107 protein-coding genes and 1 tRNA gene (1 of these 108 cut by a window edge) are annotated in these 112549 nt (G+C 70.3%); 66 read left to right on the plus strand and 42 right to left on the minus strand.

Annotated features, from left to right (window positions below; translation table 11 throughout):
• Window positions 1–155: 155 nt before the first annotated feature.
• Entirely contained in the window at window positions 156–593 is a 438-nt protein-coding gene (locus ACGFY9_RS02160) for a pyridoxamine 5'-phosphate oxidase family protein (protein ID WP_393751034.1), read from the minus strand.
• A 120-nt stretch (window positions 594–713) separates the two neighbouring features.
• Here ACGFY9_RS02160 and clpB point away from each other — a divergent pair, with 120 nt between their 5' ends.
• Window positions 714–3311 carry an ATP-dependent chaperone ClpB gene (gene clpB / locus ACGFY9_RS02165; RefSeq protein ID WP_393751036.1) on the plus strand — a complete coding sequence of 866 codons (2598 nt, stop codon included), beginning with the start codon at window positions 714–716 and terminating at the stop codon, window positions 3309–3311.
• Window positions 3312–3342: 31 nt separating this feature from the next.
• On the opposite strand, the gene ACGFY9_RS02170 is transcribed toward clpB, so the two are convergent.
• Entirely contained in the window at window positions 3343–3801 is a 459-nt protein-coding gene (locus ACGFY9_RS02170) for a hypothetical protein (RefSeq protein WP_393751037.1), read from the minus strand.
• Between the two features lie 108 nt (window positions 3802–3909).
• Between ACGFY9_RS02170 and ACGFY9_RS02175 the strand changes: the two genes are divergently transcribed.
• Window positions 3910–4443 (plus strand): YbjN domain-containing protein, encoded by a 534-nt coding sequence (locus ACGFY9_RS02175; protein WP_393751039.1) that lies wholly within the window; start codon window positions 3910–3912, stop codon window positions 4441–4443.
• 111 nt (window positions 4444–4554) lie between these two features.
• Here the strand turns inward: ACGFY9_RS02175 and ACGFY9_RS02180 are convergent, their stop codons facing one another.
• Both ACGFY9_RS02180 and ACGFY9_RS02185 read right to left on the minus strand, forming a co-directional pair.
• Window positions 4555–6561, minus strand: coding sequence for a hypothetical protein (locus ACGFY9_RS02180; protein WP_393751041.1), 2007 nt, complete (start codon window positions 6559–6561; stop codon window positions 4555–4557).
• A gap of 331 nt (window positions 6562–6892) precedes the next feature.
• Window positions 6893–8086: a pyridoxal phosphate-dependent aminotransferase gene (locus ACGFY9_RS02185; protein ID WP_393751042.1), complete on the minus strand. Its 1194-nt coding sequence runs from the start codon at window positions 8084–8086 to the stop codon at window positions 6893–6895.
• 129 nt (window positions 8087–8215) lie between these two features.
• Here ACGFY9_RS02185 and ACGFY9_RS02190 point away from each other — a divergent pair, with 129 nt between their 5' ends.
• The 11 genes from ACGFY9_RS02190 to kynU all read left to right on the plus strand — a co-directional run bounded on the left by ACGFY9_RS02190 (window position 8216) and on the right by kynU (window position 18944).
• Complete coding sequence (locus tag ACGFY9_RS02190) at window positions 8216–8524, plus strand: hypothetical protein (RefSeq protein WP_393751044.1); 309 nt, start codon at window positions 8216–8218, stop codon at window positions 8522–8524.
• Window positions 8525–8913: 389 nt separating this feature from the next.
• Window positions 8914–9450: a DUF2617 family protein gene (locus tag ACGFY9_RS02195; RefSeq protein WP_393751046.1), complete on the plus strand. Its 537-nt coding sequence runs from the start codon at window positions 8914–8916 to the stop codon at window positions 9448–9450.
• A 114-nt stretch (window positions 9451–9564) separates the two neighbouring features.
• Window positions 9565–11166 (plus strand): polyamine aminopropyltransferase, encoded by a 1602-nt coding sequence (locus ACGFY9_RS02200; protein ID WP_393751048.1) that lies wholly within the window; start codon window positions 9565–9567, stop codon window positions 11164–11166.
• A 168-nt stretch (window positions 11167–11334) separates the two neighbouring features.
• Window positions 11335–12201, plus strand: coding sequence for an SRPBCC domain-containing protein (locus ACGFY9_RS02205; protein ID WP_393751049.1), 867 nt, complete (start codon window positions 11335–11337; stop codon window positions 12199–12201).
• 44 nt (window positions 12202–12245) lie between these two features.
• On the plus strand, window positions 12246–13034 hold the full coding sequence (locus ACGFY9_RS02210) for an aldose 1-epimerase (protein WP_393751051.1): 789 nt from the start codon (window positions 12246–12248) through the stop codon (window positions 13032–13034).
• A gap of 10 nt (window positions 13035–13044) precedes the next feature.
• Complete coding sequence (gene pyrE, locus ACGFY9_RS02215; protein ID WP_393751053.1) at window positions 13045–13593, plus strand: orotate phosphoribosyltransferase; 549 nt, start codon at window positions 13045–13047, stop codon at window positions 13591–13593.
• A 131-nt stretch (window positions 13594–13724) separates the two neighbouring features.
• Window positions 13725–14756, plus strand: coding sequence for a class II fructose-bisphosphate aldolase (fbaA, locus tag ACGFY9_RS02220; protein WP_393751055.1), 1032 nt, complete (start codon window positions 13725–13727; stop codon window positions 14754–14756).
• Window positions 14757–14820: 64 nt separating this feature from the next.
• Complete coding sequence (locus ACGFY9_RS02225; RefSeq protein WP_393751057.1) at window positions 14821–16287, plus strand: MFS transporter; 1467 nt, start codon at window positions 14821–14823, stop codon at window positions 16285–16287.
• A 64-nt stretch (window positions 16288–16351) separates the two neighbouring features.
• Window positions 16352–16765, plus strand: a complete 414-nt coding sequence (locus ACGFY9_RS02230) for a DUF3151 domain-containing protein (RefSeq protein ID WP_033284811.1) — start codon at window positions 16352–16354, stop codon at window positions 16763–16765.
• A 153-nt stretch (window positions 16766–16918) separates the two neighbouring features.
• On the plus strand, window positions 16919–17758 hold the full coding sequence (locus ACGFY9_RS02235) for a tryptophan 2,3-dioxygenase family protein (protein ID WP_393751058.1): 840 nt from the start codon (window positions 16919–16921) through the stop codon (window positions 17756–17758).
• Complete coding sequence (gene kynU / locus ACGFY9_RS02240) at window positions 17751–18944, plus strand: kynureninase (RefSeq protein WP_393751060.1); 1194 nt, start codon at window positions 17751–17753, stop codon at window positions 18942–18944. Before ACGFY9_RS02235 ends, kynU begins: the two co-directional genes overlap by 8 nt.
• 15 nt (window positions 18945–18959) lie before the next feature.
• Here kynU and ACGFY9_RS02245 read toward each other — a convergent pair whose 3' ends face one another.
• Window positions 18960–19616 (minus strand): TetR/AcrR family transcriptional regulator, encoded by a 657-nt coding sequence (locus tag ACGFY9_RS02245; protein ID WP_393751062.1) that lies wholly within the window; start codon window positions 19614–19616, stop codon window positions 18960–18962.
• 209 nt (window positions 19617–19825) lie between these two features.
• Here ACGFY9_RS02245 and ACGFY9_RS02250 point away from each other — a divergent pair, with 209 nt between their 5' ends.
• The 4 genes from ACGFY9_RS02250 to ACGFY9_RS02265 all read left to right on the plus strand — a co-directional run bounded on the left by ACGFY9_RS02250 (window position 19826) and on the right by ACGFY9_RS02265 (window position 24396).
• Entirely contained in the window at window positions 19826–20707 is an 882-nt protein-coding gene (locus ACGFY9_RS02250) for an alpha/beta hydrolase family protein (protein ID WP_393751064.1), read from the plus strand.
• 119 nt (window positions 20708–20826) lie between these two features.
• On the plus strand, window positions 20827–22191 hold the full coding sequence (locus ACGFY9_RS02255) for a sensor histidine kinase (protein ID WP_393751066.1): 1365 nt from the start codon (window positions 20827–20829) through the stop codon (window positions 22189–22191).
• Window positions 22188–22856, plus strand: coding sequence for a response regulator (locus tag ACGFY9_RS02260; protein ID WP_393751068.1), 669 nt, complete (start codon window positions 22188–22190; stop codon window positions 22854–22856). The genes ACGFY9_RS02255 and ACGFY9_RS02260 overlap by 4 nt, the downstream gene beginning before the upstream one ends.
• A gap of 1009 nt (window positions 22857–23865) precedes the next feature.
• The gene (locus ACGFY9_RS02265) at window positions 23866–24396 is read left to right on the plus strand and encodes a glycine betaine ABC transporter substrate-binding protein (RefSeq protein WP_393751070.1); all 531 of its coding nucleotides are present in this window, start codon (window positions 23866–23868) and stop codon (window positions 24394–24396) included.
• On the opposite strand, the gene ACGFY9_RS02270 is transcribed toward ACGFY9_RS02265, so the two are convergent.
• Window positions 24393–25403 (minus strand): helix-turn-helix domain-containing protein, encoded by a 1011-nt coding sequence (locus tag ACGFY9_RS02270; RefSeq protein WP_393751072.1) that lies wholly within the window; start codon window positions 25401–25403, stop codon window positions 24393–24395. The genes ACGFY9_RS02265 and ACGFY9_RS02270 overlap by 4 nt on opposite strands.
• Window positions 25404–25553: 150 nt before the next feature.
• Between ACGFY9_RS02270 and ACGFY9_RS02275 the strand changes: the two genes are divergently transcribed.
• The 4 genes from ACGFY9_RS02275 (at window position 25554) to ACGFY9_RS02290 (ending at window position 28430) form a co-directional block, all read left to right on the plus strand.
• Window positions 25554–25694, plus strand: a complete 141-nt coding sequence (locus ACGFY9_RS02275) for a hypothetical protein (RefSeq protein WP_393751073.1) — start codon at window positions 25554–25556, stop codon at window positions 25692–25694.
• A gap of 188 nt (window positions 25695–25882) precedes the next feature.
• Window positions 25883–26701, plus strand: a complete 819-nt coding sequence (locus ACGFY9_RS02280; RefSeq protein ID WP_393751075.1) for a helix-turn-helix domain-containing protein — start codon at window positions 25883–25885, stop codon at window positions 26699–26701.
• Complete coding sequence (locus tag ACGFY9_RS02285) at window positions 26701–26919, plus strand: DUF397 domain-containing protein (RefSeq protein ID WP_393751077.1); 219 nt, start codon at window positions 26701–26703, stop codon at window positions 26917–26919. The genes ACGFY9_RS02280 and ACGFY9_RS02285 overlap by 1 nt, the downstream gene beginning before the upstream one ends.
• Window positions 26920–27224: 305 nt before the next feature.
• Window positions 27225–28430: a cytochrome P450 gene (locus ACGFY9_RS02290; protein ID WP_393751079.1), complete on the plus strand. Its 1206-nt coding sequence runs from the start codon at window positions 27225–27227 to the stop codon at window positions 28428–28430.
• On the opposite strand, the gene ACGFY9_RS02295 is transcribed toward ACGFY9_RS02290, so the two are convergent.
• The 3 genes from ACGFY9_RS02295 to ACGFY9_RS02305 all read right to left on the minus strand — a co-directional run bounded on the left by ACGFY9_RS02295 (window position 28420) and on the right by ACGFY9_RS02305 (window position 31196).
• Window positions 28420–28638: a hypothetical protein gene (locus tag ACGFY9_RS02295; RefSeq protein WP_393751081.1), complete on the minus strand. Its 219-nt coding sequence runs from the start codon at window positions 28636–28638 to the stop codon at window positions 28420–28422. The genes ACGFY9_RS02290 and ACGFY9_RS02295 overlap by 11 nt on opposite strands.
• Before the next feature lie 63 nt (window positions 28639–28701).
• Window positions 28702–30312 carry an ABC transporter permease gene (locus ACGFY9_RS02300; protein WP_393751083.1) on the minus strand — a complete coding sequence of 537 codons (1611 nt, stop codon included), beginning with the start codon at window positions 30310–30312 and terminating at the stop codon, window positions 28702–28704.
• A complete protein-coding gene (locus ACGFY9_RS02305; RefSeq protein WP_393751085.1) occupies window positions 30309–31196 on the minus strand; it encodes an ATP-binding cassette domain-containing protein in 888 nt (295 codons plus the stop codon). The genes ACGFY9_RS02300 and ACGFY9_RS02305 overlap by 4 nt, the downstream gene beginning before the upstream one ends.
• Before the next feature lie 73 nt (window positions 31197–31269).
• Between ACGFY9_RS02305 and ACGFY9_RS02310 the strand changes: the two genes are divergently transcribed.
• Window positions 31270–31785, plus strand: a complete 516-nt coding sequence (locus ACGFY9_RS02310) for a GbsR/MarR family transcriptional regulator (RefSeq protein ID WP_393751087.1) — start codon at window positions 31270–31272, stop codon at window positions 31783–31785.
• A gap of 106 nt (window positions 31786–31891) precedes the next feature.
• Here ACGFY9_RS02310 and ACGFY9_RS02315 read toward each other — a convergent pair whose 3' ends face one another.
• Window positions 31892–33403 carry an APC family permease gene (locus tag ACGFY9_RS02315; protein WP_393751089.1) on the minus strand — a complete coding sequence of 504 codons (1512 nt, stop codon included), beginning with the start codon at window positions 33401–33403 and terminating at the stop codon, window positions 31892–31894.
• 171 nt (window positions 33404–33574) lie between these two features.
• On the opposite strand from ACGFY9_RS02315, the gene ACGFY9_RS02320 reads away from it, so the two are divergent.
• Both ACGFY9_RS02320 and eutC read left to right on the plus strand, forming a co-directional pair.
• Window positions 33575–34963: an ethanolamine ammonia-lyase subunit EutB gene (locus ACGFY9_RS02320; protein WP_393751091.1), complete on the plus strand. Its 1389-nt coding sequence runs from the start codon at window positions 33575–33577 to the stop codon at window positions 34961–34963.
• Window positions 34960–35718 (plus strand): ethanolamine ammonia-lyase subunit EutC, encoded by a 759-nt coding sequence (eutC, locus tag ACGFY9_RS02325; protein WP_393751093.1) that lies wholly within the window; start codon window positions 34960–34962, stop codon window positions 35716–35718. The genes ACGFY9_RS02320 and eutC overlap by 4 nt, the downstream gene beginning before the upstream one ends.
• 156 nt (window positions 35719–35874) lie before the next feature.
• Here the strand turns inward: eutC and ACGFY9_RS02330 are convergent, their stop codons facing one another.
• Entirely contained in the window at window positions 35875–36765 is an 891-nt protein-coding gene (locus ACGFY9_RS02330; protein WP_393751095.1) for a diacylglycerol kinase, read from the minus strand.
• 186 nt (window positions 36766–36951) lie between these two features.
• Here ACGFY9_RS02330 and ACGFY9_RS02335 point away from each other — a divergent pair, with 186 nt between their 5' ends.
• The 4 genes from ACGFY9_RS02335 (at window position 36952) to ACGFY9_RS02350 (ending at window position 44219) form a co-directional block, all read left to right on the plus strand.
• On the plus strand, window positions 36952–38235 hold the full coding sequence (locus tag ACGFY9_RS02335; RefSeq protein ID WP_393751097.1) for an adenylosuccinate synthase: 1284 nt from the start codon (window positions 36952–36954) through the stop codon (window positions 38233–38235).
• Between the two features lie 175 nt (window positions 38236–38410).
• Window positions 38411–40222: a bifunctional metallophosphatase/5'-nucleotidase gene (locus ACGFY9_RS02340; RefSeq protein WP_393751099.1), complete on the plus strand. Its 1812-nt coding sequence runs from the start codon at window positions 38411–38413 to the stop codon at window positions 40220–40222.
• 116 nt (window positions 40223–40338) lie between these two features.
• Window positions 40339–43914: a DNRLRE domain-containing protein gene (locus ACGFY9_RS02345; RefSeq protein WP_393751101.1), complete on the plus strand. Its 3576-nt coding sequence runs from the start codon at window positions 40339–40341 to the stop codon at window positions 43912–43914.
• 14 nt (window positions 43915–43928) lie between these two features.
• A complete protein-coding gene (locus ACGFY9_RS02350; protein ID WP_393751103.1) occupies window positions 43929–44219 on the plus strand; it encodes a hypothetical protein in 291 nt (96 codons plus the stop codon).
• A 1-nt stretch (window position 44220) separates the two neighbouring features.
• On the opposite strand, the gene ACGFY9_RS02355 is transcribed toward ACGFY9_RS02350, so the two are convergent.
• The 3 genes from ACGFY9_RS02355 to ACGFY9_RS02365 all read right to left on the minus strand — a co-directional run bounded on the left by ACGFY9_RS02355 (window position 44221) and on the right by ACGFY9_RS02365 (window position 45072).
• Window positions 44221–44322, minus strand: coding sequence for a DUF397 domain-containing protein (locus ACGFY9_RS02355; protein WP_393751765.1), 102 nt, complete (start codon window positions 44320–44322; stop codon window positions 44221–44223).
• Between the two features lie 51 nt (window positions 44323–44373).
• Entirely contained in the window at window positions 44374–44649 is a 276-nt protein-coding gene (locus ACGFY9_RS02360) for a hypothetical protein (RefSeq protein ID WP_393751105.1), read from the minus strand.
• Window positions 44650–44712: 63 nt separating this feature from the next.
• Complete coding sequence (locus tag ACGFY9_RS02365; RefSeq protein ID WP_393751107.1) at window positions 44713–45072, minus strand: DUF6247 family protein; 360 nt, start codon at window positions 45070–45072, stop codon at window positions 44713–44715.
• Between the two features lie 189 nt (window positions 45073–45261).
• On the opposite strand from ACGFY9_RS02365, the gene ACGFY9_RS02370 reads away from it, so the two are divergent.
• On the plus strand, window positions 45262–45552 hold the full coding sequence (locus tag ACGFY9_RS02370) for a hypothetical protein (RefSeq protein WP_393751108.1): 291 nt from the start codon (window positions 45262–45264) through the stop codon (window positions 45550–45552).
• A 4-nt stretch (window positions 45553–45556) separates the two neighbouring features.
• Here ACGFY9_RS02370 and ACGFY9_RS02375 read toward each other — a convergent pair whose 3' ends face one another.
• On the minus strand, window positions 45557–45772 hold the full coding sequence (locus ACGFY9_RS02375) for a 4-oxalocrotonate tautomerase family protein (RefSeq protein ID WP_019070350.1): 216 nt from the start codon (window positions 45770–45772) through the stop codon (window positions 45557–45559).
• Between the two features lie 146 nt (window positions 45773–45918).
• Here ACGFY9_RS02375 and ACGFY9_RS02380 point away from each other — a divergent pair, with 146 nt between their 5' ends.
• The gene (locus ACGFY9_RS02380; protein ID WP_393751110.1) at window positions 45919–46791 is read left to right on the plus strand and encodes a helix-turn-helix domain-containing protein; all 873 of its coding nucleotides are present in this window, start codon (window positions 45919–45921) and stop codon (window positions 46789–46791) included.
• 44 nt (window positions 46792–46835) lie between these two features.
• Here the strand turns inward: ACGFY9_RS02380 and ACGFY9_RS02385 are convergent, their stop codons facing one another.
• Window positions 46836–47462: a TetR/AcrR family transcriptional regulator gene (locus ACGFY9_RS02385; protein WP_393751112.1), complete on the minus strand. Its 627-nt coding sequence runs from the start codon at window positions 47460–47462 to the stop codon at window positions 46836–46838.
• An 88-nt stretch (window positions 47463–47550) separates the two neighbouring features.
• On the opposite strand from ACGFY9_RS02385, the gene ACGFY9_RS02390 reads away from it, so the two are divergent.
• Entirely contained in the window at window positions 47551–48285 is a 735-nt protein-coding gene (locus tag ACGFY9_RS02390) for an SDR family NAD(P)-dependent oxidoreductase (RefSeq protein ID WP_393751114.1), read from the plus strand.
• 36 nt (window positions 48286–48321) lie between these two features.
• Here ACGFY9_RS02390 and ACGFY9_RS02395 read toward each other — a convergent pair whose 3' ends face one another.
• The 4 genes from ACGFY9_RS02395 to ACGFY9_RS02410 form a co-directional block, all read right to left on the minus strand.
• A complete protein-coding gene (locus ACGFY9_RS02395) occupies window positions 48322–48972 on the minus strand; it encodes a hypothetical protein (protein WP_366494480.1) in 651 nt (216 codons plus the stop codon).
• A gap of 90 nt (window positions 48973–49062) precedes the next feature.
• The gene (locus ACGFY9_RS02400; protein ID WP_393751116.1) at window positions 49063–51489 is read right to left on the minus strand and encodes a dolichyl-phosphate beta-glucosyltransferase; all 2427 of its coding nucleotides are present in this window, start codon (window positions 51487–51489) and stop codon (window positions 49063–49065) included.
• Between the two features lie 26 nt (window positions 51490–51515).
• Window positions 51516–52220: a GntR family transcriptional regulator gene (locus ACGFY9_RS02405; protein ID WP_393751767.1), complete on the minus strand. Its 705-nt coding sequence runs from the start codon at window positions 52218–52220 to the stop codon at window positions 51516–51518.
• Window positions 52221–52387: 167 nt separating this feature from the next.
• A complete protein-coding gene (locus tag ACGFY9_RS02410; RefSeq protein ID WP_393751118.1) occupies window positions 52388–53743 on the minus strand; it encodes an aspartate aminotransferase family protein in 1356 nt (451 codons plus the stop codon).
• A 346-nt stretch (window positions 53744–54089) separates the two neighbouring features.
• On the opposite strand from ACGFY9_RS02410, the gene ACGFY9_RS02415 reads away from it, so the two are divergent.
• Both ACGFY9_RS02415 and ACGFY9_RS02420 read left to right on the plus strand, forming a co-directional pair.
• The gene (locus ACGFY9_RS02415) at window positions 54090–56246 is read left to right on the plus strand and encodes a serine/threonine-protein kinase (RefSeq protein WP_393751120.1); all 2157 of its coding nucleotides are present in this window, start codon (window positions 54090–54092) and stop codon (window positions 56244–56246) included.
• Window positions 56247–56389: 143 nt separating this feature from the next.
• Window positions 56390–57934, plus strand: a complete 1545-nt coding sequence (locus tag ACGFY9_RS02420; RefSeq protein ID WP_393751122.1) for a PstS family phosphate ABC transporter substrate-binding protein — start codon at window positions 56390–56392, stop codon at window positions 57932–57934.
• Window positions 57935–57954: 20 nt separating this feature from the next.
• Here the strand turns inward: ACGFY9_RS02420 and ACGFY9_RS02425 are convergent, their stop codons facing one another.
• A complete protein-coding gene (locus ACGFY9_RS02425; protein ID WP_393751124.1) occupies window positions 57955–58665 on the minus strand; it encodes an SLATT domain-containing protein in 711 nt (236 codons plus the stop codon).
• Between the two features lie 266 nt (window positions 58666–58931).
• On the opposite strand from ACGFY9_RS02425, the gene ACGFY9_RS02430 reads away from it, so the two are divergent.
• The 5 genes from ACGFY9_RS02430 to ACGFY9_RS02450 all read left to right on the plus strand — a co-directional run bounded on the left by ACGFY9_RS02430 (window position 58932) and on the right by ACGFY9_RS02450 (window position 63242).
• Entirely contained in the window at window positions 58932–59276 is a 345-nt protein-coding gene (locus tag ACGFY9_RS02430) for a YbaB/EbfC family nucleoid-associated protein (RefSeq protein WP_356053061.1), read from the plus strand.
• Between the two features lie 69 nt (window positions 59277–59345).
• Window positions 59346–59945: a recombination mediator RecR gene (gene recR / locus ACGFY9_RS02435; protein WP_019070339.1), complete on the plus strand. Its 600-nt coding sequence runs from the start codon at window positions 59346–59348 to the stop codon at window positions 59943–59945.
• The gene (locus tag ACGFY9_RS02440) at window positions 59938–60600 is read left to right on the plus strand and encodes a DUF5063 domain-containing protein (RefSeq protein ID WP_393751126.1); all 663 of its coding nucleotides are present in this window, start codon (window positions 59938–59940) and stop codon (window positions 60598–60600) included. The genes recR and ACGFY9_RS02440 overlap by 8 nt, the downstream gene beginning before the upstream one ends.
• 116 nt (window positions 60601–60716) lie before the next feature.
• On the plus strand, window positions 60717–60929 hold the full coding sequence (locus ACGFY9_RS02445) for a trypco2 family protein (RefSeq protein ID WP_393751128.1): 213 nt from the start codon (window positions 60717–60719) through the stop codon (window positions 60927–60929).
• Between the two features lie 123 nt (window positions 60930–61052).
• On the plus strand, window positions 61053–63242 hold the full coding sequence (locus tag ACGFY9_RS02450) for a tetratricopeptide repeat protein (RefSeq protein ID WP_393751130.1): 2190 nt from the start codon (window positions 61053–61055) through the stop codon (window positions 63240–63242).
• A 1-nt stretch (window position 63243) separates the two neighbouring features.
• Here ACGFY9_RS02450 and ACGFY9_RS02455 read toward each other — a convergent pair whose 3' ends face one another.
• Window positions 63244–63654 (minus strand): hypothetical protein, encoded by a 411-nt coding sequence (locus ACGFY9_RS02455; RefSeq protein WP_393751132.1) that lies wholly within the window; start codon window positions 63652–63654, stop codon window positions 63244–63246.
• A 78-nt stretch (window positions 63655–63732) separates the two neighbouring features.
• On the opposite strand from ACGFY9_RS02455, the gene ACGFY9_RS02460 reads away from it, so the two are divergent.
• The 4 genes from ACGFY9_RS02460 (at window position 63733) to ACGFY9_RS02475 (ending at window position 66755) form a co-directional block, all read left to right on the plus strand.
• Window positions 63733–64551: a helix-turn-helix domain-containing protein gene (locus ACGFY9_RS02460; RefSeq protein ID WP_393751133.1), complete on the plus strand. Its 819-nt coding sequence runs from the start codon at window positions 63733–63735 to the stop codon at window positions 64549–64551.
• Complete coding sequence (locus tag ACGFY9_RS02465) at window positions 64548–64748, plus strand: DUF397 domain-containing protein (RefSeq protein ID WP_393751135.1); 201 nt, start codon at window positions 64548–64550, stop codon at window positions 64746–64748. Before ACGFY9_RS02460 ends, ACGFY9_RS02465 begins: the two co-directional genes overlap by 4 nt.
• Before the next feature lie 284 nt (window positions 64749–65032).
• Window positions 65033–66085, plus strand: coding sequence for a hypothetical protein (locus ACGFY9_RS02470; RefSeq protein WP_393751137.1), 1053 nt, complete (start codon window positions 65033–65035; stop codon window positions 66083–66085).
• A gap of 91 nt (window positions 66086–66176) precedes the next feature.
• Window positions 66177–66755, plus strand: a complete 579-nt coding sequence (locus ACGFY9_RS02475; RefSeq protein ID WP_393751139.1) for a Uma2 family endonuclease — start codon at window positions 66177–66179, stop codon at window positions 66753–66755.
• Here ACGFY9_RS02475 and ACGFY9_RS02480 read toward each other — a convergent pair whose 3' ends face one another.
• Window positions 66756–67475, minus strand: a complete 720-nt coding sequence (locus tag ACGFY9_RS02480; protein WP_393751141.1) for a TSUP family transporter — start codon at window positions 67473–67475, stop codon at window positions 66756–66758.
• 148 nt (window positions 67476–67623) lie between these two features.
• Between ACGFY9_RS02480 and ACGFY9_RS02485 the strand changes: the two genes are divergently transcribed.
• Together ACGFY9_RS02485 and ACGFY9_RS02490 are read left to right on the plus strand one after the other, a co-directional pair.
• The gene (locus ACGFY9_RS02485) at window positions 67624–67815 is read left to right on the plus strand and encodes a hypothetical protein (RefSeq protein ID WP_365301806.1); all 192 of its coding nucleotides are present in this window, start codon (window positions 67624–67626) and stop codon (window positions 67813–67815) included.
• A gap of 105 nt (window positions 67816–67920) precedes the next feature.
• On the plus strand, window positions 67921–68421 hold the full coding sequence (locus ACGFY9_RS02490; protein ID WP_393751143.1) for an SgcJ/EcaC family oxidoreductase: 501 nt from the start codon (window positions 67921–67923) through the stop codon (window positions 68419–68421).
• Here ACGFY9_RS02490 and ACGFY9_RS02495 read toward each other — a convergent pair.
• Both ACGFY9_RS02495 and ACGFY9_RS02500 read right to left on the minus strand, forming a co-directional pair.
• Window positions 68387–69676, minus strand: coding sequence for an ATP-binding protein (locus ACGFY9_RS02495; RefSeq protein WP_393751145.1), 1290 nt, complete (start codon window positions 69674–69676; stop codon window positions 68387–68389). The genes ACGFY9_RS02490 and ACGFY9_RS02495 overlap by 35 nt on opposite strands.
• Window positions 69673–70368 carry a response regulator transcription factor gene (locus ACGFY9_RS02500; protein ID WP_393751147.1) on the minus strand — a complete coding sequence of 232 codons (696 nt, stop codon included), beginning with the start codon at window positions 70366–70368 and terminating at the stop codon, window positions 69673–69675. Before ACGFY9_RS02500 ends, ACGFY9_RS02495 begins: the two co-directional genes overlap by 4 nt.
• Window positions 70369–70555: 187 nt before the next feature.
• On the opposite strand from ACGFY9_RS02500, the gene ACGFY9_RS02505 reads away from it, so the two are divergent.
• From ACGFY9_RS02505 to ACGFY9_RS02520, 4 genes are all read left to right on the plus strand, one after another.
• A complete protein-coding gene (locus tag ACGFY9_RS02505) occupies window positions 70556–71827 on the plus strand; it encodes an aspartate kinase (RefSeq protein ID WP_393751149.1) in 1272 nt (423 codons plus the stop codon).
• On the plus strand, window positions 71827–72894 hold the full coding sequence (locus ACGFY9_RS02510; RefSeq protein WP_393751151.1) for an aspartate-semialdehyde dehydrogenase: 1068 nt from the start codon (window positions 71827–71829) through the stop codon (window positions 72892–72894). The genes ACGFY9_RS02505 and ACGFY9_RS02510 overlap by 1 nt, the downstream gene beginning before the upstream one ends.
• Window positions 72895–73397: 503 nt before the next feature.
• Complete coding sequence (locus ACGFY9_RS02515; protein WP_019063113.1) at window positions 73398–73973, plus strand: SigE family RNA polymerase sigma factor; 576 nt, start codon at window positions 73398–73400, stop codon at window positions 73971–73973.
• Window positions 73970–75247, plus strand: coding sequence for a hypothetical protein (locus tag ACGFY9_RS02520; protein WP_393751153.1), 1278 nt, complete (start codon window positions 73970–73972; stop codon window positions 75245–75247). The genes ACGFY9_RS02515 and ACGFY9_RS02520 overlap by 4 nt, the downstream gene beginning before the upstream one ends.
• A 67-nt stretch (window positions 75248–75314) precedes the next feature.
• Here the strand turns inward: ACGFY9_RS02520 and ACGFY9_RS02525 are convergent, their stop codons facing one another.
• On the minus strand, window positions 75315–76109 hold the full coding sequence (locus ACGFY9_RS02525; RefSeq protein WP_393751155.1) for an SURF1 family protein: 795 nt from the start codon (window positions 76107–76109) through the stop codon (window positions 75315–75317).
• A gap of 159 nt (window positions 76110–76268) precedes the next feature.
• Between ACGFY9_RS02525 and ACGFY9_RS02530 the strand changes: the two genes are divergently transcribed.
• Window positions 76269–78086, plus strand: coding sequence for a S9 family peptidase (locus ACGFY9_RS02530; RefSeq protein WP_393751157.1), 1818 nt, complete (start codon window positions 76269–76271; stop codon window positions 78084–78086).
• A 105-nt stretch (window positions 78087–78191) separates the two neighbouring features.
• Here ACGFY9_RS02530 and ACGFY9_RS02535 read toward each other — a convergent pair whose 3' ends face one another.
• Entirely contained in the window at window positions 78192–80102 is a 1911-nt protein-coding gene (locus ACGFY9_RS02535; RefSeq protein ID WP_393751159.1) for an NAD-binding protein, read from the minus strand.
• Window positions 80103–80282: 180 nt separating this feature from the next.
• Between ACGFY9_RS02535 and ACGFY9_RS02540 the strand changes: the two genes are divergently transcribed.
• Window positions 80283–81371: a permease gene (locus ACGFY9_RS02540; protein WP_393751161.1), complete on the plus strand. Its 1089-nt coding sequence runs from the start codon at window positions 80283–80285 to the stop codon at window positions 81369–81371.
• A complete protein-coding gene (locus tag ACGFY9_RS02545; RefSeq protein ID WP_393751163.1) occupies window positions 81368–82138 on the plus strand; it encodes a TIGR03943 family putative permease subunit in 771 nt (256 codons plus the stop codon). Before ACGFY9_RS02540 ends, ACGFY9_RS02545 begins: the two co-directional genes overlap by 4 nt.
• A gap of 27 nt (window positions 82139–82165) precedes the next feature.
• Here ACGFY9_RS02545 and ACGFY9_RS02550 read toward each other — a convergent pair whose 3' ends face one another.
• A complete protein-coding gene (locus ACGFY9_RS02550; protein WP_393751165.1) occupies window positions 82166–82609 on the minus strand; it encodes a DUF5994 family protein in 444 nt (147 codons plus the stop codon).
• Between the two features lie 205 nt (window positions 82610–82814).
• On the opposite strand from ACGFY9_RS02550, the gene ACGFY9_RS02555 reads away from it, so the two are divergent.
• The 4 genes from ACGFY9_RS02555 (at window position 82815) to ACGFY9_RS02570 (ending at window position 85043) form a co-directional block, all read left to right on the plus strand.
• Window positions 82815–83657 (plus strand): hypothetical protein, encoded by an 843-nt coding sequence (locus ACGFY9_RS02555; RefSeq protein WP_393751167.1) that lies wholly within the window; start codon window positions 82815–82817, stop codon window positions 83655–83657.
• Window positions 83658–83792: 135 nt separating this feature from the next.
• A complete protein-coding gene (locus ACGFY9_RS02560; protein WP_393751168.1) occupies window positions 83793–84119 on the plus strand; it encodes a MerR family transcriptional regulator in 327 nt (108 codons plus the stop codon).
• A gap of 212 nt (window positions 84120–84331) precedes the next feature.
• Complete coding sequence (locus tag ACGFY9_RS02565; protein WP_019063123.1) at window positions 84332–84535, plus strand: cold-shock protein; 204 nt, start codon at window positions 84332–84334, stop codon at window positions 84533–84535.
• Window positions 84536–84704: 169 nt separating this feature from the next.
• Window positions 84705–85043, plus strand: a complete 339-nt coding sequence (locus ACGFY9_RS02570) for an SCO5918 family protein (protein ID WP_393751170.1) — start codon at window positions 84705–84707, stop codon at window positions 85041–85043.
• A 90-nt stretch (window positions 85044–85133) separates the two neighbouring features.
• Here ACGFY9_RS02570 and ACGFY9_RS02575 read toward each other — a convergent pair whose 3' ends face one another.
• On the minus strand, window positions 85134–86192 hold the full coding sequence (locus ACGFY9_RS02575; protein WP_393751172.1) for a PucR family transcriptional regulator: 1059 nt from the start codon (window positions 86190–86192) through the stop codon (window positions 85134–85136).
• 275 nt (window positions 86193–86467) lie between these two features.
• Here ACGFY9_RS02575 and ACGFY9_RS02580 point away from each other — a divergent pair, with 275 nt between their 5' ends.
• The 3 genes from ACGFY9_RS02580 to ACGFY9_RS02590 all read left to right on the plus strand — a co-directional run bounded on the left by ACGFY9_RS02580 (window position 86468) and on the right by ACGFY9_RS02590 (window position 94258).
• Window positions 86468–87097 carry a hypothetical protein gene (locus ACGFY9_RS02580; RefSeq protein WP_393751174.1) on the plus strand — a complete coding sequence of 210 codons (630 nt, stop codon included), beginning with the start codon at window positions 86468–86470 and terminating at the stop codon, window positions 87095–87097.
• Between the two features lie 109 nt (window positions 87098–87206).
• The gene (locus tag ACGFY9_RS02585) at window positions 87207–89354 is read left to right on the plus strand and encodes a flotillin family protein (RefSeq protein WP_393751176.1); all 2148 of its coding nucleotides are present in this window, start codon (window positions 87207–87209) and stop codon (window positions 89352–89354) included.
• 89 nt (window positions 89355–89443) lie between these two features.
• The gene (locus ACGFY9_RS02590; RefSeq protein ID WP_393751178.1) at window positions 89444–94258 is read left to right on the plus strand and encodes a DNA repair ATPase; all 4815 of its coding nucleotides are present in this window, start codon (window positions 89444–89446) and stop codon (window positions 94256–94258) included.
• A 30-nt stretch (window positions 94259–94288) separates the two neighbouring features.
• On the opposite strand, the gene ACGFY9_RS02595 is transcribed toward ACGFY9_RS02590, so the two are convergent.
• Window positions 94289–94648 carry a hypothetical protein gene (locus ACGFY9_RS02595; RefSeq protein ID WP_393751180.1) on the minus strand — a complete coding sequence of 120 codons (360 nt, stop codon included), beginning with the start codon at window positions 94646–94648 and terminating at the stop codon, window positions 94289–94291.
• 281 nt (window positions 94649–94929) lie between these two features.
• Here ACGFY9_RS02595 and ACGFY9_RS02600 point away from each other — a divergent pair, with 281 nt between their 5' ends.
• Complete coding sequence (locus ACGFY9_RS02600; RefSeq protein ID WP_393751182.1) at window positions 94930–95934, plus strand: acyl-CoA desaturase; 1005 nt, start codon at window positions 94930–94932, stop codon at window positions 95932–95934.
• Window positions 95935–95940: 6 nt separating this feature from the next.
• Here ACGFY9_RS02600 and ACGFY9_RS02605 read toward each other — a convergent pair whose 3' ends face one another.
• The 4 genes from ACGFY9_RS02605 to ACGFY9_RS02620 all read right to left on the minus strand — a co-directional run bounded on the left by ACGFY9_RS02605 (window position 95941) and on the right by ACGFY9_RS02620 (window position 99574).
• Window positions 95941–96690 carry a GAF domain-containing protein gene (locus ACGFY9_RS02605; RefSeq protein WP_393751184.1) on the minus strand — a complete coding sequence of 250 codons (750 nt, stop codon included), beginning with the start codon at window positions 96688–96690 and terminating at the stop codon, window positions 95941–95943.
• The gene (locus ACGFY9_RS02610) at window positions 96687–97433 is read right to left on the minus strand and encodes an ANTAR domain-containing protein (protein WP_393751186.1); all 747 of its coding nucleotides are present in this window, start codon (window positions 97431–97433) and stop codon (window positions 96687–96689) included. The genes ACGFY9_RS02605 and ACGFY9_RS02610 overlap by 4 nt, the downstream gene beginning before the upstream one ends.
• Before the next feature lie 64 nt (window positions 97434–97497).
• Window positions 97498–97899, minus strand: a complete 402-nt coding sequence (locus ACGFY9_RS02615; RefSeq protein ID WP_393751188.1) for an STAS domain-containing protein — start codon at window positions 97897–97899, stop codon at window positions 97498–97500.
• Between the two features lie 181 nt (window positions 97900–98080).
• Window positions 98081–99574 carry a helix-turn-helix domain-containing protein gene (locus ACGFY9_RS02620; protein ID WP_393751190.1) on the minus strand — a complete coding sequence of 498 codons (1494 nt, stop codon included), beginning with the start codon at window positions 99572–99574 and terminating at the stop codon, window positions 98081–98083.
• A gap of 201 nt (window positions 99575–99775) precedes the next feature.
• Between ACGFY9_RS02620 and ACGFY9_RS02625 the strand changes: the two genes are divergently transcribed.
• Window positions 99776–100540, plus strand: coding sequence for a DUF4232 domain-containing protein (locus ACGFY9_RS02625; RefSeq protein ID WP_393751192.1), 765 nt, complete (start codon window positions 99776–99778; stop codon window positions 100538–100540).
• 81 nt (window positions 100541–100621) lie between these two features.
• Here ACGFY9_RS02625 and ACGFY9_RS02630 read toward each other — a convergent pair.
• From ACGFY9_RS02630 to ACGFY9_RS02640, 3 genes are all read right to left on the minus strand, one after another.
• A tRNA-Pro gene (locus ACGFY9_RS02630) sits at window positions 100622–100695 on the minus strand.
• Window positions 100696–100749: 54 nt separating this feature from the next.
• Entirely contained in the window at window positions 100750–101529 is a 780-nt protein-coding gene (locus tag ACGFY9_RS02635; RefSeq protein ID WP_393751194.1) for a Pr6Pr family membrane protein, read from the minus strand.
• Window positions 101530–101747: 218 nt separating this feature from the next.
• Window positions 101748–102674, minus strand: coding sequence for a metallophosphoesterase (locus ACGFY9_RS02640; protein ID WP_393751196.1), 927 nt, complete (start codon window positions 102672–102674; stop codon window positions 101748–101750).
• Window positions 102675–102792: 118 nt separating this feature from the next.
• On the opposite strand from ACGFY9_RS02640, the gene ACGFY9_RS02645 reads away from it, so the two are divergent.
• Window positions 102793–103260, plus strand: coding sequence for a GatB/YqeY domain-containing protein (locus ACGFY9_RS02645; protein WP_393751198.1), 468 nt, complete (start codon window positions 102793–102795; stop codon window positions 103258–103260).
• Between the two features lie 141 nt (window positions 103261–103401).
• Here ACGFY9_RS02645 and ACGFY9_RS02650 read toward each other — a convergent pair whose 3' ends face one another.
• Window positions 103402–105678 (minus strand): transglycosylase domain-containing protein, encoded by a 2277-nt coding sequence (locus tag ACGFY9_RS02650; RefSeq protein WP_393751200.1) that lies wholly within the window; start codon window positions 105676–105678, stop codon window positions 103402–103404.
• A gap of 407 nt (window positions 105679–106085) precedes the next feature.
• On the opposite strand from ACGFY9_RS02650, the gene wblA reads away from it, so the two are divergent.
• Window positions 106086–106424 (plus strand): transcriptional regulator WblA, encoded by a 339-nt coding sequence (gene wblA / locus ACGFY9_RS02655; protein ID WP_019063745.1) that lies wholly within the window; start codon window positions 106086–106088, stop codon window positions 106422–106424.
• Window positions 106425–106488: 64 nt separating this feature from the next.
• Here wblA and ACGFY9_RS02660 read toward each other — a convergent pair whose 3' ends face one another.
• Both ACGFY9_RS02660 and ACGFY9_RS02665 read right to left on the minus strand, forming a co-directional pair.
• Window positions 106489–107931: an ArsA family ATPase gene (locus ACGFY9_RS02660; RefSeq protein WP_393751202.1), complete on the minus strand. Its 1443-nt coding sequence runs from the start codon at window positions 107929–107931 to the stop codon at window positions 106489–106491.
• Complete coding sequence (locus tag ACGFY9_RS02665) at window positions 107931–108905, minus strand: ArsA family ATPase (protein ID WP_393751203.1); 975 nt, start codon at window positions 108903–108905, stop codon at window positions 107931–107933. The genes ACGFY9_RS02660 and ACGFY9_RS02665 overlap by 1 nt, the downstream gene beginning before the upstream one ends.
• Window positions 108906–109000: 95 nt before the next feature.
• Here ACGFY9_RS02665 and ACGFY9_RS02670 point away from each other — a divergent pair, with 95 nt between their 5' ends.
• From ACGFY9_RS02670 to ACGFY9_RS02685, 4 genes are all read left to right on the plus strand, one after another.
• Entirely contained in the window at window positions 109001–109159 is a 159-nt protein-coding gene (locus ACGFY9_RS02670) for a DUF4177 domain-containing protein (RefSeq protein ID WP_019063748.1), read from the plus strand.
• On the plus strand, window positions 109156–109623 hold the full coding sequence (locus ACGFY9_RS02675; protein WP_393751205.1) for a RidA family protein: 468 nt from the start codon (window positions 109156–109158) through the stop codon (window positions 109621–109623). The genes ACGFY9_RS02670 and ACGFY9_RS02675 overlap by 4 nt, the downstream gene beginning before the upstream one ends.
• Window positions 109624–109759: 136 nt before the next feature.
• A complete protein-coding gene (locus ACGFY9_RS02680; protein ID WP_393751207.1) occupies window positions 109760–110629 on the plus strand; it encodes an NUDIX hydrolase in 870 nt (289 codons plus the stop codon).
• Between the two features lie 55 nt (window positions 110630–110684).
• A complete protein-coding gene (locus tag ACGFY9_RS02685; protein ID WP_393751209.1) occupies window positions 110685–111515 on the plus strand; it encodes an MBL fold metallo-hydrolase in 831 nt (276 codons plus the stop codon).
• Here ACGFY9_RS02685 and ACGFY9_RS02690 read toward each other — a convergent pair.
• Together ACGFY9_RS02690 and ACGFY9_RS02695 are read right to left on the minus strand one after the other, a co-directional pair.
• On the minus strand, window positions 111512–112348 hold the full coding sequence (locus ACGFY9_RS02690) for a nucleotidyltransferase domain-containing protein (protein ID WP_393751210.1): 837 nt from the start codon (window positions 112346–112348) through the stop codon (window positions 111512–111514). The two genes, ACGFY9_RS02685 and ACGFY9_RS02690, sit on opposite strands and share 4 nt — an antisense overlap.
• 59 nt (window positions 112349–112407) lie before the next feature.
• On the minus strand, window positions 112408–112549 hold the end of the coding sequence (locus ACGFY9_RS02695; protein WP_393751212.1) for a PQQ-binding-like beta-propeller repeat protein. The gene runs 905 nt beyond the window's last position; the window shows 142 of its 1047 coding nt (coding positions 906–1047); the start codon falls outside the window, past its right edge; it ends in the stop codon at window positions 112408–112410.

Consider the following 112549-nt stretch of genomic DNA (forward strand, 5'->3'; position numbering starts at 1 on the left):
CCCCGCTGTGCCTCACGCTATACCCCCGACTAAAAACAGCGCTCGGGTGATCCCCCCCCCCGCGGCGTCACCGTCACCTGAACAGGGTGCCGCCGCTGCAGTTTGTGCGAAATCTCCGGGTATCGGCCGATCCCGGGTGGCCGAAAATCGGCGCTTCAGCTTTTCCCCGGCGTCTTCCCCACCGCCTTTCCCATCGCCCGCGTGAGCTCGATCTCGATCACCACCCGGGACGGGTTCGGCGACGGTGTCCGCTCGTAACGCTCCGCGTACCGGCGCTCCGCCTCGGCGACCCGGTCGCGTTCGACGCGTACGAACGCCCGGCCCTCCAGCGTCGCCCAGCGCCGCCCGTCCACCTGGCACACGGCGACCCGCGCGCCCTGGGGTCCGGCGGCCAGGACGTTCGCCACCTTCGTGCTCGACTTGTTCGCGATGACCCGAGCGAGCCGTGCCTCCGGGTCGTATGTCACTCCGACAGGGACGACGTGCGGGCTGCCGTCGGGGCGGAGGGTGGTGAGGGTGCACAGGTGCCGTTCCCGCCAGAAGCTGAGATACGACGTGTCGGGATCGCCCGGGTCGACCGGGTGGGTGGCCATGGCCCGGAACTTAGCCCCTCGATCCGCCCCGCCACTGCCTTGAGTGGAATAGACTCAACTTTGTGCACGTTGACCGTGTCATTCCGTGCACGAAGGTCGTAGGAGGAGGAGTACCGGAACGTGGACGCCGAGCTGACCAACAGGAGCCGGGACGCGATCAACGCGGCCAGCAACCGTGCCGTGACCGGGGGGCACGCCGATCTGACCCCGGCGCACCTGCTGCTCTCGCTGCTTGAGGGGCAGGACAACGAGAACATCACCGACCTGCTGGCGGCCGTCGACGCGGACCAGGCCGCCGTACGGTCCGGGGCCGAGCGGGTGCTCGGCTCGCTGCCGAGCGTGACCGGGTCGACCGTCGCGCCGCCGCAGCCCAGCCGCGAGCTGCTCGCGGTGATCGCGGACGCGGGTGAGCGCGCGAAGGAGCTCGGCGACGACTACCTCTCGACCGAGCACCTGCTGATCGGCATCGCCGCGAAGGGCGGCGCGGCCGGGGACGTACTCTCCCAGCAGGGCGCCAGTGCGAAGAAGCTGCTGGACGCGTTCCAGAAGAGCAGGGGAGGGCGCCGGGTGACCACACCCGACCCCGAGGGGCAGTACAAGGCGCTGGAGAAGTTCGGTACGGACTTCACGGCCGCCGCGCGCGAGGGCAAGCTCGACCCCGTCATCGGGCGGGACCAGGAGATCCGGCGGGTCGTCCAGGTGCTGTCCCGCCGCACGAAGAACAACCCCGTGCTGATCGGCGAGCCCGGCGTCGGCAAGACCGCCGTCGTCGAGGGGCTGGCGCAGCGGATCGTCAAGGGGGACGTGCCGGAGTCCCTCAAGAACAAGCGGCTGGTCGCGCTGGACCTCGGTGCGATGGTCGCGGGGGCGAAGTACCGCGGCGAGTTCGAGGAGCGGCTGAAGACCGTCCTCGCGGAGATCAAGGACTCCGACGGCCAGATCATCACCTTCATCGACGAGCTGCACACCGTCGTGGGCGCGGGCGCCGGCGGCGACTCCGCGATGGACGCCGGCAACATGCTGAAGCCGATGCTCGCCCGCGGCGAACTGCGCATGGTCGGCGCGACGACCCTCGACGAGTACCGCGAACGCATCGAGAAGGACCCGGCGCTGGAGCGCCGCTTCCAGCAGGTGCTGGTCGCCGAGCCGAGCGTCGAGGACACGATCGCGATCCTGCGCGGACTCAAGGGCCGCTACGAGGCCCACCACAAGGTCGTCATCGCGGACAGCGCACTGGTCGCCGCCGCCACCCTCTCCGACCGCTACATCACCTCCCGCTTCCTCCCCGACAAGGCGATCGACCTCGTCGACGAGGCGGCGTCCCGTCTCCGCATGGAGATCGACTCGTCCCCCGTCGAGATCGACGAACTCCAGCGCTCCGTCGACCGGTTGAAGATGGAGGAGCTGGCCCTCGACAAGGAGACGGACGCGGCGTCGATCGAGCGGCTGGAGAAGCTGCGCCGCGACCTCGCCGACCGCGAGGAGGAGCTGCGCGGCCTCAACGCCCGCTGGGAGAAGGAGAAGCAGTCCCTCAACCGCGTCGGCGAGCTGAAGGAGAAGCTCGACGAACTGCGCGGCCAGGCCGAACGTGCCCAGCGCGACGGCGACTTCGACACCGCGTCCAAACTGCTCTACGGGGAAATCCCTTCCCTGGAAAGGGACTTGGAGGAGGCCTCGCAGGCTGAGGAGGAAGCTTCCAAGGACACGATGGTCAAGGAGGAGGTCGGCCCCGACGACATCGCGGACGTCGTCGGCTCCTGGACGGGTATCCCCGCAGGCCGCCTCCTGGAGGGCGAGACGCAGAAACTCCTGCGCATGGAGGAGGAGTTGGGCCGCCGCCTCATCGGCCAGCGAGAGGCCGTACAGGCGGTCTCGGACGCAGTACGGCGCACCCGCGCGGGCATCGCGGACCCGGACCGCCCCACCGGCTCGTTCCTCTTCCTGGGCCCAACAGGCGTAGGGAAGACCGAACTCGCCAAGGCGCTCGCGGACTTCCTCTTCGACGACGAGCGGGCCATGGTCCGCATCGACATGTCGGAGTACGGCGAGAAGCACAGCGTGGCCCGGCTGGTCGGCGCCCCGCCCGGATACGTCGGCTACGAGGAGGGCGGCCAGCTCACGGAGGCGGTGCGCAGGCGCCCGTACTCGGTGATCCTGCTCGACGAGGTCGAGAAGGCGCATCCCGAGGTCTTCGACGTCCTGCTCCAGGTGCTGGACGACGGTCGGCTGACGGACGGTCAGGGCCGCACGGTCGACTTCCGCAACACGATCCTGATCCTCACCTCGAACCTGGGCAGCAACTTCCTGATCGACCAGACCACGGGCGAGGACGAGAAGAAGGAGCAGGTCCTTCAGGTGGTCCGGGCGTCCTTCAAGCCGGAGTTCCTGAACCGGCTGGACGACCTGGTGGTCTTCTCGGCGCTCAACAGGGAGGAGCTCGGCCGTATCGCGGCGCTCCAGATCGGCCGCCTCGCCAAGCGCCTCGCCGAACGCCGCCTCACCCTGGAGATCAGCGACGAGGCCCTGACCTGGCTCGCCGACAACGGCAACGACCCGGCGTACGGGGCGCGCCCGCTGCGGCGCCTCGTCCAGACGTCGATCGGCGACCGGCTCGCCAAGGAGATCCTGGCGGGCGAGGTCAAGGACGGGGACACGGTGCGGGTGGACGCGTTCGGGGACGGGCTGATCGTGGGGCCGGCCACCGGGAAGACGCTGTGACGCCCGGTGTTCGGGTCGTGACGTCCGGCGCTCAGTAGGAATTCGCGTCGAAGGTGACGAGGGCGGTGTCCCCGGCGGACCCGCCCTCGTAGCGCACGCTCACCGTCACGTCGTAGGCGCCGGACGTGCGCGGGTCGTGGACGACGCGGACGCACAGGTCGCCGTCCGCCTCGCAGGGGATGCTCGCGCCGTCCGGGAACGACTCGGTCAGCCAGCCCCGTACCGCCGCGCGCGGCATGCGGAAGGTGCCGTCGTACGCCTGGCCCTGCCAGGTGTACGAGGTGCAGGCCTCGTCCCGGGTGTCCTCGGGCAGGGTGGCGCCGGAGAAGTCCATGGCTTCGGCGCAGCCCACTGTGCGGACGGTGTCGGGAGGGTCGTCACTGGAGGCGGCGTAGAGCATCGCCCGCACGAACCACCAGCCCGCCCACACCACGATGACCAGGCAGATCGACCACAACCCCCACAGCAGCCACCGCATCCCCTTCCGCATGTGCATGACCGTATCCGGTCAGCCCGTGGCGGACAGGTCCGTCAGGGGTTGCCACCCCCCTCCCCGCATGGGGGAGGATGGCGGAATCCGTACGAAGGGAAATACACGGTGAGCATCGACCCGTCCTCGATTCCGAACTTCGGGGGCCAGCCCGAGCCGAACCCCCAAGGACCGGCGGGCCCCGTCGTCCCGGATCAGGACCTCGTGAAGCAGCTCCTCGACCAGATGGAGCTGAAGTATGTCGTCGACGACGAGGGTGACCTCGCGGCGCCGTGGGAGCAGTTCCGTACGTACTTCATGTTCCGCGGTGAGGACGACCAGCTGGTCTTCTCGGTGCGGACGTTCTACGACCGTCCGCACGACATCGACGTCAAGCCGCAGCTGCTGGAGTCGATCGACGACTGGAACCGACGCACCCTGTGGCCCAAGGTCTACACGCACACCCATGACGACGGCACCGTCCGTCTCATCGGTGAGGCGCAGATGCTGATCGGCACCGGCGTCGACCTGAACCACTTCGTGTCCTCGACGGTCAGCTGGGTGCGCGCGGCGATCGAGTTCGACCGCTGGCTCGTCGAGCAGCTCGGCCTCACCGAGGACGTCGACGAGGCCGTCGAGAAGCCTGAGGACGACGAGGAGTAGTCCTCGTCGTCCTCGTCAGTACCGCACTACCTGCCCGAACATAACGACGACGCCCGTCCACAGCCTGTGGACGGGCGCCGTCGTTACGTCAGGACCCGCTTCGCCGCCGGATCAGCTGACCTTGACCGTCCACGACGAGGAGTACGTGTCCGTCAGATCGGTGGTACCCGGGCGGTAGACCCGTAGCGTCCACGTCCCCGCGCGGGAGAAAGTGATCTTCGCCGTGGCGCTGCCGCCGGTGGAGAGGGTGGCGCTGGTGAGGGTCACCCAGGTGCCGTTCTTCTGGCGGGCCTGGAAGCGCAGTGCGGTCCCCTTGACGTAGGGGGAACTGAGCGCGGTGAAGGACACGGGCTTGCCGTGGACCGCCTTGGCGGCCGGCCTGCTGACCGTGAGTACGGCCTTGACGTGCGAGGTCAGGGTCTTGCTGGTCGAGGACGCCCACGTCAGGTTCTTCGCCGCGGTGACGGCACGCCAGGCGCCGTTGTACTTGGCGGTCGCGCTGTAGGAGGCCTTGCCCGTGCTGTCCGCGGTGACGGTCGCCTGGGTCTTCCAGACGGTGGTTCCCGCCCGCTTGTACTGGAAACCGACCTTGGCGCCCGCCGCGGGCTTCGCGCCGGTCTGGGCCACGGTGGCGGTGAAGGTCGCCTTGCTGCCGTAGCCGCTGGTGGCCGGGCCGGTCAGCTGGGTCGTCGTGGCGGCCAGGACGCGCAGCGGCATGCTGCTGACGGTGGTGTCGCCGTACTGGGAGACGGTGGTCAGCGTGACGTCGTGCACCCCGGTGGTGGTGGTCTTCCAGGTGCCGGAGGGCTGGGTGGGATAGCTGCCGGTGGCGAACGTCGTGCCGTCGGCGTCGAGGGTCCAGTGCTCGGCCCGGCTGACGCCGTCGGCCGCGGATGTCGTGGCGGCGAACTTCCAGCCGCTGCCCGCCACGGGAAAGTCCTGGAAGCCGTCCGTCCAGTCCGGCGCGACCTCGGACACCACCCTGACCGGCAGGTCCGCCCGGCCGTGGGCGCCGCGGTTGTCGACCGTGTCGAACGTCAGCGTGTGGGCGCCGTAGGGGAGTTGGCCGAGGTCGGCGTAGAAGTCACTGGTGTCGCCCTCGTAGACGTAGGCGCCCACCGGCGTGGTCGCCTGCGCCTTGCCGTCGACCGACACGGTGGTGCTGACCGGGTAGGCGTAGTTGAGGTTGGACGGGAACGCCTTGTCGAGCGGCGACGTGTACGCGTACTGCACCTTCACCGGTGTCTCGCCCGGGTGGATGACGGTGCCGAGCTTCGGCGTGACGGTGAAGCCGTGGTCGACCAGGGTGTCGGCCCGGACCGGGGAACCCGCGCGGCCGTCCTTGTCGTAGGCCACGACGTAGACGCCTCCGGCGTACAGGCCGGCCGGGACCGCGCTCGTGTCCAGTGCGGTGGTCCACGTCGTGCCGCTTGCCGGGGCGGTCAGGTCGACGGGGTCGGGCCAGGCTCTGCTGGAGCTGAAGTACCGCACGCGCGAGACGCCGTTGCCGCCGGTCGCGGTGGCTCGCAGGGACAACTCGCCGTCCGCGGACAGGCCCACGGGCTGGTGGCCGCTCCAGGCGTCCGCGCCGGGCAGATCGGGCAGGGTGACGGTCGGCCGCCCGTTGTCGACGGTGACGGCGGCGTCGGCCGTGACGGTCCGCGGGCGGGGGCTGTCCACCTCGATGTGGAGGGAGTTCGCGCCGTCGTTCACCAGCGGAGCGGCCACTCCGTTCGTGGCGCCTCCGAACTGCTGGGTGGCGGCGGTGTCCAGGGTCGCGTGCAGGGTGCAGGAGGGCAGGCAGTCGCCCGGGCTCAGAGTGAAGGTCTGCCTGACCGCGCCGGTGCCCTGGTATTCACCGCTGCCGGCGATGTCGACCACGGCCTGGGTCGGCTGGTCGTCCGGGTCCGCGTGCACCGTGAAGGTGACATCCGTCGTGCCGGTGACCGTCTGCCCGGCGCTGACCGTGCCGTCGCCTCCGGCGTCCGAGGAGATGCCGTCGACCGTGATCACGGCACCGGTGTCGTCCGCGACGGCCACCGACGTGGGCACGACGGCGCACAGCACCGTGGCACTCGCGGCAACGGCGAGCGATCTGACAGATCGGGATATACCCACGTCTCTCCTCCTGGGCCTGCCCCCTGGCCCGGCGGAGGCGCCGGATGCCGTCCGCCCGCGGCCTCCGCTCGGGGCCCGGTCGCATGGCGGACCCGGGAACGAGAGGCGGAGCGCGGACCGTCCCCGAGCCACCCTGCGGGGGCCGGGAGTCGGTGGTCTGCGCGGCGGCAGTGTGAAGATCTTGAATGGACCCCGATGGGGTGTCAAGAACCTCGCGATTTGTCCCAAGGAGTGGGAGGGCCACGGACACGGCTCCACCCGCACCCGCACCCGCACCCGGAGCCGCGCCCCACCGAACCCGTCCCACGCCCCGGCTTCCCGCGGGACGGCGTCAGCGCGCGAACGCTTTGTGAAGCCGGCCCACCGCTTCCTCCAGCACACCCACCCGCTTGCAGAACGCGAACCGTACGAAGGGCGCGCCCGCCTCCCGGTGGTCGTAGAAGACCGCGTTCGGGATGGCGACGACACCGGCGAGTTCCGGCAGCGCGCGGCAGAAGGCGAAGCCGTCGGTCTCCCCGAGGGGGCGGATGTCCGTCGTGACGAAGTACGTGCCCGCCGGGCGGAAGACCTCGAAGCCGGCCTCCGCCAGGCCCGTCGCCAGGACGTCCCGCTTGGCCAGCATGTCCGCGCGGAAGGCGTCGAAGTACGAGTCCGGCAGCGCCAGCGCCTCCGCGACGGCGTACTGGAAGGGCCCCGACGCCACGTAGGTCAGGAACTGCTTCGCCGACCGTACGGCCGTCACCAGCGCCGGCGTCCCCGTCACCCACCCGACCTTCCAGCCCGTGAACGAGAACGTCTTGCCCGCCGAACCGATCGACACCGTCCGCTCCCGCATCCCCGGGAACGTCACCAGCGGAATGTGCTCGGCCTCGTCGAACACCAGATGCTCGTACACCTCGTCCGTGATCACCAACAGATCGCGTTCTACGGCGAGTTCGGCGATGGCGGCGAGTTCCTCGCGGGTGAGGACGGTGCCGGTCGGGTTGTGCGGGGTGTTGATGAGGAGGAGGCGGGTGCGGTCGGTCACGGCGGCGCGCAGCTCGTCCAGGTCCAGGCGGAAGCGTCCCTCGGAGGGGCGCAGGGTGACCGGTACGCGGGTGCCGCCCGCCATCGCGATGCAGGCCGCGTAGGAGTCGTAGTACGGCTCGAACGCGACGACCTCGTCGCCGGGTTCCACCAGGGCCAGCAGCGCCGCGGCGATCGCCTCCGTCGCGCCGGCCGTGACCAGGACCTCGGCGTCGGGGTCGTAGGAGAGGCCGTAGCGGCGCTGCTGGTGGGCGGCGATCGCGGTGCGGAGTTCGGGGACGCCGGGGCCCGGCGGGTACTGGTTGCCGCGTCCGTCGCGCAGTGCGCGGACCGCCGCCTCGCGGATCTCCTCGGGGCCGTCCGTGTCGGGGAAACCCTGGCCGAGGTTGATCGAACCGGTCTTCAGGGCCAGGGCGGACATCTCGGCGAAGATCGTCGTCCCGAACTCGGCGAGCCGGCGGTTGAGGAGGGGGCGTGCGGTGGAGGTCATGCCCGTCATCCTGCGCCCAAGCTCTGGACTTCCTCAACTCTGCTTTGGCAGGTGAGACGGCCGGGCATCCCTGCTTCACGCACCAACCGGGGCGCCCACGGGGGGCCGCTTCGGGGGAACTGGAAGGAGGGTGACGTCATGTTCTTCTTCGTCATCCTGGCGGTGATCGCAGTCGCCTTCATCGGAATGATCGTCCGCGCGGGGCGCAGGGACAAGCTCAGCAAGGGACCGGGCCGCCGGAGCGGGCTCTACGGCGGGAGCGCCGCCGGTACGAGCAGCAGCTGGTGGGCCGGAGACGGGGGTTCGTCGTCCTCGGGCGGCCACTCCGGAGGGCACCACGGGGGCCACCACTCCTGTGGCGGCGGGCACTCGTCCTGCGGGGGCGGCTCGTCGTGCGGCGGGGGGTCGTCCTGCGGGGGTGGGGGCGGCTGCGGCGGGGGCAGCTGAGCCGGACGCGGTGACAGCTGACACGGGGCAGCCGAGCGCCGCCGACGGGGATGGTAAGGGGGTCGTGGCGTCCGTCGGGAGACGGTTCCCGGCGGGCGCTCCGGCGTGCGCCTGACACGCCTGGGCGTACGCCCTGGTTGAACAGTTGAGCTGTGCAGCCCCCTGAGGGATGGAAACCCCACGAAGTTGGGTAAAAACGCTGTGGTGGCGCCACCGCTCATGATTCCCTCTAAATCGCCAACGCAGCCCCAACGCAAGCCCTCGGGCGCCTGCAGACACCTTCTCCTCACTGGGCCGACCGGGCCGATGTCCCGGTGTCGGCCGAGGTGTGCCGGACCCCCACACCTCTCCTCACCTCCCCTTTCTTTGCGTGCTAGCGGAGCCGATCCATGCTCACGACCCTGAAGACCTCCTACACCGATACGCGCGCGGCCGACCTCGCCTGGACCCTGGGGCGCGAGCCGCTTCCCGCTCTGGCCACGCTCGATCTCGAACTGGCCGGTGCGAAGCTCCAGTTGAGACTGCTCGGCGCATCCCACCAGGTACTCCTGGACGAGGAGCGGGGCAGCTGTTCGGAGACGGTCGCGTGCATCCCGGGTTCCAGCACACCGCTGCCGCTCGGGGTGGCCAAGCGGGTCGGCGACTGGGAGTACGAGTTCGCGGCCCGGGTCGAGGTGCTGTCCCCGGGGCAGTTCGCGGGCCGTGCCCAGGAACTGCTGGCCCTGGTCGCCGACCATCCCAACGGCCTGGCCGGGGTCTTCCCCGGCAGCCCGCACGCCTTCACCGCGATGCTCGCCCAGCGGCACGAGGGCCAGGTGCACTGGCGCACCTGGCACGCGTATCCGCAGGACGGGCAACTGGTGGCGACACGGACGCGGGTGGGGGTGCGAGTGCCGGTGGGCCATGCCCTGCCGTCGCCGGTGTGAGCCGTAGGGGTCGCGTGTCCGGGCTGTACGGCCGACACCGACCCCGGTCGCTGTAAACACATTCCACACGTGTGGGTGACGAAGCGTGCCCGTCTTGTGACGTAACGTCGCAGCGTGATCGAACCGCACGCGCCGGCCCGGCCGGGTACCCAGCCACCGTGGGCAGGCCCCGCGCGGCTGCCCGTACGGCCGGGCACGGGCCGGTTCCTGGTGCTCGCGGGCGTGTTCGTCTGCGCGGCCTGCGGACTCGTGTACGAACTCGAACTCGTCGCCCTCGCCTCGTACTTGATCGGCGACTCGGTCACCCAGGCGTCCGTCGTCCTCTCCGTCATGGTCTTCGCGATGGGCATCGGCTCGCTCGCCGCGAAACGGCTGCGCTGGCACGCGGCGGCCGGTTTCGGCGCGGTCGAGGCGGCTCTCGCGCTGATCGGCGGATGCAGCGCGATGGCGTTGTACGCGGTCTTCGCCTGGACCGGGAACTGGGGCGGGCTGTGGGCCCAGGGCCCGCGCTGTCTCCTGGTCGCCTTCTCGCTCGCCATCGGGCTGCTGATCGGCGCGGAGGTTCCGTTGCTGATGGAGCTGATCCAGCGGATCCGCCGCCAGGACGCGGGGGGTGCGGTCGCCGATCTGTTCGCGGCGGACTACGTCGGCGCGCTGGTCGGCGGCCTGGCGTTCCCCTTCCTCCTGCTGCCCTTCCTGGGCCAGCTGACCGGCACCCTGCTCACCGGCACGGTCAACGTGGTCGCCGGCGGCTCCCTGGTCCTGGGCCTGTTCCGCCGCGACCTCTCCCGCCGGGGCCGCTGGCTCCTGGTCATCGCCAACCTCACCGTCCTCGGTCTGCTCGCCTCCGCCGCCGTCCTGGTCGACGACTTCGAACGGGCCGCGCGGCACGCGGTCTACGGCAAGGACGTCCGCGTCGCGCTCCAGACCGACGTCCAGGAGATCGTCCTCACCGGCGGCGACAACGGCCGCCCCCTCGACCTCTTCCTCGACGGCCGCCTCCGCGTCAGCGGACGTGACGAGAACCGCTACCACGAGGCACTCGTCGCCCCCGCGATGAACGGCCCCCACGCGCGCGTGCTCGTCCTCGGCGGCGGCGACGGCCTCGCCGCCCGCGAGGTGCTGCGCCACCGGGGTGTGCGCCGCGTCGACATCGTCGAACTCGACGCGGGCGTCGTCCGGTTGGCCCGCCACGACTCCGCCCTGTCCGCCCTCAACGGCCACGTCTACGACGACCCGCGCGTCCACGTGAGTACGGGCGACCCCTTCGACCGGCTGCGCGCGGTCCGCCCGGGGACGTACGACGTCGTCGTCGCCGACCTCCCCGACCCCGGCATCACCGCCAGCACGAAGCTGTACTCCCAGGAGTTCTACGGCCTCGCCCGGCGGGCCCTCACCGGCCGGGGGCGCCTAGTCGTGCACGCGGGTCCCGTCTCCTCCCGGCGCCATGTCTTCTGGACGGTGGTCTCGACGGTTCGCGCGGCCGGGCTCCACCCCGTTCCGTACCGGGTGGGCGGCCGCGCCTCGGGGTTCGCGGCGGGGCCCGACCGGACGACCGGGACGTCTCGGGCTCCGGGGGACTGGGGGTTCGTGCTGGCGACCCGGGGGGTGGCCCCGGTGGAGCCGGGACCGGGGCTGGCGAGCGAGGAACGGGCGGCGGAGCGGACGAGGGTGCCGGGGCTGGCGGCTTCCACGTTGGTGCATCCGCGGTACTGATCTCACACGGGGGCTGTGTCCGATAGCCCGTCCGGCGTTTGAGGACGAGGCCGTTCAGGCCGAAGGGGGGCCTGGGGGCGCAGCCCCCAGGGACGCTCGCATCAACACGCAGGCACTTCTGGGCAACGGCAGGTGTACCCCCGGTCAACCTAGGTAGGCTCGGCAAGCATGGAGCATGAGGTGCACGTTCCGGTTACCCCCGAACGACTGCGGGACGCCCTCGCGGCCCCCGCCCGGGTCGCCCGCGCCGTCCCCGGCTTCCAGCAGGACGCCGGTACCGAACCCGTCGCCGGACGCCTGAAGGTCCGCGTCGGCAGCCACTCCGTCACCTACCGGGGTGCCGTGCGCGTCTCCGCCCAGGACGACGGTACGTACGCTGTGGAGGGCGACGCGACCGAGGCCCGCGGCACCGGTTCCGTGAAACTCGCGCTCACGCTGCGCGTCCGCGCATCCGACGGCGGCTCCACCCTCGTCTTCGACGGTACGGCGACGGCGGACGGCCGGATCACCGAACTGGCGCCGGACGCGGTGAGGTCGGCGGTGACCAGGCTGCTGGACCGGTTCGCGGAGAACCTGGGGGCGGAAGCGGAAGCGGATGGGGAAGGGGAAGAGGGAGCGGAGGAACCGGGTCCGGCCGAACTCGCCGACCCCACCGCCATGTTGGAGACGCTGGACACCGAGGTTCCGGCTCAGCCCCTGGACCCGCTGGCCGACGAGCCCGACGACATCGACGACATCGACGACATCGACGACCCCGCGGGCGACATCGGCGGCCTGGACGAACCCGGACCCCACGTCTCCGAGACCTTCGCCGACACCTCCGAACCTCCCGCCGAAGCCGCCCACGCGCGCCGCACGATGATCGGCCGCAGCGCGGAGGAGGTCGACCACGCGCCCCCGCGCGGCCGTTACGCCCCCGTCCCCGCCCCGCAGACCGTGTCGACGAACGCCACCCTCCGCTGGGCGGCCCCCGCGGCGGCGGTGATCGTGGCCTCGGCGATCGTGGTCAACAGGGTGTTGCGCAAACGCCGTTGACGGGTTGCCGTTCGCCCTCTTGATCCGCCCAGTAGGGTCGTGCCGTGAGTGACGAAGAGATCACGCTGACCGCGGGCGACGCGGAAGTGACGGTGCAGCCGGGCAACGGCGGCCGTATCGGAGGGCTCCGCGTCGGCGGCACCGAACTCCTGCGCCAGGGCGAGCGGTTCGGGTGCTTCCCGATGGTCCCCTGGTGCGGGCGGATCCGCGACGGCCGCTTCCGCGACGGTACGACCGTCCGCCAGATGCCCCTCAACTCCCCGCCGCACGCCATCCACGGCACGGTCCGCGACGGCGCCTGGCGCACCGCCCGCAGGTCGTCCGACGAGGCGGTCATCACGTACGACCTGGTCGAGCCCTGGCCCCACCCGGGCCGCGTCACCCAGGCCGTCGCGCTGACCGCGGACTCCCTGACGCTCACGATGGCGGTCGAGGCCTACGACGACTCCTTCCCGGCGCAGATCGGCTGGCACCCGTGGTTCCACCGCAACCTCGGCGGCGAGGATGTGACCGTCGACTTCAGCCCCGCCTGGCAGGAGGAGCGCGGCGACGACCACCTCCCCACCGGCAAGCGCATCGACCGCAGGCCGGGCCCCTGGGACGACTGCTTCGGCATGCCCGGCGGCGTCGACGTCACGCTGACCTGGCCGGGGCAGCTGGAGCTGAAGGTGACCAGCCCGGAGGAGTGGGTCGTCGTCTACGACGAGCAGGAGGCCGCCGTGTGCGTGGAACCGCAGACCGGCCCGCCGGACGGCCTGAACACCCTGCCCCGCCTGGTCACCCCGATCGAGCCGCTGGAAGCCACGATGACCTGGGCGTGGACCCGCCTCTAAGCTGGGCGGCATGACGGACGTACGCGGCGTGGTGCTGCAGCAGATCAAGGACAAGGCCGTGGTGCACGGCAAGGTGACCCTGTCGTCGGGGCTGGAGGCCGATTACTACATCGACCTCCGCCGCGTCACCCTCGACGGCGAGGCCGCCCCGCTCGTCGGGCAGGTGCTGCTGGACCTGACCGCCGACCTGGACTTCGACGCGGTCGGCGGGCTGACCATGGGCGCCGACCCGGTCGCCACGTCGATGCTGCACGCCGCCGCCGCGCGGGGCCGGAAGCTGGACGCGTTCGTCGTCCGCAAGGCCGCGAAGGCGCACGGGATGCAGCGCCAGGTCGAGGGCCCCGAGATCAAGGGCCGCCGGGTCCTGGTCGTCGAGGACACCTCCACCACCGGCGACTCCCCGCTCACCGCGGTCGAGGCCGTGCGTGCTGCCGGTGCCGAGGTCGTCGGCGTCGCGACCATCGTGGACCGGGCGACCGGTGCCGCCGAGAAGATCGAGCAGGGCGCGGGAGTTCCGTATCTCTTCGCCTACTCCAAGGACGAGCTGGGCCTGGACTGACCGCCCACTCTCAGCATGCGGCCGCGTCTGGAAGGATGGGGCCGACGATGACGTCGCACCCAAGGTCTAGGTCAGGGCCGTAGCACGCAGATCGCGAAGATCGCCAACCCGCAGATACCAAGGAGCGGACCATGCCCATCGCAACCCCCGAGGTCTACAACGAGATGCTCGACCGGGCGAAGGCAGGCAAGTTCGCCTACCCGGCCATCAACGTGACCTCGACCCAGACCCTGCACGCTGCGCTGCGCGGCTTCGCGGAGGCCGAGAGCGACGGCATCGTCCAGATCTCCACGGGTGGCGCCGAGTTCCTGGGCGGCCAGTACGCCAAGGAGATGGTCACGGGTTCCGTGGCCCTGGCCGAGTTCGCGCACATCGTCGCCGAGAAGTACCCGGTCACGGTCGCGCTGCACACCGACCACTGCCCCAAGGACAAGCTCGACGGCTACGTCCGTCCGCTGCTCGCCGTCTCCGAGGAGCGCGTGAAGGCCGGCGGCAACCCGCTGTTCCAGTCGCACATGTGGGACGGCTCGGCGGAGACCCTCGCCGACAACCTCGCCATCGCGCAGGAGCTGCTGGCCCGCGCGGCCGCCGCGAAGATCATCCTTGAGGTGGAGATCACCCCGACCGGCGGCGAGGAGGACGGCGTCTCGCACGAGATCAACGACTCCCTCTACACCACGGTCGAGGACGCGATCCGTACGGTCGAGGCGCTCGGCCTCGGCGAGAAGGGCCGCTACCTGCTGGCCGCGTCGTTCGGCAACGTGCACGGCGTGTACAAGCCGGGCAACGTCGTGCTCCGCCCCGAGCTGCTCAAGGAGCTGAACGAGGGCGTGGCCGCGAAGTACGGCCAGCCGGCCGGCAGCAAGCCGTTCAACTTCGTCTTCCACGGCGGCTCCGGCTCCACGCCGGAGGAGATCGCCACCGCGCTGGAGAACGGCGTCGTGAAGATGAACCTCGACACCGACACCCAGTACGCGTTCACGCGCCCCGTCGCGGACCACATGCTGAAGAACTACGACGGTGTCCTGAAGGTCGACGGCGAGGTCGGCTCCAAGAAGACCTACGACCCGCGCACCTGGGGCAAGCTCGCCGAGGCGTCGATGGCGGCGCGCGTCACCGAGGCGTGCTCGAACCTGCGCTCCACGGGCACGAAGATCAAGTAACCCGCCGCATCACGAGCCCGGCGCCGTCTGTCTACGGCGCCGGGCTCGCTGTATACCTAGGGGCATGTCCGACGTCCGGCTCGCCTCGCCCCAGGGCAAGTGGATCCTGCTGACCACGGTGCTCGGCTCCAGCATGGCCTTGGTGGACTCCACCGTCGTCAATGTCGCCCTGCCCCGCATCGGCCGCGATCTCGACGCCGACCTGGCCGCCCTCCAGTGGACGGTCAACGCGTACATGCTGACGCTGGCCGGCCTGATCCTCCTCGGCGGTTCCCTCGGCGACCGCTACGGGCGCCGCAAGATCTTCGTCCTGGGTGTGGTGTGGTTCGCGGCAGCCTCCCTGCTGTGCGGACTCGCCCCCAATGTGGGCGTCCTGGTCGCCGCCCGCGCGCTGCAGGGCATCGGCGGCGCGCTCCTCACCCCGGGCTCCCTCGCCCTGATCCAGGCCTCCTTCCACCCCGACGACCGGGCCAGGGCGGTCGGCCTGTGGTCCGGCTTCGGCGGCATCGGCGCGGCGATCGGCCCGTTCCTGGGCGGCTGGCTGGTGGACGGCCCCGGCTGGCGCTGGGTGTTCCTGATCAACGTCCCCATGGCCCTCATCTGCGCCCCCATCGCCGTACGCCACGTCCCCGAGTCCGCGGACGGCCGCAAGCACGGCCGCTTCGACGTCCTCGGCGCGACACTGGGGGCTGTGTCGCTCGCGCTCGTGACGTACGCGCTGATCGAGGCGCGCAACGGCTCGCTGGTGGTCGCGCTGACCGCCGTCGCGGGCGTGGCCGCGGGCGTCGCCTTCGTCTACGTCGAGAAGCGCGGCGCCGACCCGATGATGCCGCCGGACATCTTCGCGTCGCGCCAGTTCACGGCGGTCAACCTCGTCACCCTCTGCGTCTACGCGGCCTTCGGCGGCTTCTTCTTCCTGACCGCGCTCCAACTCCAGGTGGTGGCGGGCTACTCGGCGCTCCAGGCGGGCACGGCCCTCCTCCCGACAACCGCCCTGATGCTGCTCTTCTCGGCCCGCTCGGGTGAACTGGCCCAGCGCATCGGCCCCCGCATCCCCCTCACGGTCGGGCCGCTCCTGTGCGCCGCGGCGATGCTGCTGATGCTGCGCGTCGGCCCGGACGCCTCCTACCTCGCCGACGTCGTGCCCGCCCTCCTCGTTATGGGCTCCGGCATGGTCATCCTGGTCGCCCCGCTCACGGCCACGGTCCTCGCCTCCGTCGACACGGCCCGCGCGGGCCTGGCCAGCGGTATCAACAACGCGGCGGCCCGCGCGGCCGGCCTCATCGCGGTCGCCGCGCTGCCGCTGCTCGCGGGGATGGGCCCGGAGGCGTACCGCTCGGCGGGTGCCTTCGACCACGCCTTCGACCGGGCGATGTGGTGGTGCGCGGGCGTCCTGGTGGTGGGCTCGGTCCTGGCGTACGCGACCGTACGACGCCCGGCACCGGACTGCCGCCGCCCGGAGTGCCTCACGCACGGGTGGGTGACGGCTCCGCCGCTGGAGCCGCGGGTGGGGAAGGGACGTCTTGAGTAGCGGCTTGATGCCGTGCGGCAACGGGATGCCAGGCAATCGCCGCCCCTGGGGGAGACTGGAACCCATGACGATTCACGAGAACCTCCTCGGGGGACCGCCCCCGACCCACCTCCCCGAAGACCCCGGGCCGCGCGACCTCCTCGCGAGTGGCGCGACGCCCGCCGATGTCGCCGCCAAGTACCCGACCTCCTCGCTGGCCTGGGCGCTGCTGGCCGACGACGCGTTCGAGCGGGGGAGCGTCGTGGAGTCGTACGCCTATGCGCGTACGGGTTACCACCGCGGGCTCGACTCCCTGCGGCGGAACGGATGGAAGGGGCACGGCCCCGTCCCCTGGGAGCACGAGCCGAACCGTGGGTTCCTGCGGGCCCTGCACGCCCTCGCCCGGGCGGCGCAGGCGATCGGGGAGCAGGAGGAGTACGCGCGGTGCTCGCAGTTCCTGAAGGACTCCTCGCCCACGGCGGCCCAGACGCTCGGCTAGTCCGGGGACGTTGATGCAGGTCCGCCTGGTGTGACCAGGCGGACCTTGCGGTCTCGGGGGACGATTGGGGAGGATGCCCGGTGGGGACCGGGGCCACCGTGTCGAAAACGGCAGGGGCGGACCGCTACCCGGAGTACGCATCAGGAGACAGCGATGTCCCAACCGGCTCAGGAACCTCAGGAGCCCGAGGCCCCGCATCTCGACTTCCAGGGGACGACCCCCTACGAGGACTACGTCCAGGCCGACGTCCTCACCCACCTCCAGCACACCCGCTCCGACGACCCCGGCGAGATGGTCTTCCTGGTCACCACCCAGGTCATGGAGCTGTGGTTCACCGTCATCGTCCACGAGTGGGAGACCGCCGCGCGCGCCCTGCGCGAGGACCGGGTGCCGGTCGCGATCGACGCGCTGAAGCGTTCCGTACGGGAACTCGACGCGCTCAACGCCTCCTGGCGGCCCCTCGGCCAGCTCACCCCGGCCCAGTTCAACTCCTACCGCGCGGCCCTCGGCGAGGGCTCCGGCTTCCAGTCCGCGATGTACCGCCGCATGGAGTTCCTCCTCGGCGAGAAGTCCGCGTCCATGCTCGTCCCGCACCGCGGAGCACCGCGTGTGCACGCCGAGCTGGAGAAGGCCCTGCAGGAACCGAGCCTCTACGACGAGGTGTTGAGGCTTCTCGACCGGCGCGGGCACGCGGTCCCCGAGGCCGTACTGACGCGTGACGTGACGCTGCGGTACGAGCCGTCGGAGGAGGTCGAGGCGGTGTGGACCGCTCTCTACTCCGGGGATGCGGACGACGAACTCGCCCGGCTCGGCGAGGCGTTGACCGACGTCGCCGAACTGGTCTGGCGATGGCGCAACGACCACCTCGTCGCCACCCGGCGCGCGATGGGCGCGAAGACCGGCACGGGCGGCTCCGCGGGCGTGGCCTGGCTGGAGAAGCGCGCGCAGAAGAACGTGTTCCCCGAGCTGTGGACGGCGCGCTCCCATGTCTGAACTCGTGGTGAAGGCAGAGAAGTTGGACGCCGCCGACGAACTCGCGGGCGCGCGTTCGCGGTTCGTCCTGGATGACGTGGTGTACCTGGATGGGAATTCGCTCGGTGCGCTGCCGGTGGCGGTCCCCGGCCGGGTCGAGGACGTCGTACGCCGGCAGTGGGGCGAGTTGCGTATCCGCTCCTGGGACGAGAGCGGCTGGTGGACCGCGCCCGAGCGGATCGGTGACCGGATCGCCCCGCTGGTCGGGGCGGCGGCCGGGCAGATCGTCGTCGGCGACTCCACAAGTGTCAATGTCTTCAAGGCACTTGTGGCGGCAGTGCGGATGACGGCCGGTTCGGGGCGGGACGAGATCGTCGTCGACGCCACGACCTTTCCCACGGACGGGTACATCGCCGAGTCGGCGGCCCGGATGACCGGATGCACACTGCGGCCGGTGGCCCCGGCCGAGGTGCCGGGCGCGCTCGGCGACCGTACGGCGGCGGTGCTCCTCAACCATGTCGACTACCGCACCGGCCGGCTGCACGACCTGCCCGCGCTGACGGCCGCGGTGCACGCTGCGGGCGCCGTGGTCGTCTGGGACCTGTGCCACAGCGCGGGCGCGCTGCCGGTCGGGCTCGACGAGCACGGGGTCGACCTCGCGGTCGGCTGCACCTACAAGTACCTGAACGGCGGCCCGGGTTCGCCCGCGTATCTGTATGTGCGCCGGGAGTTGCAGGACCGCTTCGACTCGCCGCTGCCCGGCTGGAACTCGCACGCCGAACCCTTCGGCATGCGGTCCGCGTACGAGCCCGCCGCCGGTGCGCTGCGCGGTCGTGTGGGTACGCCGGACATCCTGTCCATGCTCGCTCTGGAAGCGGCCCTTGAGGTGTGGGACGGCGGCGGTGTCTCGATCGGCGCGGTGCGTGCCAAGTCCCTTGCCCTGACGGACTTCTTCCTGGAGTGCGTGGCGTCGTACGTCCCCGCCGGTCGGGTGGAGTCGGTGACTCCGGTGGCTCACGCGGAGCGCGGCAGCCAGGTCGCGCTGCGGTGTGCGGACGCCGGGGACGTGATGAAACGGCTGATCGAGCGGGGTGTGGTCGGCGACTTCCGGCATCCGGACGTGCTGCGGTTCGGATTCACGCCGTTGTACGTCGGGTTCGGGGACGTGGAGCGGGCGGCTCGGACGCTGGGAGACCTGGTCCGCTAGAAGCTGTACCTCGATCTAACCGTCGTAGGAGACAGGAGTGGTTAGATCTTCGGAGAGGCCGATGACGTACACCCCTGCCACGGCAGCGGCCCGCGCGGCTTGCGCGGCGCGCTCCGCGGCAGGGGTGTCCGGGGCGGTCCCGGTGGTCAGCAACTCGTAGTAGAGGGGTGCCGATACGGCCCGTACGACCTGGGAGGGATCGGTGCCTGCGGGCAACTCCCCGCGCGCGACGGCCTGTTCGACGCAGGGCGCCCACTCGGCGACCCGCACCTCGTAGAAGTGGCGCAGGGCCTCGGCCGTACGGGCGTCGCAGGTCGCGGCGGCGATGACGGCGCGGAACAGGGCGCCCTGCCGGGGATCGGCGAGGGTGCGCTGCACGAGCAGGGCGTTGGCGCGCAGGTCGCCGAGCAGCGAGCCCGTCTCCTCGCGCGGCAGCGACTGTTCGGCCATGTCGACGAGGAGGTCCGCGACCAGCGCGGTCACCGAACCCCAGCGCCGGTACACCGTGGTCTTGCCGACCTCCGCCCGCCGGGCGACGTCCGAGAGGTCGAGCCGGTCGACGCCCTGCTCGGCCAGCACGTCACCCGCGGCCCGCAGCACCGCCGTACGCACGCGTGCCGTGCGGCCACCGGGGCGCAGGGTGCCGGGCTCGGGGTCGGGTTCGGCAGACATGATGGGCTCCTGGGGGTGCTGATGAGGTGCCGTGACGGGCACGGCGTCAGCGTAACGAAACAGCAGAACCGTTTAACCCTCACCCAGCGTGACATCCGCGTGTCCGCGCACGTCACTGGCCTGGTACCGTCCCGCCCACGGCCGCAATCTTCTCCAGGTCCGCCACATCCGAACCGTCCAAATCCGTTTCTTCGCTGAGAGGTTGGAGCATGCCGGACGACGCAGCCGCACGTGCCACCGCAGAAGAGGAGTCGGCCTTCTCGCACCCCGCCGTCGACCCCGACAGCACCGCCGCGTACGGCGACCATCCCGATCAGGTGATCGACTTCTACGCCCCGCGCGGCGAACGCGTGCCGGGCGAGGCTCCACCCCTGGTCGTAGTACTGCACGGGGGCGCGTGGCGCGCCCCGTACGACCGCCGGCACATCACCCCGTTCGCGGACTTCCTCGCGCGACGGGGGTTCGCGGTGGCCAACGTCGAGTACCGGCGGGGCGCGGCCCTGCCCACGCAGGGCGGTACGGGTCCGGTCGCGGGGCGCTGGCCGGACACCTTCGACGACATCGCGGCGGCGCTGGACGCCCTCCCCGCACTCGTACGGGAGGCGCTGCCGCAGGCCGATCCGCGCCGCACGGTGATCACCGGGCACTCGGCGGGCGGCCACCTCGCCCTCTGGGCCGCGGCCCGGCACGTCCTCCCGAAGGACGCCCCCTGGCGCACCGACGCCCCCGCCGCACTGCGCGGCGTGGTCGCCCTCGCCCCGATCGCCGACTTCACGGTCGCCGAGAAGCTGGCGGTATGCGACGGAGCGGCCGCTCAACTCCTGGGCGGAGAAGCCAGGTTCGTCGAGCGCCTGCCGTACGCGGACCCGTCGCTCCTCCTCCCCACCGGCATCGCGACCACCCTGGTCCAGGGCCGCGCCGATATCGTCGTCCCCCAGGCGGTCGCCGAGTCCTACGCGGACGCGGCGGCGAAGTCGGGTGAGGTCGTGGGCCTCACGCTGCTGGAGGACGTCGGGCACTTCCCGCTGATCGACCCGGCGGCGGACGCGTGCGCCGTGGTGGCGGAGGAGATCGCACAGCTGGCGTGGTGAGCGGCCCCTGCCCGGGTGCCTTTCCGTCCCGGTCATACCCGTAGTACTTGAGACGGACGGACCAGGACCCTTCTCACAGGTGACGACGGCGACGGACCGCTCCGCCTACCGTTTTGAATGTGACCGAGACGACCCAGCAGTTGCCGCCGACAGGCGGGGCCAAGCCGCGCAGCCCGGAGTTCAGGCTTGCCGCGGACGCCCTGCGCGGACTGCGGCAGGACCTGTTCCACGACGCTTTCGCCTACCGCCCGCTGCCCCCCTCCACCGCCGAAGGCCCGCTGACCCGGCGTCTGAAGGGCCGGGCGCGGGAGTACGCGGCCTGGAGCCCGCACGCCCTGATCACCGCGGTCGGCCTGCTCGCGATGTTCGTCGCGACGAACGACGAGGCCCGCGGCGCGGGCGGCAACTTGATCCTCGGCCTGCTCGCCCTGATGCCGGTGCTGCTGACCATGGTGCGGCCGGTCGGCGCGTTCTGGCTGTCCATGGCCGCGACGCCGGTCGCCACCGCCCTGGCGACCGAGTTCGACGACGAGTGGCCGTGGCGGACCGGCAGCTTCGTCTGCCACCTGGCCGTGCTCGCGATCGTGGCGATACGCACCCGACCGCGCACGGCCGCCTGGATGTGGGCGCTGACGGCGGTCTACGGCATTGGCGCCTCCAGCTTGGCCGGCGGCCACGCCTTCGGTTCGGACAGTGCGCAGATGCTGTTCCTCTCCGCCCTGATGCTGCTCGGCGTCGCCGTCTGGCAGATACGCCGGGAGGCCCGGCAGGAGGTGACCGCGCAGCTGACGGTGACGGCGCACGAGCGGTCCCGGCGCACGCTGCTGGAGGAGCGCACGACGATCGCCCGCGAGCTGCACGACGTGGTCGCCCACCACATGTCGGTGGTCGCCATCCAGGCGGAGGCCGCACCCTACCGCGTGGAGAACCCGCCGCCGGAGCTGGAGCGCGCGTTCGTCACCATCAGGGAGAACGCGGTGGCCGCCCTGACCGAGCTGCGCCGGGTCCTGGGCGTGGTCCGCGCGGAGGACTACGAGGCCCCCGACGCCCCGCAGCCCACCCTCGCCGACATGGACGCGCTGCTCGCCAATGTGCGTGACGCGGGCCTGAGCGTCGACAAGGCGGTGACGGGAGCGGTGCGTGAACTCCCGCAGGGCGTCGAGCTGTCGGCGTACCGGATAGTGCAGGAGGCGTTGAGCAACACCCTGCGGCACGCGCCCGGTGCGAGTGCCCGGGTGGAGATCGGTTATGTGCTGGGCGGGCTGGGCCTGCGCATAGTCAACGGCCCGATGCCCGAGCCGAGCCTGGTCAAGCCCTCGCCCGGCGCCGGGCACGGCATCACGGGGATGCGGGAGCGGGTCTCCATGCTGAACGGCGAGATGACGGCGGCCCCGGCCGACGACGGCGGCTACGAGGTGACGGTGTTCCTGCCGGTCCCGAGTGCGGGTGAACCCGTGCCGAGCGCCAGGGAAGGTGACGCATGACGATCCGCGTACTGATCGCGGACGACCAGATGATGGTGCGCGAGGGCTTCTCGGTCCTGTTGGGCGCGATGCCGGACATCGAGGTCGTCGGCGAGGCGGTGAACGGGCGCGACGCGGTCGAGCGGGTGCGTGAACTGGTCCCGGACGTCGTGCTGATGGACATCCGGATGCCGGAGATGAACGGCATCGAGGCGACCCGGGAGATCGTCGCGGCGGACAGTGCGGCGAAGGTGCTGGTGCTCACCACCTTCGACCTCGACGAGTACGTGTACCAGGCGCTGCGCGCGGGAGCCTCCGGCTTCCTCCTCAAGGACGCCTCGGCACGTCAACTCGCCGACGGGGTACGGGTGGTGGCGGCCGGCGAGGCGCTGCTCGCGCCCTCCGTCACCAGACGGCTGATCACGGAGTTCTCGAAGCTGTCCGAGACACCCCGTCTGATGCCGGCCGCGCAGCAGGGGACGTACGGGGATCTGACCGAGCGGGAGACGGAGGTGCTGGTCCTCATCGCCCAGGGTCTGTCGAACGGGGAGATCGCCGAGCGGCTGGTGGTCGCCGAGTCGACGATCAAGACCCATGTCAGCCGGATCCTGGTGAAGCTGGGACTGCGGGACCGCACGCAGGCGGCGGTGTTCGCGTACGAGGCGAGGCTGGTGAGGCCGGGGTGACGCGGGATTCCGAGGTGACTCCGATGAAACGCTGAGCCGATTCCGTCCCCGGCTGTGAGGGGACGTTGATCAGCGGCGGGCGGTTCCGTCCGAGAGTGGTGCGCAGCAACTGGTGCTTCCACCGAACTCCCCCTCTCGATGGAGTGATCCATGGCCTTCGCCCCGCGCAAGAAGAAATCCGCCAAGCGTTTCTCCCCTCGCACGATCGGTGTGCTCGGTGCCCTCACCGTGGGGGCCTCGCTGCTCACGGCTCCCCAGGCGCTCGCCGCCGACACCCCGACCAACGCCGAACTCCTGAAGGCCTGCAACTGGGCCAGTTTCTGCAAGTTCCGCCCGCAGAGCTACTGGAGCTACACCGGCCCCGCGCACTGGTCGGACACGACCACCGCCGGCAACACGGTCGGCGTCTCGGTCACGGCGGGCTACAAGTTCGCCGAGGTCTTCGAGGTGCAGGCGAGACGAGCTACAGCCACACCTGGCAGAACTCCCACAACGACACCGAGTCCAACACGGTCAACATCCCCTCGGGAAGCTACGGCTGGATCGAGCGCGGCACCTCCAAGCAGCAGGCGAAGGGGTGGTGGGAGATCCAGTTCAAGGACAAGTACTAGGACAAGCCGATGAGCCTGGCTGATCGCGGCCGGCACTGCTGACGGGCAGGGCGCGATGTTCCGTACCGGCGCTCTCGCGGCCAGCTCGCTCCTCCTTCTCCCCGGCCTTCTCTCCGGCTGCGCGAGCGCGAACGCCGCGGGTGCGCACGTCGGTTACGCGGACCGTGCGGGGCCGGCGGTGATCGGTACCGACGGCTCGGCCCAAAGCCGGGTCGTGGCGGCGCTCTACGGCGAACTCCTCACCCGGGCAGGGGAGAAGGTGCGGACGGCGGACACCTCGTACGCGTGCCCCGTCGACACCGCACAGGCCGTGGTGGACGGCAGGATCAGGCATCGCGCCCGCCTACGAGTCCACGCTGCTGCGGGCGATGCCGGGCGGGCAGACCATACCCGGGAACATGGAGGCGACGCTGAGCATGGCGTTGCCGCCGGGGATCGTCGCGTTGCCTCCGGCGGCGGCGCAGGGCGGGGTCGTCCTCGCGGTGACCAGGTCCACCGCGGGGCGGCACAAGCTGCGCGGCCTTGCCGACGTCCGCGGGGCCCGCACCGGTCTGACGCTCGGCGGTTCCGCGTCCGGCGATCCCGACGCCCCGTCCGTCGCCGCCCTCAAGAAGGCGTACGGCATCACGCTCACCCCGGCCGGGACAGCTCAGGCGGCGGACATCCGCGTGCTGCGCAGCACAGACCCGGTGATCGCCCGGGACGGGCTGGTGGTGCACGCCGACCCGAAGTCCGTCGTACCGTCCGAGCATGTCTTCCCGCTGATCAGCGCCCCCGCCGTGGACCTGGCAGGCCGGACGGCGCTGGCCAGGGTCAACACCCTGCTGACGACCACCCAGTTGGCGAAGCTCACCGCGTCGGTCGACGCGGGCGAGACACCCGGTAAGGCGGCCAGGGCCTGGCTGCGGACCAAGGGCCTGCTGCACTAGGACCAGGAACCGTCGGCGCCGAAGGCCAGCGCGCCGATCCGCCCGCTCTGGCCGAGGGCCCGCGCGGTGACCGGACCGGCGGGCAGAGCGGCGCTGTGGCTGCCGCCGACGAGCAGCCGGCCGTCGGGCCGCAGGGCCAGGAGGTGACTGTCGAAGCCCTTGAGCACGGCCGTCCTGCGGTGCCGGGTGACGTCCCAGACCTCGTCGGTGAGGTGCGGGGTGCCGGGAGTACGGGCGGCCAGCAGGGTGCGTCCGCCCGGACCGAGGGCCAGCGCGACCGCCGTACCGGCGGAGGACGAGGTGATGTCCAGCGTGGTCCGTGCGCGGTCACCGGTGACGTTCCACACGGTCAGCCGCTGCGGGGCCGCGTCCCGACCCGGTGTGGACACCCCGTACGCGAACGCCCCGCTGTCGGGGCTGAACGCCTCCCCGTCCCCGGGAGTCAGCAGATGCCCGTGGGTCGCCGCCGGCGTGGCCCCCGGGGTGAGCACCCGCAGCACCGCCGCGCAGCCGTCTCCCTCGATGCGCCGCCGCAGCCGAGGTATCAGCCCGGCCCGCAGCAACGACGACTTCCCGCTCCCTGACGCCCCGAACACCATCGCCAGCCGGTGTTCGCACACCAGCTCCAGCAACTCCCCGACCAGCCGGTCCCGCCCGGAGAACAGCGATTCGTCCCCGGGCTCGAACCGCACGAGCCCGCGATACGGCGGCTCGTCCCCGCCACCGCTGCCCTCCTGCCGTACGGCGCGCTCCGCCTCGGCCGCGGCCTTCCACCGCGTCTCCCACTCCCCGGGATCGGCCCCGCAGGCCTGCACGTACGCAAGCACTACAGCCAGCGACGGCAGCCGCTCGGCCGCCTGCGCCAGCGTGGGTGCCGAGTAGTGCGCCCGCCGTGCCATCACCCGATACGACGGCCCGCCGCACGCGGCCCGCAGTTCCCGCAGCTGATGCGCGAGCCGCTGAACGGCTCCGGCCTCGGGGTCCACCGGCCGCTCAGGACGTCCCATCGCACCGCCAATCACAGGTCCACCAGTCGCCCATTCCCGGCATGATCGCCATGATTGAAACGTCAAGAAGCGGGGAGCGGTCCGGGACCGGGGTACAGGCCCCGCGACATTCACCACAAGTCCACAGGCGGTACGGCGACGAGCTGGGGTATGGCTGGTGGACAGCGCCCTTCCGCACCCGCAAAGGCGTTCACCCTGGGCTCGGTCGAGCAACGGAAGCCGTACGTACGGCAGTTGGCCGGTGAACTGGTGGATCGCCGGCGGTTGCGGGCGACGGCGGTCATGAAGTGACGGTGTTCCTGCCGGTCGCCGGTGTGCCGCCGGTGCGCCGTCCGATGACGATCCAGGAATGGATCAGCGGCCAGTTACGAGAAACGAGGCGTAGCGGATCGCTGCCAGGCTGGAGATTTCCCCGCGGACTTCGGTTTGCCGCTAGTCCGTAGCTTTTGGGTGCCCGAGGCCGGCGTACAGCGCGACAGGTGCGTTTGGGGACTGAACTGCGCAGGCTGCGCGAGGCCGCTGGTTTGAAGGCCCGGGAGGCGGCGGCCCTCCTGAACTCGACCTCCGGCCAGATGAGCCACATGGAGTTGGGTATCGCGGCGGTCAGTGCAGAGCGCGTTCGCCGACTGGCTGTCCACTACGCCTGCACGGACACGGAGTTGATCGACGCGCTCGTGGCGATGGCGACCGACCGTACCCGTGGCTGGTGGGAGGAGTACCGGGGAGTGCTACCGCCGGCGTTCCTCGACACCGCCGAGGCCGAGCACCACGCGACGTTCCTTCGCGAGGTCGTGATCATGCTCGTGCCCGGGCTGCTTCAGACCCCCGACTACGCTCGCGCGGTCTACTCGTACATGCGCCCCGAGCTTCCCGAGGACGAGGTGGCCCTACGTGTTGAACATCGGCTGAACCGGCACGTCGTCATCGAAGGCGACGACCCCACCCCGTACGAGACGGTCATCCACGAGTTCGCCCTGCGTGTCCAAGTGTCGGACCGCCGGGCGTCACTCGCTCAACTTGCCTTCATTCTGGAGGAGATCGAGAAGGGGCACGCCGTTGTACGGGTCATCCCCGTCGATTACGTGGGTTTCGCGGGTGCCGGAGCCTCGATGATGTATCTGGGTGGTCCCGTGCCCCGGTTGGACACCGGGTTGCGTGACTCGCCGACCGGTGTCGGCTTCTCCGATGCGGAGGCCCAGTTGGAAAAGCTCCGCACGCTGTTCCATAAGGTGAGGAGCGCGTCACTGGACCCGGTGGCGTCGCGGGACTTCATTCACCGGCTGGCTAAGGAACTGTAATGAACTGGCGTAAGTCGACGTACTCCAGCGGCGGCGACGGCGACACCTGCGTCGAGATAGCCACCCTCCCCACCCGCACAGCCGTCCGCGACTCCAAGTTGCCCAACCGCGCCACCCTCTCCTTCCCCACCCCCGCCTTCACCGCCCTCGTCGAGCACATCAAGGGTGGCCGGCAAAGTGATCGTCTCGGCGGTGAATCGACCCCGCCGGTCGTGTGAACGACCGTCCCCGTACCTGAACGGCAAATGCCTGGCGTTCAATGGTGACAGCGTGGGTCTTCGAACTTGAGCGGTGCGGCTCTCCCCGATCTCCCACTCTCCCGCAAGGATCCGTGCGCGCAGCGCTTCCGGCGATCCCGGACGGCGCTGGCAAGCTACCGCGCCGGGCGGAAACCAGTGGAGCAGAAATACGCGGGGGCAACCGGCGGTCCTGCAGCCTCCTGGATCACCGAGATCACCGAGATCACCGGGATCACTGAGGTCGCCCCTGGTCAGACCGGGTGCTGTCGGGCTAGCGTCCGTGCATGGCAGCCTTTGACCCCTGGGACCCCGCGTTCGTCGACGACCCGTACCCCGCCTACGCCGAACTGCGCGACCGGGGCCGGGTCACCTATTACGAGCCCACCGACCAGTGGCTGGTCCCGCGCCACGCGGACGTCTCGGCGCTGCTCCGCGACCGTCGCCTCGGCCGCACCTACCAACACCGCTTCACCCACGAGGACTTCGGCCGTACGGCACCCCCGCCCGAGCACGAGCCCTTCCACACCCTCAACGACCACGGCATGCTCGACCTGGAGCCCCCGGACCACACCCGCATCCGGCGCCTGGTCTCGAAGGCGTTCACCCCGCGCACGGTCGAGCAACTGAAGCCGTACGTGAGCCAGTTGGCGGCCGACCTGGTGGACGGTCTGGTGGCGAGGGGCGGCGGCGACCTGCTCACGGACGTGGCGGAACCCCTCCCCGTGGCGGTGATCGCCGAGATGCTGGGCATCCCGGAGTCGGACCGCGCTCCGCTCCGCCCCTGGTCGGCGGACATCTGCGGGATGTACGAACTCAGCCCGTCCGAGGACACGGCGGCGAAGGCGGTCCGCGCGTCGGACGAATTCTCCTCGTATCTACGCGAGTTGATCGCGGCCCGCCGCGAGAACCCGGGCGACGACCTCATCTCCGGCATGATCGCGGCCCACGACGAGGACGACGACCGCCTCACCGAGCAGGAGCTGATCTCCACCGCCGTCCTCCTGCTCAACGCGGGCCACGAGGCGACGGTGAACGCCACGGTGAACGGCTGGTGGGCCCTGTTCCGCAACCCCGACCAACTCGCCGCCCTGCGCGCGGATCACTCGCTGATCCCGTCCGCCGTCGAGGAGTTGATGCGCTACGACACCCCGCTCCAGCTCTTCGAGCGGTGGGTGCTGGACGAGATCGAGATCGACGGCACCACCATCCCCCGGGGCGCGGAGATCGCGATGCTCTTCGGCTCCGCCAACCACGACCCGGCGGTCTTCGCGTCCCCCGAGCGCCTGGACCTCAGCCGCGCCGACAACCCGCACATCAGCTTCAGCGCGGGCATCCACTACTGCATCGGCGCACCCCTGGCCCGTATCGAACTGGCCGCTTCCATGGGGGCGTTGCTGGAGAAGGCCCCGACGCTGCGGCTCGCGGCGGAGCCGGAGCGCAAGCCGAACTTCGTGATCCGGGGGCTGGAGGGGCTGAGCGTCACGCTCTGACGCGCTGGACCAGTGCCCACACGCCGAGCGCGGCGGCGACCCCGCCGAGAACCGCCAGCGGCAGCTCGGCGTAGAGAACGCTCCAGTCGGGGCTCGCCTCGAAGCGGTAGAAGCGGTCCTGGACGCCGTACGACCACACCCCCAGTCCCAGGCCCGCGCCGAGCAAGGCGGTCAGACATCCCCCGGCGGCCTGCGCACGTTGTCCCATGCCCGGGACGGACGCGCACGGCCCGCCGGAGGTTCCCGGTCGTGATCGAGGTCGGGTGCTCGGTCAGGTCGTGAGGTCGCGGCGGCGCAGAGCCGTCAGGCCTACGGCGACCAGGGCCGCGGCGATCGCCGTGAGGACGGTCACCGGGCCCCACGCCATGTCTCCGCCCGGGAGCTTCGGCAGGTGGCCGAAGGGGGAGATGTCCAGGACCGCCTGGGGGAGGTTCAGCGCGGGGCCGATCCAGCCGAGCGCGAGGGCCAGTCCGGCCGCTGCCCAGGATGCCGGGGACAGGCGCGGGGAGATGCCGTGGAGGAGCACTGCCAGGGCGCCCAGGGTCCAGATCGCCGGGAGTTGGACCAGGCAGGCCGCCAGGATGGGGCCCAGATCCGTGCCGTAGCCCAGTGTCAGGCCGAGGCCGCTCAGCAGCATGATCAGGACCGCTCCTCCGAAGGCGACGACCAAGTGGCCCGCCGCCCAGCGCAGGCGGCCGACCGCGTTCGCGAGGACCGGTTCGGCCCGCTGGCCGGTCTCCTCGCTGTGCAGCCGTAGGACCGAGGAGACCGCGTACAGCGCGGCGAGCATGCCGAACATGCCGGCCATCGTGGCCAGGAACGCGTCCTCGATGCCGGACTGGCCGCCCATCCGCTCGATGATCTCGCGGGTCTTGGCGTTGTCCCCGACCAGGTCCGCCGCGCCCTTCGTGATGCCGCCGAAGGCGACCCCGGCCGCGGAGAACCCGAGGCTCCAGCCCAGTACGGCGCCCCGTTGGAGACGCCAGGCCAGTGCGCCCGCCGTGCCGAGGCGGCCGTGGGCCGGGCCCGGGCGGGCTGGGAAGAAGCTCATTCCCACGTCTCGGCGGCCCGCCAACTCGTAGGCCAGCAAGCCCTGGAGGAGGGCTGCGGTGACGAACAGGGCCAGTACCCACCACCGTTCGGACGCGAACGGGCGCAGGTTCTCCAGCCAGCCGATCGGGGAGACCCAAGTCGCGGGGGAGGAACCGTCGTTGGTGGTCGAGTCTCCTACGGCACGGAGGACGAAGGCCGCGCCCAGCAGTCCGCCGGTCAGGCCCTTCGCCAACCGCCCGCTGTCCGTGAACTGGGCGACGATCGCCGCGAGCGTCGCGAACACCATGCCCACTCCGCCGATGCCGAGCCCGAGAGCCAGGGCTCCCGCCGAACCCTGACCGGCCATACCTCCCGTGATCAGCAGCGCCAGCGCGGAGTTGGCGACCAGCGCCGTCAACAGGGCTGCCGTCAGGGGGGCTCGGCGGCCGACCATCGCCGAGGAGATGAGTTCCTGGCGGCCGCTCTCCTCCTCGTCGCGGGTGTGCCGTACGACGACGATCAGGCTCATGACCCCGGCGAGGATCGCGGCGTAGCCGCCGATGCGCCAGGCGGTGAGACCGCCGAGCGAGTCGCTGAACACCGGGCCGTAGGTGGCGCGCAGCGAACTGTTGGTGAGCATCTGGCGGGCGACGTCGGCGCGTTCGGCGGGGGTGGAGTACACGGTCTTCAGGGAGCTGGGGAGTGACAGCACCAGCAGGCCCGTCACCGCCACCCAGGCCGGGATCACCACGCGGTCGCGGCGCAGGTTGAAGCGCAACAGGGCGCCGGTGCCTGCCAGTTGACGCGAGCCGCTGACGGCGGGGCGTGCTGGGAACGCTGCGGCCGTCATGCCGTCTCCTGGTAGTGGCGGAGGAACAGCTCCTCCAGCGTCGGCGGCTTCGAGGTCAGCGAGCGGACGCCGGACTCGCTCAACGAGCGCAGTACTGCGTTGAGTTGGTCCGTTTCGACTTGGAGGCGGACTCGGTGGCCCTGTACGTCCAGGTCGTGGACCCCCGGCAGGGCCGCCAACCCGTTGGGGGCGCCGGTGAGTTCGGCCGTCACGCTGGTGCGGGTGAGGTGGCGCAGGTCGGACAGCGAACCGCTCTCCACCGTGCGGCCCTTGCGGATGATGCTCACCCGGTCGCACAACTCCTCCACCTCGCTGAGGATGTGGGAGGAGAGCAGGATCGTACGGCCCCGGTCGCGTTCCTCCTCCACACAGCGCTGGAAGACCTCCTCCATGAGGGGGTCGAGGCCCGACGTCGGTTCGTCGAGGATCAGCAGGTCGACGTCCGAGGCGAACGCTGCGACGAGGGCCACCTTCTGGCGGTTGCCCTTGGAGTACGTGCGGCCCTTCTTGGTGGGGTCGAGTTCGAAGCGGTCGATCAGGTCGGTGCGCCGGGACGTGTCGAGGCCGCCGCGCAACTTGCCGTAGAGATCGATGACTTCGCCTCCGGAGAGGTTGCGCCACAGCGTCACGTCGCCGGGGACGTAGGCGACCCGGCGGTGCAGTTCGACGGCGTCGGTCCAGGGGTCGCGGCCCAGGAGTTGGGCCGCGCCCGAGTCCGCGTGGAGGAGGCCGAGCAGGACGCGGATCGTCGTGGACTTGCCGGAGCCGTTGGGGCCCAGGAAGCCGTGCACCTCGCCGGCCTCGACGTCCAGGTCGAGACCCGCGAGGGCTTGCGTCCTGCCGAACGACTTGTGCAGTCCGGAGACGGTGATTGCCTTCGTCATGGAGCCGAACGTACGCTTCTTTCAGAAATTTGTGAAGTTAAGGAAGCGTGTGAAGCGCGGGTAGGGTGGGTCCATGACGGATACATCTGGTGCGACGGACCCATCTGGTGCGCGGGACCCGGAGTCCGTGTCGAAGTTCGTCGAGTCCTTCGCGGCGCAGCTCGTCGAGGCGGGGATGCAGCGGATGCCCGCGCGGATCTTCGCCGCGCTGCTGTCCTCCGACGCGGGCGCGATGACCTCCGTCGAGCTGGGGGAGCAGCTGCGGATCAGCCCGGCCGCGGTGTCCGGTGGGGTGCGGTATCTGGCGCAGCAGCACATGGTGTCTCGCGAGCGCAAGCCCGGTTCGCGGCGTGAGCGGTATCGGGTGCAGGGGAATCAGTGGTACGAGGCGCTCACCAACCGCGAGGCTGTCCTCAAGCGGTGGGAGGCTGCGTTGAGCGAGGGGGTCGCCAGCCTCGGTGCGGAGACCCCGGCGGGGCGGCGTATGGCTGAGACCCTGGCCTTTTTCGAGTTCGTCGACGGGGAGATCGCGGCGATGATGGAGCGGTGGAGGGCGTACCGGGAAACACGGTTCGGTGGAGCTACTTAAGGGGCGCGGGGAACTGCGCGACCGGCCCACCACGGCCTGCAGACGAGTGCGAATCTGCGGGAGCGTCGTGGCTGGTCGCGCAGTTCCCCGCGCCCCTAAAAGAACCTCAGCGCTCCTTGGTTTCTTCGAGGACCGTGCGGCCCAGCAAGGCATAGCGCTCAGGAGCCCTGCGCTTCAGGTACTGGGCGTAGCCGATGCCCGTCGCCGCGACCAGCAGTACCAGCCACGGGGTTGCCTTCAGGACCGGCGAGTTGGACTCCGAGCCTGCCGCGACGCTCATGTTGGACACCAGGAGCAGCACCACCGCCAGCATCGCGATCCCCCCGACCAGCGGAGCCGTGAACGTCTTGAACCAGTGCCGGCTCTCGGGGTGGTTCTTGCGGAAGTAGGCGAGTACCGCGAAGGAGCAGACCGCCTGCACGACGAGGATCGCCATCGTGCCGAGGATGGCCAGCAGGACGTACAGCGCGTTGGCCGGGTCCTTGCTCGTGGCCCAGAAGCCGAGGATCAGTACCGCGCTCACCACCGTCTGTACGAGGCCCGCGATGTGCGGGGAGCCGTGCTTGGCGTGGGTGCGGCCGATGGTGTTCTTGAGGGAGGGGAGCACACCCTCGCGGCCCAGGGCGTACATGTAGCGGGACGCGCAGTTGTGGAAGGCCATGCCGCAGGCGAGCGAGCCGGTGATCATCAGCCACTGCATGAGGTCGACCGCCCAGTGGCCGACGTAGTGCTCGGTGGGGTTGAAGAAGAGGGCGAGCGGGTTCGAGGAGGACGCGGCCTTCACGGCCTCCGTCTCGCCGTTGCCGATGATGGCCATCCAGGAGACGAAGACGTAGAAGACGCCGACGCCCAGGACGGAGATCATCGTCGCCTTGGGGATGATCTTCTTCGGGTCGCGGGACTCCTCGCCGTACATCGCGGTCGACTCGAAGCCGACCCACGACCAGAAGGCGAAGAAGAGACCGAGGCCCGCGCTGGTGCCCTTGAACGCGTTGACCGGGTTGACCGGGCCGAAGGTGAAGCCGTGCGGGCCGCCGCCGTGCAGGGCGACCGAGATCGCCATCGCCGCGAGGACGGTCACCTCGGTGCCGAGCAGGACCACGAGGAGCTTCTCGGCGACCGAGACGCCGAACCACGTGCCTGTCGCGTTGACCGCGAGCATCACCAGCGCGAAGGCCCACCACGGGATGTCAAGTCCCGTCTGGTCCTTGAAGGTTCCGGTGGCGAAGGTCGAGAAGATGCCGATCAGCGCGGGCTCGAACACGGCGTACGCGAACGTGGCAAGGAGCCCGGAGGCCAGTCCGACGGTGCGGCCGAGGCCGTAGGAGATGAAGCCGTAGAAGGCGCCTGTGGACGTGATGTGCTTCGCCATTGAGGTGAAGCCGACGGAAAAGATTGCCAGGACGACCATTGCGACGAGGTAGCTCGCCGGGGCGCCTATGCCGTTGCCGGACGAGACCATGAAGGGCACGTTGCCGGTCATCGCGGTGATCGGGGCGGCCGTCGCGACGGCCATGAAGACCACGCCCAGCAGGCCGATGGCGTTGGGCTTGAGCCGGTGAACGGCGTCGTCCTCGCTTGTGTTCGCCGCGGGGGCGACTCCTTCGTCCACTGCCATCGGATGGCCCCTCTCCTGCTGCTCTCGCTGTCGTTCGGCTGGTGCGTCGAACCGGAACTCTGTAGGCCGAATGAGTCGGGAAAGGGGTGCGGTGCGTTAAATGTTTGTCAACCAGACCTTTAGAAATCTGAGGAAATCTGGGGGCAACACGCGCCTCGTACGGTCGCCGGCATGAGTACGTACACCTCCACGCTCGGCGGCCACAGCTACCGTTTCGGCTCCCTCGCGCGCCTGCTCGCCGCCGCGAGCCCGGAGCGTTCCGGCGACCGGCTGGCGGGGCTGGCCGCGTCGTCCGCCCAGGAGCGGGTCGCGGCGCGCTGGGCGCTGGCGGACGTACCGCTGACCGCGTTCCTGGCCGAGCCGGTGATCCCGTACGACACCGACGACGTGACCCGGCTGATTCTCGACACGCACGACACGGCGGCGTTCGCGGCGGTGGCCGGGCTGTCGGTCGGCGGGTTCCGGGAGTGGCTGCTGACGGCCGATACGGCTGAACTGGCCGCCGTAGCGCCGGGGTTGACGCCGGAGATGGTCGCTGCGGTGTCGAAGCTCATGGGCAACGCGGACCTCGTCGCGGTCGCGCGCAAGGTGCGGGTGGTGACCGCCTTCCGCTCGACGATCGGTCTGCCGGGGCGGCTGGCGACCCGCCTCCAGCCGAACCACCCGACCGACGACCCGGCGGGTGTCGCCGCGGCCCTGCTCGACGGACTGCTCCTCGGCTCGGGCGACGCGGTGATCGGCATCAACCCGGCGACGGACAGCCCGAAGGCGGTGAGGGATCTGCTGGAGCTGCTGGACGGCGTGATCCAGCGGTACGCGATCCCCACCCAGTCCTGCGTGTTGTCCCACGTCACGACGAGCATGGACCTGATGGAACGCGGGGCGCCGGTGGACCTGGTCTTCCAGTCCATCGCGGGTACGCAGGCGGCGAACGCGTCCTTCGGTGTGACGCTGGGGCTGCTCGACGAGGCGTACGAGACGGCGAAGGCGCTGGGCCGGGGCACGGTCGGCTCGAACGTCATGTACTTCGAGACGGGCCAGGGCAGCGCACTGTCGGCGGACGCGCACCACGGCGTCGACCAGCAGACGGTGGAGGCGAGGGCGTACGCGGTCGCCCGCCGTTACGACCCGCTCCTCGTGAACACGGTGGTGGGCTTCATAGGCCCGGAGTACCTGTACGACGGCCGCCAGATTCTCCGCGCGGCCCTGGAGGACCACTTCTGCGGCAAGGTGCTGGGCCTGCCGATGGGCCTGGACATCTGTTACACCAACCACGCCGACGCGGACGACGACGACATCGCCACGATGCTCACCATGCTCGGCGTGGCCGGCGCGTCCTTCGTGATCTGCACCCCGGGCGGCGACGACATCATGCTCAACTACCAATCCGCCTCGTACCACGACGCGTTGTACCTCCGCGAGGTCCTCGGGCTGCGCCCGGCACCGGAGTTTGAGACCTGGCTCGCTTCGATCGGCCTGCTGGGCGAGGGCGGCGAGATCAGGGACGTGTCCGGCACGACCCACCCGTTGACGGCGATCGGAAGGGAACTGGTGGCATGACGCTCAGTCAAGTAACGCCTGTGGAGCCGGAGTTGTGGCCCTCGCTGCGCCGCCACACCCAGGCGAGGATCGGCCTGGGCCGGGCGGGCTCGGGCCTGCCGACCCACCACCGGCTGGAGTTGCAGGCCGCGCACGCGGCGGCGAAGGACGCGGTCCACTCCCCGTTCGAGCCGGATGTCGTGGCGGCGGCGCTGCGAGGCGAACCGACCGTACGGGTCCGCAGCGCGGCCCCCGACCGCCTCACCTACCTCCAACGCCCCGACCTGGGCCGCCGGTTGGACCCCGCCGACCGCGCACACCTCCCGGTGGGGGAGTGGGACGTGGTCTTCGTGGTCGCCGACGGCCTGTCCAGCCGGGCGGTGCACGAGCACGGGGCGGCGATGGTGCGGGCGACGACGGCGCTGTTGCCTATGGCGTGGCAGGTGGCTCCGGTGGTGTTGGCGGAGCAGGCGCGGGTTGCCCTGGGGGATGACGTGGCCTCGGCGATGGGCGCGGCGATGGTGGTGGTCTTCGTCGGGGAGCGGCCCGGGATGTCGGCGGCGGACTCGCTGGGGGCGTATCTGACGTACCGGCCGAAGCCGGGGGTGACCACGGATGCGGACCGGAACTGTCTCAGCAACATCCGGCCGCCGTTGGGGCTGTCGTATGAGGTGGCGGCTGGGAAGTTGGCGGGGTTGATGGGGAGGGCAAGGGAGTTGGGGGCGACGGGGGTGGCGTTGAAGGACGAGTCGGACACACAGATGCTGCCGAACTAGACCAATTAGAGCTCGACTTCAGTCCCTTGCGGGTGCCCCCTCTGGGGGAGTCTGAGGAGCGGGGGTCCGGGGGCCGGCCCCCGTGTCGGGGTCGAAGGGGCGGAGCCCCTGGAGGATGGGACGGGTAGGGGCGGCGGGGGCGAAAGAAACCCCACCTCACCCCACCGCCGGCAAAGTAAGCCCCCAAGCCCCCTCCCGGACAACCCACGTCCGCGTCCGCACCGGCCCCGCCACCACCGCGTCCGCCCGGTACCGGAAATCCGCCCCGGACACGGTGACCGTCCGCCCCCGCGCGCGCAACGTCGTAGCCGACGCCCCCACGGACACCGGCCGTACCTCCACCTCGGCGAAGCCGGACGCCCCCGGCGTCACGGACACCCCCTCCACCGGCTGGTCCAGGTCGACGAGTGTCACGCCGTCCACCTCGACCCGCAGCCGAGCGGGCCCGAGCCGGGTCACACCGGCGAGCGGCTCCCGGGACGGCCGTACCGGTACCAGTGTCCGTACCAGCGACTGGCACGTCCGCAGCCATGACGCGTGCGCGGAACCGGAACCGGACGGCACCGGCGTCGCCTCCACCGGCGGAGCCTCGCGCATCGGCGGAAGCGAAGGAATCCGCAAGGCGCCGAGCACCACCCCGTCGCTGTCGTCGACCAGCAGATCCATCCGCCGTACGACCCCGTCGAGCACGGCGCGCGCGGCCGCCACCGCCCCCGTGGGGACGCCCAGCGCCCCCGCCAGGGACAGCCCACCCCCCACCGGCACCATCGACAGCGCACATCCGGCCAGCTCCCGCTGCCGGTGCAACAGGGACACGGCCCGCATCAGGGCCCGGTCGTCGCCCACCAGCACCGGCCGGCGCGAACCCCGCCGGGCCAGGACCCGGGCGAATTCCTCGGGCCCCTCCGGCAGGCACACCTTCGTCGCCGCACCCGCGCTGAGCACGTCTTTCGCGATGCGGACGGACTCCGCGTCGGTGCGCCGGGCGGCCGGATCGATGACGATCAGCAGCTGATCGGAAGTCGCGAAAGTCGCCACCTCGGCCATGCCTCGCTTCCTCGGGTAGCATCTTTGTGCAAGAGCCCCTTGCGCTATTGCGCCAGGGGCTTCGTCTATTCCGGGGCATCCGGTCCGACGGGTCGCGGCCGACGAGGGTCGCCGGCGTACGAGGCACACACGTGCCGCGTACGCCTCTGACCTTGGACATGCCCCGCCCGGAAGGGGTGTACGCGCGTGCCCGCACTTGTGCTGCTCGGTGCTCAGTGGGGTGACGAAGGCAAGGGAAAGGCGACGGACCTGCTAGGTGGGTCCGTCGACTATGTGGTGCGCTACCAGGGCGGCAACAACGCCGGCCACACGGTAGTCGTGGGCGATCAGAAGTACGCCCTTCACCTGCTCCCTTCCGGGATCCTCACACCGGAGTGCACTCCGGTCATCGGCAACGGTGTCGTCGTCGACCCGTCGGTCCTGTTCTCCGAGCTGAACGGGCTGAACGAGCGCGGCGTCGACACGTCCAAGCTCCTGATCAGCGGCAACGCTCACATCATCACGCCCTACAACGTGACGGTGGACAAGGTGACCGAGCGCTTCCTCGGGAAGCGGAAGATCGGGACGACGGGTCGCGGTATCGGGCCCACCTACGCGGACAAGATCAACCGCGTCGGCATCCGGGTCCAGGACCTCTACGACGAGTCGATCCTGACCCAGAAGGTCGAGGCGTCCCTCGACATCAAGAACCAGATGCTCACCAAGCTCTACAACCGGCGCGCGATCGCCATCGAGCAGGTCGTCGAGGAGCTGCTGTCCTACGCGGACCGCCTCAAGCCGTACGTCGCCGACACGGTGCTGGTCCTCAACAAGGCGCTGGAGGACGACAAGGTTGTCCTCTTCGAGGGCGGCCAGGGCACCCTCCTGGACATCGACCACGGCACGTATCCCTTCGTGACGTCGTCGAACCCGACCGCGGGCGGCGCCTGCACCGGCGCCGGTGTCGGCCCGACGAAGATCAGCCGGGTCATCGGCATCCTGAAGGCGTACACGACCCGTGTCGGTTCGGGCCCGTTCCCGACCGAGCTGTTCGACGCGGACGGCGACGCGCTGCGCCGTATCGGCGGCGAGCGGGGCGTCACCACCGGCCGCGACCGGCGCTGCGGCTGGTTCGACGCGGTCATCGCCCGCTACGCGACCCGCGTGAACGGCCTGACCGACTTCTTCCTCACCAAGCTCGACGTCCTGACCGGCTGGGAGGAGATCCCGGTCTGCGTGGCGTACGAGATCGACGGCAAGCGCGTCGAGGAACTCCCGTACTCGCAGAGCGACTTCCACCACGCGAAGCCGATCTACGAGACCCTGCCCGGCTGGAGCGAGGACATCACGAAGGCCAAGACCTTCGCGGACCTCCCGAAGAACGCGCAGGCGTACGTGAAGGCGCTGGAGGAGATGTCGGGCGCCCCGATCTCCGCGATCGGGGTCGGTCCCGGCCGCACGGAGACGATCGAGATCAACTCGTTCATCTAGGGCGGCGGTTGAGCTGCGGTTGATGGCATGACTTGGGCCGGTCTTGGGAAACCTTGACCGGCCCTTGGGCTGTGCGTGGTTACGCCGGTAACAGGCGAAGGCCAACATCTACGCGGGTAGCCCGCCGCGCCCCGCATGCCACACCCGCCTTCCGCGCCCTCCCCAGGAGTCCTGAATGCCCGTCAATCCCATGAATCGCCGTGAGTTCGTGCAGAAGTCCGCCGTCACCGGCGCTGTCGCGGCCGTCGCGGGCACGGCGGCGGTGACCCCGGCCGAGGCCGCCGACCGGCACCCCAAGCCCCACCCGAAGCCGAACAAGACCTGGTCGTTCTCCATCCTGGGCACGACCGACCTGCACAGCCACGTCTTCGACTGGGACTACTACCTCGACAAGGCCTACTCCGACTCCAAGGGCAACTCCGTCGGCGTCGCCCGCGTCGCCACCCTCATCAAGCAGCAGCGCAAGGCCAAGGGCGAGGGACACGTCCTCCTCGTCGACGCCGGCGACATCATCCAGGGCACCTCGCTGGGCTACTACTTCGCGCGCGTGGACCCCATCACGAGCGGCTCCAAGCACCCGATGGCCACCGCCATGAACCACATGCGCTACGACGCCGCCGCCCTCGGCAACCACGAGTTCAACTACGGCATCGACACCCTGCGCAAGTTCGAGCAGCAGTGTCACTTCCCGCTGCTCGGCGCCAACGCGCTGGACGCGAAGACCCTGCGCCCCGCGTTCGCCCCGTACACCGTGAAGAGGATCCGCGTCCCCGGCGCCCCCGACATCAAGGTCGGCATCCTCGGCCTCACCAACCCGGGCATCGCGCTGTGGGACAAGGACAACGTCAGCGGCAAGATGGTCTTCCCGGGCCTCGTCGAGCAGGCCAAGAAGTACGTCCCGCGGCTGCGCGCGCTCGGCTGTGACGTCGTCTTCCTCACCGACCACTCGGGCCTGGACGGCAGTTCGTCCTACGGCGACGAGCTCCCGTACGTCGAGAACGCCTCCAACCTCGTCGCCGAGCAGGTCCCCGGCATCGACGCGATCCTCGTGGGCCACACCCACGTGGAGATCCCGTCGTACACGGTGAAGAACGAGGAGACCGGCGACGACGTCCTCCTCTCCGAGCCGTACTGCTGGGGCTACCGCCTGAGCGTCTTCGACTTCGAGCTCGAACTCGTCCGCGGCCAGTGGAAGATCACCAGCAAGACGGCGCAGACCCTCAACCCCAACACGGTGGACGAGGACCCGGAGATCAAGAAACTCCTGGAAGCGGACCACGAGTTGGTCGTGAAGTACGTCAACACGGCGGTCGGCACCTGCACCGAGGACCTCTCGGCGGCGGAGTCCTGCTGGAAGGACGTCCCGATCATGGACTTCATCCAGCAGGTGCAGATGGACTCGGTGAAGGCGGGCCTGTCGACGGCGGACGCGGCCCTCCCGCTGATCTCGGTCGCGGCTCCCTTCAGCCGCACGGCGGACATCCCCAAGGGCTCGGTCACCATCAAGGACATCGCCGGCCTCTACATCTACGACAACACCCTCTACGGCAAGAAGCTCACGGGCGCCCAGCTCAAGGACTACCTGGAGTACGCGGCGAAGTACTACCACCAGGTGCCGGCGGGCACGAAGGTCGACACCGCGACCCTGACGAACGCCAACAGCTTCTGGGACTACATGTACGACGTCGCGGCCGGTGTCTCCTACGACATCGACATCGCCCAGGCCGAGGGTTCGCGCATCAAGAACCTCACGTACAACGGCACTTCGGTCGCGGACGACCAGGTCTTCGTCGTCGCCGTCAACAACTACCGCGCGAACGGCGGCTCCGGCTACCCGCACATCGCGTCGGCGGAGACCGTCTACAGCGCCACCGACCAGATCCGCGACCTGATGATCGCCTACGTCACGGCGAAGGGCAGCCTGGACCCGGCGGACTTCGCCTCGGTCAACTGGAAGCTGACACAGGCGGGGACGGCGGTCTTCTAGGAGATCCGGGAGCTCCAGGGGTCCACTTTCTGGCAACAGGCTGTGGATTCCTGTGAGTTGCTGTGAACGATCAACTTCACGGCGTCTTCACACCAGACATTAACTATGTTCCGTTCATGTCATATCGAAGACGGTTTTCCCCGGCGGCCGTACGACGTACGGCCGCCGGGCTGTCCCTGCTCCTGCTCTCGGCGGCGGCGACGGACGTGCCCCTCAGATCCGGCACGTTCGCCGAGGCCGCCTCGACTCCGGTCGCTCCGAAGGCCTTTCAGGTCACCCCTGCGGTGGACACCGGCAGCGAGGGCGCCGCGAAGGCGCTGTCCTTCCTGACGCCGGATCAACTGGCCCGCAGGCAGGCGAAGTTGTCGGGCGTGCGGGTCGAACTGACCTCGCAGCGCACCGAGGAAACCACGACGTACGTCAACCCCGACGGCACCCTGACCACCGAGAGCTACGCCGGTCCCATCCGGGTCCAGGACAGCGACGGGACCTGGGAGCCCATCGACACCGAACTCTCGGACGCCGGTGCCGCGTTGGAGCCGCAGGCCGCGGCCGCCGACATCACCGTCTCCGACGGCGGGGACACCCACCTCGCCTCCGTGTCGGCGGACGGCAAATCCTTCGGGATGAGCTGGCCCGATGCCCTGCCCACCCCGTCCGTCGACGGCGACACCGCCTCGTACGACGTGGGCGACGACCAGAAGCTGACGGTCACCGCGCTGCCGCAGGGCTTCTCGGAGAACGTCGTCCTGGACTCCCCGCCCGCCGACGGAACCGTCTCCTTCCGCATCCCGCTGGCCCTGCACGGACTGACCGTCTCCAAGGCGGACTCGGGCCACCTCTTCCTCAAGGACGACGACGGCGACCTGGTCGCCGAGGCCCCGGCGCCGATGATGTGGGACTCCTCCAAGGACCGGGCCTCCGGCGAGTCGAAGCACGTCGCGGCGGTGGACTACGACATCGAGAGGGCAGCCGACGGCACCCAGACCCTGGTCCTCACCCCGGACGCGTCCTACTTCGACGAGGACCTGACCTACCCGGTCACCGTCGACCCGACGAGCACCCTGGCGGTGACCACCGACACCTGGGTGCAGACCCCCGAGTACACGGACTCGCAGATCTCCTCGACCGAGCTGAAGTCGGGCACGTACAACGGCGGTGACTCCGTAGCCCGTTCCTATCTCAAGTTCGACGTTTCGGACTTCGTGGGCACCGACATCCTCGACACCAACCTGGCCCTGTACTCGTACTACTCGTCCTCGTGCGACCCGGGTGCGGGCACCCGGGTACGGCGGATCACCTCGGACTGGTCCTCGTCCAGCATCACCTGGGGCGCTCAGCCCACGACGACCACGGTGGGCGCGGTGGTCAACACCGGGGCCTGGGGCTACAGTTCGGCCTGCCCCGCCAACTGGAACAACTGGGACATCGACGCCATCGTGCAGGCGTGGGCCGACGGTCTGCCCAACTACGGCCTGCGGCTCAACAGCGCGGACGAGTCCGACTCGCTGACCTGGCGGCGCTGGCGCTCGGCCAACTACGCCACCGCCGGGTACGCGCCCAAGCTGACGGTCACCTACAACTCGTACCCGAAGACGCCGACTTCGCTGACCCTGTCGCCGAAGACCACCAGCGGCAGCGAGAAGATCGTCACGTCGGTCAACCCGGTGTTCTCGGCCAAGGTCTCCGACGCCGACTCCGGTGCCAAGGTCCGCGTCCAGTACGCGATCGAGCCGGACCCCGACTACGCCGACACCACGTACACGCTGACCAAGTCCACCGCGTACGTCGCCTCCGGCAAGGCGGCCGCCCTCAGCGTCCCGGCCTCGACACCGCTGCCCGACGGCAAGCACCTGCGCATCCGCGCCCGCGCCTACGACGGCACCGACTACTCGACGGCCTGGACCTCATGGACGCCGTACACCGTCGACACCGGCGCGCTGGACATCCCGGACGTGCCGACCGGACTGCAGACGGGTGCGACCGAGACGACCACACCGCTGCTCACGGGTGTCGTGAACGCGCCCGGCCAGGCGAGCGTCGTGGCGCAGTACCAGCTGTACGACGCCTCCGGCGCGGTCGTCGGCAGCACGCCGCTGGGCACCACGACCGCCGACAGCGGCAGCCGGGCCGCCCTACAGGTGCCGGACGGTCTGCTGACCGACGGGAGCACGTACTCCTGGAAGGTGCGCGCCTGCGCCGGTAACGTCTGCTCCTCCTACACGGCCAAGCGGAGTTTCACTCTCGACGTCGTGGCCGACACGGACACCGACGACGGCACGGACACATCCAGCGGCACCGCGCCGTCGGCTGTCACCGATCTGACCGGACGCGCAGGGGAGACCGGCGCCCTGGTCACCTGGAGCCCACCGGCCTCCACCGGTGTCACCACGGCCGACGACATCACCTACACCGTCACAGCGAAGGTCAAGGGCAGCAGCACGACCACGGCCACCGCGACGACCACCGGCACCTCGGCGGTGCTCACCGGCCTGGCCAACGGCACCGCGTACACGTTCACGGTGACGGCCGCCAACACCTACGGCACCAGCGCCTCCGTGACGTCCTCGGCGGTCACCCCGGCCGCGGTCACCGGCGGCACAGCTGCCTACCAGGCCGTACTGCAGGACTACTTGGAGGCGCAGAACGCCCTGCTCACCGGCGATGCCGCCAACGCGGCGACGGCCGCCGACGCGAGCGACACCGGCGCCGGCTTCAGCGACCTCCTGGACACCGAGCAGACCCTGCCGCTGACCGACAGGGCCGCGCTCACCAGCGGTGACATGGACACCGAGGCACCTGCGGTCACCCTGACCGGCGTCCTGGCGATGGCGAACTCCGACGGCACGGTCACGCTTCGGGCGACCTCCAGCAACGCCTCCACCACGACCGCGGGCATCGACACCGACGACCCCGACGCCACCGACACCGCGGAGGCCACCACCGGGCTGTACACCTTCACCCCCGGAAGCCCGCCGGTCCTGACCGGCCACGCCGACGCCGACGCCGTCGAGGCCGTCGTCAGCGCGGGCGACGACGCGCTCACCGAGTTCGCCGACGAGGCGTCCGCCAACAGCGGACTCAGCGACGACGGCGCCCCGTCGGCCGTGGCCACCGACGCGGACGGCAACCTGATCGACGACACGAGCACGACGACCACCAGCACGGCCACCGCCGCGTCCTTCAAGGCCCAGCAGATCTCGACCAGCATCTCGTGGAGCGGCGTCGCCTCCTACGCGAAGGCACACTGGAACGACTCCGCCGAGTACTCCGAGGACTGCACCAACTTCGCCTCCAAGTCCCTCAACCGCGGCGGCGGCATGGCGATGAAGTACGGGCCGGCCTCCAAGCGGGCGAACATCGGCTACTGGTGGCGCAGGAGCAAGATCACCCACCCGCTGCATCCGCAGTCGTACACGTGGGCGGGCGCGCCGTTCCTGGCGCAGTTCATCTCCGCCATGGCGACGTGGAAGTGGCATTCGGGCCCGAGCGGTGTGCAGATCGGTGACATCGTCTTCTACAACCAGGACGGCACGAGCTTCAAGGGCATCGACCACACGGCCGTCGTCACCAAAATCGATTCCAAGGGCAACATCTACATCAGCCAGCACGGCAAGAACCGCAAGAACTACCCCATGAAGAAGCAGAAGACGAAGGCCCTGTGGGTCGTCACCGTCTACCCCAACTACTAGTAGGAGAACGGCAGATGACGACACCGATCCTGGCCCCCTCTGAGGGCAGGACCCTTCTGGTGGGCGAGTCCCTGCTCAGCACGGCGTCCGCCGTGTGGTGGACCTACCTGCTGTGGGCCCACCGCAACGTGCTCTACGCCGTCCCCGCCGCCGTGACGCTGATCCTCGCGGTCGTGCTGTCCCTGCTGGTGACGTGGGCCCTGTGGCACCGCGCCGGAAAACTCAAGGGCGTGAACCTGGCGTTGGTCGTGATACGCGGGGTCGCGGTGCTCGCCCTGACCCTGTGGTTTCTCCAGGACCTGTAGCTCAGGCGGTACTTGAGACGAAGACGGCCCAGGCTTCGCCGGAGACGGTGAGGTGTGGGCCGTCGGGGTTCTTGGAGTCGCGGATGTGGGTGGCGTGGCCCAGTCGTGGAGGAGGCGACGGGTAACAGGGCCGTCTACGGCCCCTGAGTTGGTGCTACCGCCCGACGGAACCGGACCACTTCGTCCACACGCTGTTGCTGCGCTCTGCGCTGGAACGGTGGGGAGAGGTCAGGCGTCCGGGCCCGGATCGGGAGTGATCTGCCAGATGGTGACCAGTTCCGCGCAGCGGTGTGACCATGTACACGAAGAAGCCGCCGTCCACGAACGCGTGCTTCGCTCCCTCGTCGGCATCCTGGTAGGCGGGGCCGTGGAGATGCAGTGCCTCGGCGGCTCTGACCAACTCGTCGGCCATCTTCTCGACCGCGGCCACGAACGCGGGTGGCGCGCCCGGATGCCACTGTCTCCTCGTCGGGGACGTATTCCCAGGCCCAGCTCACGCGTCGCGCACCGCCTCGGCCGCCTCGCGGTAGATGGCGCTCGCGGTGGTCAGGTGTACGCGCGCCTCGTCCGGCGTGGTCGCGATCCGCGCAAGGTACTCGGCGCGGTGGTAGGCCCTCGCTGTCGCGGGGTGTCGCTCGATCTCGATCAGCGCGGCCCAGTGCGCGAGATAGGCGTGGACAGGTCTGACCGAGTTGTGCTGCAACGCCTCGGTGAGGGCCTGGTCCTTGGCCTGGTCGTAAGAGGGGAGCAAGTGCGGGGCCACGATGGCGCAGGCCGCGCGCAGCCCACGCGGGGTGCGGTCCGGGCGAGGGATCGCGGGGACGTCGTCATGTTCGGCGTGTTGCACGCTCATGCTGCTGTTCCCTTCGTGGCGTCGCTGGTCTGGACTCTAGCGCGCATCGCGACCGCGTCTCGTGCGGACGATCCGGTTGCCGCACCAGCGGTGAACGGAAAGGGGGCGTCCCCACCGGGCCGCCCCCTTTGTCCGGGCATATCCTGAATTCGTCCACCCGCGCACGCCAACCAGAAGAAGGTGACTGCGATGCGCATGATGCTGAAAGCGTCCATGGACACGGAGAAGGGGAACGACGCCATCCGGAACGGGACTCTCGGGAAGCTGATGCAGGAGACCCTGGAGCAGATCAAGCCCGAGGCGGCCTACTTCACCGCCGAGAACGGCAAGCGGACCGCGTTCCTGTTCTTCGACCTGGCGGATCCCTCCGACATCCCGTCGATCAGTGAGCCGCTCTTCCTCAACCTGGGTGCCGAGTTGACCTACACCCCGGTGATGAACGCGGAGGACGTCACGAGCGGTCTCACCAAGGTTCGCTAGGTCCCTACTCCTGCGGCGTTCCCTGGATCTTGGCGAGGGTCAGGACGCCGCCGCCGATGCCCCAGCCCGCGTCGGCGACCTCTTCGACCAGGACGAGCGTGGTGGCGCGGGCGCCGTCGCCGAAGATCTCGGCGTACAGGTCCGTGGTGCGCGTGATGATCTGCTCCTTCTGCTCCGCGGTGAGGGCGCCGGCGGGGACCTTGAAGTTCGCGAAAGGCATGGTGCTCTCTTTTCTCGTGGTGCTCTGTGTGGTGCTTTGCGGGATGGGACAACCATCCGTCCGCGTCGCCCGCCTCGCCAGGGCTGAGCCCACCCAGGGGTTGGCGGCCCCTGGCTCGGAACTCGTGGAGAGGAGACGATGGGCGGGTGAACCTTCCCGAACTCGCGGCGTTCCTCAAGTCCCGGCGTGACCGGGTCCGGCCGGCCGATGTGGGGCTGCCCGTCGGGCCCCGGCGCCGGGTGCCCGGACTGCGGCGCGAGGAGGTCGCGCAGCTGGCGGGGCTGTCCGCCGACTACTACACGGAGCTGGAGCGGGGGCGCGGCGCCCAGCCCTCGGCGCAGACCCTGGCCGCCCTCGCCCGGGCACTGCGCCTCGGCGGTGACCAGCGCGACCACCTGTTCCACCTCGCCGACCGTCCGCTGCCCGAGTCGGCGCACGGCGTGGGCGCGCGGCACGTCCAGCCCGCCCTGCTCGGGCTGCTGGACCGGCTGGCCACCACCCCGGCCCAGGTCATCACCGACCTGCACGAGACCCTCGTACAGAACGAGCTGGCCGCCGCCCTGCTCGGGCGGGCGCCGGAGCCGCGCGGGCCCGCCACCGGGTTCGCGTACCGCTGGTTCACCGATCCGGCTTCCCGCGCGGTCTACCCGCCCGAGGACCACGCGCACCACTCACGGGTCTTCGTCGCCGACCTGCAGGCCGTCGCCGCCCGGCGGAGCCGCGACAGCGAGGTCGCCGGGATGACGGCCGCGCTGCGGCGGCGCAGCCCGGAGTTCGCCGCCCTGTGGGACACCCACGACGTGGGTCTGCGCCGTACCGATCACAAGCGCATCGTGCACCCCGCGCTGGGCGTCATCGAGCTGGACTGCCACAGCCTGTTCAGTGAGGACGGCCGCCAGCGCCTCCTGTGGTTCACGGCCCCGCCCGGCACCGAGGGCGCCGCCCAGCTCGAACTGCTCGGCGTCATCGGCACACAGGACATGGCGGCCACCGAGGACCCCTCCCGCACCACCGGCTGAGACCACCGGCCGACGCGACGGAACGGGCACCCCTCACGCTCGCCTCATGTGAGCTTCAGGTGCGCCTCGATGTGGTCGAGCATCGCGTCCAGCGCCACTTCCAACGGCCTGACCTGGCGCTGCAGTTGGGTGAGGAGAAGGCCGCCCTGGAGCGCGGCGAGTGTCGCGAGGGCGAGGTCGTCGGGGTCGGTGTCGAGTTCACCGCGGTCGCGCATCGCCTGGAGGCCGCCGCGGATCGCCGACTCCCAGCGCAGGAAGCCGCTGGCCGCGGCGAGCCGTGCCTCGGGGTTGGTCTCGGCGATCTCGCTGCCGAGGGAGCCGATCGGGCAGCCGCCGCGGCACTGCATCCGGAGCTGGTACTCCACCAGCGCGTCCCGCCACTGCCGCAGGCCCCGCATGGTGTCGAGTCCGGCGAAGAGCGGTTTCTGCATGTCCAGGACCGCCTCGGTCTGGAACTCGATGACGGCCAGCAGCAGTTCCTGCTTGTCGGCGAAGTAGTGGTAGATCTGCGAGCCGCTCACCCCGGCGGCCGCCCGCACGTCCTCCAGGGTCGCCTCGGTCACGCCCCGCTCGTACATGAGCTGCGCGGCGGCGGCCACGATCCGGCGCCGGGTCTCCTGCCCCTTGCGGGTCAGCTTCTTCTCGGGGGGCCGACGTACCTCGGTGCTCATGCCCACAACGCTAGCAGATTCTGGATTGGACAACCCATTTTTTTCGGACCAGTGTGGGTCGCGCAACCCATTCTTGGAAGGAATCGCCATGGAACTCTCCGACAAGGTCGCCCTCGTCACCGGCTCGACGGGTGGCATCGGCGCCGAGACGGCACGGCTGATGGCCGCGGCCGGCGCCGAGGTCGTCGTCTCCGGCCGCAATGCCGAGCGCGGGGCCGCGACCGTACGGTCGATCACGGACGCCGGTGGCAGGGCGCGCTTCGTCGCCGCCGACCTCACCGACCCGGCCGCGCTGCGCCGCCTCGCCGAAGCGGCCGGGCCCGTCGACATCCTGGTCAACAACGCGGCGATCTTCCCCGGAGCACCGACCGTGGACCAGGACCCGGGCACGCTCGACGAGACCCTCGCGGCCAACGTCCGCGCCCCGTACCTCCTCACCGCCGCCCTGGTGCCCGCGATGATCGCCAAGGGCTCCGGCTCCATCGTCAACGTCAGCACCATGGCCGCCCGGATCGGCCTGCCCGGGCTGTCCGTCTACAGCGCCACCAAGGCCGCGCTGGAGTCGCTGACGCGCACCTGGGCGGCCGAGTTCAGTCCGGCGGGCGTGCGCGTGAACGCCGTAGCGCCCGGTCCCACGCGGACCGACATGGTCCTGGCGAACATGGGTGAGGAGAACGCCGTGCAGTTCGCGAAGACCACCCTGCTCGGCAGGCTCGCGGCCCCGCGCGAGATCGCCGAGGTGATCCTCTTCCTCGCCTCGGACCGCGCGAGCTACCTCACCGGCGCCACCCTCGCGGCCGACGCCGGACGCACCGCCGTCTAGCCGGGAGGGGTGGAAGCCGCGGCGGATCGTGGAGCACTAGCTGAACACGATCATCGAGCCCTGGGCCAGGCTCCGCGTCGCCGCCGCGTGCAGGCCCAGCCACACGTGCCGCTCGCGGGCGAACGGGCTGGGGTCGTACGGTGCGGCCACCGCCGGTTCCTCCAACTCCGTGGGAGCGGAGGGGGGTTCGGGCGTCGCCGGTGGGTTCGCCGGGTCGATACCGATCGTCGGGGCCACGAACTCCAGCTCGCGGAGCAGGGCTTGGGACGAGCCCAACGGGCCGCCGCCCGCGAGGAGTTCGTCGTTCGCGAGCGGGTGCGGGAAGTCGACCGGGACGTAGGCGCCCGCGTGGTCGTAGTGCCAGACCAGGTGCGACTGCTGGGCCGTGGTCTCGAACATCTCCAGGAGCTGTTCGTAGTCGCCGCCCAGTTCGTCCACCGGCGTCACCGGGAGACCGCAGACCTGGAGGAGGTAGGCCCGGCGCAGGAAGTGCAGCGCGTCGTAGTCGAAGCCCGCGACCGGCGCGACCTCGCCGGACAGGCCCGGCATGTACTGGTACACCGGCACCGGGGGGAGCCCGGCCTCGGCCAACAGGGAGTTGTAGAGCGCGAGTTCCTCGGCGAACGGATTGTCGGGGGTGTGGCACAACACGTCGACGAGCGGGACCAGCCACAGGTCACAGGCCAAAAGGGGGCTCCTCGGTTACTCGCTGCGCATCGTGGATCTCGCATGGTGGTCAGGCAAGAGTAGGGGGAAGAGTAGTCGGTGCGGCCCGGGTCAGCTCCCCTCGTGCAGGTCCCATACCCACACGCCGTCCACCCACTTACCGGGTCTGCCGACCAGCTTTTCCACAGCGGTGCGGAGCTTGTCGTCGTTGGGCTGCGGCGCGACCACCAGCGCCCCCGCGTGCCAGAACGCGAAGTCGGCCTTGGCCTGCGCCTGCCAGTTCTTGCCGATGGTGGGGATGACGCCGGTGTAGCGGACGTCACGCAGCATGTTGGAGGTGTAGCGGGGCGAGGCGCCGTAGATGCCGATGCGGTCGGCGCCGTAGGGGCCGTTGAAGTAGCCGCCCGGCATCTTGAAGCCGAGGCCGGACGCCGTCTGCCAGTGCAGGGGCTCCGCCGCGCCGGGGTCGGCCAGCGGGACCGGGACGATGGATTCGCCGGCGCGGACGTACGACTTGTAGGTGCCGTCCGTGAAGAAGGCCGGTACCGCGGCCCGGTCGACCGCCTTCAGGGGCGCCGGGATGATCGGGATCACGGCCATGCACACGGCGAGCAGGCCCACGTACTGCGTGCCGATCTGGCGTGTGGCCGCCAGCTTGTCCACCGCGATCGCCAGCAGCATGCCGAGTGCCGGTGCGCAGATCATCGCGACCCGGCCCTCGATCACCGACTCGAAGAGCGGCTTGTGGGCGAGCAGGGCCCACGGGCCCGGGTAGACCGTGTCCGTGAGCGGGATGCGGATCTTGGGGCCCATCGACAGGATCGCCGCCGCGACCGCCGTGAACGCCAGCGCCTTGACGAGGGCGTGCTCCCACAGTCGTACGACGATGGCGAAGGCGAGGGCGACGAGCGGCCAGCCGTAGAAGGCGTTCTGCTCGGTGGGGTTGAGGGAGAGGGAGTTCGCGCGGACCTCGTTGCCCGCGATCAGGGAGCGTTCGGCGAAGGAGAGCAGGGCGAGCGGGCTGTTGCCGGCGTTGTCGCCGTGCAGGACGCTCTTGTAGCTCTGCGGGCCCATGAACTGGTAGTAGAGCGGGATCAGGATGATCGGCGCGCAGACCCCGGCCGCGATGCCCAGGCCCTTGAGGAGGGGGCGCCAGGACGTCCGGACGACATCCCTGTTGAGGACTCCGTAGGACGCGGCGAACAGGACCATGCCGATCGACGCGAGGAGGAGCGGCTCCTCGCCGAGGAAGATCTGGTAGGCCGCCATCACGCCGAGCACGATGCCGTCGCGGACCACCCGCGTGCCCGCGCACAGGCGCAGGGCGCGGTCGATGATCAGCGGGATCATGAAGAGGATGACGAAGTTCGGGTGCGCGTTGGCGTGGCTGACCATCGGCGGGGCGAAGGCCGCCAGCGAGGCGCCGACGAAGGCCGCGGCCCGTTGCCGTACGACGCGCTTCACGATCAGCCAGTACCAGGCGGCGGCCGTGGCCGCGAGGCCGAGCGCCATGCAGACGCTGAGCGAGACCGCGGGTCCGGCCAGCAGGGTGAGGGGCGCGAAGGGCACCGACAGGCCCAGCATGACCGTGTTGGCCATGAGGTTCACGCCGTCGGGGAAACCCTGGAGGTTCGAGAAGAACGGGTTGTGGAAGTGGGCCACGTTGTCGGCCGTGACCGCGAAGAACCACTCCCACTGGTTCTGGTCCTGAAGCGAGTCCTCCAGGTAGCGGTGGTTCGGGTCGAAGAAGCGGCCCGAGTAGAGGGCGACCGACATCAGGAGGAAGAGGACGGTGACCAGGATGTCGACCGGGCGCAGGGAGCGGGCGCGGAGGCGGCCGAGTTCGGTGAGGACCTTGGCGTAGTCGAGGGGGCGTACCTTCGAGCCGGACTGGTGGGCCCAGCGCACCGGGACCTCGGCGACCTCCCAGTCGGCGCGGCGGAAGTGCTGGAGGACCTCTACGTCGATGCCCCAGCCGTTGATGCGGGACGCGGCGAAGGCCTCGCGGGCGCGGTCGCCCTCGAACAGCTTGAAGCCGCACTGGGTGTCGCGTATGCCGGGCACCGCGGCCTGGCGTATGAGGAAGTTGCCCGCGCGGCCCAGGAGTTCGCGTATCGGATGCTGGTGGCTCTCGATCGTCGCGCCCGGCGCGGCCCGGGAGCCGATCGCGGCCGCGTGGCCCTCGCTCAGCTCCTTGTCGAGTTTCTCCAACTCCTCGATGGGCGCGGCCAGATCGGCGTCGGTGACCAGGACCCGGTGCCCGCGCGTGGCGGCGACGCCGAGGCGCAGGGCGTGGCCCTTGCCGCGGTTGCGGGGGCTGGTGACCAGCTGCACACGGGGGTCGGCGCGGGAGATGACGACCTCGCGGGTCCCGTCGTCGGAGCCGTCGTCGGCGACGATGATCTCCCAGTCGCCGAAGCGGCCCTCGTTGTCGCCCAGATACATGGTGATCGCGTCGAGCGTCGGCCCGAGCCGCCGCTCCTCGTTGTAGGCGGGCACGACGACACTGAGGTCCACGACGGCGACACTGGGCTCCACGGCCGGAGTGGCCCTTTCCGGTCCGGTCACCGGGCGGCCAGCCGCTCGATGAGGTCGAGGGAGTGCGTGTTGTACGCCAGGACGATCGAGCGCGCGGCCGGGGTGTCGCGCCGCGCCAGGGCGTCGACCAGTTCGGTGTGCTCGGACCACAGGCGGCCGCGCAGATCGCTCAGCCGGCGCAGATGCTGCACCGTGCACACCCAGGACTGGACGCGCAGCCGGTGCAGGAAGTCGCCGAGGTAGGGGTTGCCGAACATGGCGCTCAACTCGCGCCAGAAGCGCAGGTCGTAGCCGATCAGGACGGAGAGGTCACCGGCGTCGGCGGCGCGCTGCGCCTCCTCGCCGCGGCGGCGGACACCGGCGAGCGCGGCGACCGTACGGGGGTCGTCGGTGCGGTCGAAGACGGGGTGCCCCTCGGTCAGGGCCAGGAACATGCCCTCGGTGACCAGGGCGCGGGCCTCGATCATCCCGCGGTGGTCGGCCACCGAGTACTCGTGGACGCGGAAGCCGCGGTGCTGGTCGGCTTCCAGGAGTCCCTGCGCGGAGAGATCGACGAGCGCTTCCCGGACCGGAGTCGCGGAGACGCCGTACTGCTCGGCGATCTCCTTCACCGTGAACTCCTGACCGGGCTGGAGCCGGCCCGCCAGGACCTCGTCGCGCAACGCGTCGGCGATCTGCTGCCGCAGGGTGCTGCGGGTCACGGCGCCGCTGCCGCTGCTTCCTCCGGGCATCGTCGGGGCGTCTCCCTCGTCGCGTTCGATGGCGTACTCGTATATGTCTACGAGCACGCCACCTTACGCGTTCGGGTTCCCGTCCTGCCCGGATGCGGGCACCAGTTGAACGGACCCGCCCATTCCGGGTGCTAAGAGGTGTATTCGGCGCCGAATTGCACGCGGTTCTACGCGGTGAATTCGTCCGCGACGGAGAGCGCCGCGTCCAGAGCCGCGAGGCCCTCCTTCAATTCGGCCTCGGTCACGTTGAGCGGCGGCACGACGTGCGTCCGGTTCATGTTGATGAACGGCCACAGTCCCTGCTGCTTGGCGGCGGCTCCGAAGGCGGCCATCGCCGCGTTCGCCTCACCGGCCGCGTTGTACGGCACCAGCGGCTCGCGCGTCTCCCTGTCCTTCACCAGCTCCAGTGCCCAGAACATGCCGACCCCGCGCACCTCGCCGACGCTCGGGTGCCGCTCGGCCAGCGCCCGCAGCGCGGGCTCGACGACGGTCGTGCCAAGGGTCTTCGCATTCTCTACGACCCCCTCCTCGGCCATCACATTGATCGTCGCGACGGCCGCGGCACAGGCCAGCGGGTGCCCGGAGTACGTCAGCCCGCCCGGGTAGGGCCGCTTGCCGAAGGTGTCCGCGATCGCGCCGGAGATGGCGACACCGCCGAGCGGCACGTAGCCGGAGTTCACGCCCTTCGCGAAGGTCATCAGGTCCGGTACGACGTCGAACAGATCCGCCGCGAACCACTCACCGGTCCGCCCGAACCCGGCCATCACCTCGTCCAGGATGAAGACGATCCCGTACTTGTCGCAGATCTCACGGACCCCGGCGAGATAGCCGGGCGGCGGGACCATGATCCCGGCGGTACCCGGAACGGTCTCCAGGACGATCGCGGCGATCGTGCCCGGCCCCTCGAAGGCGATCGTCGTCTCCAGGTGTTCCAGGGCGCGCTCGCACTCCTGCGCCTCGGTCTCGGCGTAGAAACGGGACCGGTACAGGAAGGGCGCCCAGAAGTGCACGACCCCGGCGGCGGCGCTGTCGCTGGCCCAACGGCGGGGATCGCCGGTGAGGTTGATCGCCTGCTGCGTACCGCCGTGGTAGGAGCGGTAGGCGGACATCACCTTGGGGCGGCCGGTGTGCAGCCGGGCCATGCGCGTCGCGTGCTCGATCGCGTCCGCGCCGCCGTTGGTGAAGAAGATCTTGTCCAGGTCCCCGGGCGTCCGCTCGGCGATGAGCCGGGCCGCCTCCGAGCGGGCCTCGATCGCGAACGCGGGCGCGAAGGTCGTCATCGTCGCGGCCTGCTCCTGGATCGCGGCGACGACCTTCGGGTGCTGGTAGCCGATGTTCGTGTAGACGAGCCCGCTGGTGAAGTCCAGGTAGCGCTTGCCGTCGTAGTCCCAGAAGTACGACCCCTCCGCGCCGGCCACGGCGAGCGGGTCGATGAGCTCCTGCGCGGACCAGGAGTGGAACACGTGCGCACGGTCCGCGGCCTTCACGGCGGCGCCGGCCTGGGGGTTGGGCTGAGGGGTCATGCGGGTGAGCGTAAATGTCCGCGATACGGAAACGGAATCGGCGTCCTGTCTGTGGTCGGGGGGTTTCCGCGACAGGTTGTCCAGGGTGGGGCGGGCGGTCCGGTGTGTGTGGGCGCTGGAAGCTGGGGGTGAAACTAACCGCTGTCCACCCATGTGACCGGTTAGAAATGACCCCAGCCTGCAGAGGGGGACGGCGTCTCCCGTTACGGAACCGTAGACACCGGGCCGGCCGTCTCGTCGATTCCCCGCACTATTCTCGGTCTGTCGCGGAGCACGGGGCACGGGGCACGGTGCACAGGGGCGCGACCGGGGCGTGACCGGGGAATTCAGGGGAGGCGGCGCGGTCGTGGAGAAACTGGGGGCGGCCGATCCGCAGCGGATCGGGGCGTACCGGCTGCTGGCCCGGCTGGGGGCCGGTGGCATGGGGCACGTGTATCTGGCCCGGTCGGACCGGGGACGCACGGTCGCCGTGAAGCTGGTGCGGGAGGACCTCGCCGCGCAGGAGGAGTTCCGGGCGCGGTTCCGGCAGGAGGTGCGGGCCGCGCGACGGGTCGGCGGCCACTGGACGGCACCCGTGCTGGACGCGGACACCGAGGCCGAGGTGCCGTGGGTGGCCACCGGGTACGTAGCCGGGCCGAGCCTGCAACAGGTCGTCGGGCGCGATCACGGGGCACTGCCCGAGCGGTCGGTACGGATCCTCGCGGCCGGGCTCGCGCACGCGCTCCAGGACATCCACGCCGCCGGCATCGTCCACCGCGACCTCAAGCCGTCCAACGTGCTGGTGACCATCGACGGCCCCCGTGTCATCGACTTCGGCATAGCGCGGGCCCTGGAGACACAGGCCGGCGACGGACTCACCCGCACCGGCTCGCTGGTCGGCTCGCCCGGTTTCATGGCGCCGGAACAGGTGCGGGGCGACCGCATCACCCCGGCGTGCGACGTCTTCTGCCTCGGTTCCGTCCTCGCCTACGCCGCGACCGGCACCCTTCCCTTCGGCGCCGCGAACAGCGGTGTCCACGCCCTGATGTTCCGCATCGCCCAGGAGGAACCCGACCTGTCGGGCGTCCCCGAGGGCATCGCCGACCTTGTCCGCGACTGCCTCCGCAAGGACCCGGCCACCCGCCCCACCCTCAACCGCATCCTCGACCGCACGGGCGCCGAGGACACCGTCTCCGGCGGCCGGTCCCGCGACCCGTGGCTGCCGGGTGCCCTGGTCGCCCAACTCGGGCGGCACGCCGTGCAGTTGCTGGACGCGGAGGACCCGGAGACGACGGAGCTGGAACGGGTGGACCCGGAGAAGGGGCAGCCGGGGGAGGGCGGTTCGGAGGCCGGGAGCGCGGAGGGTTCCGAGGCGGGGGGTATGGAGGGCGCAGGGGGTACGGAGGGCGCGGAGGCGGAAGGTGCGGCTGTGGTTCAGCGAGCCACGCCTACGCCCGCCTCCACACCTACGCCCGCCTCCACGCCTGCACCCGCTCCCGCTTCTGCGCCCGCTCCCGTCCCCGCGGAGAAGCCGGACCCGTTCAGCAAGACCCCCGTCACCCGCACCCCCATCACCCGCACACCCGCCGCCGTCGCCGAGGCCTCCCCCGAGCACGCCCCCGCCTCCGACGAGTCCTCCCCGGCACCACCCGCACCGGCGCCCGTCGCGGCGCCGGACAGCCACCTCCCGACGGTGGTCGCGGGCCCGGCCGGAGCCACCCGGACACCGCCTCCCCCACAGCCCCCGCACCCGGCCTACGGCTACCCGCAACAGCACCCCCAGCCCTCCGCCGCCCCCGACTACCCCCAGCCCCCCGCCCGCCAACTCCTCGGCTGGGGCGGCCAGGTGCCGTACAACCCCTACCCCCACAACGGCGGCCTGGGCGCCACCCCGCCCTACGGCCCGGGGCCGGTCGGAGTGGCCCCGGTGTACGGGGAACCCCAGCCGCCGCGCAGGAACGGCAGGTCGACCGCACTCCTCGTCGTGGTCGCGCTGGTCGTCGCGCTGGGCGCCGGTGGTTCGGTGTACGCGTTGATGAAGGGCGGGAGCAACAGCGGCCGTACGAAGGCCGGTTCGGGCGGTCAGGCCACCAGCGCCGCGCCCACGACCCCGGGGCCGAGCACGGGGGAGCCGACGCCGAGCCGATCGCCCTCACCCTCTCCGACGACGTCCGGCGACGGTGCCGTACCCAGCGGATACCTCGGCACCTGGAACGCGTCCATCGACAACGCCACGGGCCACAACACCCGCCAACTCACCATCCGGCAGGGGAAGGTGGGGTCCCCGGTGCTCACCCTCGTCGCGGACGGCCCCGGCTACCACTGCGAGTTCAGCGCGGACCTCGCCCACGAGCCGGGCGGGGAGAGCCCGTTGGCGATCGGGGCGTCCACCGTCACCTCCGGGAAGCCGCTCTCGTCGTGCAACCCGGGTTCCGCCACCGAGATCACCCTGCTGTCGGACACCACGCTGGAGCGGGTGAACACCAGCAACGGGGAGAAGCTGACGTACACGAAGGCGGGCTGAGCACCCTCCACCACTCGCGTCACAACTCCCTTCACTGAAGGGCCAGTTGAACGTCACGCGAACTTCGGCCAAGACCCCCTGCGTGTTTTCCGGTACCGCTCGTACCGTGACCCCACGATCCGGCTGGGGAGCGGGGGCCCGCAGTGGAGTGGCTGAGCGCTGAGAACGTCGTCGCCGTGGGCACGGCGGTGCTCGGCATCGTCGCGTCCGGCGTGATGGTCTGGTACGAACGCCGGGTGCCGCGCCGCAAGCGGATCGGCTACCGCGTCCAGATGGACAACCCCATAGGCGACGACGTCCGTTCGGGCCGGGCGAACAGACGCCTGGGCCTCTTCGACGAGGTCCCCGGCATGTCCGACGCCACCCTCGTCCTGCTGCGCATCGAGAACGACGGTTCGCAGAGCATCGCCGACAACGACTACACCGGGCGTGAACTCCACGGCCTCACCGCGGTGTTCACCGACCGTACGATCCGCGGTGTCTCGGTCACCCAGCCGGTCGGCACCGACCATCTGATGGACCACTTCACCCCGGCGGCCGGTCTCGGCTACGACGGCAACACCCTGCGCATCCCGCGCGTCCCGCTCAACCGCGGCGACCACTTCAAGCTGCTGGTGCTGCTGTCCGGCGGCGACGTCGGCTGCCCGATCCGGCTCATCGGCGGCATCCGCGACGGCGAGGTGCACCCCAACCGCAGCGCGACCCCGGACGAGACGCTGCCCCTCTTCAGCCGCGCCTCCCGGCTGATCACCATCATGCTCACGGTGTGCGTGGTGACGCTGGCCACGATCGTCATCGCCCGTGACGACACCCCGCCGCCCCTCGGCTGCGAGAAGGGCACGCTGCGGATCACCGGCTCGACGGCCTTCGCGCCCGTGACCCAGGAGCTGGCGAAGCAGTACGAGAAGGACTGCGAGGACTCCCGCATCACGGTGGACGCGCGGGGCAGCGCGGCCGGAGTCGCCGAACTCGCGTCCCTGGGCGACCAGTCGGCGAGCAGCGCCCGCTCGGTGATCGCCTTCTCCGACGGCGCCGCCACCGAGGGAACCGGTGAACTCTTCGGTACCCGGGTCGCGTTGTCGGTGTTCACCCTCGTCGTCAACAACGGTGTCCACCTCCCGCACGGCCTCTCCCTGGCCGACGTACGCCGGATCTACCGCGGCCAGGTCACCCGGTGGAGGCAGCTCGGCGCCGGCCTTCCGGACCTGCCCATCGTGCTGGTCAGCCGCAACGCCGACTCCGGTACCCGGCAGATCTTCCAGCAGCGGGTGCTGGACAGTTGGGAACGGGTCCCCAGCACGTCACTGGACTGCGTCCACAAGGACGACGGCTCCGCCCCCGTCACACGCTGCGAACTCGACTCCACGGAGAAGGTGCTGGACAAGGTCGCCGAAGTCCCGGGCGCCCTCGGCTACAGCGAGGTCACCCTTGCGACCGGACACAAGGGCCTGCGCCCGGTGCCTCTCGACGGCGCGCCGGCCTCGGTCTCGGACATCGAGTACGGCAAGAGCGAGTACCCGTACCGAGGCGTCGAGTACGCCTACACCTACGACCGCCCGGCCGCCGGCTCCCTCGCCGCGAGCTTCCTCGCCTACGTCGGCCAGGGCACCGGTGAGAACGTCATCCGCGCCCACGGTCACCTGCCGTGCTCGGCGACCCAGTCGACGGGGTTGTGCGCGGACGGCTGAGCGGTCCACCCCACCCCACCTCACCTCGGCTCCGGCGGCCGCTGCCGCGGCATGTTCGGCCGGCTGCCGCCGCCCGGCCCCGGCGGCTGCGGGAACCTGCCCTGGACGACGGTCCCCTCCTGCCGGCTCCCGGGGACCACCGCCGACTGGATGCCCAGCGGCCCCGCCCCGGTCCGGAACTCCACCATCCAGTCGGCGGTCTCCACCCGGACCAGTTCCGTCACGTCCTCCGAGAAGCGCCGCAGCACCCCGAGGCACCGGTCCACGGCCTCGCTCGCCGTGCCTTCTGCGGGCCCCAGGAACTCCCGCACACCCTCCGACGCCCAGTCGAACTGGAGCACCTGAAGACGCCGCTGCACGGCCTGCGCCGTAGCGACGTCCCTCATCCAGCCGGACGTCATCCCGAAGAACCGGTCCCCGGCCACGCACGCGGCCCCCAGCAGCAGCGCCAGATAGCCCCAGGCGGCCAGCCCGCCCACCACCCCGGTGAGGTCCAGCAGGGGCAGCGCGGCCCCCGCCAGCGTGCCCAGCGCCGCGCCCGCGCGCAGCATCCGCGCCCCGCGCCGCTTCCACACCCGGTCCGTGAGATAGCGGGCCGCCGTCTCCAGCGCCCCGCGCTCGACCCACCGGTACAGCTCGTCCAGCCGGGCCGTCGGCTCGCCCCAGTCCCCGAGCGGAAACGTCCGCCCGGCCAGATCGCCGCCTTCGGGCTGAATCTCCGGCTGACCCACCCGGCACTCCCTTACGTCGTGTGACACCTGATGCTGATGTGCCGGACCCTTCCTACCGCCCAATGGGTGGCGAAGGATCTGGTTTCACCTCTTTTCCGCCCGGAAGTGGGTCTTGATCAGGTATAGGACACGGTGAAGACTCACTCGAAAGAGTGCTGAAGCGATGACTGCCCGGACCACGTAGGCTCGTGCCGAGCGGGGAAATCCTCGCCCATACAGCCGTACAGACAGCCATGCGGACAGTCGTAGGAAACCAGGAGCTGATCGTGATTCCCGGTGGTGGCCAGCCCAATATGCAGCAGCTGCTCCAGCAGGCCCAGAAGATGCAGCAGGACCTGGCGAACGCGCAGGAGGAGCTGGCGCGGACCGAGGTCGACGGACAGGCGGGCGGCGGGCTGGTCAAGGCCACCGTCACCGGCTCCGGCGAGCTGCGCGCACTGAAGATCGACCCGAAGGCGGTCGACCCCGAGGACACCGAAACGCTCGCGGACCTGATCGTCGCGGCCGTCCAGGCGGCCAACGAGAACGCGCAGACCCTCCAGCAGCAGAAGCTCGGCCCGCTCGCGCAGGGCCTGGGCGGCGGCAGCGGTATCCCCGGTCTGCCTTTCTAAGACGGCCCGCGGCCAACTACGGTACGTACGGCACGTACCGCACGACTTCCAGGAAGGGCAGGCAGTCCGTTGTACGAAGGCGTGGTCCAGGACCTCATCGACGAATTGGGGCGACTCCCCGGCGTCGGTCCCAAGAGCGCGCAGCGGATCGCCTTCCACATCCTCCAGGCCGAGCCGACGGACGTACGCCGGCTCGCGCAGTGCCTGATGGAGGTCAAGGCGAAGGTCCGCTTCTGCGCGACCTGCGGAAACGTCGCGCAGGAAGAGCTGTGCGGGATCTGCCGCGACCCGCGCCGCGATCTCTCGGTCATCTGCGTGGTCGAGGAGCCCAAGGACGTCGTGGCGGTCGAACGCACTCGCGAATTCCGGGGCAAGTACCACGTCCTGGGCGGCGCGATCAGCCCGATCGAAGGTGTCGGACCCGACGACCTGCGTATACGAGAACTTCTCGCGCGGTTGGCCGACGGTACGGTCACGGAACTGATCCTTGCCACGGACCCCAATCTGGAAGGCGAGGCCACGGCCACGTACCTCGCCCGCATGATCAAGCCCATGGGCCTCAAGGTCACCCGCCTGGCCAGCGGCCTCCCGGTGGGCGGCGACCTGGAATACGCGGACGAGGTGACCCTCGGCCGCGCCTTCGAGGGGAGACGACTCCTAGATGTCTGACGCCACGCTGCATGCCACCGCACAGGACCCGGACGACTTCGCGGTCCAGATCGCGGACCAGGTCGAGAGCTTCCTGGTGGCCGTGTTCGAGGTCGCGAAGGGCGAGGACCCCGACTCTGCGGTCCCCTTCCTCCTCCTTGAGGTGTCCCAACTCCTCCTGGCGGGCGGCCGTTTGGGCGCGCACGAGGACATCCTCCCGGACGAGCGCTACGAGCCCGACCTGGGCCCGGAGCCGGACGTGGACGAGATCCGCGAGCGCTTCGCGGTGATGCTGGAGCCGATCGACGTGTACTCGGAGGTCTTCGACCCCTACGAGCCGCGCAAGGCCCCGGTACCGGCCCGTATCTCCGACGACCTCGCGGACGTCATCACCGACCTCCGCCACGGCATGGCCCACTACCGCGCCGGCCGCACCACCGAGGCCCTGTGGTGGTGGCAGTTCTCCTACTTCTCCAACTGGGGCTCCACCGCCTCGGCCACCCTCCGCGCCCTCCAGTCCCTGGTCGCCCACGTCCGCCTCAACCAGCCCCTCCCGGAACTGGACGGCCTGGACACGGACCAGAGCGTCATGGGTGACGAGACGCTGGAGTTCGAGGCGGGCGCGGTGATGGCGGAGGAGATCGCGGGGCCGTTGGGGATCCGGCCGGTGAAGTAGTCAATCAGCTGGTCAATCAGCGGTCTTTTCAAGCAGGTTGTGGGGCGCGGCGAGTACGCTGCGCCCCACAGTGCGTGTACGGGGATGTGCGGGTACGGGGACGAGGGGGACGCCCGATGGCGGACGAGGCATGGGCGGGACTGGCCGAGGCGATCGGCGCGATCCGCGCGGAGCTTCAGCAGGCGGCGCGGGACGGGGCCGGGCAGGAGATCCAGTTCCGGACCGGCCCGGTGGAGATCGAGTTCGCCGTGGACGTGAAGAAGGACGGGGAGGCACGGGCGAAGGTCTTGGTGCTCCCGTTCGGCGCGGAGGCGAAGGCCTCGCGGTAGAAGGGCACGACGAGCCGCGTGAAGCTCACGCTCCAGCCGGTCGATGCCGAGGGCACGGATCTGCGTATCACGGACGACTCGGGGGAACGCCCCAAGTAACGGGGAGCACGGGGGTGTTGGCCTGTGGCTGTGGACGTGCGGCGGGTCGTGGAGATCTGGAATCCGGTCGGGAAGTGTTCGGGGACCGGGTATTTGATCGCGGATGACCTTGTCCTGACGGCTCTTCATAACGTGCTGGGCTGTGGGGGCTTGGAGGTCAGGGGTCTCGACGGCGACTCCAAATGGCTTGCGGCGGAAGTGTTGTGGCCACTGACGGAGCCACTGCCTGATCTGGAGCGGGAGCCTCAGGCGGACGGGGCGTTGGTCAGGATCACGGATGCGGGATGGCTCCCGCCGGTGGGTACTGAACCCGTCCGTTGGGGCCGGATCGACGGCGGCCCGGTTGTAGCGGATGAGGGACGGTTGGCGTGTGTCGCGGTCGGCTTCCCCAGGTCCGAGGTACGGGACGGCATCCGGGACACGAAGGAGATCCGCGGCCACATCGAGAGGCTTACGGGGCTCAAATCGGGTGGGCTGATCACGGCGTACGTCGATGGAGTCGCCGTTCCTGGCAAGCGGGACGAGAAGTCGGCGTGGGCGGGGGCGTCCGGGGCGGCGTTGTTCGTGCGGGGGCGGCTCATCGGGGTCGTGACGACCGACCGGCGGCGGGATTACGACGGTGACCAGCTCACGGCGGTGTCGGTGGTGGGGTTGGCGGCGCGGCCCGGGTTTGTGGCGGCGGTGGGGGAGTTGGTTCCGGAGGACGTCACGGTTGCGGACCGGGAGGGACCGCCGCGTAGGGCAACGGTGTACGACGTCGAAGTCCCGCCGGGTGTGAACAACCTGCCGGAGATGCCGTCGCCGATTTTCGTGGGCAGGGTGGAGGTGATGGCGGAGCTGGAGCGGGCTCTTTCGGCGGAGTCGCAGACGATCACGCAGACGGTGCACGGGCTTGGGGGTGTCGGGAAGACGACTCTTGCCTTGCACTACGCGCATGACCATGCGGGGGCGTATCGGTTGGTGTGGTGGATTCGCTCGGACACGCCTGAGCTGATCGAGGCGGGTTTCGCGGCCCTGACTGTTCGGCTGCGGGGCGAGGAGTCGTCGGACCTCACGACTACGCAGGCCGCCGAGTGGGCGGTGGGGTGGTTGCAGACACACCCTGGGTGGCTGCTGGTTTTCGACAACGCGGAGAAGCCGGGGGATGTGCATGCCTGGACGGGCCAACTACGGGCTTCTGGGCGTCACTTGATCACGAGCCGGTACAAGCGGGGTTGGGTGTGCGACCCGATCTCGTTGTCTGTGCTGGATCAGGAGGCTTCGCTGACCCTTCTGTCAGGTCTCGTCGGGAACGGTGAGGAAGACGAGGCCCGCGCGCTGGCGGACGAACTCGGTCATCTGCCGCTCGCTCTGGAACAGGCCGGCGCCTTCATCGCGCAGAGGGAGGTCTCGATCGCGGCGTACCGGGCCATGCTGGAGCAGTATCCGGCGCGTGCGGCGGCTGCGGCACCGGGCGGCTTTGACCCTGAGCGGACGGTCGCGCGGATCTGGCGCATCACGCTGGACGTGCTTGAGGAGCAGGATCCCAGGGCGGTGGAGATCTTGCGGATCGCGGCGTGGTACGCCCCGACAGGCATTCCGCGATCTCTGTTCGAGCCGCTCGCCGAGGACCCGGTGGACCTTGCCCAGCTCCTGGGGCTGTTGGCCGACTACAACATGATCACGCTCGACCGGACGGGGGTCGGCATCCACCTCATGGTCCAGATGGTGGCTCGCACACCGTCGGCGGACGATCCGCATCGTGATCAGGCACGCATCCTGGCCGCGCGTGAACGGGCCACGGAGCTGATGCTTGACGAGCTTCCGCGCGATCCCAGGGGAAACGTTGCGGGCTGGCCGACTTGGAGAGCCCTGCTTCCCCACGTCGAAGCCATCCTCGATGCGTTCGAACCGGGCGAGGACACGGTTGAGATTGTGTCGATCGTGACTCTGACGGGACAGTTTCTCCAGGAGCAAGGGCAGTTGAGTCAGGCAACCGACTGCTTGAGTCGCTCTCTGGTAGCCGCTACTCGGCTCTTCGGTGACGATGACCCGAGCACGCTGGTTTCGCGGAACAACCTGGCTGCCGCGTATGAGGTGTCGGGGGATATGGCGCGAGCGATCCCGCTCTACGAACAGGCACTTGCCGGTTGTCTTCGTGTACTGGGCGAGGACCACCCGACGACAAAGACCGTCCTCGAAAATCTGGCCGTCGCGCGCGCCCAACACCCCTGACCTACGCCCCCACCAGCGCCAGCACCGCCCCCAACCTCCCCGCCTCCACAAACGGCGCCGTAACCGTAGGCTCGCTGTACCACCGCAACGGCCACGTGTTCCCGTCCAGCGCCGGAACCCCGATGTACGTGACGGTACGAGCGCCCCGTCCCCCGAACTGCTGCACACCCAAGGGCCAGTTGTGCCGGCGCACTTCCCCAGGCGCGAGCAGGAAGTACATCCACCGGAACCCGGCGGCCTCGCAGACGACAGGCCCCGCATCCCCGTCGGCGGCCTCGATGAGACGCGTGGCGACCCGTTCTCCCCGTACGCCTTCGATGCGTACGGCGTCGAAATGGACGCCGGTGAGGCGGAGTTGGTGACCGGACGCGGGGATCCAGTCCGGTAGGTGAATTGATTCGGTCATGGTCACACGGTGGCGTTTGCGAAGCTACGCTCGGTAGTGACTGAGGTGATACACGCCGGGGTGTATCGGTCGGAGGTGGGTGCTGTGTCGGGCCAGTCCAACGCCAACTCCCTGCCGCCGCCTGCGGCCTGGCGGTACAGCGGGAACCAGCTGAAGCGGGGGCGCACGAAGGCCAATGTGAGCCGGGAACAGCTGGCCGCCGCCTCCAACTACGCGCCGGACACCATCAAGTCCATGGAGCAGGGCGTACGGATGCCGACGCCGCGCGTACTCGACGTGGCCGATGGGATGTGCCGGGCTGACGGGATGCTGAGCGCGGCCAAGGACTACTTGCTGAGGGAGAAGTTTCCGGCGCGGGCGCAGGACTTCATGGAGCGTGAGAAAGAGGCGATCAGTCTCTGGTGGTACGAGACCACGGTCGTCCCGGGGCTGTTGCAGACGCCGGGGTACGCGCGCACGCTGATTGAGAACCGCTGCCCGCCCCTGGACGAGGAGACGGTGGAGGAGCGGATCGAGGGACACATCGAGCGGCAGGAGATCCTCACGGAGCGGAAGCCGCTGGTGGCCCTGAGTTTCGTCCTCTATGAGGCGGTGCTGCGCAGTCCCCAGGTGGACACCGAACAGCTGCGCCGTCTGCTGGAGGTGTCCCGCCTGCGGAACGTCACCGTGCAGGTGCTCCCCTTCGAACGGGCCACCAGCGACGCGCTCATGGGCCCCATGGTGCTGCTGGAGACCCTCGACCACGAGCGGTTCGCCTATTCGGAGGGCCCGTTCGCCAGCGAACTGTCGGCCGATCCGGAGGTTGTCAGCCGGGTGAGCGAGCGGCTTAGCATGATCCGCACGCAGGCTCTCAGCCCCGCTGAGTCGGCCCGTTTCGTCGAACGGATGGTGGATCAGCCATGAGTGACCAGCTGAAGTGGTTCAAGTCGAGTCACAGCGACAACGAAGGCGGTGCTTGCGTCGAGGTCGCCCTCCCCACACCGCAGTTGACCGTCCACATACGCGACTCCAAGAACGCCACGGGTCCCGAACTGACCCTCCCCGCCCCCGCCTGGACGGCGTTCCTCTCCGGAGTCTCCGCAGCTCACCCCGGAGCTTGAGCCCCGGGATCCGAGCTCTTTTCTTGGGTTCTGGGCTGGGTAAAAACAACCCAACCAACCAAGCCCGTACGTGAGTTGAGGGGGGTTTAACCCGAACGGGTGACGTTCGGTGATCAGCTTGCGCTGGAACGTAAAGCCACTCTAGGTTCACGGCAAACAAGCAAATAGTTCGGCCCCGGTCGGTGTTGGTAGCACCGGCTCCGGGGCCTAGACCTACGAATCGAAGAGAGTCGATCGTGGCTTACGCCCAGCCTAGCCCTGCCCTGCCGTCCCCGTCGCACCCCATGGCCAATACGGGCTACGGAAAACGCGCCACGGGTGACGAAGAACCGTACGCCGACCCGGACTTCGCACATCTGCTCCCCCGAGACGCCGAGATCGCCGTCTTCATCGACCACCTCGACGACGGCCACGCCATGGGCCACAAGGTGATCGCGGCCGAGCACCCCCGCTACGGCCAGCAGGCCTGCCGTACATCTCTCAAGAGCCTCACCGAGGCCGGCCACCTGCGCTGGATCAAGGAACACATCACCGTCGAGGACAACTCGATGCGATGGGTGACGCGGACGTATTGGTCGCGTACGCCCAGGTCGGCGCAGTGGTGGGCCGAGTTCGCGCGCGAGCGCCACGGCAGGGACGTCACGCATGACTACCAGCCGGGCCTGGCGAGGACGGAAGACCCGACTCCGACCCCGACCCCTGTGCCGGAGCGCGAGAGTGAGACCGACGGGACGCCGGAGACCAACCCGACCCCCGAGCCCAGCGCCGCGTACCGCACCCTCACTCGACTCCGCTCCGCCGACCCTCGTATGAGCCTGTCCGAAGCCGAGTGCCGAGCCCTCGAACCCCTCGCCGCCGAGTGGCTGACCCGAGGCTCCACCCCGGCCGCCATGGCCCGCGCGCTGACCGACGGACTGCCACCCACCATCACGAACCCGGGCGGACTGGCCCGCAACCGATTGGAGACGAAGATGCCCCCGAAGAAGAACGACGCCGCCGAGACCCGCCCCCTCCGCGCCCGTGTGACCCGCGTCCTCATGGCCTGCGCCACCTGCGACGCCGACGAGCGGACGGCGAAGATCATCAACGGCGTGTGCGAGGAATGCCGCGCGGAGCCGGAGATGAGTGAGGAGGAGATCAAGAAGGGGTTCGAGGAGATCGCCTATCTGGGAACGACGACGGCCCGCTTCCTGAAGCAGAAGCTGGAACGCCGTACGGGCGGGCCCGTGCCCGACACGTTCCGCCCCGTGCCGATCGAGGACCGCGTCCACTACCACTACCGCGACAACCGCGACCGCATCGCGAACGGCCTCCCGCCGAGGCGGTGGAAGCCGTGACGGTCGAGAAGCGGCACGGAGGAGAGGGCGGCGACGTATGAGCGTGCAGGAGGTGCCGGTCGGGGCACTATGGAGTCGAGGAGGCGACGCCATGACCCCCAGGACCGAGCAGCAGCCCCAGATGTCCGTCGAGGAATTCGAGCAGCTGGAACGCCATGCCCCTGAGACCGTGCGGCTGGAGTTCATCAAGGGGAAGGTCCAGGTCAAGCCCGTGCCAGACGGCAACCACACGGAGATCTACATGTGGCTACTGGAGCGGTGCATGCAACTGCGTCCCGACCTCAGGCTCTATCCGGAGCGGGGCCTCAAGACCGAGGCCTACCGCAAGGGACGCGCTCGCGCGGACGCGATCCTGATGCCCAAGGGCGGCCTCAAGGGGCATGGGGAGTGGTCCGAGGCCGACGGAGTGTTGATGGCCGTGGAGGTCACGTCGTACGACTCCGGCACGAATCAGCGCGACCGGGTTGAGAAGCCCGACGGGTACGCGGCAGCAGGCATTCCCGTCTACCTCCTCATCGACCGTGACGACTGCTCGGTCGTCGTGTTCAACCAACCGGAGGACGGCCGTTACCGACACGAGGAGAAGCTTCCCTTCGGCGCGACCATCAAGATCCCGGACCCCGTGAACATCACCTTGGACACCGACCCCCTCAAGGAGTTCGCCGACTGATCACAACCCCCACGCCCCCTTCCCCAGGGCCGTGAGCCCACCCGCCAACGCCAACGACAACACCAGTGCGCGCGCCTGGGGTTCAGCTATCCGCCCCGCCAACCCCCGCCCGATCACCCCGCCCACCACCATCGCGATGACCACGGCACCCCACCGCGCCCCACTCAACGACGGCACCCCGTTCGCCGCCACCGAGAACGCGTTGACGACCACGCCGTAGAACTGCGCGTTCGGCACGAACTCCCGTACCGTCCAGCCCGCGTTGACCGCGTACAGGGAGATCGGCGGCCCGCCCACCCCCGCTGCCGCGTTCATGAAGCCGCCCGCCGCGCCCGCCGCGACGGCACCGCGAGTGCCCCGAAGTGCCGGCACCCGGGCGCCCTTCATCACCAGCAGGACAGCCACCGTCACCAACCCGCCCATCACCAACAGGAGGACAGGTGGGGGGAGTTGGCGGGTCATCCACGCCCCCGCCGGTACCGTGCACGCCGCCGCCACGCACAGCGGCACCATCGCGCGGGCCCGTACCTGGCGCCAGCCGCCCGCCAGGCCCACGACGCTGATCGCGCCGGCGGCGCAGTTGGCGAGGACCACTCCCTGGGACGGGCCGAGGAGGAGGACGAGGGCCGGTACGGCCACCAGGGCGAAGCCCATGCCCGTCAGCCACTGCACGGAGGAGCCGAGCAGAACGATCGCGGCCAGCAGTATGTCCCCCGTCATGGAGCAACATCATTCCTGCCAGGGGTGTAGCCCGCTACACCCCCACTTCGGGACCGCACTCCCTCGTCGCGGACCTGCGGAAACGGGATCGTTGAACACGTCAGCCGGTGAACGAGCCACCGGCCCCGAGATCCCAAGGATGCCCGTCATGAAGAACCTCCTCTCCTCCAAGCCCGTCCTGTGGTTCCTCTTCCTCTTCAACCTGGCCGTCGCCGCGGTCGCACCCTTCGTGGTCGACGGAACGCAGGGCGTGATGACCGCCGTCGGCATGGGCGTGGTATCGCTGGGAGCCGGTGTCAGCCTCGTCCGCGACCGTGGTCAGGCGGCCACAGCGCGTTAATTGGGGCAGCCCTTCCTCGCCCCTGTACGTCCGCTGCACGGGCGCTAACCGGCCGAAAGCGAGGCTGGAGTCATCCCAAAAGGCACCAGTACCACTGGAGTTGAGATGACCCGCCGGTCCATGAGCAAGCGTGCAGCAGTCGTCACCGTCACCACCGTCCTGGCCCTCGGCACCCTCGGCACCGTTGCCGCGACCGCCGGGCCCCAGCACGACGCCAAGCCCAGCAAGAAGCAGATAGCCGCGATCTTCGACGGCTGGAACGCCGCCCTGCAGACCGGTGACCCGAAGAAGGTCGCCAACCGGTACGCGCCGGACGCCGTGCTGCTGCCCACCGTCTCCAACGAGATCCGCACCGACCGCGCCGAGATCGTCGACTACTTCGAGCACTTCCTGCCGAACAAGCCGGTCGCGAAGAAGGTCGAGACGTACATCAACGTCCTCGACAGCAACTCGGCCATCGACGCGGGTGCCTACGACATCACGCTCACCGACCCGAAGACCGGCAACAAGCGTGTCGTAGAGGCCCGTTACACCTACGAGTACGAGAAGCGCGGCGGCAAGTGGCTGATCGTCAACCACCACTCCTCGGTGATGCCCGAAGGGTGATGGCGACCAGCAGTCCTCCTCCGGGCGCGTCCCTGAGAGCCACCGTTCCGCCGTCGTCCGTCACCAACTGGCGTACGACGGCGAGGCCCAGGCCCGAACCGGAGCGCCCGGTGAGGCCCTGGCCGCGCCAGAAGCGGTCGAAGGCGCGGGACTTGTCCGGGTCGGACATTCCGGGGCCCTCGTCCGTCACTGTCAACTCGACCTCGTCGCCCCGGAGTTCCGACCGTACGGTGATCGTCGCGCCGTCCGGTGACACCTCCAGGGCGTTCGACAGCACGTTGTCCAGGACCTGTTCGAGATGACCGGGACTGGCCAGCACGAGCGGCCGGCCGTCGACAACACTCCCCCTGAGCGCGATCTCGACTCCGCGCTCGTCGGCGGCCGGTCTCCACACCGAGAGGCGTTCGGCGACGATCTCCCGCAGGGGGAGGGGTTCCGCCGCCGTCACCTTCGCCTCCGCCCGCGCCAGCACCAGCAGGCCGTTGACCAGGCGGCTCATCCGGACCACCTCCGCGGTCGCCTGCTCCACGTCCTCCCGTACGAACTCGTCGTCCGTGCCGTCCGCGATGTTGTCCAGCGAGAGCCTCAACGCCGTGAGCGGGGTGCGGAGTTGGTGGGAGGCGTCGGCCACGAAGATGCGCTGCGAGGCGATGAGAGTGTCGAGGCGTTCGCCCGCCTGGTTCAACGTCCTGGCCAGTGTCTGCGTCTCGTGCGGGCCCGTCACGGGGGAGCGGGCGGTCAGGTCGCCGTCGCTGAACTTGCTCGCCATGTCGTTGAGTTGGCGCAGGGGGCGGGTCAGGCGGCGGGCGACCAGAGCGCCCAGTCCCGCCGCCACCGCCAGGACGGCGAGGGCGAGGATCGCGCGGAAGCCCCAGATCTGCACCAGGCGCCGGGTCAGGTCGGAGGTCGGGTAGGTGATGCGTACGGCGCCGACCGTCCGGCCGTCGCGCTTCGCCGGTGCCGTCACCTCCAACTCCCCGTCGCCCCAGTGCGTCGCGGTCTTCGCGCGCGAGGCCGGCAGCACCTCGGCCGTGCCGGGAGTCTCCTGCGCGTACGCCACGACCATGCGGTCCAGCGCGGCGCGCGAGGCGGCGTCGCCGCTCAGCAGGAGGGCCATCGTCTTCGCCTCGCGCTCCACGGACTGCTCGGTGTCACCCCGGAGTTGGGCGGTCAGCGTGAAGGCGACGGGCACGGTGAACGCGGTCAGCGCCACGGCCACGAGGAGGACGTAGCTGACGATGAGCTGCCGGATCATGACGGCGTCGATCCATCGCCGGAGGTGATGATCTCCAGGCGGAAGCCCACGCCCCGTACCGCCTCGATCGTGATCGCGCCCGCCAACTTCCGCCGCAGCGCCGCCACATGGACGTCGAGCGTCTTCGTCGGGCCGAACCAGTTCGCGTCCCAGACCGCTTCCATGATCTGTTCGCGCGACATCAGCGCGCCGGGCTCCTCGGTGAGGAACGACAGCAGGTCGTACTCCTTGGGGGCGAGCGGGATTTCTTCGCCGTCCAGACGTACTCGCGCGGCCTTGCGGTCGATGGTGAGGCGGGTGCCGTACTCGTCGGGGCCCGCGGCCTCCGCGGCGGCGCGGGGCTGGGCGCGGCGCATCACCGCCCTTATGCGGGCGATGACCTCGCGGACCCCGAACGGTTTCGAGACGTAGTCGTCCGCGCCCAGTTCCAGGCCGACCACCCGGTCCGTCTCGTCGCTGCGCGCGCTGATCACGATGATCGGGACGTCGCCGCGGGCGCGGAGCGCCTTGCACACGTCGAGGCCGTCGGTGTCGGGCAGGCCGAGATCGAGGAGGACGACGTCGTAGGGGGCGGAGTGGCTCAGCGCCGCCCCGCCCGTGGTGACCCAGTCGACCTCGAAGCCGTAGCGGATCAGTCCGCGTCGTAGGGACTCGGCGACCGGCTCATCGTCTTCCACCAGAAGTACGCGCACACGGCGCACCTTAGTGCGGGAAACCCGATTCCCAGCTGTCACCTGTGACGCTCGGCACTTTTCCCGCACCCTTGGATTGGGCATGCGCTGACCTGGGCGTCCGAATCTCACCATGCGATACCTGGGAAGGGAATTTCGGGCGCTCGTTAAACTGAGCCGACACACCAGGACTGAGCGAGGAGCGCACGTGGGCCTTGTCGTGCAGAAGTACGGAGGCTCCTCCGTAGCCGATGCCGAGGGCATCAAGCGCGTCGCCAAGCGAATCGTCGAAGCGAAGAAGAACGGCCACCAAGTGGTCGTCGTCGTTTCCGCGATGGGCGACACGACGGACGAGCTGATCGATCTCGCCGAGCAGGTATCTCCGATGCCCGCCGGGCGTGAGTTCGACATGCTGCTGACCGCCGGAGAGCGGATCTCCATGGCGCTGCTGGCCATGGCGATCAAAAACCTGGGCCACGAGGCCCAGTCGTTCACGGGCAGCCAGGCAGGCGTCATCACCGACTCGGTCCACAACAAAGCCCGGATCATCGATGTCACGCCGGGGCGCATCCGGACCGCGCTGGACGAGGGCAACATCGCCATCGTCGCCGGGTTCCAGGGTGTGAGCCAGGACAAGAAGGACATCACCACGCTGGGGCGGGGTGGCAGTGACACCACCGCGGTCGCCCTCGCCGCCGCGCTCGACGCCGAGGTGTGCGAGATCTACACCGACGTCGACGGTGTGTTCACCGCCGACCCGCGTGTGGTGTCGAAGGCGAAGAAGATCGACTGGATCGTCTTCGAGGACATGCTGGAGCTCGCCGCCTCCGGCTCCAAGGTGCTGCTCCACCGCTGTGTGGAGTACGCCCGCCGATACAACATCCCGATCCATGTGCGGTCCAGCTTCAGCGGACTTCAGGGCACGTGGGTCAGCAGTGAGCCGATTGGGGACCAGAAGGTGGAGCAGGCCATCATCTCCGGTGTCGCGCACGACACCTCCGAGGCCAAGATCACGGTCGTCGGCGTGCCCGACAAGCCGGGCGAGGCCGCGGTGATCTTCCGGACGATCTCCGACGCGCAGGTCAACATCGACATGATCGTGCAGAACGTGTCGGCGGCCTCCACGGGCCTGACGGACATCTCCTTCACCCTCCCCAAGGCGGAGGGCCGCAAGGCCATCGACGCCCTGGAGAAGAACAAGCACGGCATCGGCTTCGAGTCGCTGCGCTACGACGACCAGATCGGGAAGATCTCGCTGGTGGGCGCCGGGATGAAGACGAACCCGGGCGTCACCGCCGACTTCTTCACCGCCCTGTCCGACGCGGGCGTCAACATCGAGCTGATCTCGACCTCCGAGATCCGCATCTCGGTCGTGACCCGCGCCGACGACGTCAACGAGGCCGTCCGCGCCGTGCACACGGCGTTCGGCCTCGACTCCGACAGCGACGAGGCCGTCGTCTACGGAGGCACCGGCCGCTGATGGCCAGCACCGGAGCGACCGTGCGTCCGACGCTCGCCGTTGTCGGAGCGACCGGGGCCGTCGGCACGGTCATGCTCCAGATCCTGTCCCAGCATGCGGACATCTGGGGCGAGATCCGCCTGATCGCCTCTCCGCGCTCGGCCGGCCGCAAGCTGGCCGTGCGCGGGGAGCAGGTCGAGGTGGTGGCCCTGACGGAGGAGGCCTTCGACGGCGTCGACGTCGCGATGTTCGACGTCCCCGACGAGGTCTCCGCCCAGTGGGCGCCGATCGCCGCCGCCAAGGGCGTGGTCGTCGTCGACAACTCGGGCGCCTTCCGGATGGACCCCGAGGTGCCCCTGGTGGTCCCCGAGGTCAACCCGCACAAGGTGCGGCACCGCCCGCGCGGGATCATCGCCAACCCGAACTGCACGACCCTGTCGATGATCGTCGCCGTGGGCGCGCTGCACGCCGAGTTCGGGCTGCGCGAGCTGGTGGTGTCGTCGTACCAGGCGGTGAGCGGGGCCGGGCGGGCCGGCGTGGACACCCTGCGCCAGCAGCTGTCCCTGGTGGCCGGTACGGACCTGGGCACCAAGCCCGGTGACGTACGGCGGGCCGTCGGGGACAACACCGGGCCGTTCCCGGAGCCGGTCGCGCTGAACGTCGTACCGTGGGCCGGGTCCCTGCGCGAGGACGGCTGGTCCTCGGAGGAGATGAAGGTGCGGGACGAGTCCCGCAAGATCCTCGGGCTGCCCGCGCTGCCGGTCGCCGTGACGTGCGTGCGCGTTCCGGTGGTCACCACGCACTCCCTCACCGTGCACGCCCGCTTCCAGGGCGAGGTCACCGTCGACGGGGCGCGCGAGATCCTCGCCACGGCCCCGGGGGTCGTCCTCTTCGACAATCCGGCCGCCGGGGAGTTCCCGACACCCGCCGACGTGGTGGGCACCGACCCGACGTGGGTGGGGCGCCTGCGGCGGGCGCTGGACGATCCGACGGCGCTCGAACTGTTCGTCTGCGGCGACAATCTGCGCAAGGGCGCCGCCCTCAATACCGCGCAGATCGCCGAGCTGGTGGCCCGCGAACTGGCCTGAGCGCAGCCCCCACCTACCCAGCCCGGCCGTAAATCCGCTGGCCAGTGCCGCACGGGTTTGTAGGATCAGTGTGCACGATGTGGCCGGATTAATGGTTGGGACCACTTGAATCCAGCCACCTCCGCATCCGAAGATTTCACTCCCCGCTTCCCGCAACCGCGCGGCGAGCGGGGAGCGTCTTTGCGAACGCCCTTCAGGTGGGCGCGTGGGGATGCGGTAAGGGACGTGGGGACGTCCCGGACTTTTCGTGACACAGGGGAAGAGCGGGTAGGCATGAGGGTGTTCGACGCACTGCCGGTTGTGCTGCCTGACACCAGACGGGTGGGTGATCACGCAGGACAGGTGTGTGGACTGTCTGTTTCGTCTGACGTAAATGTGACGGCCGACGCGTACAACCCCCAAGGGGGGAAGCGTGTCCAACTGGCGTGGCTCAGGTACTCGACTTCACTGCGGCACGCGGCACGGCCCTACGGCCTCCGCGTGGATCCCGTGCGCCCGGCGGCATGCCGGTGATCGCGCCGATGCCCGCAGCGCGGCCCGCCCGCATCCCGAACCAGCGCGACGGTGTCGACGACGCCGTCGCGGCCGGAACGACGGTCGACCATCTCACCGAGACCTACCGGGCGCACTACCGCTCGCTGCTCGGCCTGGCCGCACTCCTCCTCGACGACACCGCCTCCTGCGAGGACGTCGTCCAGGAGGCGTTCATCCGGGTCCACTCGGCGCGCAAACGTGTCCGTGACCCCGAGAAGACCCTGGCCTATCTGCGCCAGACGGTCGTCAACCTCTCCCGCTCGGCCCTGCGCCGCCGCATCCTCGGCCTCAAGCTCCTCTCGAAGCCGATGCCGGACATGGCCAGCGCGGAAGAGGGCGCCTACGACCTGCTGGAGCGCGACTCCCTCATCAAGGCCATGAAGGGACTGCAGCGCCGCCAGCGCGAGGTCCTGGTCCTGCGTTACTTCGCGGACATGACCGAGGCGCAGGTCGCCGAGTCGCTCGGCATATCGCTGGGCTCGGTGAAGGCGTACGGCTCGCGCGGGATCGCCGCCCTCCGGATCGCCATGGAGGCCACGGCATGAGCGACAGGCCCGAGGGAAACGGTTCGCGTGAACGGCGCGAGCCCGACGTCCGGCGCGGCCCGACCTGGGCGCGCAAGGAACAGCCGAACGAAACACATGCTGGGAACGGAACTGTGAACCACGGCCCCGACGAACAGAGCCCCACCGGGCCGAGCCTCGACGGGAACCCCGAGACCCCTGAGAACTCCGGGGACTCCGCGGACATCGAGGGACGGCACCCCGTAGGACCCGTAGGACTTCCGGGCCCCGACGAGCACGGCAACGACGTGCACGGAGTCGAAGGCTTCGACTCCGACGAGCTGGCGCTACGGCGGCTGCTGCACCAGGCGGTCCAGGAGGTCGAGCCGCGCGACGGCACGCTGGACCACCTGCGCAAGGCGGTACCGGCCCGCCGGGCCCGCAAGCGCCAGGCCCTCGTCGGCATGGCCGCCACCGTGCTCTTCTTCGGCACCGCGATCCCGGCCCTCGTGCACGTCTCGAACTCCACCGGCTCGAACGCCGACCCGTCCATCGCGGGCAACAGCTCACAGGCGCAGGGCGGCACCAGTCAGGGCAAGGGCCCGGACGGCGGCTCCAGCACCTCCGGCGGTTCCACGGGACAGGCCTCGCAGAACCCGGGCGGCCACAAGAACGACGGCACGGGCAAGACCCCGGGCCACGGCACCGTGAGCGCGAACCCCTCGGCCAGCACCGGGACGGCCGCGTCCGTCTGCACGGCCAACCAGCTCGGCGCGTCCAACTCGACGGTGGACGCGGCCGATTCGGCAGGCATCGTCTACGGCACGTTCAGCGTCACCAACACCTCCGGCACCAGCTGTACCGTCGGCGGCCCCGGCACCGTGGGCACCTACGCCATGGGCGCTGCCGACTCCACCAAGATCACCGTGCAGCAGCACAGCTCCGGGGACGCGGCGGCCGGCCTGCCCGACCCGTCGACGGAGGTCTCCCAACTGGTCCTCCAGGCGGGCGCCTCCTATGTGGTCAAGTTCGCCTGGGTGCCCTCCGAGACCTGCCCCACCAGCGGCACCAGCACCGGCGGCACCACCACCGGCGGCCCGACGTCCACCCCGACGCCCACCGAGGACGCCAGCACCAGCAGCGGGTCCACGACCGGCGACACGGGTACGTCCACCCAGCTCCTGGAGGACGGCACGCTCGACGGCAGCGTCCAGGTCTCCCACACGGCGGAGGCGGGCTCCCCGACGGTCACGGCCACCGTGCCGAACGCGTGCGCGGGCACGGTCTACCGGACGGGTCTGCTGGCGGGGTCGTAGACCGGACCGCGGGTCCACAGGTGGTCAGCCGGGTCGGGGGACCCGGCTGTGTCTGTGTCGGGCCACGTCAGACGGTCGCGTGGGCCGCTTCCTCGTTCTCGTCCTCAGGGACGAGGCCCAGCTCCGCATCGCGCGCGAACTCCACCTCGCGGCGCAGCAGCCGGAACCACATGAAGACGACGAAGCCCGCGAAGACGAACCACTCGCCGGTGTAGCCGAGGTTCTGGAACGCCTTCAGGTCGAGGCCGGTGTTCGCGGGCGCGGTCGCCGGTACGGCCTTCATCCCCGAGTCGCCCTTGTCGAGCGTGATCCACGCGTCGTACAGGTGGTACGGGACCAGGTTCACCAGGGAGGCCGCGCTGATCGCGGCGGTCTGGCCGGACGGCAGGCCGCCCTGGGCGCTGACGCCGTTGTCGCCCGGGGTCTCGGACGCCTGGAGCGAGCCGGTGACGGTGACTTCGCCGGTCGGCGCGGCCGGTGCCTTCGCGGCATCGGGTCTGCCGGGGATCCAGCCGCGGACGACGGGGAGGGCCCTGCCGTCGTCGGTACGCAGCAGGGTCAGGACGTAGAAACCGTTCTTCCCGTCCAACTGGCGGTCGGGGACGAGGAGTTGCTTGCCGTAGCGGCCGGTCGCGGTGGTCTGGCGGCCGGAGGTGCTCTGGTCGACCGGGAGCAGGGAGGCGAGCGGGCGGGCCGCTTCCGTGCGGTCGGTCTCGACCTGCCTGGTGGCCTGGTGGCTGCTGTCCACGCGCGCCTGGAACCGGCTCAGCTGCCACGAGCCCATGAAGACGCAGAAGGGGATGGCGAGCAGTACGAAGACGTTGATGCCCCACCAGCGCGATGTCAGCAGAAACCGGTACACGACTCCCACGGTACGGGGCTCCCGTAAGGGTCTCGGCCCGGGGGTCGGCCCGAAGGTTCACCGGGCGTCGGCAATGCTCCGGCCGGGACTTGGTCGAAGTTATCCACAGGCTGAGGATCCAGTCAGTGCAATGTCTGTGTGGGCGGGCAGTATGGGGCCATGACTGAGAGCAACGGGTCCGAGAACACACCGGACTGGGAGAAGCGCTTCCGGGCGCCCCGCGTGTCCCTGCCCGACTGGGCGGAGGACGCACCCGACCGTTCCCTGTTCGTGTCGAACGCGACAGGGACGTATGAGCTGTACGCCTGGGACCGGGCGACGGGCGAGCAACGCCAGGTCACCGACCGGCCGAACGGCACGACGGACGGTGTGCTCTCCCCGGACGGGGAGTGGATCTGGTGGTTCGACGACAAGGACGGCGACGAGTTCGGCGTCTGGCGCCGCCAGCCCTTCAAGGGCGGCCCGGACGAACCGGCGGTCCCCGGCCTGGAACCGTCCTACCCGGCGGGGGTCGCCCTCGCCCGCGACGGCCGGACGGCGGTCGTGGGCCGGTCGACCGACGAGGACGGTACGACGATCCACCTCGCCCGCACCGGCGACGAGACCACGCTGATCTACCGCCACCGCGAGTCGGCGGGCGTCGGCGACCTCTCGCACGACGGTTCGCTGATCGCGATCGAGCACACGGAGCACGGCGACGCGATGCACTCGGCGCTGCGCGTCCTGCGCCCGGACGGCACGGCGGTCGCCGACCTGGACGACACCAAGGGCGGCACCGAGGAACTGGGCCTGGAGGTCCTCGGCTTCGCACCCGTCGACGGCGACACCCGTCTCCTCATCGGCCATCAGCGGCGCGGCCGTTGGGAGCCCCTGGTGTGGGACGTGGTCGAGGGCGGCGAGAGCGACCTGTCCCTGGACCTGCCCGGAGACGTGAGCGCCGAGTGGTACCCGGACGGCTCGGCCCTCCTCATCGCGCACAGCTTCGAGGCCCGCAGCGAGGTGTTCCGCTACGACCTCGCCTCGGGCGAGCTGCTGAAGGTGCCGACACCGCCCGGTTCCGTCTCGGGCGCCACGGCCCGCCCCGACGGCAACGTCGAGTACCTCTGGTCGTCGGCCGCCGAACCGTCCGCCGTGCGCTCGACGACGGGCGAGGTCGTCCTGGACCCGCCCGGCCTGAAGTCACCGGGTTCGGTCCCGGTGGAGGACGTGTGGGTGGAAGGACCGGGAGGCCGCATCCACGCCCTCGTCCAGAAGCCGGCGGGCGCCACCGGCCCCCTCCCCACGGTCTTCGACATCCACGGCGGCCCGACCTGGCACGACAGCGACTCGTTCTCGGCGGGCCCGGCGGCCTGGGTCGACCACGGGTACGCGGTCGTCCGGGTCAACTACCGCGGTTCCACTGGCTACGGCCGCGCCTGGACCGACGCCCTGAAGTACCGCGTCGGCCTGATCGAGCTGGAGGACATCGCGGCGGTCCGGGAGTGGGCGATCACCTCCGGCCTCGCCGACCCCGACCGCCTGATCCTCACCGGCGGCTCCTGGGGCGGCTACCTCACCCTCCTCGGCATCGGCACCCAGCCCGACGCGTGGACCCTGGGCATCGCGGCGGTCCCGGTCGCCGACTACGTCACGGCGTACCACGACGAGATGGAAGCCCTGAAGGCCATGGACCGCACACTCCTGGGCGGCACTCCGGAAGAGGTCCCGGCCCGCTTCGAGGCGTCCTCCCCGCTGACCTACGTCGACAAGGTCACGGCCCCGGTCTACATCTCGGCCGGTGTCAACGACCCGCGCTGCCCGATCCGCCAGATCGACAACTACGTGAAGCGGCTTGAGTCCCGGGGCGCGGTGCACGAGGTGTACCGGTACGACGCGGGGCACGGGTCGTTGGTGGTGGACGAGCGCATCAAGCAGGTGAAGCTGGAACTGGACTTCGCGGAGAGGTATTTGGGGGGAGCGGATTCCCTGTCCGCTTAGCCGCGGGCAGTCGTGCCGCTGGGGCGGCACGGGTGGGCGCGGACGGCACCCCGCAGCGCCGGGTTGCGGTCCCTCCCCCGGCCGACCCCGGCGCCGGGCACCTGTTCAAGCCCCGGCCCGGTCCCGTGGTCGCCGCCCCAGCAACTCCGCCAGCCCCCGCCGAGTCGCCGCCAGCACAACCCGGTCCGAGTCCCGCAGGACATACGACTCGGGCAGATCCCACACCAACCCCGACCGCCGTACGTCCTCGGAGGCGTCCCGCGTCGCCGTGTCCAACGCCAGCACCCGCCAGGACCCGGCCCGGAACGCCTCGGCGACGGTCTTCCCCTCCAGCTGGGGATGCCCGCCCACGGTCATCGCCGCGAACAACAGCACCCGCCGCTCGACAGGAATCGCGCCCAGGATCTGCCGCCCCATCATCGCCCCGGCGAAGGCGGGCGCGGCCAGATGGGACACACTCCGGCTCCGGGTCAGGGCACCGGGGTGGGCGGCCCGCAACGTCCGGTACACGGCGGTCGCGAAGTCGTCGTCGTACAGCCGGAGCACGACCCGTAGATCAGGCCGCACGGACCGGGCGTACAGCACCGCTTCGAGGTTCGTCGTGTCGGAGCTGGTGACCGCGAGGAGGGCGTGGGCGCGGTGGACCTTGGCGGATTCCAGGACGCCCTCCTGGGTGACGTCACCGAGGATCACCGGCACCCGCAGCCGGCGCGCGACCGCGAGCCCGCGGGCCTCGGGGTCGGCCTCGACGCACACCACGGGGATGTTGAGTTCGCGCAGCCGGGTCAGCACCCGGGTGCCGATCTTGCCGAGCCCGAGCAGCACGACATGCCCGCCGAGTCCCCGCGGCGGCTTGCGCAACGCGGACGCCGTACGGAAGGTGCCGAGGGCTTCGAGGACCGCGGCCAGCAGCACCGGCAGCATCAGCAACCCGACGAGACCGGACAGGAGTTGAAGGATCTGCCGCCCCAGAGACGCCCCGATCGCGGGGTCGTCGATCGCGAAGAGATCGAGCAGCGTCAGATAGAAGGCGGTCAGCGGATGGATCTGAGTCACCAGCCACAGCGAGACGGCGAGCGCGATCACACAGGCCACCATGCCCGCCAGCGACCACCGCAGCCGCCGCGAGAAGAGCGAGGACCACGCCGGGACGACACCGCCCCCGCGCCCGACCGGCAACTGCGGCCCGGCGTACGACACCTGCTCCAGGACGACGGTCCCGCGCCCGGTGGCGGAGGCGACGGCCGCCGCGCCGGGCAGCAGGCGCGGGCCCTGCTCGCCCATGCCCTCGGAGCCGTCCGCGCCGGCCGGGTCGCTGCTGGTCGCCGACAGCAGGGCGAGCGTGGCAAGGCCCGGATCGGCCACCTCCCCGGGTCCCGGCGGCGGCCGTTCCACCGCGCGCAGCAGCAGCCCGTCGGTCTGGACGACCTTGCTGGTGCCGGCGAGCGCGGTCGCGGCCAGCGCGGGTGCGGCGGTGTCGGCGTCGGAGAGGACGGTCGTGGACGCGTCGAACCCGGTACCGGGACCGCCACCCGTCCCGTCACCGGTCGCCAACGCGGCGGCCTGGTCGAGGAGTTCCTCGATGTGCTGGCCCAGCCGCCGGTTGTAGAGGCGGATCACCAGCCGGATACGGGGGTTGAGGCGGCGGGCGGTGAGGGCGGCGCGGATGTTCGTCTCGTCGTCGTCATAGACGAGGGCCAGCGCGGTCGCCCGCTCCACGCCCGCCTCGGCGAACACGGCCTCGGTCAGCTCGGCGACCTCCAGCACCCGCTCCCCGCGCGGGGGTTCGGGGGCGACGGGACCGGCGTTGCCGCCACCGCCATTGCCGTTGGCCCGGCCCACCGCCGCGTTGACCCGGTCGAGCAGCGCGGCCGAGGCGGCACGGGCACGGCCGACGACGGGCGGCCGGGCGGTGGCCTCGGAGAGCGGGACGACGAGGGTGATCTGCTCGCCGTAGACACTGCGGAGTTCGACGGCGAGCCGGTGCGCGAGCGCGTCGTCGCCGCACACCACCATGTGTGCCCGGGCACTGCCCGGAGGGGTCTGATTCGGAACGCTGCTCGCCACGAGAGGAAAGACTGCCCCAAGGAGGCGGGTGGTTCCAGTATTCCGCTGAACACCCGTGCCCCGGCTGCCGTATGCAGAGACAGGGAGCAAAACTCGCGAAACCAGGCGTCTGCCGGAGGTATCTCACCCGTGGCCATCACCACCGAACCAGCCGCGCCGACCACGGAGACGCCGCCGGAACCGCACACGAAACCGGACACGCAACCGGCCGCACCCGCCAAGGAGTCACCGGCCGCGCCCGCCGAAGAGGCGAAGGCGGCGAAGGACGGCTGGCAGTTCAACTCGCCGCTCGTGCTGACCATGGTGCTGCTCGTGGTCGTACTGGCGCAGGGTCCGATCCGTCAGGCGCTGTCCGCGCCGGTGATGCAGAGCTGGATGACGGTCTTCGTGGCCGTCGTCGTGCAGGCGCTGCCCTTCCTGGTGCTGGGCGTGCTGCTGTCGGCCGGGATCGCGGTGTTCGTACCGGCGACGTTCTTCACCCGCGCGCTGCCGAAGAACCCCGTGCTGGCCGTGCCGATCGCCGGCATGGCGGGCGCGATCCTGCCCGGCTGCGAGTGCGCGTCCGTGCCGGTGGCCGGGGCGCTGGTGCGCCGGGGCGTCACCCCGGCGGCGGCGATCGCGTTCCTGCTCTCCGCCCCGGCGATCAACCCGATCGTGCTGACGGCGACGGCGGTGGCGTTCCCGCGCAACCCGGAGATGGTGCTCGCCCGGTTCGTCGGCAGCCTGCTCGTGGCCTGCGTGATGGGCTGGCTGTGGACGCGGATCGGCCGCACCGACTGGCTGCGCCTGCCCGCCCACGAACCGCACGCGGGGGAGACCAAGGGGGCCGCGTTCTGGGGCTCGGTCCGGCACGACGTGATGCAGGCCGGCGGATTCCTCGTCCTTGGCGCGATGTCCGCGGCCACGCTCAAGGCGGTGGCACCGGCGAGCTGGCTGCGCACGGCCGCCGACAACCCGGTGGTCGCGATCCTCGCCCTCTCGATCCTCGCCGTCCTGCTGTCGATCTGCTCGGAGGCGGACGCGTTCGTCGCCGCGTCGCTCACCCAGTTCTCGCTCACGGCCAAGCTCGCGTTCCTGGTGGTGGGCCCGATGATCGACCTGAAGCTGTTCGCCATGCAGGCGGGCACGTTCGGCCGCGGCTTCGCGATGCGCTTCGCACCCGCCACCTTCGTCCTCGCCATCGCGGGCGCGGTCGTCACCGGGGCGGTGCTCCTGTGAACCGGCAGGCACAGGCGGCGGTCCTGTTCCTCGTCGGCGCGGCCCTCCTGCACGCGGGATTCACCAACCTCTACCTGCGCTACGTCAAGGCAGGCCTCCAGCCGCTCCTGCTGCTCTCCGGCGTGGTCCTCATCGTGACGGCACTGGCGACGGCCTGGTACGAGTGGCGCCGGACGCGGAGGGAGAAGGCCCAGGCGGAAGCGGAGGCGGCGCACACGGAAGCCCACACCGAAGACGGCGCTCCCGAGGGCCACGTCCACCGCGAACCCCGTATCTCCTGGCTCCTGATTCTCCCCCTCTTCGCCCTGATCCTGGTCGCCCCGCCGGCCCTCGGCTCCTACAGCGCGGTCCGCACCGGCACAGCCATCCAGCAGCCGTACGGCCTCCTCAAGCTCCCCGACAGCAACCCGCTCACCATCGGCCTGGTCGACTACGCGAGCCGCGCGGTCTACGACCACGGACGGTCCCTGGGCACCCGGCAGTTGAAGGTCACCGGCTTCGTCGCGCTGGACAAGTCGGGCTCCCCGTTCCTCGTCCGCATGGCCCTCAACTGCTGTGCCGCGGACGCCCAGCCGGTGAAGATCGCGCTGACGGGCAAGATCCCACCGGTACTTCAGCCCGACACCTGGCTGGAGATCACCGGCACCTACAGCCCCAAGCAGACCAAGGACCCCATCAACAACCGCCCGATCCCCTACTTCCAGGTCACCGAGGCCAAACCGGTCCCGACGCCGAAGGACCCGTACGACGAGAGCTGGAACCAGTGACAGCCGGAACCGGTAACCGGCCTGGTCTCAGCGGAGGTTGGCGACCGCGGCGGCCATGATCGGCTCGGCCGCCTCCTCCGTCAGCTCCGGCGGTACGACCAGCAGGTCCCAGCGGCCGCGCCCCGGCGCGAGCAGGACGACGGTGTTCGGGGCGTGCACGGCGGTGGTCCGGTGCAGCCGTACGACCTGGTTGGCCACGAGCATCCGGCCCGGGGCGGTCGACCAGACCCGCCCGTTCACCATGACGCTGACGATGTGCCCCCAGGTCCGGGGCAGTCCGGCGAGCAGGCGCGGCACCTCGGTGAGCACGTCGTAGGAGTGCGGCCACCAGGCTCCGTCGAGGAGGCGCGGTACGGAGGTGTGGGCGGCGAGGCGCAGCCGGAGCAGGGGCGGGGCGGTCTGCTCCACGTCGGGCGACGAGGCGATGGTGTCCGAGGCGGGCGAACTGTGGGCGTCCGTGGGCGCGTTCATGTCGCGGTCCCTGTCCCCGGCCGTCCGTCGTGCGGCGGTCCGGTGCCGTGGTGCACTGGGAACGACGACGGCGCCAGAGCCGAGGTGCGGAGAACTCCCGGTATCGCTCACCGTACTCCCGCCCCGGGCGGGCCGGTCTGCGCCGGAGGCACTCCGAGCCCCTCCGCGGCGCGCGGGCGTACCGTGAAAGGACCGAGGATTTCTCGTGCACCGGATCGCACCGGTGCCGTTCTCGGCGAACCACGACGCCGGGGCGGACCCGTTCCGCGCCCGGGGCAGGGCTCAGCCCATGACCGTGAATGTGCCCGGTCGGCCGGTGGCCGCGGACGCGCCCGCGGCCCTCGCCGGACACGGCGGTGCCGGTACGGCGGGCTGGGAGAGGACGTGGTCCACAACCGGCCACGAGCCCCCCACGTCGAACCGCGAGCGCGGCCCGTCCCCCTGGGAGGGGGACCGCGTCCGCCCCCTCAGCCGCCGCCAGATCGAGGACCGCTTCCAGGACCTAGGCGTGCTGTACGAGGAGACCTGCGGCGGGCCCCGCACGGGCAACCGTTCCCGCACCGCCTTCCTGCGGCGCCTCGCGGGTGACGTCCGGCGCCCCGGTTTCACCCTGCTGATCGCCGAGAACACGACCCTGACGGCCTGCGCCTACGGCTTCCCCGTGCGCGCCGCCGATCCCTGGTGGCAGGGCCACGACACCCGGCTGCCCCGGCTGCTGCACGGCCTCGCGGTCACCGGCGGACTCTTCGCCGTCTCCGGGATCGTCGTCCCGCCCCGCGTGCGCACCCACTACCAGGACCGGGACTGGAACCTCGCCCGGCGCCTGCAGCGCCGGCTGCTCGCCGATCACGCGCCGGCCCTCGGCGTCACCCTGGTGCCCCGCACCGACACCGAGACCCTGGCGGCCTACCGGGCATGGGGCTGGCAGGACGTCGCGGGAGCCACGCCGGACCCCGCGAGAGCACCCGAACGGGGCTCCCTGCGGGGCCCCGACGGCCTTGATCCACGGGTTCCGGGCGCCTGCCGGGTGCTGGTTCTGGCACCCTGAGCGCGTCGATCGGCGTGAGGACATCTGTGCTCGCCGCGACAGAGATTCCCCGGGTGCGACTAGAGTTCCCGTACGGGGGAACCAGCTCCCCCGGCGGCACGCCGTCCCTCCCCGGTGGCCGCAGGAAAGGTGTACATGCCCGCAGAAAGCCAGCAGCCCGCGGCCGACCGGCTCGACGACGACGACTACCCCGCCTACACCATGGGCCGGGCCGCCGAGCTGATCGCCTCCACCCCCGGTTTCCTCCGGTCACTGGGTGAGGCCGGGCTGATCACCCCGAAGCGGTCGGACGGCGGCCACCGCCGCTACTCGCGCCGTCAGCTCCGTACGGCCTCCCGCGCGCGCGAGCTGGTCGACCAGGGAACGCCCATCGAGGCCGCGTGCCGCATCATCAGCCTGGAGGACCGGCTGGACGAAGCGTTGCGCGTCAACGAGGAGCTGCGCCACTCATCCCATCGGTAGAAAATCTGATGTCCCCGAAACAGAAATTCACCGTTTCGGACGGCCCTTTTCCCGCCGAATTTCCCCGTCGCGAAAATGGGTTCCGTGCTAGGCTGACTTCAGTTGCAGTTGTGGTTGCCAATTTTGAACCGGACCTCCGGTGCAGGTGATCATCACGGCGATGGAGGAGATTCGTAAAGTGCGGATCTCGTGCACTGCCTAGGAGTTAAGACATGGCCACCGGTACCGTGAAGTGGTTCAACGCGGAAAAGGGCTTCGGCTTCATCGAGCAGGACGGCGGCGGCGCTGACGTCTTCGCCCACTACTCGAACATCGCCACCCAGGGCTTCCGCGAGCTGCAGGAAGGTCAGAAGGTGACCTTCGACATCACGCAGGGCCAGAAGGGCCCGCAGGCGGAGAACATCGTTCCCGCCTAAGCACGCGAAGCTGCGAAACAGGGGCCCGCACCTTGGGTGCGGGTCCCTTTTCGTATCTGCTCATTTACCTGCCGTTCCCCGGCCGTTCTCGACTTACCCGGCATCCCCGGCTTTCCCCGAGGAGAAATCCTCCCCTCTCCTCCCGCTCGAAACCCCTTGGTGAGGCACCATGCGCTGCGTGATCGCCCGTTACCCCTTCGATCTGACGAAGAGCGAGGTGGAGGAGATGCTCAAGGGCATCCGCCCGGAGCAGCCCGTCACCGGTCCCTGTGCCGTCATCAGCCGCAAGCTGTACCCGGTCAAGCAGGTTGGCGAGGTGATCACCAAGCAGGACCGCCGTGACTTCACCGCCTTCGAGGTGACCAGGGCCCTCACACGGCTCGGCTTCACCTGCCACGAGACGCCGCCCGCGCCCGCCACCCCCGCGCCCGCACCGGCCCCCGCCGCGGAGAACCCCACGGACTCCGGCCCGGAATCGACCTCGTACATCGGCACCACCCTGGGCTGACGCCTCCGCCCGCACGTTCCCGCACACCCCGAGCGACCACGCCGCCGTAGATCCATCCGGGCGCGAGGTCGCTCTTTGCGTCCCGGCTCCTCACAGCTCCTTGTCGGGCCAGTCCAGCAGGCGGGCCCCGATGACCGCCGTTTGCAGTGTGTACCGCTGGCCGGGGTCCGCCGGATCCGCGCCGGTCAGCTGATGGATGCGTTCCAGCCGGTAGGTCAGCGCGCGCACGCTCAGCGAGAGCCGGCGCGCCGACTCCGCCGCCACACACCCGGAGTCGAAGTACGTCGACAGGGTGTCCAGCAGCGGGCGCGCACCGCCGCGTGCCCTGGTCAGCGGGCCCAGCGCGTCGAGGACCAGATCCGCCATCGCCTGCCGGTCGCGGGTGAGCACCGGGTAGACCAGCAGGTCGGCGGCGCGCAGGAGGGGCCCCTCCAGGTTGAGCCGCTCGGCCAGTTCGAGCGTGTTCAGGGCTTCTTCGTACGACTGGACGATGCCGCCCGCGCCCGGCTGCGGCCGGCCGATCGCCGCGCGGGCGCCCTCCGCGGCGGCGTACGACTGCTTGGCGAAGTGGGCGAGGATGTCGTCCTGGTCACCGGGCGCGACGCACAGCATCCGGCCGGCCTTCGTGGTGAGCAGGATGCTGCGGTCACCGAAACGGCTGATCATCGCGCGCTCCACCTGACGCGGCACCGGCGCGCTCTCGTCGTACGGCGTCGGGCCCTGGACCACGGCGACCGCGTGCGAGTGGGAGAGACGCAGGCCGAAGCGCTCGGCGCGTTCCGCGATCCGGCCCAGATCGCTGCGGCCGTAGAGCAGGTCGTCGATGAACTCCCGCCGCGCCGCCTCTTCTTGGCGTACGGCGAGACGCTGCGCGCGTTCGTAGCCCTCGGCGAAGGCGTCGACCACTTGCTGCACCGCGGCAAGGGTGCAGTCGGCGGCGCCGGGAGTCTGCGGCCAGGCGGCGCGGGTGGCGGCTAGATGGGCGTTGACCAGGGAGCGCAGTCCGTGACCGGCCTCGGCCGCCTGCTCGCCCAGGGCGCGGCGGGCCGCCAACTCGGCCCGGGTCAGGCGGCGTCCGGTGCCGGCGACCTCCGCCAGGAGCGGTGCGTACCCCGCCAGATAGTCCTCAGGTATGTCGCGCTCCGGCAACTCCGCCCCCGTTTTTCTTGACGCCCTGGTGACGCTTTCTTAGCGCGTCACCGGCATCAAGACCCTAATGAACACTGCCGGGTTCCGGCAATGCGCGGGCGCGCACCCCGCGTGCACCATGGCGTCAGGGGAGCACCGCGGAAGGTTCCGGTGCCGGACACCGGCAGGTGTCCAGCACCGGGACCACGATCCGCGCCTCCCGGAGTCTTAACACTCTCGACGCGTGCTGAACGCGACGGGCATCGGACACGGACAGGGAACGGGGGGCCGGGATCATGGGGGCGTTCTTCGCTGCCGCGACCGGTTTTCCCACCGTCGTCTTCACCGCCGCGCTCACCGTGGTCGTCCTGTTCTGGCTGCTGGTCGCGCTGGGCGCGGCGGACGCCCACGGACACGCCCACGTTCACCTCAACTCCCGTGCGCACGGCGATGGTTGGGCCCTCGGCGGGGTCCCGGTGACCCTCGCCTTCTCGCTGTTCACCGCCGTCGGCTGGCTGATCAGCTACTGCGCGAGCGTGCTGCTCGTCCCCTCCGGTCCGGTCGGAGTCCTGGTCGGGGCGGTCGTGCTGACCGGCACGGTGTACGTCTCCTGGCAGGCGACCAAGCTGCTCGTACGACCCCTGCACCGCCTGTTCCCCGACGAACACGGGCCGTCCCGGCTGGACTTCGTCGGGCTGACCTGCACGATCCGCACCGGGCGGGTCGACGCCGGCTTCGGCCAGGCGGAGGTCAGGTCGGCGGACGGCTCGGCCGCGGTGGTCCAGGTCCGGCAGACGGGCAACGACGCCCTCGCCGGCGGCAGCACCGGACTGCTCTACGCCTACGACGAGACCGGCGAGTTCTTCTGGGTCGCGCCCTACGACAGCGCGCTGGACCCGCGGACCGGCCCCGGCACGACGGGATAGGCCGCCAACTCAGGCCGCCCGCACGCTCGTTGATCTCCACCCGCCGCTCTCACCCGCTGATCCCTGGCTGGTCGTCGACCACCCTTCTCATCTCTTGGGGACCCATGTCATGAACGCCATCACCGTCGGCATCGGTGTGTTCGTCGCCGTTGTCCTGCTCATCGCGCTCACCCTGCTCCTGGTGGTCGGCCGGCTCTTCCGGAAGGTGGAGCAGGGGCGGGCGCTGATCGTCTCCAAGACGAAGAAGGTCGACGTCACCTTCACCGGGGCGGTCGTGCTGCCGGTGCTGCACAAGGCCGAGTTCATGGACATCTCGGTGAAGACCATCGAGATCCGGCGCACCGGGCGCGAGGGCCTGATCTGCCAGGACAACATCCGCGCCGACATCCACATCAGCTTCTTCGTGCGGGTCAACAAGACCGTCGAGGACGTCATCAAGGTCGCGCAGGCCATCGGCACCCAGACGGCGAGCGACCCGGCGGCGATCCAGGACTTCTTCGCCGCGAAGTTCTCCGAGGCGCTGAAGACCGTAGGGAAGCAGCTGGACTTCGTCGATCTCTACACCAAGCGCGAGGAGTTCCGGGACCGGATCATCCAGGTCATCGGCACCGACCTCAACGGCTACCACCTCGACGACGCGGCCATCGACTTCCTCGAACAGACGCCGATGACCCAGCTCGACAACCAGAACATCCTGGACGCGCAGGGCATCCGCAAGATCACCGAGCTGACGACGATCGAGCACGTGCGCACCAACGAGTTCCAGCGCACCGAGCAGAAGGAGATCACCCGGCAGAACGTCGACGCCCGGGAGACCATCCTGGAGCTGGAACGCCGGCAGGCCGAGGCGGAGATCAAGCAGCGCCGTGAGGTGGAGGTCCTGCGGGCACGCGAGGAGGCCGCCACCGCGAAGGTGCAGGAGGAGGAACGGCTGGGCGCGCAGACCGCGTTCCTTCGTACCGAGGAGCAACTCGGCGTCCAGCGCGAGAACCAGGCCCGCGAGATCGCCGTGGCGCAGAAGAACCGCGAGCGGGTCATCGCCGTCGAGAACGAGCGCATCGAGAAGGACCGGCTCCTCGAAGTCATCGCCAGGGAACGGGAGACGAGCCTGTCCGGGATCGCCCGCGACAAGGAGGTCGAGGCGGAGCGGCGCGAGGTCGCGGACGTGGTCCGGGAACGGATCGCCGTGGACCGTACGGTCGCCGAGCAGGAGGAGGCCATCAAGAAGCTGCGGGTCGTCGAGGAGGCCGAGCGCACCCGCCAGTCGGTGATCATCGCCGCCGAGGCGGAGGCGCAGGAGAAGCTGGTCAAGGACATCAAGGGCGCCGAGGCCGCGGAGGCCGCCGCCAAGCACCGGGCCGGTGAGCAACTCACCCTCGCCGAGGCCCGGTTGAAGTCCGCCGACCTCGACGCCCGCGCCAAGCTGCGGCTAGCCGAGGGCATCCAGGCGGAGGCAGCGGCGGCCGGACTCGCCGAGGTCCAGGTCCGCGACAAGGAGGCCGAGGTCACCGTGAAGGCCGGCCGCGCCGAGGCCGAGGCCACGGGGGCGCGGCTGCGCGCGGAGGCGGAAGGCACCGAGGCCCGGCTGCGGGCGGAGGCCGAGGGCACCCGGGCCAAGGCGCTCGCGGAGGCGGAGGGCGCGCAGGCCAAGGTGCTCGCGCAGGCCGAGGGTGTACGGGCGAACGCGCTCGCGGAAGCCACCGGCATCGGCGAGAAGCTCAAGGCCGAGGCGGAGGGCCTCACCGAGAAGGCCGCCGCGATGGCCGCCCTCGACGACGCCTCGCGCGGGCACGAGGAGTACCGGCTGCGGCTGCAGGCCGAGAAGGAGATCCGGCTGGCCGGGCTCGACGTGCAGCGGCAGGTCGCGGAGGCGCAGGCCACGGTCCTCGCGACGGGTCTGGAGCACGCCGACATCGACATCGTCGGCGGCGACTCGGTCTTCCTCGACCGGCTGATGTCGTCGATCTCGTTCGGCAAGGGCGTCGACGGATTCGTCCAGAACTCCCAGACGGCACAGGCGTTGGCGCGTCCCTGGCTGGACGGCACGTCGAACATCGCCGACGACCTCGCCCGCGTCCTCAGCCCGGTCTCCACGGCGGACGTACAGAACCTCACCGTGTCCGCGCTGCTGATGAAGCTGATGACCTCGGACCCGGCGAACTCCGGTCAGGTACGGCAACTGCTGGACAAGGCAGGCGAGTTGGGCCTGGCGGACACCCCGCTGGCCGCGCTCAACGGGCACCCGGTCAAGGCCTGACCGGCCTGACCCCCACCAACGGTCCGGAACTGCCGCACAGGGGACGGCAGTTCCGGACTCACTTCACCCCGAGATCCTGAGAGGGACCCATGACCACCGGCCTGGACACCGGCACCTACGAGGTCCTGCGCGACCGCCTCGCCGCACAGGCCGCCGAACTCGCCCGCCGCGCGGAGTCGCTCAACGCCCGCCGCACCGAGGAGTTCGGCTCGACCCGCCTGGAACTCACCGGCACCGAACGCCTCGACACCGAGCACCCTGCCGCGCCGCGCGACGTCGTCGCCGTAGGAGACACCCTCCTCTTCGGCCGCCAGGTCTCCCTCGGGGTCACCCGCGAGACGACGGTGGCCGACGTCCTTGCCCTGCACGACCGCCACGACCTGCGCCGACTGCCCGAGAACGCCGTACCCGGACTCCTCGACGACCCGGACTTCGTGCGGGAGTTCACCGCCCTGCACCGGTACTACCGTCAGGCCCGCCTGCTTCAACTCCGGCGTCTCGACGGCAAGTTGCTCGCCGTCTTCCGCACCGGTGAGCAGGCCGACGACATCCGGGTCCTGCGCTGGGAACTCACGGACGACGGCCGGTCGGCGACCTTCCTGGACGCGCACGGCGAACGCGACCACGTCTTCCCGCCGCCGTACGACGTCGACTGGACGGCGACGACCCGTGAGGACCTCGTCCCCGGCCGGCACCCGCACGTCCGGATCCAGGACGGGCTGTACGTCGACACGGTCGGCGGGACTCTCACCGTCAAGATGGAGGACAACACCGAGACGGGGGAGGGGATCTACTCCGAGCCGGTGGACGAGCCGTTGCAGTCGGCGGCCGACGCGGAGATCGCGTATGCGCGGGTGGGGGCGCTGGTGCTGCTGCGTGTGCGTCCGTACAAGGAGGAGGCCCGGCGCTGTCTGGTCTTCAACACGCTGACCAAGGGCGTCGTACGGCTCGACGGGATCGGGCTGTCGTGCCATCGGCTTCCCGAGGAGCAGGGGATCGTGTTCCCGGGCGGGTACTGCCTGGCCACGGGGGTGTGGAAGACCTTCGAAGTGGACACCGCGGGGCTGGAGTTGGAGCGGGTGGTGCGCTCGCCCAACGGTGAGGACGTGCTGTTCGCGTACCGGGTCCGGGTGCCGGGGCGGAGCCTGCTGCTGCCGTACAACATGATCCGCAAGGAGGTCGCCAACCCGCTGTCCTGCCAGGGCTGGGCGCTCTTCGGGGACGGCACGCTGATGGAACTGCGCGCGGGCGTGGAAGAGGAGGCGGCTCGGGTTCATCCCCTGCGTGTGTGGCGTACCCCGTATGTCTCCGACACGTACGCAGCCGACCGACTCGTCGGCTCCGGACCGCTGTTCCGGGTGGGGAACGCCGATCTCGTGCGGGGCATCTCCGACTGCCTTTCCCTCGCGGGCGCGGTGGCCGGGATGGAGCCCACGGCGGAGATGTACGAGGCACTGGTCGGCGCGTGTGTCCGGGCGGCGGACTCGTACCACTGGCTCGGGGATGCCGAACTCGGTGATCTGGGCGGCCCGTTGGAGGACGTCCGGGGCACGGCCGAGCAGGTCCTGGCCGAGTTCGAGACCGTCCGGACGCTCACCGCCCGCGCGGCCGACGCCCTCGCCGAGGCCACGGAACGGCTCACCGGGCTCGTACGACGGCTGCGGGGCGAGGTGCCCCCGGACGCGGCGGGGTGGGTCGGCGGCCTGACCGAACTCCGGCGTGCGCAGGGGCACTTGCTGAAGTTGAAGGAGATGCGGTACGCGGACACCGCGCGGATCGACGAGTCGGTGGCCGGGGCGGAGGCGGAGCTCGGGGCGTTCGGGCAGCGGGCGGTCGTGTTCCTGGCGGGCGAGGACGCGTTCGCCGGGCACCATGAGGTGATCGGCGAGCTGGTCGCGGAGGCGGGGGAGCTGGCCACGGTCGCCGAGTCGGCACCCGTGGCCGCCCGGCTCGACGAACTCACCGACGGACTGCGGACGGTGACCGAGGTGATCGCCGGGCTCGACATCGGTGACGCCACGGTCCGTACGTCGATCCTGGAGCGGATCGCCGAGGTGCTGGGCGGCGTCAACCGGGCCCGCGCCACGCTGGACGCCCGGCGCAGGGAGCTTCAGGACCGGGAGGGCCGGGCGGAGTTCGCGGCCGAGTTCGCGCTGCTGGGCCAGGCGGTGACAGGCGCGCTGGCGGACGCGGCGACACCGGAGGCCTGCGACGCCCAACTCGCCCGGCTGCTCGTGCGGTTGGAGAACCTGGAAGCCCGTTTCGCGGACTTCGACGACTTCCTCGCCGAACTGACCGGCAGACGCACCGAGATCTACGAGACCTTCTCCGCCCGCAAGCAGACGCTGGCCGACGAACGCGCCCGTAGAGCCGAGCAGTTGGCGGCCTCGGCCACCCGGGTTCTGGAGACGGTGGGGCGCCGGGCGGGCACGCTCGCCGATGCCGACGCGGTCAGTACGTACTTCGCCTCCGACCCGATGGTGACGAAGATCCGCCGCACCGCCGACCAACTCCGGGACCTGGGCGACCGGATGAGGGCGGAGGAGCTGACCGGCCGGCTCGCGGCGGCCCGCGAGGAAGCGGTCCGCGCCCTGCGCGATCGCACCGACCTGTACACGGACGGCGGCCGGATCCTGCGCCTGGGCCGCCACCGTTTCGCCGTGAACACCGAGCCCCTCGACCTCACCCTGGTCCCCGCCGGAGACGGCCTCGCCTTCGCCCTCACCGGGACGGACTACCGAACCCCGGTCACAGACCCGGAGTTCGCGGCCACCCGCAGATTCTGGGACCGCCCGCTGCCCTCCGAATCACCGCGGGTCTACCGCGCCGAACACCTCGCCGCCCGCCTCCTCGACGAACACGGCGCCCAGGCCCTCGCCCAGGAACCCGACCTCGCCGCCCTGGTCCGCCGGGCCGCGCAGGAGTCGTACGACGAAGGCTACGAGCGCGGCGTGCACGACCACGACGCGACCGCGATCCTCACCGCGCTGCTCCGCCGGTACGAGGGCGCGGGCCTGCTGCGGCACGAACCGGCCTCCCGGGCAAGGGCGTTGCTGTTCTGGACGCACGGGACGAGCCCGGAGGAGCGCGCGGGCTGGACGCGCCGGGCGAGGTCGCTCGCGCGGGCCCGCGACACCTTCGGACCGACCCCGGCCGTCACCGACTTCCTGACGGAACTGGCCGACCGGACCGGCGAGCCCTCCGCCGCCTACCTCTTCGACGAACTGACCACCGGACCCGAGGGCTTCGTGATCAGCGCCGCCGCACGCACCCTCCTCGACAAGTTCCGCCGCGCGGTGGGAAGTTCGGCCTACGACGACGATGTGCTCGCCGTCGAAGACCTGGCCGCCCGCCGCCAGCTGGTCGAGGCCTGGCTGACGGCGTACACGACGGCGTCCGGCACCGAGGCCGACCCGGGTGACCTCGGGGAGGCAGTGGCGGCCGAACTCTGCCCGGATGTACCGCGGTACGAGTCGGACGCCCGGCTGACGGAGACGGTCGGGGGACTGCTGGGCACCCATCCGCGGATCGAGGCGGGGTCGTTGTCGCTCCGGGTCGATGAACTCCTCGCCCGGACAAGGGAGTTCAGGAGGTCGGACGTCCCCGGTCATCGCGCGTACCAGCGTCGCCGTACGGCCTTGGTGGCGGCGGAACGTGCCCGGCTGCGGCTCGACGAGTACCGGCCGCGCGTGATGTCGTCCTTCGTGCGGGGGCGCCTGGTCGACGAGGTGTATCTCCCGCTGGTCGGCGACAACCTGGCGCGGCAGATCGGTACGACGGGGAAGGGGCGGCGGACCGACACGGGCGGCCTGCTGCTGCTCATCTCGCCGCCGGGGTACGGCAAGACGACCCTCATGGAGTACGTCGCCGACCGGCTCGGGCTGGTCCTGGTCAAGGTCAGCGGGCCGGCCCTCGGGCACGGGGTCACCTCCCTCGACCCGGCCGAGGCGCCGAACGCGACCGCCCGGCAGGAGGTGGAAAAGGTCAACTTCGCGCTCGCGGCCGGCAACAACGTGCTGCTCCACCTCGACGACATCCAGCACACCTCGCCCGAACTCCTGCAGAAATTCATCCCGTTGTGCGATGCGACGCGGCGGGTGGAGGGTGTGTGGGAGGGCGTACCGCGTACATACGACCTACGGGGGAAACGGTTCGCCGTCTGCATGACCGGCAACCCCCACACCGAGTCGGGCGGCCGTTTCCGGGTCCCCGACATGCTGGCCAACCGTGCGGACGTCTGGAACCTCGGCGACGTCCTGACCGGCAAGGAGGCGGTGTTCGCGCTGAGTTTCCTGGAGAACGCCCTGACCTCCAACCCGGTCCTCGCCCCGCTCGCCGGCCGCGACCGCGCCGACCTGGATCTGCTGATCCGCCTCGCGGAGGGTGACGCGACCGCCCGCGCGGACCGGCTGTCCTACGCCTGCGACCCCGCCGAACTCGCCCGGATCGTAGGGCTGTTGAGGCATCTCATCACCGCCCGGAACACCGTGCTCGCGGTCAACTCCGCGTACATGGCGTCGTCGGCGACGACGGACGCGGCCCGCACGGAACCGCCGTTCCGGCTCCAGGGGTCGTACCGCACCATGAACCGCATCGCCCAGCGCATCGAGCCGGTGATGAACTCCCGTGAGCTGGCGGCGGTGTTGGACGACCACTACACCGCCGAGGCGCAGACGCTGGGGACGGGCGCCGAGGCGAACCTGCTGAAGCTGGGGGAGCTGCGCGGCACGCTGACGGGTGAACAGGCGGTGCGCTGGGGTGAGTTGAAGACGGCCTACGTACGGTCGCGAGGCATGGAGGAGGGTGACCCGTTGAGCCACGCGGTGGCGGCCCTCGGGGTGCTGGCCGAGCGGATCGGGGCGGTGGAGTCGGCGATCACACGGGCGAGCAGCGGCCCGAAATGAAGGCCACCAACCTCCCCGTACAGCCAACTGCTAGAGCTGGAGCAGCCGTTGGGTGATCTCGCGGTACTGCCGCAGCGCGTTGCGGAACTCCTCGGACTCGGCCTCGGACGGGGACTCGGGGTCCTGGTCCGCCCAGGCGGCGCGGAGGAGGTCGCGGCGGGCGGCGAGCGCGGTCACGAGCTGTGCGGTGGCCTCGTCGTAGGCGCTCTCCGCCTCCTCCAGGGCATCGCGCGGGGTGTCCGCGAAGGTGTTGAGGGCGTGCCGTAGCTTCTGGAGGACCTTGTCCCGCTCGCTCGACGGGAGCAGCGGCTCCGGGCCCGGGGTGCGGCGTTCGGAGGGGACCCGGTTCTGGCCCGCGGGTTGTTGGGCGCGTGTCTGGTCGTACATCATCGGGAGTCGCTTCCGTCCCGCCCGAAGGCGTTATTGGGATCGTCCTGCACCGGCCACTGCCCTGCGCCGTGCTGCCAGTCAACGTGCGGCGACGGTTCGTGTCAACGCGGCGGTCGCGCGCTCCCGGCCACCGCGTTCCGGCGCGGGCCGGAGTACCGTGGAAGGACCGAGGCCTTCGCGCGCCGATGTCCCGCTCCGACGCCGTGTCCTCGCGTTTCCCTTCACAGGGGCAGCCCGTGACCCCGGCCGCGCCATCCGCAGCGAGGCCGAGGAGTCCCAGCATGTCGATCATCTCCACCCCGTCCACGACGGGGATCCCGGCGGGCACAGGCCCGCCGCCCCCGCCCTACGACGGCACTTCCCCCTTCCCGCCGGACGAGGGCCCGGCGCCCGTCCGCAGCAGCGGGGACCGGATATACATCGGGGTCACGGCGGCGATCGTCGTCCTGCCGTTCGTGGGTCTCGGCCTCGCCGGCTGGCTGCTGTGGGGGCGGCTGATCCACCCCGTCGACATCGTGCTCGCGGCCGTCCTCTACACGGTCACCGGCCTCGGCGTCACGGTCGGCTTCCACCGCGGGCTCACCCACGGTTCGTACCGCGCGGTCCGGCCCGTGCGCGTCGCGCTCGCGGTCGCCGGGTCGATGAGCTTCCAGGGGGATGTCATCGGCTGGGTCGCCACCCACCGCCGCCACCACGCCTTCACCGACCGGCCCGGCGACCCGCACTCGCCGTACCGCTACGGCACCCATCTGCGCGGTCAGTTGCACGGACTGTTCGACGCCCATGTCGGCTGGCTGTTCCGCAACGACCGTACGCCGGCGGGACGTTACGCCCCCGACCTCGTCGACGACCCCGACATCCGGACCGTCTCCCGCGCCTTCCCGTGGCTGTGCCTGCTCACGCTCGCGCTGCCGTTCGGTCTCGGCTGGGCGATCGGCGGCAGCTGGCTGTACGGCGTAACAGGCCTGCTGTGGGCGGGACTTGTGCGCATCGCGCTGCTGCATCACGTCACCTGGAGCGTCAACTCGCTGTGCCACATGATCGGCGAGCGCCCCTTCCGCACCCGGCGCCACGACCGCGCCACCAACCTGTGGCCGCTCGCCCTGCTCTCCTTCGGCGAGAGCTGGCACAACCTCCACCACGCCGACCCCACCAGCGCCCGGCACGGCGTCGACCGCGGCCAGATCGACCCGTCGGCCGCCGTCATCCGCCTGATGGAGCGCGCCGGTTGGGCCTACGACGTGCACTGGCCGTCCGCGGACCGGGTCGCCGCCCGCCGCGCCTGACCTCGGCTACGACGCGCGCGGTGGTACCGGCATGGCCCGGGTGTCGAAGTCGCCCTCGATGATCTGCGCCGCGAGGTCCGACAGGCGCAGATGGCGGGCACGGGCGTAGGAGCGGAACGCGGTGAAGGCGTCGTCGACGGACGTGTTCCAGCGCTCCGCCAGCACGCCCTTGACCTGCTCGACGAGGATGCGGCTGGTCAGCGCGGTCTGCAGCTGGCTGTTCTCGACGTGCGACTGCTCCAGCGTGCGCTGCTGGAGCACCGCGATGGTGGCCACGTCGGCGAGGGCCTGGGCGAGCGCGATGTCGTCGTCGCCCAGGCGGTGCGGGGTGGTCTGGAAGAGGTTGAGCGCGCCGACGACCCGGTTGCGCAGCCGCAGCGGTATGGCGTGGGTGGTCACGTACCCGGTCTCGCGGGCCTGCGCCGCGAAGCGCGGCCAGGCCGCGGTCGCCTCGGCGCGCGTCAGGTCGATGTTGGTGCGGGCGGCGCCGGTGCGGTAGCACTCGACGCACGGGCCCTGGTCGTGCTGGAGCGCGAGGAGTTCCAGCAGGCGGGTGTGCTCGTCCGAGGCGGCGATGATCTGCAGCTCGCCGTGCGCGTCCACGAGGAGGATGCCGGCCGCCGACACGTCGAGCAGCTCGACGCAGCGCGCGGACAGCCGGTGCAGCAGGTCGATGACGTCGAAATCCTCGACCAGGGAGTCCGCGACCTCCACGAAGATCTCGGCCAGACGTCGTTCGCGGGCCATGACGATCATCCCTCTCCAGTGTCGGGCGAATACGGCCCGCTCATATCGTCGTCCAATTCGTCCCCGAAGCGGAGCCGGCGGGCGACCACGTCCGCCGCGACCTCTCCGAGGGTGCGTTCACTGCCGTAGGCGTGGGCCCGCAGGCGCAGCAGGGCCTCCTGGATGGACACGCCCAGCTGGACACTGATCATCCCGGTCGCCTGGTGCACGACGGGGCGGTTCAGCCCGGTCGGCCAGTCCGGCATCGCGTCCGGCCCGGGTGCGGTGCCGTTCGCGTGCCCGTTCCCGTTCAGGAACACGCCGGTCAGCGCGGCCGTCAGGGCGGTGGCGTCGGCGTACTGCTGCTCGCTGATCCGTCGGTCCCCGGCGCACAGCACGGTCAGTACGCCGACCCGGATCGCGCCGATGCCCAGCGGGAACCCGCACACACCCTGGACGCCCATGTCCCGCGCGGCCGGCAGCAGCACCGGCCACCGCTCGGGGCGCACCCGGTCCAGGTCCGGCTCCAGCACGGGCGCACCGGTGCGGACGGCCTCCGGGCCGGGGCCCTCGCCCAGCGTGAACTGGAGCTCCTCGAAACGGGCGCTCAGCTCCGGATGGCACCACAGCGGCTCAGCCGTACGGTCGGCGCCGACCAGCAGCGACAGGGCGACACCCTCGGCACCCAGTGCCCGGGCGCAGGCCTGCGCGGGATCGCCGCCCTCACCGAGGCGCAACGACCGCAGGACTTCGGCTATGCCGTCGCTGATCACCGTGCTCCGTTCCGCGGCCGCCGGGACACTTCGAGACGATGCGCCGACCGACGTCTGCCGTACCTTACGTGGCCCGTCGCTCCAGCGCGCGGTCGGCGAGCACACCCTTCCAGGCATCCCGCACACTCGTGTACCGCGGGAACCGCTCCACCAGACCGGCGGCCCGGAACACGAGCAACGGCTCCGGCCGGGAGTGCACGACGCGCAGCCACCCGAGCCGCTCACGACACTCCTCCCAGGCCGCGCTCAGCGGGTCCAGAACACTGCCGTCCACGAAGGTCACGTCGAGCAGATCGACGACGACGAAGAGCCGCCCCGCGCCGTGCAGGGCCTCCTTCAGCTCGTGCGCGAAGGCCGGCACGGTCATCAGATCGAGCTCACCGCCGGCCCGCACCACTCGTAGTCCGTCTTGTTGTCCGTCCGGTTGTCCGCCTGGTTCGTCGAACAGATCAGGATGCGGGCCCATGTGCCCCATCTCCCCTGTAAGAGAGTGGCTTTCGCCTTGCGCAGGGCCTCTGTTGCGCGGAAAGGGACTGCACGGAGAGGGCCGGGGTCCCGGGCTGCCGTAGGACGAGCGTACTGCCGGGGAGGGATATGCCGGGAGCCGTTTCCGGCTCATGGATACCGGTTTCGGCCTTGTGCTTGCCTCAGTCGGCCTGATGCGGTACCCACTCGCTGTCGTCCAGCGAATAGCCGTACCGCGGACGCCCGCTCATCCCACTGGTGTGGAACGGCTTCCCCTGGTCGTCGATGCGCAGCACGCCCTTGCGGGTCCCGCTGGTCCACGCCAGCTCCAGATACCAGCGCACATCGTGCGACGCCGCGGCGGCCGTGATGTACAGGACCTCGGGATCACTCTCGCTCACCTTGTACGGCAGCCCCGTCTGCCCCGCCTTCGGCGTGGCCACCGGCCGCGTCGCGTCCAGCCCGACGTCGAAGGAGTGCGTGGGCACCCCGCCACCGCAGCCGACCCCGACATACCCCATGGCGTACGCGCTCCAGGCCAGCGGCGACCCGCTCTGCACCACCCGCACATTCAGCGACTGGAGTACGACGGTCTCCTGCCCGGTGCCCTGAACAGTGAGCTCAAGGTACTGACTGTCCGCGGAGACCGCCCCCAGCGCACTCACCCAGCTCGGCGCGTCCTGCTCGGTGGGCGGCGGCGGCACCTTCGCCGCGTCCTCGTCGACCAGGTAGGTCTGACTGCACGGACTCTCCCAGGCATACGGCCGTGAGGTCACCGTCAGCGGAACGGCGGCCGCGGCCGCGTCGGCGCCGCCGGCCTTGCCGCTCGGGGTGGCGGACGTGCCGGTCTTCGCCGTGGCGGACCCGGAGGGGTTCGCGCTGCCGGAGGGCGAGGTGGAGGAGGAGGGGGAGGAGGTCGCCTTCGCCTTCGACGACGGGGAGGGGGAGGAGGTGCCGCGTCCGGTGGAGGTCACGGCCCCGGCGTCCTGCTTCCGGTCGCCGCCGTCGCCGCCCGACACGAGCCGGGGGACGAGCGCGGTGGCGGCGACGACCACGGCTACGGCGGCGGCTGTGAGGAGGGTGGTGCGGCGGCGGGGGCGATTGCCGTTGCGGGGGGCGGGGTTGGGGGTGGTGGGGTGGCTTGTCTCCGGGGGGTTCGCGCCGGGTGGGGTTGTGTCGGAGGGGCTTGCGTTGGAGGGGCTTGCCTCGGGGGTTGAGGTGGGCGTGGGGATGGGCGTGGTGGGCGGCTGGGTGCCGGTGCCGGTGCCGGTGCGGGTGGGGGTGGAAGCGGAGGGGGTGGGAGCGGAGGGGGTGGCGGACGCGGGGGTGTTCGTGCCGGGCTCTGCAGTTGGCGCAGTTGGCGCAGTTGCCGTAGCGGCCGGGGTTGCGGCTGAAGCGGCCCCGGCGGCGGCCTTCCGCTCCCGCTGGCGTGCCCCGTCGGCCAGGATCCACCGGCGGTGGGCCTCGACGAGCTCGTCCGGGGTCGCCTTGCAGAGCCGGGCGAACCGCTCGACGGGGGCGTACTCGGTGGGTACGGCATCGCCGTTGCAGTACCGGTGCAACGTCGACGTGCTCATGTGCAGCCGCTTCGCGAGCACGCCGTAGCTCAGCCCCGACCGGTCCTTGAGCTCCCGTATCAGCGCCGCGAAATCGGCGGTCTCCTCAGGCCCTGCCACCCTGCCCCCATTCCAGTCGAGCGTTCCAGGGAGTCACTGTTCCCCCAGGTAAGAGCCGGTGCGAACGTTCCAGGTTCCCGTAGATCCCGGCTGCCGTAGCGGGTGGGACGGAAAGCGGCACAAGCTGCGGTCATCAAAGCACGCCGCCCGCCGACCGGTTGGGCGGCGGCCACTTCCCTCCTTCCGAAAGGCACAACAGCCATGTCCGCGTTCACCGCCCGTCCCCGCACCCGCCTCTTCGCCGCCACCACCGTCGCACTCGCCGCGCTCTCCCTCACGGCCTGCAACGACAAGCTGGGAGTACAGGACGAGGGCGCGGCCAACCCGACCTCTTCCACGGTGGCGACGCCGGCACCGTCCGGGACGAAGACGGGCGGGGCGGGACAGACGAGTGGGTCGACCGGGTCCACGGGGTCCACCGGGTCCACGTCGGGTGGCTCCTCGACGGGCAACAGCGGCGGGACGGGCAGCAGCACGGGCTCGGGTGGAAGCAAGACGAGTGGGGGCTCCGGCTCTGGCTCCGGCACCTCCACGAGCGGCAGCGTCCCGTGCAACGGCGCCAACACCAAGGTGACGGCCCAGACGGTCTCGCGCCCCATCAACCACATGCTGCTCACCGTCACCAACACGGGTTCCAAGACCTGCGACCTCTACTACTACCCGGCCGTCAACTTCGACGACGCCCAGTCCGTACCGCCGGTCATGAAGGACTCCCAGCCCCAGGCGGTGACCACCCTCACCCCGGGCCAGTCGGGCTACGCCGGCGTGGCCCTCTCCGGCGGAGACAACGGCACCGGCACCAACGGCCGCACCGCCAAGTCCCTCTCCGTCTACTTCTTCGACCGCGACAACAACAGCATCAGCCCGGCAGCGACCCCGCCCCTGCCGGCAAAGGGCGTGTACGTGGACGACTCCCTGAAGGTGACCTACTGGCTGCCGGACGCGCAGGACGCGCTGACGTACTGAGCAGCGGGGACGGGGTCGCCCAGAACGCCAGAGGGCCGGTACTGGATTCCAGTACCGGCCCTCTGTACTACTAGTTGGCTGTCGGGGTGGCGGGATTTGAACCCACGACCTCTTCGTCCCGAACGAAGCGCGCTGCCAAGCTGCGCTACACCCCGATGTCGCCACTCGTCTTGCCAGTGTTGCTGCTCATCGCGGCGACGTCGTTTACTTTAGCCCACCGGTGGCCGGAGACGAAATCCGGTTTTGGCGCGATGGCGGATCGGGTTGGGGCGGGCGTGGTCGAGGGCCACGAGGAGGACGGAGAGGGCGTAGAAGGCGAGGCCGAGGAGGAGGGCGTTGCCCAGGACGCTCTTGTAGCCGTGCCGTTCCACGTCGAGGAACGAGTAGAGGTAGCGGCCTGGTGTGCCGGGGAGGATCAGCTCGCCCCGGCCCAACGACACCGCCAGGTACGTCATCGGGTACAGCAGCCACGTCGCCGCCATCCGCAGGTGCAGCCGGCCGGGGGCGGTCAGGAACAGCCAGTCGATCACCGCCGCGATCGGTATCACCGTGTGCAGGACCTGGTTCGTCACCGCCTGCCAGCCGCTGAGGGTGCCGCCCGTCATCGCGAACGGGCTCGACGCGTGCGTCAGGATCAGGTGGTACACCAGGCCGGTGATCGTGATGTAGAGCAGTGCCGCGCCCGTGACCAGGGGGGAGAGGGGGCGACGGGCCGTCCAGGCGCGGCGGGCCGTGGCGATCATGACCAGGGCCAGCAGGATGTTGCTCTGGATCGTGAAGTACGTCAGCACCCGGATCGGGCTGCCGAGGAACAGGTCGACGGTCACCGCCGCTGCCGCCACGAGCGCGACCAGCAGTCGGTACGCAGCCGTCAGCGGGCGACGGTACGGGGCCACCACCGCGGTGGCGGGAACGGGTGAGGCGAGCAGCGCGGGCATGCCGGGTACCGCGGGGAGGTCCGGGATGTCCCTGGGTATCGGGGCGGTCATGCCCTCACGCTAGGCAGCGAGGACGAAAGGGGCGATACGGGTGGGCTGGACGGGCTACCCGAGCGACCGCGACTCCATGCGGGCCCCCACCGCAGCCCCGGTACCCGTCCCCTACCGCCGCCCCACCAACGTCACGGGTGGGCTGGACGAGCTACCCCAGCGACCGCAACCCCATGAGGACCCCCACCGCAGCCCCCGGCACCTGTCTCCTACTCCCGCTACTCCCGCCCCACCAACGTCAACAACGTCGCCTCCGGCGGACAGGCGAACCGAACCGGCGTGTACCGACTGGTCCCGCACCCCGCCGACACATGCAGATACGACGTCCGCCCTTCCGCCGAGTGCCGGGACAGCCCCTTCACCCGGTCCGTGTCCAGGTCGCAGTTCGTGACCAGGGCGCCGTAGAAGGGGATGCAGAGCTGGCCGCCGTGTGTGTGGCCGCCGAGGATCAGGGGGTAGCCGTCCGCCGTGAACGCGTCCAGGGCCCGGAGATACGGCGCGTGCACCACGGCCATCGAGAAGTCGGCGTCGTCGGACGGGCCGCCGGCCACGCGCGCGTAGCGGTCGCGTTTGATGTGAGGGTCGTCCAGGCCGGTCAACTCCACCGACGCGCCGTCGAGTTTCAGCGTCCCCCGCGTGTTCGTCAGGTTCAGCCAGCCCGCCGCGTCGAAACCGTCCCGCAGGTCCTCCCACGGGTTGTGGACGGCGCCTACGACGGGCGGGTTGCCGTTCAGGCCGTGGCGGCCCGCGGTCTTCTCGAACAAGTACCGGGCGGGGTTACGGGGTGTGGGGCCGTAGTAGTCGTTCGAGCCGAAGACGTACGCGCCCGGGAAGTCCATCAGCGGGCCGAGCGCATCCAGGACCTCGGGGACGCCCTCCGGGTCGGAGAGGTTGTCGCCGGTGTTGATCACGAAGTCGGGGCGCAGGCCAGCCAGCGAGCGCAGCCAGCGCTGTTTCTTGCGCTGGCCGCCGACCATGTGGATGTCGGAGACCTGGAGGACTCTGAGCGGGCGCATGCCGGCCGGCAGCACCGGGACCGTCACCCGGCGCAGCCGGAAGGAGCGGACCTCGAAGGCCGCCGCATAGACCACACCGGCGGCACCGGCCGCCGCAATTCCCAGAGGTACTCCATATCGCGCGCGCATACCGCCATGGTGTCAGACCCCACTGACACCCCGTCGGCCGCGGCCGCTTAAGGGGCCGCTCAAGCGGTCACTTAAATCGGCGGGCGGCCGGACGCACGCACCTGAGAGAATCAGACCCATGACCACCACGCTCAAGGCGAAGCTGCAGGAAGACCTCAACGCCGCGATCAAGGCGCACGACAAGCTGCGCTCCTCCACGCTCCGGCTGACGCTCTCCGCGATCACCAATCAGGAGGTCGCGGGCAAGGAGAAGCGCGAGCTCTCCGACGACGAGGTCCTCAAGGTGATCACCAAGGAGGCGAAGAAGCGCCGCGAGGCCGCAGACGCCTTCGCGCAGGGCGGTCGCCCCGAGTCGGCCGCGCAGGAGACGGCGGAGGGCGAGATCCTCGCCGAGTACCTGCCCAAGCAGCTCGGTGACGAGGAGCTGACCGCGATCGTCACCCAGGCCGTCGAGGAGGCCAAGGCGGCCGGCGCCGAGGGCCCGCGCGCGATGGGCGCCGTCATGAAGATCGTGAACCCGAAGGTCGCCGGCCTGGCCGAGGGCGGCCGCGTCGCCGCCGTGGTGAAGAAGCTCCTCGCGGGCTGAACCGACCTGAACCGGTCACCCGGAGAAACGCATTCTCTACGACGACGGGGGCGCCCCCTTTCACCAGGGGGCGCCCCCCTCGTCGTAGACGAAGAAGCGGAAGAAGCGGAAGAAGCAGGAGAACTGCCGACAGCCTGGGTGCTAGCCCCTGTTGCCGCCGTTCCCGTTGCCGTTGTTCCCGCCGTTCGACGTGCCCTGGATGAAGCCGTCGGGGAAGGAGAACGTCGGGGTGGGGGTGGTGCCGCCGTCGGTCGTGCCGGTGGTGCCGCCGTCGGTGGTCAGGCCGCCGTTGTCGTTGCCCCCGTTGTCGTTGTTCTTGCCGCCGTCGTTGCCCTTGTCCTTCTTGACGGGGTCCGGGATGTTGACGAGCTGGAAGTTCTCGACCTGCTTGCCTTCCAGGGCGCCGGTCATGGCGTCCTTCCAGATCGGGCCGGGGGTGTCGGCGCCGTAGACCTGGTCGTGCCAGACGCCGCCGATGCGGATGCTGGTCATCTCGACGTTCTGCTTGGCGCTGCCGACCCAGACCGCGCCGGCGAGCTGGGGTGTGTAGCCGACGAACCAGGCGTTCTTGCGCGAGTCCGTCGTACCCGTCTTACCGGCGCTCTCGCGGTCGGTGAGGCCGGCCTCCTGGCCGGTGCCGGAGTCGACCACGCCGCGCAGCACGGTGTTGATCGTGTCGGCGGTCTTCTTGCTCATCGCGCGCGTGCAGGTCGACTTGGGGACGGCGAGCGACTTCTGCTCGTTGCCCACCTTCTGGGTGATGGACTCGATGGCGATCGGGGTGCAGTAGGTGCCCTCGTTGGCGAAGGCCGCGTACGCGGTGGCCATCGTCAGCGGCGAGAGGCCCTTGGAGCCGAGCGCGATGGCCGGGACCTCGGGGATCTTGTCGCCGTTGCCCTGCACGACCCCGAGCTTGTTGGTCATGTTCACCACGGGGCACAGACCGATGTCGGAGATCATCTGCACGAAGTAGGTGTTGACCGACTTGGCCATCGCCTCCTTCAGCGCGTACGGGCCCTTCTCCGACTCGCTCTCGTTCTCCACCGTCGCGCCGTCCGTGTTGACCCAGTTCTTGCCGCTGCAGGTCGAGACGGGGCTTGGGTAGTCCATCGAGTACGGCGCCGGGTACTGCTGGGTGGCCGGCAGGCCCTGCTCCAGCGCGGCCGCCGCGACGAACGGCTTGAACGTCGAACCGGTCGGGAAGCCGTAGTTCGAGCCGCCCATGTCGGCGTTGACCGAGTAGTTGTACTCGGTCTCGTTCTTGCCGTAGCCGTACGGCTTCGACTGGCCCATTCCGAGGATCTTGCCGGTGCCGGGCTCGACGAGGGTGGCCGCGGCGGCGACCGAGTCGGACTTGTAGATGTGGTCCTTGAGGGAGGCCTGCACCGAGTCCTGTGCCTGCGGGTCCAGCGTCGTACGGATCGTCAGGCCGCCCTGGTTCCAGATCTTCGCCCGGGCCTCCTTGGTCTTGCCGAAGACCGGGTCGCTCAGGAAGACCTTCTCGACGTACTTGCAGAAGAAGCTGGCGCCCTTGACCGCGGTGATGCAGCCGTTCTTCGGCTGGCTGACCTTCAGGCCCAGGTCGGTCTTCTCGGCCGCCAGGGCCTCCGCCTTGGAGATGTCGCCGACCTCGGCCATGCGGGCCAGCACGGTGTTGCGCCGCTTCTTGGCCTCGGCCTCGTCGTTGATCGGGTCGTAGCGCGTGGGCGACTGGACGATGCCCGCGAGGAGTGCCGACTGCTGGAGGTTCAGGTCCTTGGCGTGCTTGGAGAAGTAGCGCTCGGACGCGGCCTCGACGCCGTAGGCCTGCTCTCCGAAGAAGGTGATGTTGAGGTAGTTCTCAAGGATCTTCTTCTTGCCGAGCTTCTCTTCGATCTGGATCGCGTACTTCAGCTCCTTGACCTTGCGGCCGAGCGTCTGCTGCGTGGCCTGCGCGACCTTCGTCGGGTCGTCACCGGCCTCCTCGACGAAGTAGTTCTTCACCAGCTGCTGGGTGAGGGTCGAGGCGCCCTGGGAGACCCCGCCGCTCTGCGCGTTCTTGTTGAGGGCGCGCAGGACGCCCTTCAGGTCGATCGCGCCGTGCTGGTAGAAGCGCGAGTCCTCGATCGCGACGATCGCCTTCTGCATGTACGGCGAGATGTCCTTGAGCTCCACCACCGTGCGGTCACGGGAGTAGACCGAGGCGATCTGGTTGCCCTTGCTGTCCAGGATCGTGGTGCGCTGGCTGAGCTGAGGGCTCTTCAGACTGTCCGGGATGTCGTCGAATCCCTGGACCGAGCCCTTGGCCGCCAGTCCCAGCGCGCCGGCCGCGGGCATCGCGATTCCGGCCATCACGGCACCGGCGAGCACACTGACACCGAGGAACTTGGCGGTCTGTTGCAGGGGGGACAGACCACCACCCGAGCGCTTTTTTGGCATGGGGGCAGCCTACGTTCTCATTCGCCGGACACGTGTATAGGCGTTGGCCTAAGCTGCTCTCAACTGTCACAGCAGCGCGGTCACGTATCAATACGTCCGGCGACCCCGAATCGTTCCGGTCGTTCCCGGATTTTTTGTCGGAGGCGTGTCCGAATCCGCCTCCTGTGTCACCTGGTGCCCCTTGTGGCGCATGTCAACTGTCCCGCTTTGCCGGGAAAGTCACGCATGTCGTCAGCTCACTCCCCCGGGTGATCTGCCGCTTACCCATAGTCCGTTCGGGCCATTCAAGATTGGGCCCGAAGGGGGTGTTGCGCTGTGCCCACCTTCCGTAACGTCCTCAACTGGCGGCGGTGAATATGCCGCTGCCGCCGTGGGGGAGCCTCGATTCGGGAGAGGACGGCGCCGGTATGGGCTGGGTTACCGACTGGAGTGCGCAGGCGGCCTGCCGCACTACCGATCCGGATGAACTGTTCGTTCAAGGAGCAGCGCAGAACAGGGCGAAGGCAGTGTGCACCGGATGTCCGGTTCGCACGGAGTGCCTCGCCGATGCGCTCGACAACCGCGTCGAATTCGGCGTGTGGGGAGGAATGACGGAACGGGAGCGCCGCGCACTGCTGCGCAGGCGGCCCACTGTCACTTCATGGCGCCGGCTACTGGAGACCGCGCGTATCGAGTACGAACGAGGGGTCGGCATCATCCCCCTCGACGACGACGAGATCTACGAGAACTACGCGGCGGTGGGCTGACACCCACCGGTCCCTTCGGGGCCGACCTCGGGCGATCCCCGGGGGCGCGCCCGGAGGTTCCGCGTCAGACCTTCGTCTCGGGCAGCTCCGGCCGACCGGCCGCGAGCCGGTTCCCGATGTCCCGCAGCCCCGCGAGGTCGTGTACATCGCCGGGCAGCGCGGCCACTTCGGCGACGGCCACCTCCGGGTGGCGCGCGGTGAAGCGGTCACGTGTGCGCTGCTCACGCGAGAGCAGCCGCATCCGCTCGGCATGCAACTTGAGCAGGCCTGCGGTGAGTTGGTCGACTGATCGCTCGTCGTCGGTCGGCTGGTCGTCGGTGTCGTCCGTGGCGGCGGACCGCTCCTGGTCCGTGTCGGCGGGGGAGCCTTCGTCAGGAGCTGCGGCGCGAACTGCTGCCTCGGTGGCGGGCGATGAAGCGGGAGATTCTGAACTGCCGTACGTGTCGGGAGAGTTACGAAGTCCAGCTTTCCCGCCCACCTGATCGACAATGCGGGGCTCCTCAAGATTTTCCGCGGCGGCGAGTGCCCGCTCGGCCGACAGCCGGGCGGCTCCGCTGCCGTGGACCCGGTTGAGGACCAGACCGGCCAGCGGCATCTCCTCGGCCGCCAGCCGCTCCACGAAGTACGCCGCCTCGCGCAGCGCGTCCCGCTCCGGGGCCGCGACCACCAGGAACGCCGTCCCGGGCGCCTGGAGCAGCTTGTACGTCGCGTCCGCGCGCGTGCGGAAGCCGCCGAAGGTGGTGTCCATCGCGGCGATGAACGTCTGGATGTCCTTGAGCAGTTGACCGCCGAGCAGCTTGCCGAGCGTGCCGGTCATCATCGACATGCCGACGTTGAGGAACTTCATCCCGGCCCGGCCGCCGAGCTTCGCCGGGGCGGTCAGCAGCCGGATCAACTTGCCGTCCAGGAACGAGCCGAGACGTTTCGGCGCGTCCAGGAAGTCGAGCGCCGAGCGGGACGGCGGGGTGTCCACCACGATCAGGTCCCAGTCGTGCTGGGCGCGCAACTGGCCCAGCTTCTCCATCGCCATGTACTCCTGCGTGCCCGCGAAGCCCGCCGAGAGCGACTGGTAGAAGGGGTTGTTCAGGATCGCGGCCGCCCGCTCGCGGTCCGCGTGCGCCTCGACGATCTCGTCGAAGGTGCGCTTCATGTCGAGCATCATGGCGTGCAGTTCGCCGTCCCCGTCGACGCCCTTCACGCGCCTCGGGGTGTTGTCCAGCGAGTCGATCCCCATGGACTGGGCGAGCCTGCGGGCCGGGTCGATGGTCAGGACGACGACCCGGCGCCCCCGCTCGGCGGCCCGCAGCCCGAGAGCCGCCGCGGTGGTCGTCTTGCCGACCCCGCCCGAGCCGCAGCACACCACGATCCGGGTCTCCGGGTCGTCGAGCAGGGGGTCCACGTCGAGCACGCGCGCGTGGGAGATGTGATGGGGGCGGGCGGGGTCCTGTGCGGAGGAGGACTGTCGGGGGCGGGCGGGGTCCGTTTCGCGGGCCGGGTCCGGACTCATTACATCCCCTGCTTCCGCAGCTCGGTGGCGAGTTCGTACAGGCCCGCGAGGTCCATGCCCTCGGCGAGCAACGGCAGTTCGTGCAACGGCAGGCCCTGCTCGGCGAGTACGGCCCGCTGGTCGTGCTCCAGCGCGTACCGCTCGGCGTACTCCTCGGCCTGCGCGAGCAGCGGGTCCACCAGCTTCTCGGCGTTGCCGCCGCGCCGGGCCCCGCCGAGGCCCGCGGAAGACAGTGCCTGCGCTACGGCGGTGCGCGGGACGGCCCGTACGAGATCGAGGCCGGCCGCGTCCAACACCTCGGGGCGCACCATGTTGACGATGATCCGGCCCACCGGCAGCCGTGCCGCCCGCAGTTCGGCGATGCCGTCCGCGGTCTCCTGGACGGGCATCTCCTCAAGCAGCGTCACCAGGTGCACGGCCGTCTCCGGCGACTTCAGGACCCGCATCACCGCCTGGGCCTGATTGTGTATCGGGCCGATCTTCGCGAGCCCGGCGACCTCGTCGTTGACGTTGAGGAAACGGGTGATGCGGCCGGTCGGCGGCGCGTCCATCACGACGTAGTCGTAGGCGAACCGTCCGCTCTTCTCCTTGCGGCGTACGGCCTCGCAGGCCTTGCCGGTCAGGAGGACGTCCCGGAGGCCGGGCGCGACCGTGGTGGCGAAGTCGATCGCGCCGAGTTTCTTCAGGGCGCGGCCCGCTCCGCCCAGTTTGTAGAACATCTGGAGGTAGTCCAGAAGGGCCAGTTCGGGGTCGATGGCGAGGGCGTACACCTCCCCGCCCCCGGGAGCGACGGCGATCTTCCGCTCCTCATAGGGCAGCGTCTCCGTCTCGAAGAGCTGCGCGATGCCCTGGCGACCCTCGACCTCGACGAGAAGCGTCCGCTTCCCCTCGGTGGCCAGGGCCAGCGCGAGGGCCGCGGCCACCGTGGTCTTGCCGGTACCGCCCTTGCCACTGACGACCTGGAGCCTGCTCACGTCTTCGAGCCTAACCAGTCCGCGCCCGAACCAAGCGGGAGGCTGTGGATAACGCGACGACCGGCGGCCGGTTCGCAACGGCTAAAGTCGGCCGCATGACCAAGTGGGAATACTCGACAGTGCCGCTTCTCGTACACGCCACGAAGCAGATTCTGGACACCTGGGGCGAGGACGGCTGGGAGCTCGTCCAGGTCGTGCCCGGGCCGAACAACCCCGAGCAACTGGTGGCCTACCTCAAGCGGGAGAAGGCATGAGTGCCGTCGACGCCAGGCTGGCCGAGCTCGGTCTGACCCTGCCGGCGGTCGTCCCGCCGCTCGCCGCGTACCAGCCCGCCGTGCAGTCCGGGGTGTATGTCTACACCTCGGGCCAGCTGCCCATGGTGGACGGCAAGCTCCCCGTCACCGGCAAGGTGGGCGGTGAGGTCACCGCGGAGGAGGCCAAGGAACTGGCCCGCACCTGCGCGCTGAACGCCCTCGCGGCCGTCAAGTCCGTAACCGGTGATCTCGACCGCATCGCGCGCGTGGTGAAGGTCGTCGGCTTCGTCGCTTCGGCCTCCGACTTCACCGGCCAGCCCGGTGTCATCAACGGCGCCAGCGAACTGCTCGCCGAGGTCCTCGGCGACAAGGGCGTGCACGCGCGGAGCGCGGTCGGCGTGGCGGTACTGCCGCTGGACTCACCGGTCGAGGTCGAGATCCAGGTGGAGCTGACGCAGGCGTAGTCGCTGCCCCGGGGCGGACGACGAGCCGGCTTGATCGCTGTCGCTGTCCTGGAGTGCGGGATCGGGCGTAATCGCTGTCCAGGGGTACGGGTAGTTGCCTCTCGAACATCCGCGCACTACGGGATAGCCTCCGCCCATGGCGAACGGTCAGTGGTACCCGGAGGAGTGGCCCGAGCGCATCAGAGCGCTCGCGGAGGGTCGACTCACGCCGGTGGAACCCCGTCGGGCGGCCACGGTGATGCTCCTCAGGGACACCGACACCGGCCCCGCCGTCCACATGCTGCGCAGACGCGCCTCCATGGCTTTCGCCGGGGGCGCGTACGCGTACCCGGGCGGCGGTGTCGACCCGCGCGACGACGACCATCACGTCCGCTGGGCGGGCCCCACGCGCGCGTGGTGGGCGAACCGGCTCGGAGTCGACGAGACGGCCGCCCAGGCGATCGTGTGCGCGGCCGTACGGGAGACGTACGAGGAGGCGGGCGTCCTGCTCGCCGGACCCGCCCCCGACTCGGTCGTCGGCGACACCACGGGCCCCGACTGGGAGACGGACCGCGCCGCCCTGGTCGCCCGTGACCTGTCCTTCGCGGAGTTCCTCGACCGCCGCGGCCTGGTCCTGCGCTCCGACCTGCTGGGCGCGTGGGCCCGCTGGATCACCCCGGAATTCGAGACCCGCCGCTACGACACCTGGTTCTTCGTCGCCGTCCTCCCGGAGGGGCAGCGCACCCGCAACGCCTCCACGGAGGCCGACCGCACGGTGTGGATCACTCCCAGCGAGGCGGCGACCGGCTACGACAAGGGCGACCTGACGATGATGCCGCCGACGATCGCGACCCTGCGCGGCCTGATTCCGTACGGCAGCGCGGCGGAGGCCCTCTCGGCGGCCACGGAACGCGATCTGACCCCGGTCCTCGCCCGGGCCCGCCTGGAGGACGGCGAGATCGTCCTGGGGTGGCCGGGCCACGGGGAGTTCACGAAGCACATTCCTCTGGGCGGGGCGCCCGCATGACCACCCCACCGAACGGCACCCCCCACCCCGTCACCGCCAAGGAAGGCGCCCCCGCATGACCGACGCAGCCGCCCTCCCCGGCCAGCCACGCGGAGGGGTGCTGACCGGCTCAGCCACCGCGCGTGCCGTCAACGTCCTCGCGCCCAACGCGTCCGCGATGACCCTGGACGGCACGAACACGTGGATCGTGTCGGAGCCCGACTCCGAGCTGGCCATGGTGATCGACCCGGGGCCGTTGGACGAGGGACATCTGCGCAACGTCGTCGACACCGCGGAGAAGGCGGGGAAACGCGTCGCGCTGACCCTGTTGACGCACGGGCACCCCGACCACGCGGAAGGTGCCGTCCGGTTCGCCGAGTTGACCGGTACCAAGGTGCGCGCGCTGGATCCGGCGTTGCGGCTCGGGGACGAGGGGCTGGGGGCCGGGGAGATCGTTCGGGTCGGCGGGCTGGAACTGGTCGTGGTGTCGACGCCCGGGCACACCGGGGACTCGCTGTGCTTCCATCTCCCGGCCGATCAGGCCGTGCTGACCGGGGACACCGTCCTGGGGCGCGGTACGACCGTCGTGGCGCATCCTGACGGGCGTCTGGGGGACTACCTGGACTCGCTGCGGCGGCTGCGGTCCCTCACCGTCGACGACGGCGTCCACACCGTCCTGCCGGGGCACGGGCCGGTCCTGGACGACGCGCAGGGTGCCGTCGAGTTCTATCTCGCCCACCGCGCCCACCGGCTCGCCCAGATCGAGACGGCCGTCGAGAACGGTCACCGGAGCCCGGCCGAGGTCGTCGCCCACGTGTACGCGGACGTCGACCGTTCCCTGTGGCCGGCGGCGGAACTGTCCGTGCGGGCCCAGTTGGACTACCTCAAGGAACACGGCCTGATCTAGTCCGGGCCCACGTCCTCCGGGCGCGGTGTCTTCACGCCGTGCACGCGCGCGTACTCCTCGGCCAGCCACGGGCCCAGATCGTCGACGTACGACCGCAGGACGTCCGCGTCGCCCGTCGGTTCGGATCCGGACTCCGCCGCCTCGCGCAGGGCCTCCGCCCGCTCCGGGTAGTACGCGGCGAACGCCTCTGCCATCTCCCGGAGGTCGCTGGTCCAGCCGTTCCAGCGGGGCATGACCAGGGTGAAGCCGGTGCGGACCAGGTGGCGGGACATGGAGCGCATCAGGGGGCGGCGGGCCTCGTCCGTGTCCTCGGCCGCGGCGATGCGTTCGCGCCAGCGGGGGAGCAGGCGGGCCAGGTCGCCGTTCGTCTCCCGGGCCAGCCGTGAGTCGGGGCGGTAGCGGGGCAGGTCCTCGGCGAGGTCCTCCCCGAGCAACGGGGTGCACAGGCACGCCACGAACCACCCCAGGTCGTACGTCTCCGCATCGCTCAGCAGCCGTGCCCGGCCGTACAACAGCGTGCCGACCCCGTCGATCTCCGGGAACTCCTTGTCGAGCGCCTCGCCGAGGTTCCGGGCCTCGGAGCGGTCCTCCTCGGTCGGCTCCTGCCGGGTCACGACAAGCAGGTCCAGATCGCTGCGCCCCACGCGCGCGGTGCCGCGCGGGACCGACCCGTAGAGGTACGCGCTGTTGAGGCGTCCCCCGTAGAGGTCGATCAGCCGGTCCCGCGCGGCGGCGACGACCGGCCGGAAGGCGTGCGGAACGCGCCCCAAGGAGCCCTCGCGCTCGATGTATCCCTGGGCGTCGAGCCCTCTGTGGTGAACGGTTCCGGCCATGGGATCACTGTGCCGGGAGACGGGCCCCCGGGGAGTGCTTTTCCGGCCGCCGATCGGGGTCATCTCCAGCGGAACACCCGTAACCCGTGGCTGTAGTCGCCGGCCTCGCAGCCCACCGCGACCAGGTCGCCGGACGCGGCGACGAGCGAGTCGAACGCGGTGCCGGGCAGCCTGCGCCGGGCCACCACCCTGCCGTCGGTG

The organism is Streptomyces sp. NPDC048504, from assembly GCF_043200035.1.
In the GTDB taxonomy this organism is placed as follows: domain Bacteria; phylum Actinomycetota; class Actinomycetes; order Streptomycetales; family Streptomycetaceae; genus Streptomyces.

Excerpts from the sequence above, each read along its gene's own strand:
- ACGFY9_RS02160 (WP_393751034.1), bottom strand. The coding sequence starts at position 593 with ATGGCCACCCACCCGGTCGACCCGGGCGATCCCGACACGTCGTATCTC.
- ACGFY9_RS02170 (WP_393751037.1), bottom strand. The coding sequence starts at position 3,801 with ATGCGGAAGGGGATGCGGTGGCTGCTGTGGGGGTTGTGGTCGATCTGC.
- ACGFY9_RS02185 (WP_393751042.1), bottom strand. The coding sequence starts at position 8,086 with ATGACGGGCATGACCTCCACCGCACGCCCCCTCCTCAACCGCCGGCTC.
- ACGFY9_RS02190 (WP_393751044.1), top strand. The coding sequence starts at position 8,216 with ATGTTCTTCTTCGTCATCCTGGCGGTGATCGCAGTCGCCTTCATCGGA.
- ACGFY9_RS02195 (WP_393751046.1), top strand. The coding sequence starts at position 8,914 with ATGCTCACGACCCTGAAGACCTCCTACACCGATACGCGCGCGGCCGAC.
- ACGFY9_RS02205 (WP_393751049.1), top strand. The coding sequence starts at position 11,335 with ATGGAGCATGAGGTGCACGTTCCGGTTACCCCCGAACGACTGCGGGAC.
- pyrE (WP_393751053.1), top strand. The coding sequence starts at position 13,045 with ATGACGGACGTACGCGGCGTGGTGCTGCAGCAGATCAAGGACAAGGCC.
- fbaA (WP_393751055.1), top strand. The coding sequence starts at position 13,725 with ATGCCCATCGCAACCCCCGAGGTCTACAACGAGATGCTCGACCGGGCG.
- ACGFY9_RS02225 (WP_393751057.1), top strand. The coding sequence starts at position 14,821 with ATGTCCGACGTCCGGCTCGCCTCGCCCCAGGGCAAGTGGATCCTGCTG.
- ACGFY9_RS02230 (WP_033284811.1), top strand. The coding sequence starts at position 16,352 with ATGACGATTCACGAGAACCTCCTCGGGGGACCGCCCCCGACCCACCTC.
- ACGFY9_RS02235 (WP_393751058.1), top strand. The coding sequence starts at position 16,919 with ATGTCCCAACCGGCTCAGGAACCTCAGGAGCCCGAGGCCCCGCATCTC.
- kynU (WP_393751060.1), top strand. The coding sequence starts at position 17,751 with ATGTCTGAACTCGTGGTGAAGGCAGAGAAGTTGGACGCCGCCGACGAA.
- ACGFY9_RS02245 (WP_393751062.1), bottom strand. The coding sequence starts at position 19,616 with ATGTCTGCCGAACCCGACCCCGAGCCCGGCACCCTGCGCCCCGGTGGC.
- ACGFY9_RS02250 (WP_393751064.1), top strand. The coding sequence starts at position 19,826 with ATGCCGGACGACGCAGCCGCACGTGCCACCGCAGAAGAGGAGTCGGCC.
- ACGFY9_RS02260 (WP_393751068.1), top strand. The coding sequence starts at position 22,188 with ATGACGATCCGCGTACTGATCGCGGACGACCAGATGATGGTGCGCGAG.
- ACGFY9_RS02265 (WP_393751070.1), top strand. The coding sequence starts at position 23,866 with ATGGAGGCGACGCTGAGCATGGCGTTGCCGCCGGGGATCGTCGCGTTG.
- ACGFY9_RS02270 (WP_393751072.1), bottom strand. The coding sequence starts at position 25,403 with ATGGGACGTCCTGAGCGGCCGGTGGACCCCGAGGCCGGAGCCGTTCAG.
- ACGFY9_RS02275 (WP_393751073.1), top strand. The coding sequence starts at position 25,554 with ATGGCTGGTGGACAGCGCCCTTCCGCACCCGCAAAGGCGTTCACCCTG.
- ACGFY9_RS02285 (WP_393751077.1), top strand. The coding sequence starts at position 26,701 with ATGAACTGGCGTAAGTCGACGTACTCCAGCGGCGGCGACGGCGACACC.
- ACGFY9_RS02290 (WP_393751079.1), top strand. The coding sequence starts at position 27,225 with ATGGCAGCCTTTGACCCCTGGGACCCCGCGTTCGTCGACGACCCGTAC.
- ACGFY9_RS02295 (WP_393751081.1), bottom strand. The coding sequence starts at position 28,638 with ATGGGACAACGTGCGCAGGCCGCCGGGGGATGTCTGACCGCCTTGCTC.
- ACGFY9_RS02300 (WP_393751083.1), bottom strand. The coding sequence starts at position 30,312 with ATGACGGCCGCAGCGTTCCCAGCACGCCCCGCCGTCAGCGGCTCGCGT.
- ACGFY9_RS02305 (WP_393751085.1), bottom strand. The coding sequence starts at position 31,196 with ATGACGAAGGCAATCACCGTCTCCGGACTGCACAAGTCGTTCGGCAGG.
- ACGFY9_RS02310 (WP_393751087.1), top strand. The coding sequence starts at position 31,270 with ATGACGGATACATCTGGTGCGACGGACCCATCTGGTGCGCGGGACCCG.
- ACGFY9_RS02315 (WP_393751089.1), bottom strand. The coding sequence starts at position 33,403 with ATGGCAGTGGACGAAGGAGTCGCCCCCGCGGCGAACACAAGCGAGGAC.
- ACGFY9_RS02320 (WP_393751091.1), top strand. The coding sequence starts at position 33,575 with ATGAGTACGTACACCTCCACGCTCGGCGGCCACAGCTACCGTTTCGGC.
- eutC (WP_393751093.1), top strand. The coding sequence starts at position 34,960 with ATGACGCTCAGTCAAGTAACGCCTGTGGAGCCGGAGTTGTGGCCCTCG.
- ACGFY9_RS02330 (WP_393751095.1), bottom strand. The coding sequence starts at position 36,765 with ATGGCCGAGGTGGCGACTTTCGCGACTTCCGATCAGCTGCTGATCGTC.
- ACGFY9_RS02340 (WP_393751099.1), top strand. The coding sequence starts at position 38,411 with ATGCCCGTCAATCCCATGAATCGCCGTGAGTTCGTGCAGAAGTCCGCC.
- ACGFY9_RS02345 (WP_393751101.1), top strand. The coding sequence starts at position 40,339 with ATGTCATATCGAAGACGGTTTTCCCCGGCGGCCGTACGACGTACGGCC.
- ACGFY9_RS02350 (WP_393751103.1), top strand. The coding sequence starts at position 43,929 with ATGACGACACCGATCCTGGCCCCCTCTGAGGGCAGGACCCTTCTGGTG.
- ACGFY9_RS02365 (WP_393751107.1), bottom strand. The coding sequence starts at position 45,072 with ATGAGCGTGCAACACGCCGAACATGACGACGTCCCCGCGATCCCTCGC.
- ACGFY9_RS02370 (WP_393751108.1), top strand. The coding sequence starts at position 45,262 with ATGCGCATGATGCTGAAAGCGTCCATGGACACGGAGAAGGGGAACGAC.
- ACGFY9_RS02375 (WP_019070350.1), bottom strand. The coding sequence starts at position 45,772 with ATGCCTTTCGCGAACTTCAAGGTCCCCGCCGGCGCCCTCACCGCGGAG.
- ACGFY9_RS02385 (WP_393751112.1), bottom strand. The coding sequence starts at position 47,462 with ATGAGCACCGAGGTACGTCGGCCCCCCGAGAAGAAGCTGACCCGCAAG.
- ACGFY9_RS02390 (WP_393751114.1), top strand. The coding sequence starts at position 47,551 with ATGGAACTCTCCGACAAGGTCGCCCTCGTCACCGGCTCGACGGGTGGC.
- ACGFY9_RS02405 (WP_393751767.1), bottom strand. The coding sequence starts at position 52,220 with ATGCCCGGAGGAAGCAGCGGCAGCGGCGCCGTGACCCGCAGCACCCTG.
- ACGFY9_RS02410 (WP_393751118.1), bottom strand. The coding sequence starts at position 53,743 with ATGACCCCTCAGCCCAACCCCCAGGCCGGCGCCGCCGTGAAGGCCGCG.
- ACGFY9_RS02440 (WP_393751126.1), top strand. The coding sequence starts at position 59,938 with ATGTCTGACGCCACGCTGCATGCCACCGCACAGGACCCGGACGACTTC.
- ACGFY9_RS02445 (WP_393751128.1), top strand. The coding sequence starts at position 60,717 with ATGGCGGACGAGGCATGGGCGGGACTGGCCGAGGCGATCGGCGCGATC.
- ACGFY9_RS02465 (WP_393751135.1), top strand. The coding sequence starts at position 64,548 with ATGAGTGACCAGCTGAAGTGGTTCAAGTCGAGTCACAGCGACAACGAA.
- ACGFY9_RS02470 (WP_393751137.1), top strand. The coding sequence starts at position 65,033 with ATGGCCAATACGGGCTACGGAAAACGCGCCACGGGTGACGAAGAACCG.
- ACGFY9_RS02475 (WP_393751139.1), top strand. The coding sequence starts at position 66,177 with ATGACCCCCAGGACCGAGCAGCAGCCCCAGATGTCCGTCGAGGAATTC.
- ACGFY9_RS02480 (WP_393751141.1), bottom strand. The coding sequence starts at position 67,475 with ATGACGGGGGACATACTGCTGGCCGCGATCGTTCTGCTCGGCTCCTCC.
- ACGFY9_RS02485 (WP_365301806.1), top strand. The coding sequence starts at position 67,624 with ATGAAGAACCTCCTCTCCTCCAAGCCCGTCCTGTGGTTCCTCTTCCTC.
- ACGFY9_RS02490 (WP_393751143.1), top strand. The coding sequence starts at position 67,921 with ATGACCCGCCGGTCCATGAGCAAGCGTGCAGCAGTCGTCACCGTCACC.
- ACGFY9_RS02495 (WP_393751145.1), bottom strand. The coding sequence starts at position 69,676 with ATGATCCGGCAGCTCATCGTCAGCTACGTCCTCCTCGTGGCCGTGGCG.
- ACGFY9_RS02510 (WP_393751151.1), top strand. The coding sequence starts at position 71,827 with ATGGCCAGCACCGGAGCGACCGTGCGTCCGACGCTCGCCGTTGTCGGA.
- ACGFY9_RS02515 (WP_019063113.1), top strand. The coding sequence starts at position 73,398 with ATGCCGGTGATCGCGCCGATGCCCGCAGCGCGGCCCGCCCGCATCCCG.
- ACGFY9_RS02520 (WP_393751153.1), top strand. The coding sequence starts at position 73,970 with ATGAGCGACAGGCCCGAGGGAAACGGTTCGCGTGAACGGCGCGAGCCC.
- ACGFY9_RS02530 (WP_393751157.1), top strand. The coding sequence starts at position 76,269 with ATGACTGAGAGCAACGGGTCCGAGAACACACCGGACTGGGAGAAGCGC.
- ACGFY9_RS02535 (WP_393751159.1), bottom strand. The coding sequence starts at position 80,102 with ATGGTGGTGTGCGGCGACGACGCGCTCGCGCACCGGCTCGCCGTCGAA.
- ACGFY9_RS02550 (WP_393751165.1), bottom strand. The coding sequence starts at position 82,609 with ATGAACGCGCCCACGGACGCCCACAGTTCGCCCGCCTCGGACACCATC.
- ACGFY9_RS02560 (WP_393751168.1), top strand. The coding sequence starts at position 83,793 with ATGCCCGCAGAAAGCCAGCAGCCCGCGGCCGACCGGCTCGACGACGAC.
- ACGFY9_RS02565 (WP_019063123.1), top strand. The coding sequence starts at position 84,332 with ATGGCCACCGGTACCGTGAAGTGGTTCAACGCGGAAAAGGGCTTCGGC.
- ACGFY9_RS02570 (WP_393751170.1), top strand. The coding sequence starts at position 84,705 with ATGCGCTGCGTGATCGCCCGTTACCCCTTCGATCTGACGAAGAGCGAG.
- ACGFY9_RS02580 (WP_393751174.1), top strand. The coding sequence starts at position 86,468 with ATGGGGGCGTTCTTCGCTGCCGCGACCGGTTTTCCCACCGTCGTCTTC.
- ACGFY9_RS02585 (WP_393751176.1), top strand. The coding sequence starts at position 87,207 with ATGAACGCCATCACCGTCGGCATCGGTGTGTTCGTCGCCGTTGTCCTG.
- ACGFY9_RS02590 (WP_393751178.1), top strand. The coding sequence starts at position 89,444 with ATGACCACCGGCCTGGACACCGGCACCTACGAGGTCCTGCGCGACCGC.
- ACGFY9_RS02595 (WP_393751180.1), bottom strand. The coding sequence starts at position 94,648 with ATGATGTACGACCAGACACGCGCCCAACAACCCGCGGGCCAGAACCGG.
- ACGFY9_RS02600 (WP_393751182.1), top strand. The coding sequence starts at position 94,930 with ATGTCGATCATCTCCACCCCGTCCACGACGGGGATCCCGGCGGGCACA.
- ACGFY9_RS02605 (WP_393751184.1), bottom strand. The coding sequence starts at position 96,690 with ATGATCGTCATGGCCCGCGAACGACGTCTGGCCGAGATCTTCGTGGAG.
- ACGFY9_RS02615 (WP_393751188.1), bottom strand. The coding sequence starts at position 97,899 with ATGGGCCCGCATCCTGATCTGTTCGACGAACCAGGCGGACAACCGGAC.
- ACGFY9_RS02625 (WP_393751192.1), top strand. The coding sequence starts at position 99,776 with ATGTCCGCGTTCACCGCCCGTCCCCGCACCCGCCTCTTCGCCGCCACC.
- ACGFY9_RS02635 (WP_393751194.1), bottom strand. The coding sequence starts at position 101,529 with ATGACCGCCCCGATACCCAGGGACATCCCGGACCTCCCCGCGGTACCC.
- ACGFY9_RS02640 (WP_393751196.1), bottom strand. The coding sequence starts at position 102,674 with ATGCGCGCGCGATATGGAGTACCTCTGGGAATTGCGGCGGCCGGTGCC.
- ACGFY9_RS02645 (WP_393751198.1), top strand. The coding sequence starts at position 102,793 with ATGACCACCACGCTCAAGGCGAAGCTGCAGGAAGACCTCAACGCCGCG.
- ACGFY9_RS02650 (WP_393751200.1), bottom strand. The coding sequence starts at position 105,678 with ATGCCAAAAAAGCGCTCGGGTGGTGGTCTGTCCCCCCTGCAACAGACC.
- wblA (WP_019063745.1), top strand. The coding sequence starts at position 106,086 with ATGGGCTGGGTTACCGACTGGAGTGCGCAGGCGGCCTGCCGCACTACC.
- ACGFY9_RS02660 (WP_393751202.1), bottom strand. The coding sequence starts at position 107,931 with ATGAGTCCGGACCCGGCCCGCGAAACGGACCCCGCCCGCCCCCGACAG.
- ACGFY9_RS02670 (WP_019063748.1), top strand. The coding sequence starts at position 109,001 with ATGACCAAGTGGGAATACTCGACAGTGCCGCTTCTCGTACACGCCACG.
- ACGFY9_RS02675 (WP_393751205.1), top strand. The coding sequence starts at position 109,156 with ATGAGTGCCGTCGACGCCAGGCTGGCCGAGCTCGGTCTGACCCTGCCG.
- ACGFY9_RS02680 (WP_393751207.1), top strand. The coding sequence starts at position 109,760 with ATGGCGAACGGTCAGTGGTACCCGGAGGAGTGGCCCGAGCGCATCAGA.
- ACGFY9_RS02685 (WP_393751209.1), top strand. The coding sequence starts at position 110,685 with ATGACCGACGCAGCCGCCCTCCCCGGCCAGCCACGCGGAGGGGTGCTG.
- ACGFY9_RS02690 (WP_393751210.1), bottom strand. The coding sequence starts at position 112,348 with ATGGCCGGAACCGTTCACCACAGAGGGCTCGACGCCCAGGGATACATC.